This is a genomic window from Pseudomonas sp. BT76 TE3572 (assembly GCF_050435365.1).
GTDB lineage: Bacteria > Pseudomonadota > Gammaproteobacteria > Pseudomonadales > Pseudomonadaceae > Aquipseudomonas > Aquipseudomonas fluorescens_W.
Genome location: NZ_JBNDKE010000001.1, coordinates 2,780,687 through 2,896,029 on the forward strand (window position 1 = coordinate 2,780,687; position 115,343 = coordinate 2,896,029).

At 58.4% G+C, this 115,343-nt stretch carries 96 protein-coding genes, 4 tRNA genes, 3 rRNA genes, 1 pseudogene and 1 riboswitch (2 of these 105 running past the window's edge); of the genes and pseudogenes, 36 read left to right on the top strand and 68 right to left on the bottom strand.

Features of this window, described 5'->3' with window-relative positions; translation table 11 throughout:
- The 3 genes from ABH912_RS12775 to xopAW all read left to right on the top strand — a co-directional run.
- On the top strand, nucleotides 1–588 hold the 3' portion of the coding sequence (locus ABH912_RS12775) for a response regulator (RefSeq protein WP_033053235.1). It extends 171 nt beyond the left edge of the window; 588 of the gene's 759 nt are visible here — the last part of the coding sequence; its start codon lies beyond the left edge, outside the window; it ends in the stop codon at nucleotides 586–588.
- Nucleotides 588–1,637: a sensor histidine kinase gene (locus ABH912_RS12780; RefSeq protein WP_033056898.1), complete on the top strand. Its 1,050-nt coding sequence runs from the start codon at nucleotides 588–590 to the stop codon at nucleotides 1,635–1,637. The genes ABH912_RS12775 and ABH912_RS12780 overlap by 1 nt, the downstream gene beginning before the upstream one ends.
- A gap of 113 nt (nucleotides 1,638–1,750) precedes the next feature.
- A complete protein-coding gene (xopAW, locus tag ABH912_RS12785; protein ID WP_429510822.1) occupies nucleotides 1,751–2,407 on the top strand; it encodes a XopAW family type III secretion system calcium-binding effector in 657 nt (218 codons plus the stop codon).
- 40 nt (nucleotides 2,408–2,447) lie between these two features.
- Here xopAW and ABH912_RS12790 read toward each other — a convergent pair whose 3' ends face one another.
- The 10 genes from ABH912_RS12790 to ABH912_RS12835 form a co-directional block, all read right to left on the bottom strand.
- Nucleotides 2,448–3,503: an AI-2E family transporter gene (locus ABH912_RS12790; protein ID WP_033056895.1), complete on the bottom strand. Its 1,056-nt coding sequence runs from the start codon at nucleotides 3,501–3,503 to the stop codon at nucleotides 2,448–2,450.
- Nucleotides 3,504–3,572: 69 nt separating this feature from the next.
- Nucleotides 3,573–4,379 carry a DUF4892 domain-containing protein gene (locus ABH912_RS12795; RefSeq protein WP_429510823.1) on the bottom strand — a complete coding sequence of 269 codons (807 nt, stop codon included), beginning with the start codon at nucleotides 4,377–4,379 and terminating at the stop codon, nucleotides 3,573–3,575.
- Nucleotides 4,380–4,387: 8 nt separating this feature from the next.
- Nucleotides 4,388–5,047, bottom strand: a complete 660-nt coding sequence (locus ABH912_RS12800; protein WP_033056891.1) for a glutathione S-transferase family protein — start codon at nucleotides 5,045–5,047, stop codon at nucleotides 4,388–4,390.
- A gap of 50 nt (nucleotides 5,048–5,097) precedes the next feature.
- Complete coding sequence (locus ABH912_RS12805) at nucleotides 5,098–5,952, bottom strand: alpha/beta hydrolase (protein WP_033056889.1); 855 nt, start codon at nucleotides 5,950–5,952, stop codon at nucleotides 5,098–5,100.
- Entirely contained in the window at nucleotides 5,949–6,755 is an 807-nt protein-coding gene (locus ABH912_RS12810; protein ID WP_033056887.1) for an alpha/beta fold hydrolase, read from the bottom strand. Before ABH912_RS12810 ends, ABH912_RS12805 begins: the two co-directional genes overlap by 4 nt.
- Before the next feature lie 322 nt (nucleotides 6,756–7,077).
- Nucleotides 7,078–7,521 carry a hotdog fold thioesterase gene (locus tag ABH912_RS12815; protein ID WP_033056885.1) on the bottom strand — a complete coding sequence of 148 codons (444 nt, stop codon included), beginning with the start codon at nucleotides 7,519–7,521 and terminating at the stop codon, nucleotides 7,078–7,080.
- Between the two features lie 32 nt (nucleotides 7,522–7,553).
- Nucleotides 7,554–9,221, bottom strand: coding sequence for an AMP-binding protein (locus ABH912_RS12820; protein ID WP_429510824.1), 1,668 nt, complete (start codon nucleotides 9,219–9,221; stop codon nucleotides 7,554–7,556).
- Nucleotides 9,222–9,289: 68 nt separating this feature from the next.
- Nucleotides 9,290–9,742: a phosphohistidine phosphatase SixA gene (sixA, locus tag ABH912_RS12825; RefSeq protein WP_033056881.1), complete on the bottom strand. Its 453-nt coding sequence runs from the start codon at nucleotides 9,740–9,742 to the stop codon at nucleotides 9,290–9,292.
- Entirely contained in the window at nucleotides 9,739–10,086 is a 348-nt protein-coding gene (locus tag ABH912_RS12830) for a DUF4389 domain-containing protein (RefSeq protein WP_008087808.1), read from the bottom strand. The genes sixA and ABH912_RS12830 overlap by 4 nt, the downstream gene beginning before the upstream one ends.
- Before the next feature lie 31 nt (nucleotides 10,087–10,117).
- Nucleotides 10,118–11,143, bottom strand: a complete 1,026-nt coding sequence (locus ABH912_RS12835) for an NAD(P)H-dependent glycerol-3-phosphate dehydrogenase (RefSeq protein ID WP_033056878.1) — start codon at nucleotides 11,141–11,143, stop codon at nucleotides 10,118–10,120.
- Nucleotides 11,144–11,339: 196 nt separating this feature from the next.
- Between ABH912_RS12835 and ABH912_RS12840 the strand changes: the two genes are divergently transcribed.
- From ABH912_RS12840 to ABH912_RS12865, 6 genes are all read left to right on the top strand, one after another.
- The gene (locus ABH912_RS12840; RefSeq protein WP_429510825.1) at nucleotides 11,340–13,463 is read left to right on the top strand and encodes a TonB-dependent receptor plug domain-containing protein; all 2,124 of its coding nucleotides are present in this window, start codon (nucleotides 11,340–11,342) and stop codon (nucleotides 13,461–13,463) included.
- Between the two features lies 1 nt (nucleotide 13,464).
- Nucleotides 13,465–14,397: an ABC transporter substrate-binding protein gene (locus tag ABH912_RS12845; protein ID WP_429510826.1), complete on the top strand. Its 933-nt coding sequence runs from the start codon at nucleotides 13,465–13,467 to the stop codon at nucleotides 14,395–14,397.
- A complete protein-coding gene (locus tag ABH912_RS12850) occupies nucleotides 14,394–16,295 on the top strand; it encodes an ATP-binding protein (RefSeq protein WP_429510828.1) in 1,902 nt (633 codons plus the stop codon). The genes ABH912_RS12845 and ABH912_RS12850 overlap by 4 nt, the downstream gene beginning before the upstream one ends.
- 247 nt (nucleotides 16,296–16,542) lie before the next feature.
- Complete coding sequence (gene fabA, locus ABH912_RS12855; RefSeq protein WP_008148022.1) at nucleotides 16,543–17,058, top strand: 3-hydroxyacyl-[acyl-carrier-protein] dehydratase FabA; 516 nt, start codon at nucleotides 16,543–16,545, stop codon at nucleotides 17,056–17,058.
- Between the two features lie 11 nt (nucleotides 17,059–17,069).
- Nucleotides 17,070–18,290, top strand: a complete 1,221-nt coding sequence (fabB, locus tag ABH912_RS12860) for a beta-ketoacyl-ACP synthase I (RefSeq protein WP_429510829.1) — start codon at nucleotides 17,070–17,072, stop codon at nucleotides 18,288–18,290.
- Between the two features lie 401 nt (nucleotides 18,291–18,691).
- On the top strand, nucleotides 18,692–18,880 hold the full coding sequence (locus ABH912_RS12865; protein WP_008148017.1) for a hypothetical protein: 189 nt from the start codon (nucleotides 18,692–18,694) through the stop codon (nucleotides 18,878–18,880).
- A gap of 70 nt (nucleotides 18,881–18,950) precedes the next feature.
- Here the strand turns inward: ABH912_RS12865 and ABH912_RS12870 are convergent, their stop codons facing one another.
- The 7 genes from ABH912_RS12870 to ABH912_RS12900 all read right to left on the bottom strand — a co-directional run bounded on the left by ABH912_RS12870 (nucleotide 18,951) and on the right by ABH912_RS12900 (nucleotide 27,591).
- Entirely contained in the window at nucleotides 18,951–19,493 is a 543-nt protein-coding gene (locus ABH912_RS12870) for a DUF2058 domain-containing protein (protein WP_033056870.1), read from the bottom strand.
- A 28-nt stretch (nucleotides 19,494–19,521) separates the two neighbouring features.
- Complete coding sequence (gene mazG, locus ABH912_RS12875; RefSeq protein WP_429510830.1) at nucleotides 19,522–20,355, bottom strand: nucleoside triphosphate pyrophosphohydrolase; 834 nt, start codon at nucleotides 20,353–20,355, stop codon at nucleotides 19,522–19,524.
- A gap of 5 nt (nucleotides 20,356–20,360) precedes the next feature.
- Nucleotides 20,361–22,604, bottom strand: a complete 2,244-nt coding sequence (relA, locus tag ABH912_RS12880) for a GTP diphosphokinase (RefSeq protein ID WP_033056868.1) — start codon at nucleotides 22,602–22,604, stop codon at nucleotides 20,361–20,363.
- A 123-nt stretch (nucleotides 22,605–22,727) separates the two neighbouring features.
- Nucleotides 22,728–24,080 (bottom strand): 23S rRNA (uracil(1939)-C(5))-methyltransferase RlmD, encoded by a 1,353-nt coding sequence (gene rlmD / locus ABH912_RS12885; RefSeq protein WP_429510831.1) that lies wholly within the window; start codon nucleotides 24,078–24,080, stop codon nucleotides 22,728–22,730.
- Nucleotides 24,080–24,982, bottom strand: a complete 903-nt coding sequence (gene cysM, locus ABH912_RS12890; protein WP_415773899.1) for a cysteine synthase CysM — start codon at nucleotides 24,980–24,982, stop codon at nucleotides 24,080–24,082. Before cysM ends, rlmD begins: the two co-directional genes overlap by 1 nt.
- A 469-nt stretch (nucleotides 24,983–25,451) precedes the next feature.
- A complete protein-coding gene (locus ABH912_RS12895) occupies nucleotides 25,452–26,882 on the bottom strand; it encodes a histidine kinase sensor domain-containing protein (RefSeq protein WP_429510832.1) in 1,431 nt (476 codons plus the stop codon).
- Entirely contained in the window at nucleotides 26,869–27,591 is a 723-nt protein-coding gene (locus tag ABH912_RS12900; protein WP_033056859.1) for a response regulator transcription factor, read from the bottom strand. Before ABH912_RS12900 ends, ABH912_RS12895 begins: the two co-directional genes overlap by 14 nt.
- Nucleotides 27,592–27,805: 214 nt before the next feature.
- On the opposite strand from ABH912_RS12900, the gene ABH912_RS12905 reads away from it, so the two are divergent.
- The 4 genes from ABH912_RS12905 to ABH912_RS12920 all read left to right on the top strand — a co-directional run bounded on the left by ABH912_RS12905 (nucleotide 27,806) and on the right by ABH912_RS12920 (nucleotide 32,489).
- Nucleotides 27,806–30,559 (top strand): response regulator, encoded by a 2,754-nt coding sequence (locus ABH912_RS12905; protein ID WP_033056857.1) that lies wholly within the window; start codon nucleotides 27,806–27,808, stop codon nucleotides 30,557–30,559.
- Between the two features lie 21 nt (nucleotides 30,560–30,580).
- Nucleotides 30,581–31,573 (top strand): 2-hydroxyacid dehydrogenase, encoded by a 993-nt coding sequence (locus ABH912_RS12910; RefSeq protein ID WP_429510833.1) that lies wholly within the window; start codon nucleotides 30,581–30,583, stop codon nucleotides 31,571–31,573.
- Nucleotides 31,574–31,650: 77 nt separating this feature from the next.
- On the top strand, nucleotides 31,651–32,085 hold the full coding sequence (locus tag ABH912_RS12915) for a hypothetical protein (RefSeq protein ID WP_033056853.1): 435 nt from the start codon (nucleotides 31,651–31,653) through the stop codon (nucleotides 32,083–32,085).
- On the top strand, nucleotides 32,085–32,489 hold the full coding sequence (locus ABH912_RS12920; RefSeq protein ID WP_033056851.1) for an META domain-containing protein: 405 nt from the start codon (nucleotides 32,085–32,087) through the stop codon (nucleotides 32,487–32,489). Before ABH912_RS12915 ends, ABH912_RS12920 begins: the two co-directional genes overlap by 1 nt.
- A gap of 111 nt (nucleotides 32,490–32,600) precedes the next feature.
- Here the strand turns inward: ABH912_RS12920 and ABH912_RS12925 are convergent, their stop codons facing one another.
- Nucleotides 32,601–33,068 carry a TlpA disulfide reductase family protein gene (locus tag ABH912_RS12925; RefSeq protein ID WP_429510834.1) on the bottom strand — a complete coding sequence of 156 codons (468 nt, stop codon included), beginning with the start codon at nucleotides 33,066–33,068 and terminating at the stop codon, nucleotides 32,601–32,603.
- Nucleotides 33,069–33,182: 114 nt separating this feature from the next.
- Here ABH912_RS12925 and arsC point away from each other — a divergent pair, with 114 nt between their 5' ends.
- The 3 genes and pseudogenes from arsC (at nucleotide 33,183) to ABH912_RS12940 (ending at nucleotide 34,557) form a co-directional block, all read left to right on the top strand.
- Nucleotides 33,183–33,536, top strand: a complete 354-nt coding sequence (gene arsC, locus ABH912_RS12930) for an arsenate reductase (glutaredoxin) (RefSeq protein ID WP_033056849.1) — start codon at nucleotides 33,183–33,185, stop codon at nucleotides 33,534–33,536.
- Nucleotides 33,533–34,130, top strand: a pseudogene (wrbA, locus tag ABH912_RS12935) (NAD(P)H:quinone oxidoreductase). Before arsC ends, wrbA begins: the two are co-directional and overlap by 4 nt.
- Nucleotide 34,131: 1 nt before the next feature.
- Nucleotides 34,132–34,557, top strand: a complete 426-nt coding sequence (locus tag ABH912_RS12940) for a DUF2069 domain-containing protein (protein ID WP_429510835.1) — start codon at nucleotides 34,132–34,134, stop codon at nucleotides 34,555–34,557.
- Between the two features lie 90 nt (nucleotides 34,558–34,647).
- Here the strand turns inward: ABH912_RS12940 and ABH912_RS12945 are convergent, their stop codons facing one another.
- Nucleotides 34,648–35,322 (bottom strand): DNA-3-methyladenine glycosylase I, encoded by a 675-nt coding sequence (locus ABH912_RS12945; RefSeq protein WP_429510836.1) that lies wholly within the window; start codon nucleotides 35,320–35,322, stop codon nucleotides 34,648–34,650.
- A gap of 136 nt (nucleotides 35,323–35,458) precedes the next feature.
- Entirely contained in the window at nucleotides 35,459–36,283 is an 825-nt protein-coding gene (gene ttcA / locus ABH912_RS12950; RefSeq protein WP_429510837.1) for a tRNA 2-thiocytidine(32) synthetase TtcA, read from the bottom strand.
- Between the two features lie 371 nt (nucleotides 36,284–36,654).
- Here ttcA and ABH912_RS12955 point away from each other — a divergent pair, with 371 nt between their 5' ends.
- Together ABH912_RS12955 and ABH912_RS12960 are read left to right on the top strand one after the other, a co-directional pair.
- Nucleotides 36,655–37,257 (top strand): Yip1 family protein, encoded by a 603-nt coding sequence (locus ABH912_RS12955; RefSeq protein ID WP_008147981.1) that lies wholly within the window; start codon nucleotides 36,655–36,657, stop codon nucleotides 37,255–37,257.
- Between the two features lie 157 nt (nucleotides 37,258–37,414).
- Entirely contained in the window at nucleotides 37,415–37,909 is a 495-nt protein-coding gene (locus ABH912_RS12960) for a SprT family zinc-dependent metalloprotease (RefSeq protein ID WP_429510838.1), read from the top strand.
- Between the two features lie 44 nt (nucleotides 37,910–37,953).
- Here ABH912_RS12960 and ABH912_RS12965 read toward each other — a convergent pair whose 3' ends face one another.
- Nucleotides 37,954–39,135, bottom strand: a complete 1,182-nt coding sequence (locus ABH912_RS12965; RefSeq protein ID WP_429510839.1) for a CaiB/BaiF CoA transferase family protein — start codon at nucleotides 39,133–39,135, stop codon at nucleotides 37,954–37,956.
- 144 nt (nucleotides 39,136–39,279) lie between these two features.
- On the bottom strand, nucleotides 39,280–40,614 hold the full coding sequence (locus tag ABH912_RS12970; RefSeq protein ID WP_429510840.1) for a dicarboxylate/amino acid:cation symporter: 1,335 nt from the start codon (nucleotides 40,612–40,614) through the stop codon (nucleotides 39,280–39,282).
- 339 nt (nucleotides 40,615–40,953) lie between these two features.
- On the opposite strand from ABH912_RS12970, the gene ABH912_RS12975 reads away from it, so the two are divergent.
- Nucleotides 40,954–41,964 (top strand): AraC family transcriptional regulator, encoded by a 1,011-nt coding sequence (locus ABH912_RS12975; protein ID WP_429510841.1) that lies wholly within the window; start codon nucleotides 40,954–40,956, stop codon nucleotides 41,962–41,964.
- 171 nt (nucleotides 41,965–42,135) lie between these two features.
- On the opposite strand, the gene ABH912_RS12980 is transcribed toward ABH912_RS12975, so the two are convergent.
- From ABH912_RS12980 to ABH912_RS12995, 4 genes are all read right to left on the bottom strand, one after another.
- On the bottom strand, nucleotides 42,136–42,444 hold the full coding sequence (locus ABH912_RS12980) for a DUF6124 family protein (protein ID WP_429510842.1): 309 nt from the start codon (nucleotides 42,442–42,444) through the stop codon (nucleotides 42,136–42,138).
- Between the two features lie 524 nt (nucleotides 42,445–42,968).
- The gene (locus tag ABH912_RS12985) at nucleotides 42,969–44,315 is read right to left on the bottom strand and encodes an ATP-binding protein (RefSeq protein WP_033055249.1); all 1,347 of its coding nucleotides are present in this window, start codon (nucleotides 44,313–44,315) and stop codon (nucleotides 42,969–42,971) included.
- The gene (locus tag ABH912_RS12990; RefSeq protein ID WP_033055248.1) at nucleotides 44,312–44,989 is read right to left on the bottom strand and encodes a response regulator; all 678 of its coding nucleotides are present in this window, start codon (nucleotides 44,987–44,989) and stop codon (nucleotides 44,312–44,314) included. Before ABH912_RS12990 ends, ABH912_RS12985 begins: the two co-directional genes overlap by 4 nt.
- Before the next feature lie 168 nt (nucleotides 44,990–45,157).
- The gene (locus tag ABH912_RS12995; RefSeq protein ID WP_033055246.1) at nucleotides 45,158–45,760 is read right to left on the bottom strand and encodes a membrane protein; all 603 of its coding nucleotides are present in this window, start codon (nucleotides 45,758–45,760) and stop codon (nucleotides 45,158–45,160) included.
- A 145-nt stretch (nucleotides 45,761–45,905) separates the two neighbouring features.
- Between ABH912_RS12995 and ABH912_RS13000 the strand changes: the two genes are divergently transcribed.
- Nucleotides 45,906–46,697 carry a dienelactone hydrolase family protein gene (locus tag ABH912_RS13000; protein ID WP_429510843.1) on the top strand — a complete coding sequence of 264 codons (792 nt, stop codon included), beginning with the start codon at nucleotides 45,906–45,908 and terminating at the stop codon, nucleotides 46,695–46,697.
- A 216-nt stretch (nucleotides 46,698–46,913) separates the two neighbouring features.
- A complete protein-coding gene (locus ABH912_RS13005) occupies nucleotides 46,914–47,639 on the top strand; it encodes a 4'-phosphopantetheinyl transferase family protein (protein ID WP_197281716.1) in 726 nt (241 codons plus the stop codon).
- Nucleotides 47,640–47,766: 127 nt separating this feature from the next.
- On the opposite strand, the gene ABH912_RS13010 is transcribed toward ABH912_RS13005, so the two are convergent.
- Nucleotides 47,767–49,377 carry an ATP-binding protein gene (locus tag ABH912_RS13010; RefSeq protein WP_095132467.1) on the bottom strand — a complete coding sequence of 537 codons (1,611 nt, stop codon included), beginning with the start codon at nucleotides 49,375–49,377 and terminating at the stop codon, nucleotides 47,767–47,769.
- The gene (locus ABH912_RS13015; RefSeq protein ID WP_033055242.1) at nucleotides 49,374–50,087 is read right to left on the bottom strand and encodes a response regulator; all 714 of its coding nucleotides are present in this window, start codon (nucleotides 50,085–50,087) and stop codon (nucleotides 49,374–49,376) included. The genes ABH912_RS13010 and ABH912_RS13015 overlap by 4 nt, the downstream gene beginning before the upstream one ends.
- Before the next feature lie 739 nt (nucleotides 50,088–50,826).
- Here ABH912_RS13015 and ABH912_RS13020 point away from each other — a divergent pair.
- Entirely contained in the window at nucleotides 50,827–53,721 is a 2,895-nt protein-coding gene (locus ABH912_RS13020) for a ribonucleoside-diphosphate reductase subunit alpha (protein ID WP_008147967.1), read from the top strand.
- A gap of 237 nt (nucleotides 53,722–53,958) precedes the next feature.
- Here ABH912_RS13020 and flgE read toward each other — a convergent pair whose 3' ends face one another.
- From flgE to ABH912_RS13050, 6 genes are all read right to left on the bottom strand, one after another.
- Nucleotides 53,959–55,263, bottom strand: coding sequence for a flagellar hook protein FlgE (gene flgE / locus ABH912_RS13025; RefSeq protein ID WP_429510844.1), 1,305 nt, complete (start codon nucleotides 55,261–55,263; stop codon nucleotides 53,959–53,961).
- A 31-nt stretch (nucleotides 55,264–55,294) separates the two neighbouring features.
- Complete coding sequence (gene flgD, locus ABH912_RS13030; RefSeq protein ID WP_033055239.1) at nucleotides 55,295–56,017, bottom strand: flagellar hook assembly protein FlgD; 723 nt, start codon at nucleotides 56,015–56,017, stop codon at nucleotides 55,295–55,297.
- 15 nt (nucleotides 56,018–56,032) lie between these two features.
- Nucleotides 56,033–56,476, bottom strand: a complete 444-nt coding sequence (flgC, locus tag ABH912_RS13035; RefSeq protein WP_007937507.1) for a flagellar basal body rod protein FlgC — start codon at nucleotides 56,474–56,476, stop codon at nucleotides 56,033–56,035.
- Between the two features lie 3 nt (nucleotides 56,477–56,479).
- The gene (gene flgB, locus ABH912_RS13040) at nucleotides 56,480–56,887 is read right to left on the bottom strand and encodes a flagellar basal body rod protein FlgB (RefSeq protein WP_007980125.1); all 408 of its coding nucleotides are present in this window, start codon (nucleotides 56,885–56,887) and stop codon (nucleotides 56,480–56,482) included.
- Nucleotides 56,888–57,168: 281 nt separating this feature from the next.
- Nucleotides 57,169–57,996 (bottom strand): protein-glutamate O-methyltransferase CheR, encoded by an 828-nt coding sequence (gene cheR / locus ABH912_RS13045; RefSeq protein WP_008147958.1) that lies wholly within the window; start codon nucleotides 57,994–57,996, stop codon nucleotides 57,169–57,171.
- Between the two features lie 46 nt (nucleotides 57,997–58,042).
- Complete coding sequence (locus ABH912_RS13050) at nucleotides 58,043–58,975, bottom strand: chemotaxis protein CheV (protein WP_033055238.1); 933 nt, start codon at nucleotides 58,973–58,975, stop codon at nucleotides 58,043–58,045.
- Between the two features lie 82 nt (nucleotides 58,976–59,057).
- Here ABH912_RS13050 and flgA point away from each other — a divergent pair, with 82 nt between their 5' ends.
- The 4 genes from flgA to ABH912_RS13070 all read left to right on the top strand — a co-directional run bounded on the left by flgA (nucleotide 59,058) and on the right by ABH912_RS13070 (nucleotide 61,668).
- A complete protein-coding gene (gene flgA / locus ABH912_RS13055) occupies nucleotides 59,058–59,819 on the top strand; it encodes a flagellar basal body P-ring formation chaperone FlgA (protein WP_033055237.1) in 762 nt (253 codons plus the stop codon).
- Nucleotides 59,820–59,986: 167 nt separating this feature from the next.
- Nucleotides 59,987–60,313, top strand: coding sequence for a flagellar biosynthesis anti-sigma factor FlgM (gene flgM, locus ABH912_RS13060; RefSeq protein ID WP_033055236.1), 327 nt, complete (start codon nucleotides 59,987–59,989; stop codon nucleotides 60,311–60,313).
- 48 nt (nucleotides 60,314–60,361) lie between these two features.
- Complete coding sequence (locus tag ABH912_RS13065) at nucleotides 60,362–60,829, top strand: flagella synthesis protein FlgN (protein WP_033055235.1); 468 nt, start codon at nucleotides 60,362–60,364, stop codon at nucleotides 60,827–60,829.
- Between the two features lie 92 nt (nucleotides 60,830–60,921).
- Nucleotides 60,922–61,668, top strand: a complete 747-nt coding sequence (locus ABH912_RS13070) for a flagellar brake protein (RefSeq protein ID WP_033055234.1) — start codon at nucleotides 60,922–60,924, stop codon at nucleotides 61,666–61,668.
- A gap of 65 nt (nucleotides 61,669–61,733) precedes the next feature.
- On the opposite strand, the gene ABH912_RS13075 is transcribed toward ABH912_RS13070, so the two are convergent.
- From ABH912_RS13075 to ABH912_RS13090, 4 genes are all read right to left on the bottom strand, one after another.
- A complete protein-coding gene (locus ABH912_RS13075) occupies nucleotides 61,734–63,104 on the bottom strand; it encodes an MFS transporter (RefSeq protein WP_033055233.1) in 1,371 nt (456 codons plus the stop codon).
- A 71-nt stretch (nucleotides 63,105–63,175) separates the two neighbouring features.
- Complete coding sequence (locus ABH912_RS13080; protein ID WP_429513098.1) at nucleotides 63,176–64,417, bottom strand: glutamine synthetase family protein; 1,242 nt, start codon at nucleotides 64,415–64,417, stop codon at nucleotides 63,176–63,178.
- Between the two features lie 201 nt (nucleotides 64,418–64,618).
- A complete protein-coding gene (locus ABH912_RS13085; protein WP_223432461.1) occupies nucleotides 64,619–65,311 on the bottom strand; it encodes a sensor histidine kinase in 693 nt (230 codons plus the stop codon).
- Nucleotides 65,308–66,912 (bottom strand): response regulator, encoded by a 1,605-nt coding sequence (locus ABH912_RS13090; protein WP_429510845.1) that lies wholly within the window; start codon nucleotides 66,910–66,912, stop codon nucleotides 65,308–65,310. Before ABH912_RS13090 ends, ABH912_RS13085 begins: the two co-directional genes overlap by 4 nt.
- Before the next feature lie 205 nt (nucleotides 66,913–67,117).
- Here ABH912_RS13090 and ABH912_RS13095 point away from each other — a divergent pair, with 205 nt between their 5' ends.
- Nucleotides 67,118–71,254, top strand: coding sequence for a CheR family methyltransferase (locus ABH912_RS13095; protein WP_429510847.1), 4,137 nt, complete (start codon nucleotides 67,118–67,120; stop codon nucleotides 71,252–71,254).
- Nucleotides 71,255–71,261: 7 nt separating this feature from the next.
- On the opposite strand, the gene ABH912_RS13100 is transcribed toward ABH912_RS13095, so the two are convergent.
- The 5 genes from ABH912_RS13100 to ABH912_RS13120 all read right to left on the bottom strand — a co-directional run bounded on the left by ABH912_RS13100 (nucleotide 71,262) and on the right by ABH912_RS13120 (nucleotide 77,611).
- The gene (locus ABH912_RS13100) at nucleotides 71,262–71,801 is read right to left on the bottom strand and encodes a hypothetical protein (protein ID WP_429510848.1); all 540 of its coding nucleotides are present in this window, start codon (nucleotides 71,799–71,801) and stop codon (nucleotides 71,262–71,264) included.
- A gap of 197 nt (nucleotides 71,802–71,998) precedes the next feature.
- Nucleotides 71,999–72,114 (bottom strand): 5S ribosomal RNA (rrf, locus tag ABH912_RS13105).
- Between the two features lie 159 nt (nucleotides 72,115–72,273).
- Nucleotides 72,274–75,165: ribosomal RNA gene (locus tag ABH912_RS13110) — 23S ribosomal RNA — on the bottom strand.
- Between the two features lie 313 nt (nucleotides 75,166–75,478).
- Nucleotides 75,479–77,015: ribosomal RNA gene (locus ABH912_RS13115) — 16S ribosomal RNA — on the bottom strand.
- The 16S, 23S and 5S rRNA genes sit together here, the layout of an rRNA operon.
- Before the next feature lie 519 nt (nucleotides 77,016–77,534).
- Nucleotides 77,535–77,611, bottom strand: a tRNA-Arg gene (locus tag ABH912_RS13120).
- Nucleotides 77,612–77,903: 292 nt separating this feature from the next.
- Between ABH912_RS13120 and ABH912_RS13125 the strand changes: the two genes are divergently transcribed.
- Together ABH912_RS13125 and ABH912_RS13130 are read left to right on the top strand one after the other, a co-directional pair.
- On the top strand, nucleotides 77,904–78,137 hold the full coding sequence (locus ABH912_RS13125; protein WP_429510849.1) for a hypothetical protein: 234 nt from the start codon (nucleotides 77,904–77,906) through the stop codon (nucleotides 78,135–78,137).
- Between the two features lie 22 nt (nucleotides 78,138–78,159).
- Complete coding sequence (locus tag ABH912_RS13130) at nucleotides 78,160–78,339, top strand: PA3371 family protein (RefSeq protein WP_033056185.1); 180 nt, start codon at nucleotides 78,160–78,162, stop codon at nucleotides 78,337–78,339.
- Here ABH912_RS13130 and phnN read toward each other — a convergent pair.
- Nucleotides 78,314–78,886 carry a phosphonate metabolism protein/1,5-bisphosphokinase (PRPP-forming) PhnN gene (gene phnN, locus ABH912_RS13135; RefSeq protein WP_429513100.1) on the bottom strand — a complete coding sequence of 191 codons (573 nt, stop codon included), beginning with the start codon at nucleotides 78,884–78,886 and terminating at the stop codon, nucleotides 78,314–78,316. The genes ABH912_RS13130 and phnN overlap by 26 nt on opposite strands.
- A gap of 386 nt (nucleotides 78,887–79,272) precedes the next feature.
- On the opposite strand from phnN, the gene ABH912_RS13140 reads away from it, so the two are divergent.
- Nucleotides 79,273–79,599, top strand: a complete 327-nt coding sequence (locus ABH912_RS13140) for an Arc family DNA-binding protein (protein WP_003178899.1) — start codon at nucleotides 79,273–79,275, stop codon at nucleotides 79,597–79,599.
- A 100-nt stretch (nucleotides 79,600–79,699) separates the two neighbouring features.
- Here the strand turns inward: ABH912_RS13140 and mgtE are convergent, their stop codons facing one another.
- On the bottom strand, nucleotides 79,700–81,142 hold the full coding sequence (mgtE, locus tag ABH912_RS13145; RefSeq protein WP_033056182.1) for a magnesium transporter: 1,443 nt from the start codon (nucleotides 81,140–81,142) through the stop codon (nucleotides 79,700–79,702).
- 319 nt (nucleotides 81,143–81,461) lie between these two features.
- On the opposite strand from mgtE, the gene ABH912_RS13150 reads away from it, so the two are divergent.
- Complete coding sequence (locus tag ABH912_RS13150) at nucleotides 81,462–81,980, top strand: cell envelope protein SmpA (RefSeq protein ID WP_429510850.1); 519 nt, start codon at nucleotides 81,462–81,464, stop codon at nucleotides 81,978–81,980.
- A 19-nt stretch (nucleotides 81,981–81,999) separates the two neighbouring features.
- Here the strand turns inward: ABH912_RS13150 and ABH912_RS13155 are convergent.
- From ABH912_RS13155 to ltaE, 7 genes are all read right to left on the bottom strand, one after another.
- A tRNA-Arg gene (locus ABH912_RS13155) sits at nucleotides 82,000–82,076 on the bottom strand.
- 71 nt (nucleotides 82,077–82,147) lie between these two features.
- A tRNA-Arg gene (locus ABH912_RS13160) sits at nucleotides 82,148–82,224 on the bottom strand.
- A 107-nt stretch (nucleotides 82,225–82,331) separates the two neighbouring features.
- Nucleotides 82,332–82,422: transfer RNA gene (locus ABH912_RS13165), tRNA-Ser, on the bottom strand.
- Nucleotides 82,423–82,484: 62 nt separating this feature from the next.
- On the bottom strand, nucleotides 82,485–82,673 hold the full coding sequence (csrA, locus tag ABH912_RS13170) for a carbon storage regulator CsrA (protein ID WP_002554426.1): 189 nt from the start codon (nucleotides 82,671–82,673) through the stop codon (nucleotides 82,485–82,487).
- Between the two features lie 187 nt (nucleotides 82,674–82,860).
- Nucleotides 82,861–84,102 carry an aspartate kinase gene (locus ABH912_RS13175; protein ID WP_046045479.1) on the bottom strand — a complete coding sequence of 414 codons (1,242 nt, stop codon included), beginning with the start codon at nucleotides 84,100–84,102 and terminating at the stop codon, nucleotides 82,861–82,863.
- 91 nt (nucleotides 84,103–84,193) lie between these two features.
- Nucleotides 84,194–86,818, bottom strand: a complete 2,625-nt coding sequence (gene alaS, locus ABH912_RS13180) for an alanine--tRNA ligase (protein ID WP_429510851.1) — start codon at nucleotides 86,816–86,818, stop codon at nucleotides 84,194–84,196.
- A gap of 146 nt (nucleotides 86,819–86,964) precedes the next feature.
- Nucleotides 86,965–87,969, bottom strand: coding sequence for a low-specificity L-threonine aldolase (ltaE, locus tag ABH912_RS13185; RefSeq protein WP_429510852.1), 1,005 nt, complete (start codon nucleotides 87,967–87,969; stop codon nucleotides 86,965–86,967).
- Nucleotides 87,970–88,164: 195 nt separating this feature from the next.
- Nucleotides 88,165–88,335, top strand: a riboswitch (FMN riboswitch).
- Nucleotides 88,336–88,437: 102 nt separating this feature from the next.
- On the opposite strand from ltaE, the gene ABH912_RS13190 reads away from it, so the two are divergent.
- Nucleotides 88,438–88,947, top strand: coding sequence for a 6,7-dimethyl-8-ribityllumazine synthase (locus tag ABH912_RS13190; RefSeq protein WP_007943897.1), 510 nt, complete (start codon nucleotides 88,438–88,440; stop codon nucleotides 88,945–88,947).
- Between the two features lie 91 nt (nucleotides 88,948–89,038).
- Here the strand turns inward: ABH912_RS13190 and astE are convergent, their stop codons facing one another.
- From astE to ABH912_RS13225, 7 genes are all read right to left on the bottom strand, one after another.
- Nucleotides 89,039–90,049 (bottom strand): succinylglutamate desuccinylase, encoded by a 1,011-nt coding sequence (gene astE / locus ABH912_RS13195; protein ID WP_033056733.1) that lies wholly within the window; start codon nucleotides 90,047–90,049, stop codon nucleotides 89,039–89,041.
- A gap of 12 nt (nucleotides 90,050–90,061) precedes the next feature.
- Nucleotides 90,062–90,349: a hypothetical protein gene (locus ABH912_RS13200; RefSeq protein WP_033056735.1), complete on the bottom strand. Its 288-nt coding sequence runs from the start codon at nucleotides 90,347–90,349 to the stop codon at nucleotides 90,062–90,064.
- 20 nt (nucleotides 90,350–90,369) lie between these two features.
- Nucleotides 90,370–91,716 (bottom strand): N-succinylarginine dihydrolase, encoded by a 1,347-nt coding sequence (gene astB / locus ABH912_RS13205; RefSeq protein ID WP_033056736.1) that lies wholly within the window; start codon nucleotides 91,714–91,716, stop codon nucleotides 90,370–90,372.
- A gap of 166 nt (nucleotides 91,717–91,882) precedes the next feature.
- A complete protein-coding gene (gene astD, locus ABH912_RS13210; protein WP_429513102.1) occupies nucleotides 91,883–93,352 on the bottom strand; it encodes a succinylglutamate-semialdehyde dehydrogenase in 1,470 nt (489 codons plus the stop codon).
- Nucleotides 93,349–94,374 (bottom strand): arginine N-succinyltransferase, encoded by a 1,026-nt coding sequence (gene astA / locus ABH912_RS13215; RefSeq protein ID WP_008154313.1) that lies wholly within the window; start codon nucleotides 94,372–94,374, stop codon nucleotides 93,349–93,351. The genes astD and astA overlap by 4 nt, the downstream gene beginning before the upstream one ends.
- A gap of 95 nt (nucleotides 94,375–94,469) precedes the next feature.
- Nucleotides 94,470–95,489 carry an arginine/ornithine succinyltransferase subunit alpha gene (gene aruF, locus ABH912_RS13220; protein ID WP_008154316.1) on the bottom strand — a complete coding sequence of 340 codons (1,020 nt, stop codon included), beginning with the start codon at nucleotides 95,487–95,489 and terminating at the stop codon, nucleotides 94,470–94,472.
- A gap of 133 nt (nucleotides 95,490–95,622) precedes the next feature.
- Nucleotides 95,623–96,843: an aspartate aminotransferase family protein gene (locus ABH912_RS13225; protein ID WP_033056738.1), complete on the bottom strand. Its 1,221-nt coding sequence runs from the start codon at nucleotides 96,841–96,843 to the stop codon at nucleotides 95,623–95,625.
- 287 nt (nucleotides 96,844–97,130) lie between these two features.
- On the opposite strand from ABH912_RS13225, the gene ABH912_RS13230 reads away from it, so the two are divergent.
- Nucleotides 97,131–101,996, top strand: coding sequence for a dermonecrotic toxin domain-containing protein (locus ABH912_RS13230; protein ID WP_429510853.1), 4,866 nt, complete (start codon nucleotides 97,131–97,133; stop codon nucleotides 101,994–101,996).
- 32 nt (nucleotides 101,997–102,028) lie between these two features.
- On the opposite strand, the gene argR is transcribed toward ABH912_RS13230, so the two are convergent.
- The 7 genes from argR to acs all read right to left on the bottom strand — a co-directional run bounded on the left by argR (nucleotide 102,029) and on the right by acs (nucleotide 110,066).
- Nucleotides 102,029–103,009 carry a transcriptional regulator ArgR gene (gene argR, locus ABH912_RS13235; RefSeq protein ID WP_429510854.1) on the bottom strand — a complete coding sequence of 327 codons (981 nt, stop codon included), beginning with the start codon at nucleotides 103,007–103,009 and terminating at the stop codon, nucleotides 102,029–102,031.
- Between the two features lie 245 nt (nucleotides 103,010–103,254).
- Complete coding sequence (locus tag ABH912_RS13240; RefSeq protein ID WP_008154324.1) at nucleotides 103,255–104,019, bottom strand: ABC transporter ATP-binding protein; 765 nt, start codon at nucleotides 104,017–104,019, stop codon at nucleotides 103,255–103,257.
- A gap of 27 nt (nucleotides 104,020–104,046) precedes the next feature.
- Nucleotides 104,047–105,159: a M14 family metallopeptidase gene (locus ABH912_RS13245; protein WP_429510855.1), complete on the bottom strand. Its 1,113-nt coding sequence runs from the start codon at nucleotides 105,157–105,159 to the stop codon at nucleotides 104,047–104,049.
- 1 nt (nucleotide 105,160) lies between these two features.
- Nucleotides 105,161–105,859, bottom strand: a complete 699-nt coding sequence (locus ABH912_RS13250) for an ABC transporter permease (protein ID WP_008154328.1) — start codon at nucleotides 105,857–105,859, stop codon at nucleotides 105,161–105,163.
- Nucleotides 105,856–106,545, bottom strand: a complete 690-nt coding sequence (locus ABH912_RS13255; RefSeq protein WP_033056744.1) for an ABC transporter permease — start codon at nucleotides 106,543–106,545, stop codon at nucleotides 105,856–105,858. Before ABH912_RS13255 ends, ABH912_RS13250 begins: the two co-directional genes overlap by 4 nt.
- A gap of 91 nt (nucleotides 106,546–106,636) precedes the next feature.
- Nucleotides 106,637–107,410 carry an ABC transporter substrate-binding protein gene (locus tag ABH912_RS13260; protein ID WP_033056745.1) on the bottom strand — a complete coding sequence of 258 codons (774 nt, stop codon included), beginning with the start codon at nucleotides 107,408–107,410 and terminating at the stop codon, nucleotides 106,637–106,639.
- Between the two features lie 700 nt (nucleotides 107,411–108,110).
- A complete protein-coding gene (acs, locus tag ABH912_RS13265) occupies nucleotides 108,111–110,066 on the bottom strand; it encodes an acetate--CoA ligase (protein ID WP_429510856.1) in 1,956 nt (651 codons plus the stop codon).
- 413 nt (nucleotides 110,067–110,479) lie between these two features.
- On the opposite strand from acs, the gene ABH912_RS13270 reads away from it, so the two are divergent.
- The 3 genes from ABH912_RS13270 to ABH912_RS13280 all read left to right on the top strand — a co-directional run bounded on the left by ABH912_RS13270 (nucleotide 110,480) and on the right by ABH912_RS13280 (nucleotide 112,976).
- Nucleotides 110,480–110,743: a DUF2790 domain-containing protein gene (locus ABH912_RS13270; protein WP_008145979.1), complete on the top strand. Its 264-nt coding sequence runs from the start codon at nucleotides 110,480–110,482 to the stop codon at nucleotides 110,741–110,743.
- 188 nt (nucleotides 110,744–110,931) lie between these two features.
- Nucleotides 110,932–111,207 carry a hypothetical protein gene (locus ABH912_RS13275; protein WP_429510857.1) on the top strand — a complete coding sequence of 92 codons (276 nt, stop codon included), beginning with the start codon at nucleotides 110,932–110,934 and terminating at the stop codon, nucleotides 111,205–111,207.
- 518 nt (nucleotides 111,208–111,725) lie between these two features.
- On the top strand, nucleotides 111,726–112,976 hold the full coding sequence (locus tag ABH912_RS13280; RefSeq protein ID WP_008034875.1) for a ribonucleotide-diphosphate reductase subunit beta: 1,251 nt from the start codon (nucleotides 111,726–111,728) through the stop codon (nucleotides 112,974–112,976).
- Nucleotides 112,977–113,123: 147 nt separating this feature from the next.
- On the opposite strand, the gene ABH912_RS13285 is transcribed toward ABH912_RS13280, so the two are convergent.
- Entirely contained in the window at nucleotides 113,124–114,047 is a 924-nt protein-coding gene (locus ABH912_RS13285) for a hypothetical protein (protein ID WP_429510858.1), read from the bottom strand.
- Nucleotides 114,047–115,343, bottom strand: partial view of an ATP-binding protein gene (locus ABH912_RS13290; protein ID WP_429510859.1) — the 3' portion only. It continues 992 nt past the right edge of the window; the window shows 1,297 of its 2,289 coding nt (coding positions 993–2,289); the start codon falls outside the window, past its right edge — the gene reads right to left on this strand; it ends in the stop codon at nucleotides 114,047–114,049. The genes ABH912_RS13285 and ABH912_RS13290 overlap by 1 nt, the downstream gene beginning before the upstream one ends.

Sequence of the window (115,343 nt, forward strand, 5' to 3'; positions counted from 1 at the left end):
ATGCGCCTGGCGCTGCAAGCGGAGCATTTCGACGTGGTGGTGCTCGACCTGATGCTGCCCGGCGAAGACGGTTTGTCGCTGTGCCGCTGGCTACGCGCCGAATCGGACATCCCGATTCTGATGCTCACTGCCCGCTGCGAACCCACCGACCGGATCATCGGCCTGGAGCTGGGCGCCGACGACTACATGGCCAAGCCGTTCGAGCCGCGAGAATTGGTGGCGCGCATCCAGACGATCCTGCGCCGGGTACGCGACGATCGCACTGAACAACGGGCGAACATCCGTTTTGATAACTGGCGCCTGAACAGCGTGCTGCGCCAGTTGATCGCCGCTGATGGCCTGGTGGTGCCGCTGTCCAACGCCGAGTTCCGTTTACTCTGGGTGTTCATCGAACGTCCGCGCCGGGTACTCAGCCGCGAACAACTGCTGGACGCCGCTCGCGGTCGCTCGATCGAAGCCTTTGATCGCAGCATCGACTTGCTGGTCTCGCGTCTGCGCCAGAAACTCGGTGATGACCCGAAAGCGCCGCAGTTGATCAAAACCGTTCGCGGTGAGGGTTATCTGTTCGACGCCCGAGACATCGGCTGATGCGTGTGCGCTTCGATACGCTCTTCGGCCGCCTGTTTGGCATGTTGCTGGTGGCGATCATCCTGGCGCACGTGTTGGCATTTTTCTGGTTTCACTATTACGGCCCGCCACCGCCCCCTCCGCCGCCGGGGTTTTCCGAAAACTTCGACGGACAGCGCCCGCCGATGGACCCGCGCTTCGGAAATCGGCCACCGCGGCCGTGGTTCGGCGGCCCCTTGGTGCCACTGACCTTTCAACTGGTCTCGCTGATCATCGCCGCCTGGTACGGCGCCAAACTGCTGAGCCGGCCGATCCAGCGCCTGAGCGATGCGGCCGAACGACTGAGCGAAAACCTCGACAGCCCGCCTCTGGATGAGTCCGGCCCACGGGAAGCCAGGCAAGCGGCGCACACCTTCAACAAGATGCAGCAACGCATTCGTGAACAAGTGCAGCAACGTTCGCGGATGCTGGGCGCCGTCTCCCACGACCTGCGCACGCCGCTGTCGCGGCTCAAGCTGCGGCTGGAGCAGATCGACGACAACAAACTGCAAGGCCAGATGCGACAGGATCTGGACGACATGATCGGCATGCTCGACGCCACGCTCACTTACCTGCACGAGCAGCGCACCAGTGAGGTCCTGCAGTGGATGGACGTGCAGGCGCTGGTCGAATCCCTCAGTGAAAACGCCCAGGACCAGGGCGCCGATGTGCTCACCAGCGGCCACTGCGCGCCGCTGCAAGTGCAGCCGATGGCCTTGCGTTCGTGCATCAACAACCTGCTGGACAATGCCCTTCGCTATGCCGGGCAGGCCATGATTACGCTTGAAGACACCCGCGAAAACCTGGTGATCCGGGTTATCGATCATGGGCCGGGTATTGCGGCGGATAAACGTGAAGCCGTGTTCGAGCCGTTCTTTCGTCTGGAAGGATCGCGCAACCGCAACTCCGGTGGCGTCGGACTGGGCATGACCATCGCCCGCGAAGCCGCCGAACGCCTGGGTGGACAGTTGAGCCTTGAAGAAACGCCTGGTGGTGGCCTGACAGCAGTGATTCGCCTGCCCCGAGCCTGATTACCCGCACTGTGTACCGCTCGGTACAAACCTCACATACCCACGACAACTTGCCCCTTGAGGCTGCATAAGCCGGTACACCCACCGGCTATCCATTCCAAGGAGTGAGCGCAATGATTGGTAGCGTCAGCAGTTACACGAGCTATACCAGCACCAGCAGCACCACGACCAGCACCGCCCGCAGTCAGCAGTTTCAGAAAGAGCTGCTCGCCAAACTCGACGGCAACAGCGACGGCGCGGTGGATCAGGATGAACTCAAGAGCGCCCTGTCGCAGAAAACCGACGACGGTCTGCTGGTCAGCCTGAGCAAGAATTTCGCCGACCTGGACAGCGACGACAGCGGCAGCCTGAGCGGTGAAGAGATGGCCGCGATGGCCCCTCCGCCGCCACCACCACGGGACCAGGCACCGAACACCGAACTGGCTGACGCGCTGATCAGCGCCCTGGACGCCGACGGTGACGGCGCCATCAGCAGTGATGAACTGAGCAACGGCCTGGCCAGCGCCGGCAGCAGCGCCGGCAGCACCTCATCGACCAGCACCGATACCAGCGCCGCGTTGCTCAAAGTGCTGGATAGCGACAGCAGTGGCGGCGTCAGTAGCGACGAGTTGAACGTAGCGTTGCAAGCAGGCCGCGAGCGAAACACCGACAGCTCCACCGATCAGTCGAACGTGACCGAAGCCCTGAGCAAAATGATCGCCAACCTGAGCAAGCAGTACTCGCTCGACAACGTGGCGACTGTGGGCAAATACCTGAACGAGGCCACTTAAGTCAAAAGCCCACTGACCTTCACAGGTTCAGTGGGAACGATCAAGGCCGGCGATCCTCAACCCGAGCCTGACTCTTGCTCCAGTCATTCAGCAGGCTGTAGGCCACCGCCAGCAACGTCGGGCCGATGAACAAGCCAATAAACCCGAAGGCAATCAACCCGCCAAACACCCCGAGCAGAACAATCACCAACGGCAAATTCCCGCCCCGGCTGATCAGGTACGGTTTGAGCACGTTGTCGACGCCGCTGATGATGAACATCCCCCAAATTCCGAGAAACACCGCCATCCCGTACTCACCCTTCCAGGCCAGCCAGGCCGTGGCCGGAATCCACACCAGCGGCGGCCCCATCGGAATCAGGCTCAGCAAAAACGTGACGATCCCCAGCACCAGCGCCCCAGGCACCCCGGCAATCAAAAACCCGATCAACGCCAGAACCGCCTGGGCCGCCGCCGTCCCGATCACGCCGTTCACCACCCGCTGCACCGTGCCCGCCACCAATTCAATGTAATACCCGGCTCGGTCACCAATCAGACGTTCCAGCAACCCGTGAACAAACGCCGCCAGACGCGGCCCGTCACGGTAGAAAAAGAACACGAAGACGATACTCAACGTCAGCTCGAGTATCCCGCCGCCAATCTGCGCGCTACGCGCCAGCAGCCAATTGCCGACCTGGCCCAGATAAGGTTTGACCGCCAGCATCAGCGCCGCGCCCTGCTGATCGATGCTGTTCCAGACCCCGACCAACCGCTCGCCCACCAAGGGAATACTGCCCAGCCAGGTCGGCGCTTCCGGCAGCCCGTCGACCTGCACATCCTTGATGAACGCCGTGGCATCGCGCACATGGTCCGCGAGGTTGAACCCCAGCCAGACCAATGGCAACGCCACCAGCAACATCCAGCCCAGCGTCAGCACGGCGGCCGCCAGAGATTCGCGACCATTGAGCAAACGCGTCAGCAAACGCATCAGTGGCCAACTGGCAAACGCCAGCACCGCGCCCCAGAACAGCGCCGACCAGAACGGCGCCATCACCCAGAAGCTCGCGCCAAACAGCACCAGGAGCAGGATCTGCACCAACAGCCGATCGTTATTGATCATCTAAATCTCGAAAAAAGTCAGTCCGCAAAAAAGTAGGCGAACGCAGCGTGTACGTTCACCTGATAAAGCTTACCGCAACAGTTCGATGTGCAAGCCAGCGCCGTCGACGCTACCCGCTTCCATCCTGGCGGTACGCACACCCTGCCCGATCAGTGCCTGACGCCAGGCTTCGGCCTTCGGCCCGGAAACACTGACCCGCAACGTGGTGTCCAGATTCAGCCCACGGGAGATCAGGCGCAGCCAGGTATCGTCAGGATCGCCGGTCAATTTGGGAAAATCGAGCTCACCGGTGCTTTTGAGCTCTCGAAGCAAGGTTGCAGAAGTCGGCAGCAAATCACCCAGCGGCGCGGCGGCGTCAAACTGTTCGACGTGCAGATACGCTTTGCGATTGCCGCGCGTGATGCTGTAAAGCGCCACCAGCGTGTTGTCCTGTGGGGCCGCCAGGCGCAACAGCAAGAACGCTTGCTGATCATCAGCGCCATACAGCTTGGCATTGCCGAAGACATCATTGGCCCACAGGCTGCTTTCGCCGCAATCACGGGCCTGGCACCAGAACAGCAACTGGGCATCCTGCTTCTGCAAGGCTTCACGAGCGGCGGTGAAGGCCTCGGTGGAGGAATGCTCCGGTGGCAACTCGTAGGTCACCGACGTGGTTTTCCCCCGGGCACCGACCTGGCCGTCAAAGCGTAACTGGCCGCTGATTTTGCGGATCGAGCCCAGTGGATAGATCCGCTCAAGTTCGGCGACCGGACGATAGTCGACGATCTGCGCATCGGCCATACGCGGGACGATCGGCAAGTCCTGACTGCCCGGGATATCGGCGGCAAACAACAGGGGACTGAAACAACACAGCGCCAGCAGACTGAGTGAACGCATGGATAGACTCATCGGATCAGCATGGCCTGGGCACCCTTGATGATACTGGCGTCATCGATGCGCTCAGGCACCAGCAAACCACGCTGTACCGCCGGACGCGCCTCCATGGTTGCCATCCAGCGCTGCAAGGCCGACAAACCGTCGACCTCGACACCCGACCACTCATAGCCACGGACCCACGGATAAGTGGCGATGTCGGCAATGCTGTACTCACCGCCCAGAAACTCCACGGTTTGCAGGCGCGTGTCGAGCACTTCATAGAGGCGGCGGGTTTCATGTTGATAGCGGTCGATGGCGCCTTGGAGCTTCTCCGGGAAATAACGGAAAAACACGTTGGCCTGACCCTGCATCGGGCCGATTCCCCCCATCTGGAACATCAGCCATTGCAGGACCACTGAACGCCCCTTGGGGTCTTTTGGCAGCAGTTTGCCGCTCAGTTCAGCCAGGTAAATCAGGATCGCGCCGGATTCAAACACGGCGAAATCGCCGTTGGCGCGGTCGACAATCGCCGGAATCCGGCCATTGGGATTGATCTTGAGGAAGTCCTCGGACTTCTGTTCCTTTTTGTCGAAACTCAAGGCGTGCACCGTGTAGGGCAGGCCGAGTTCCTCGAGCACGATAGAGACCTTGTGGCCATTCGGGGTCGCAGCGGTGTAGAGATCTATCATGGTTGTCTCCCATTTCAACCCGCCCAGCCTCGACAGTTGCCCGGCGCAAGTCAAGGAACGGCGAAGAACCGATTGAAACAGTCTGCGACAAGGTCGGCGCCGGGTTCGTCATTCAGGTGTAAATGATGGCCGCCAGGCAGCTGTTCACGGCTAAAGGGTAGACGCTCCAGCAACTCGGGATGTTTGGCGAGCATGCCGTCGGCAGCCACCACCAGTTTTGCAGGACAACTGACTCGCAGGACGAAGGCCATCGCCTGTTCGGTGGTCAGACGTAGCGGCGACGGTAAGGTCAGGCGGTTATCGGTGCGCCAGGTATAACCGCCCGGCACCGGCATCAATCCACGTTGGGCCAGCAGTTCTGCGGCTTCGCGACTGACAGCGACCAAGCCTTTCATGCGCGCCTCGATGGCCCGGTCGAGGGTGTTGTAGACCGGTTTGCGCTTCTCCCGCAAATCCAGCTGCGCTTGCAGGGCCATGCCCATCCGTTCGGCAGCGTTTTCGCCTTTGTCTGTAGGAGGAATGACGCCGTCGATCAACGCCAGGTGGGTCACGCGTTCCGGCAACGAACCGGCCAGCACCAGCGAAACGATCGCCCCCATGGAATGCCCCAGCAGGCCAAAGCGCTTCCAGCCCAATTGCTCGGCCACTTGCAGCACGTCATGGGCGTAGTCCCACAGCGCGTAACCGGCACCGGTCGGCCGATGCCCGGAATGACCGTGACCGGCCATGTCCAGCGCGATGATGCGCAAGCCTTTGAGCTTCGGCGCCAGCCGGGCGAAGCTGTTGGCGTTGTCCAGCCAGCCATGCAAGGCGATCACCGGCATGCCGTCTTCGGGGCCGAACAAATGCGCTGCCAACTCGATATGCGGCAGGCTCAGGCGAACTTCTTCAACGAAGTTGCTCATGCGCAATCCTGTTGGCGGCGACCGTCCCAACGGCTGAGCAGGTTCTTCAGCAGCGTAGCCGTGTCCTGGGGACGTTCGAGGGGAAACATGTGGCCGCCAGGCATGGTCAGGGACTCGCCCAGCGGCAAGCGCCCCACAAGGCTTGCGTGATGACGCATCACCACCCGACTATTGTGCCCCCGAACCACCGCCAGCGGCACTTTCAATTGCCGTGTGCGACCGGGACTGGTGTGCGGCACGCCACGGTAGATACTGATTTCCGTGGCCGGGTCGAAGCGCAGGCGCAGCCTGTCGCCCACCTTGTGCAAGCCGTGTTGCAGGTAAGCGTCGAAGCATTCCGGGTCGAAACTGCGAAACAGGGTTTTGCCAGCGAAATAGAGTCGGGCCGCTTCCAGATCGGTGAACTCTTCCCGACGTCCCAACGTACGACCGGCCGGGGTCAGGCGATCGATGAAACCGAAACGTTTGGCGGCGCGGATCACCCATTGATCAGCGCGGGTCAGCACCGGCGAATCAAGCATCACCACGCCGCGATAGAGCTCGGGGCACCGCAACGCCGCGTGCAGATGCAGCACGCCACCGAAGGAATGGCCGACGCCCCATACCGGTTCCGGTTGCTGCTTGAGGTGATGAATCAGCTCGTCGACCAGGTTGTACCAGTTGTCGTCCGCCGGAAAACGCGGGTCGTGGGCGTGCTGCTGCAGATGCGTCACCTGATACTCGGGCGCCAGCGCCGCGAACAACTTGCCGTAGGTGCCCGAGGGAAAGCCGTTGGCGTGGGCGAAAAATATCTGTTGCGACATACCGGTGATCCATCAACGAGAACAAGGGTTGATTGTCCGTAAGACGACGTCCTACAGCAATGACCGTAAGTGCCAGGAATGATGACAGTCCGGTCAAGGGAATGGCGTGTAAGATGAATACACCCCTCATCGGAACGCCGCCCGCCCATCCCTCTCCCCACGGGGGAGAGGGGGAAAGGGAGCAAATCGGGGGCTTTTCCAGACCGGAGTTCGGCTCGGACTTTCAGGTCGATGTAGCTCGAAAGAACACCTCGTTCAGTCCCCTCGCCCCCTTGGGGAGAGGGTTAGGGTGAGGGGCAGATCTAATTGAAGAAACACACCCTCAGCGGGCAGGCGGATTCTCACCCAATGGCACTACCGCCATGGTCAACCGCGACACACAACTGGCCTTCCCCTCATCGCTGGTCAAACGGATATCCCAGACATGCGTCGTGCGGCCAATGTGAATGGGCTTGGCCACCGCCGTGACCCGCCCACTGCGCAAGCCGCGCAAATGGTTGGCGTTGATTTCCAGCCCCACGCAGTAAAACTTGCTGGCGTCGATGCACAGGTAACTGGCCATCGAGCCGACCGTTTCGGCCAGCACCACCGAGGCGCCGCCGTGCAGCAAGCCGTAAGGCTGGTGAGTGCGATGGTCGATGACCATGCTCGCAGTCAGGGACTCGTCGTCGAAGGCTTCGAAGCGAATATCCAGTATTTCGCCGATGGTGTTTTTCTGGATTGCGTTCAGCTGCTCAATGTTGGGATTGGTACGCCACAAGCTCATTGCAGACATCCTTTGTTGGTTTTATTCGTGACTCAATCCTGCCACAGCACCGCTTCGCTGCGCTCGCTCCATTCTTCGAAACGGGCACCGTAGGCGGCTTCGATCACGTTGCGCTTGATCTTCAGGGTCGGCGTCAGGAAGCCGTTTTCCACCGCCCAACTGTCCTTGACCACCACCAATCGACGCAAGCGTTCGTGCTTGTCGAGGACGCCGTTAACCTCCTCCAGAAGTTTTTCCAGGCTTGAATGCAGGCCCGCCCTCGCCGTTCCGCTGGCGTCCTGCTGACCGACCGCCGAGAGCACGCACAAACCCAGCGGCGCACTCAGGCCATCGCCCACCACGCACACCTGCTCGATGCGCGAATGCTCCGCCAGACGATTCTCGATCGGTGCCGGAGCGACGTATTTGCCTTTGCTGGTCTTGAATATTTCCTTCAATCGCCCGGTCAGGCGCAGGTTGCCTTCGGCGTCTTGCTCGCCCTTGTCGCCGGTGCGCAGGAAGCCGTCCTCGGTGATGGTTTCGGCGGTTTTCTCAGGCTCCTTGAAATACCCGAGCATGGTCGCACCGCTACGCACCATGACCTCGCCCGACTCAGCGATCCGCACCTCGACCTCCGGGCAGGGCTTGCCGATCCAGCCAGGTTTGTTCTGGCCCGGCAGGCCAACGTGCGAATAGCCGCAGCTTTCGGTCATGCCGTAGACCTCCAACACATCCAGGCCCAGTTTGCGGTACCACAGCAGCAAGGTCTGCGGCACTGGCGCGGCGCCGGACAAAGCAATGCGCAAGGCATCCAGCCCGAGCCCGACCAGGACTTTGTGGCCGACCCGCTTGCCGATGATCGGCAGACTGAGCAGGAAGTCGAGGCGCTTTGCCGGGATCTTGCTGTACACGCCCATCTGGAATTTGGTCCAGATCCGCGGCACGCCGAACAGCGCGGTCGGTCGTGCACGGCGCAAATCGGCCAGGAAGGTGTCGAGACTCTCGGCAAAAAACACCGTTTGCCCGGTGTAGATCGACGCCAGTTCAACGAACATCCGCTCGGCGACATGGCACAGTGGCAGGTAGGACAGCAGCCGATCCGACTCATTCAAGCCAAACAACTGCGTGCCGCGAGTGGTGGCAAAACCCAGATTGGCGAAACTGTGCATCACGCCTTTGGGCATGCCGGTGGTGCCGGAGGTGTAAATGATGGTCGCCAACTGGTCGGCGGATGGCTTGGGATCATCCTGGATCGGTGAGCTTTTTTGCAGGTCGGTCCAGCTGAAATCGAAAGTACCAGGTGGATGTAACGGCAGACTGATCGTTGGCAAATCAGGGCTGACCCCGCGAGACATTCCAGGCCAGTCATCGAGTTTGCCGATGAACACCAGCGCCGCTTCGGAATGTTCAAGTACCTGGGCCACGGTCTCGGCGGTGAGGTTCGGGTAGAGCGGCACCGACACATGGCCGGCCATCCAGATCGCCAGGTCGGCGATGATCCAGTGCGCGCAGTTTTTCGAGATCAGGGCGATGTGGCTGCCTTGGGGCAGTTCGCGTGCGCGCAGCCAATGCGCGGCGCAACGCGCCTGATGCCCGACGTCTTCCCAGGTCAGCGTTTCGACCTGGCCGCCGCCCACGGGCTGGACCAGAAAGCGTTGGCGGGGATGACGGGCCTCACGCTCGTAGAAGACGTCCAGCGGCAAACGAAAAGCAGCAGGCATGCGACTCGCTCCTTTATTTCTGGTCTGGAGCAAGCGTAGTCAACCAAGCAGTTGCTCGGTTGACTATTTTACGGGTGCTTGATGCTGACGAGCTTCATGGCTCCGGCCAGCGGTAAATCGCCTTCCAACTCCGCAAGACCCGCGGTTCCCACCTTTTCAGGGTCCTGCACATGGCCGTTCTGCAGGTAACCCAGCAGGTTGCCCACCAGCGGGTTATGGCTGACCAGCAATGCGTAATCCACCGACACCAATTGCTCCGCCACGACTTGCGGGCTGTAGCCAGGGGTCAACCATTCGACGGTGCGAATATCCGGTTGAAATCCCAGCGCTTCACGCACCAGCTGCGCAGTCTGCTGCGCGCGTTGGTAGGGGCTGGCATAGATGGCCGTAATCGGCTGACCGATCAGTTCCGCAGCGCTGCGCAGCACTTCTTCGCAACCGTGGGAAGTGAGTGCCCGCTCCGAGTCGGAACAGGAGCCGTAAGGCTCGGCTTCACCATGACGCAATACCCAGAGTTTCATAGTTTCGGTTCCTCATCTCGTACCGGATGCGGGGCCGGCGCCACAGCGTGCGGCGCTTCACCTTCCGGTGTACGCGGCGTCGGCCAGTCGGCGAATGGCCAGGGCTTCTGGTCACTGTGGAAACTGCCGAAACGACCGATCTGCGCCAGGAACTGGCTCAGGCTGTCGCCGAAGTTCATCAGGCTGGCGCTCGGGGCGCCATAGATCAAACGATAGATCAGTTGAACCAGCACCACGGCGCCAAGGATGAATTGCGCCACTTGCCAGACCAACACGTAGACGATCATCCACAACACGCGCAGCAGGATGGATTCGTACTTGGCTTCTGTTTTCGGATCGTTCATGTCTCGCTCCCTGCCCCTGTCAATTGAGTGCTCAGTTGAAACCGCTGGTGGAAATAAAGTCGACGTCGGTTTTTGGCTCGGCACGCATTAATAGACCGATCACCTGCTCCAGCGTGCGCCCTTCGAACAGGATGGCATGCAGTCCGGCGACCAGCGGCATGTACACGCCCACCTCCTGGGCCTTGGTCTTGAGCACCTTGAGGGTGTTCACGCCTTCAGCGACTTCGCCCAGGCGCGTCACGGCATCTTCCAGGCTCAAACCCTGGCCGAGGGCGAACCCGACCTGGTAGTTACGGCTTTTTGGCGACGAGCAGGTAACGATCAAATCGCCAACGCCGGCCAAGCCGAGAAAGGTCATCGGGTTGGCGCCCTGATTCACCGCAAAGCGGGTCATTTCCGCCAGCGCCCGGGTGATCAGCATGCTCTTGGTGTTTTCACCCATGCCCAGCGCCACCGCCATGCCGGCGATGATTGCGTAGACGTTTTTCAGCGCGCCGCCCAACTCCACGCCGAAGCGGTCGGCGCTGGCGTACACGCGAAAGGTCCGGCCATGCAGCGCTTCTTGAACTCGCTGGCAGAGTTCTTCGTCTTCGCTGGCGACCACCGTGGCGGTCAGCGCGTGTTCGGCGATTTCTCGGGCCAGGTTCGGCCCGGACAGCACGCCGATGCGCGCTTGCGGGGCGATCTCTTCGAGGATTTCGCTCATCAGTTTGAAGGTGTGGGCTTCGATGCCTTTGGTCAGGCTCACCAACAATTTGCCGGTCAAACGTTCGGCGTGCGGCATCAATACCGAGCGCAGCGCGCTGGACGGCAGTGCGACGAAGCACAGGTCGCAGGCTTGCAGAGTGGCCAGCAGGTCGGTGACCGCTTCCACGGCCGGCAGAATCTTGATGCCTTTGAGGTAACGCGGGTTCTCGCGATTGACCCGAATGGCCTCCGCCTGCTCGGGGTCACGCATCCACAGACGGACCTGATGCCCGTTCTCGGCCAGCAGGTTAGCCACGGCGGTACCAAAACTTCCGCCTCCCAGGACCGCAATTGGGCGCTGTTCAGTCATATGCAATCCGTTAATCCATACCAGTGGCGATGTCGGCATTATACGGAGCGGCCCAGTGGCGGCCAGCCCCCGCATCAATTACCGACACTTGTAGGAAGAAGACCAAGAAAACCGAGGAAAATGCCCACAACGTGACTGGAAAAGTCATTGCGCTCGGTTAACATGCGCGCCAATTGTTCGCTATCAAGGATGTGTTGTGTCGTTTGGCTCTCCATCACCTCGCTCGCCGCTGGTACTGGCGCTGATTTTCAGCTCGCCATTGCTTGCCGACGACTTGTTCCTCGACAGCGAGGCGCTGCCGCAAGTATTGACCGCGACGCGGCTCAAGCAGTCGCCGGCCGCGGTACCTGGGAGCATGACGGTGATCGACAGCGAACTGATCAACGCCAGTGGCGCCCGGGACATCAGTGAGTTGCTGCGACTGGTGCCAGGAATGATGGTCGGCAACATCAACGGCAACCAGGCAGCGGTGAACTATCACGGCACCAATGCCACCGAAGCGCGACGCCTGCAAGTGTTGATCGACGGCCGTTCGGTGTACCGCGCAGGCCTGGCCACGGTGGACTGGAGTGACATTCCCGTGGCCCTGGAAGACATCGAACGCATCGAAGTTTTCCGCGGCCCCAACACCGTCAGCTATGGCGCCAATGCGCTGATGGCGGTGGTCAACATCATCACGCGCAACCCGGCCGACAGCCACGGCACGCGAATGAAAGTCACCCGTGGGCAGCGCGGCATCGACGACTTTTACGCCAGCCAGGGCGTGGGCTGGGACGGCGGCGATCTGCGCCTGTCACTGTCCGGCCAGCAAGACGACGGCTTCGACTCGGACCGCAATGGCGCCGACTACCGCGACAGCCGCCGCTTGAACCGCTTCAACCTCGCCGTCAGCCAGACGCTCGCTGAAAACCAGAGTATCGACTGGCAATTGAATGCCAAGGAAGGGACCAATCAGCGTCCGTATACCTACCGCCCGGTCTTCTCGGGGATTACCGCTGCCGGGAACAATTCCGACGTCATCGCCAAGGACTACGCAGGCTCGTTGCGCTGGAACCTCGACATCAATCCCGATCACAGCCTGTACATCCAGGGCTCGGCGCAGCACTGGGATCGTCAGCAGACCTGGCGTGCCTGCGATGCCGAGGTTTCGTTCAGCCCGCAGTTGACCGAACTCTGGCAGCTCAACCCGAATTACACCGAACGCCTGGCGCGCAACATGGAGCGCTACACCGGCCCCGGCGCGCCCGCAGGTGACCCGGCCCAACGTGCACTGGCCAATCAAGTGCTCGACCAATGGCGAAACGGCGCCCGGCAAACCCTCTGTGGCGATATTGACCAGAGCACCCGGGAATCGCGCTACGACCTTGAATTGCAGGACACCCTCAGCCTGTCCGACAGTCTGCGGCTGGTCAGCGGTATGAACTATCGTTACGACCGGGCAGATTCCGAGACCTACTTCAATGGCACCCTCGACGACACCACCTGGCGGGCGTTCGGCCAACTCGAGTGGCGCGCCACCGAGCATTGGTTGCTGCAGGGCGGTGCGATGTTCGAAGACACGCAATTGATCGGCAGTTCGCTCACCCCGCGGGTGGCGGTCAACTACCTGATCAACCCGCGCCATGGCCTGCGGGCGGTGTACTCGGAAGCCACCCGCTCGCCGGACATGTTCGAGAACAACGTTAACTGGAGCTATCAGGTAAAGAACCTGCGGCCCAGCGCCTATGGCCAGTCCAGTGCCCGGTATTTCGTCAAGACCCGTGGCCCCGGCGACCTCGAACAGGAACACATGCGCTCCCGGGAGCTGGGCTACAACGGCTACTTTGCCGAAGTGGGACTGGCGGTCGATGTGAAACTGTTCTACGACGAAATCACCGGGATGATCAGCGAGCCGCTGCGCAACAATCAGTACATCGCCAGCAACTCAAACCGCGCGCGCTTTTCCGGGGCAGAAACCCAGCTCGACTGGCGAATCAGCAGCGCCGATCGCCTGCGCCTGACTTATGCCTATGTCGATGCCGAGGCGAGTAACCCGCAGGATGCACAACAGACGGCTCGAAACAGCGGTTCCGCCGGTTGGCTGCGCAACTGGGGCCACGGCTGGAACAGCGCGCTCTTCTACTATGGTGACGATGCCCTGAACGGCTACCGCTTCGAACGGGTCGACACGCGCATCGCCAAACGCATCGGCCTGGGCAAGGCCAGCCTGGAACTGGCCGGTGTGCTCCAGCAACGTCTCGACAGCCAGCCCACAACCTTCGTCGACAACAACTACGACGAGCGCCGGGTGCTTTACTTCAGCGCGGAGCTGGCGTTCTAAGATGCGGTATAGCCCGTCACGCAAGACGCCAATCCTTGGCCGCCTGCTGGTCGGGTTGTGCCTGGTGTTTGCCGGGCTGCTGAGCAGCCTGGACGCCAGTGCCGCGGACATTTTGCTGACCGGCGCCGAGGACGGCCCGGGCATGCAATCCTTCACTCAGGCCCTGAGCGCTTTGCGGCCTGCCGATAACGTGCACTTCCAGCCACTGGCCAGTCTGCCAGCGCCGGGCAAACTGCCTGCCGACACCCGTTTGATTCTGCTCGACCTGGCGAGCCTCGACTGGCGCCTGCAAGATAATCAGGGCCCGGCAACGCTGGTGCTGCGCATTAGCCGCCTGCAAGCCCGTCAGCATCTGGGGGCCACCCTGCCCCCGCGCCTCAGCCTGCTCTGGAGCGATCCGCCCCTGGACCGACAATTGCGCCTGACCCGACTGCTGCTGCCGCAGGCCAAACGGGTCGGCGTACTCTTCGACAGCCACAGCGAATTCCTCTTGAAAGAACTGCATCAGGCCGCCCACTCCCTGGGCCTTGAGGTGGTCACCGAGCGCTGGGATAACACGAACGACAGCCGGCCGCTGCAGACCTTGCTGAAGAACAGCGACGTGTTGCTGGGCCTCGACGACCCCGATCTGTACAACCCGAAAACCGCGAAAAACCTGTTGCTCAGCAGCTATGCACGGCAATTGGCGCTGATCGGCCCTAACGCCGGGTTCGTCAGGGCCGGGAGCCTGGCCAGCACCTACAGCGATCAAAGCGATTGGCTGGCGATACTCGACGAACTGCTCGACCGGTCACCAGCCACGTGGCCACGCACGCACTACCCGCAACGCTTCAAAATCTTAAGCAACCCGCAAGTGGCTCGTTCATTAGGTATTGAACAGATGAATGAAGCGTCTGTCGCAACACAGTTGGCCGAAGGAGAAAACCGCCCATGACCTTCCGTCGCCGTTGGGACATCAACACCCGCACACAGATCATCAGCCTCGGCCCAGCCCTGTTGCTGACGTTGCTGTTGATCAGCTTCTTCACCTTCGTGCGGATCCAGGACCTGCGTCAGGAGCTCAATCACACCGGGCAACTGATCGCCAACCAACTGGCACCGGCCACCGAATACGGGGTGATCTCCGGCAACAACGAGGTGCTCGACAGTTTGCTCAAGGCCACCCTGGCCACGCCCAATGTGCGCTTTCTGGAAGTCCAGGACAGCGCCAACCGGATTCTGGTGTACGTCGAGCAGCCGTCGGAAACCCACACCCGCTCGCACCAGGTCGAAGTGTTCCAGGCCCCGGTGCGGCTGCAACGAATCCAGCTGCACAATGATTTTCTTCAGGGTAGCCGCGTCGCCAACACGGCGCCCTCTGAGGATTATCTGGGTCGGGTGATCGTCGGCCTGTCCAATGACGCCTTCAGCCAGCGTCAACAGGAAATCCTGCTCAAGGCCGGGATCCTGGCGCTGTTCGCCCTACTGTTCACTTTTCTGGTCGCCCGGCGACTGGCCGGCAGCCTGTCGCAACCGATCCGCGACATCGGCAACGCGGTCAAGGCGATTCAGGACGGCGACTACAAAACACCGCTGCCGATCGTCGACGACACCGAACTGGGCGCGCTGTCGCAACACATCAACAACCTCGCCAATGGGCTCGAACAAGCCAGTCGCGAACAGCATCAAGCGATGGCGCAGTTGATTCAGACTCGCGAGGAGGCGGAAAAGGCCAACAACGCCAAATCCGATTTCCTTGCGATGATGAGCCACGAACTGCGCACGCCGATGAATGGCGTGCTGGGCATGCTGCAATTGCTGGAAACCACCGAGATGACCGAGGAGCAGGTCGAATACGCGGCGCTTGCCTCGGAGTCCACCGAACACCTGCTCAAAGTCATCAACGACATTCTCGATTTCTCGCGCATCGAGCGTTCGGAACTGGAGCTGGAGCACATTCCGTTCAACCTCGCGGACCTGATCGGCAGTTGTGCCCAGTCGTTCTCGCACGGCGCCGTGCAACGCGGGCTCGACCTGGCGCTGTCGATTCCGGACGATATGCGCGCGTTGCAGGTGCAGGGCGACCCGACGCGGATCCGGCAGATCCTGGTCAACCTGATCGGCAACGCGCTGAAATTCACCGAACGGGGCCGCGTCAGCATCGAACCGCAATGGCAGTCGCTGGATCACGAACTGCTGTGGTTCACCTGCACCGTGCGCGACAGCGGGATTGGTATCTCGGCTGAAAGCCTGGAATTGATGTTCAACGCCTTCCAGCAGGCCGACAGTTCTATTTCGAGGCGATACGGTGGCACCGGGCTGGGCCTTCCGATTGCTCGCACGCTGGCTGAACGCATGGGCGGCACGTTGCGCGCCCAGAGCGAGGAAGGTCGCGGCTCGGTGTTCACCCTGGAAATTCCGCTGGCGCTCTATAAACAGACGCTGCCCGTGCTGGCGCCGCGCTCACCGACCGGCAGCGGTGATGGCGAGGGGCGCAACGTGTTGCTGGTGGAAGACAATCCGGTCAATCAGACGGTCATCGAAGCAATGTTGCGCAGTCTGGGCTTTACTGTCAGCGTCGTCACCGATGGCGCGCAGGCAGTGCGCAGTGCCGAGAGTCTGATTTTCGAAGCGATTCTGATGGACTGCCGGCTACCGATCATCGACGGCTACGAGGCTACCCGACAGATTCGCCAGTTACCCGGCTGCACAGACTTGCCGATCATCGCGCTGACCGCCAACGCCTTGCAGGGTGACCGCGAAGCCTGTTTATCGGCGGGAATGAACGATTACCTGGCCAAGCCCTTCAAACGCACAGATTTGCAGCAAATTCTGCAACGCTGGGTGCAGTAGTGCAGGCCTTTCGGCTATCTGCGACTGGCGTGAAAGGCGAAAGTGCGGCAGTCTTAGGCACCCGAACAGGCCCGAAAAGGGGCTTGAATAATAATTTCAGTGCACAAGTGTACATTCATGTCCTTGGTGCTGTGACTTTCACCACAACGCAATAGTCTATGAGTAGGCTGCTGACTCGAGGCATGAACGCTTCGATCGGCCGGGAAGATTTGCCCCACCTGCCGCATGGGACTATTGAGGAGCTCGCATGACCCAACAAAACGCCTTTACTCGGGAAGACCTGCTGCGCTGCAGTCGCGGTGAGCTGTTCGGCCCAGGTAACGCACAACTGCCCGCCCCGAACATGTTGATGGTGGATCGCATCACCCATATCAGCGCCGAGGGTGGCAAGTACGGCAAGGGTGAATTGGTCGCCGAGCTGGATATCACTCCGGACCTGTGGTTTTTCGCCTGCCACTTCGAAGGTGATCCCGTGATGCCAGGCTGCCTGGGCCTCGACGCCATGTGGCAACTGGTCGGCTTCTTCCTCGGCTGGCAAGGTCTGCCGGGCCGCGGTCGCGCCCTGGGTTCGGGCGAAGTGAAATTCTTCGGTCAGGTCCTGCCGACCGCCAAGAAAGTAACCTATAACATTCAGATCAAGCGCGTACTGAAAGGCAAGCTGAACCTGGCCATCGCCGATGGTTCGGTCAGCGTCGACGGTCGCGAGATCTACACCGCCGAAGGCCTTCGGGTCGGCGTTTTCACCTCCACTGACAACTTCTAAGGGTTATCCGCATGCGCCGCGTCGTTATCACTGGTCTGGGCATCGTTTCGTGCCTGGGCAATGACAAAGAGACCGTCTCCGCTAACCTGCGTGCAAGCCGCCCTGGCATCCGGTTCAACCCGGAATATGCCGAAATGGGTCTGCGTAGCCAGGTTTCCGGCTCCATTGACCTTCCCCTCGAAGAGATGATCGATCGCAAGATCTTTCGCTTCGTCGGCCACGCGGCGGCTTACGCCTACCTGGCCATGAAAGACGCCATCGCCGACTCAGGTCTGACCGATGAGCAAGTCTCCAACCCGCGTACCGGCCTGATCGCCGGTTCCGGTGGCGCCTCCACGCTGAACCAGATGGAAGCGCTGGACATCCTGCGCGAGAAAGGCGTCAAGCGCGTCGGCCCATACCGCGTCACGCGGACCATGAGCAGCACCGTTTCCGCTTGCCTGGCCACACCGTTCAAGATCAAGGGCCTGAACTACTCCATCGCTTCTGCCTGCGCCACCAGTGCTCACTGCATCGGTACCGCCATGGAACAGATCCAGATGGGCAAGCAGGACATCGTGTTCGCCGGCGGCGGTGAAGAAGAGCATTGGAGCCAATCGTTCCTGTTCGACGCCATGGGCGCACTGTCCAGCCAGTACAACGAAACCCCGGAAAAAGCTTCCCGTGCCTACGACGCCAAGCGTGACGGTTTCGTCATCGCCGGCGGTGGCGGCATGGTCGTGGTCGAAGAGCTGGAACACGCTCTGGCCCGCGGCGCGAAGATCTACGCGGAAATCGTTGGCTACGGCGCGACCTCCGACGGCTACGACATGGTCGCCCCAAGCGGCGAAGGCGCCATCCGCTGCATGCAGATGGCCATGTCCACCGTTGACGCTCCAATCGACTACCTGAACACCCACGGCACCTCGACTCCGGTCGGCGACGTCATGGAAATGAAAGGTGTGCGTGAAGTGTTCGGCGACAAGGCTCCGGCCATCAGCTCCACCAAGAGCCTGTCGGGTCACTCCCTGGGCGCCGCCGGCGTTCACGAAGCGATCTACTGCATGCTGATGATGGAAGGCAACTTCATGGCGGGTTCCGCCAACATCGACGAACTGGATCCGGAAGTGGCTGACATGCCGATCCTGACCAAGACTCGTGAAGACGCCACCATCAACACCGTGATGAGCAACAGCTTCGGCTTCGGTGGCACCAACGCTACGCTGGTACTGAAGCGCTGGGCAGGTAAGTAATACCTCGCCGTTTCGCTGCACACAAAAACGCCCCGACTGGTTCGGGGCGTTTTTGTGTGTCCGAAAAATGTGGAACACCGCAATCCCTGTAGGAGTGAGCCTGCTCGCGATTGCGGACTTCCAGACAACACATGTGTCGACTGAAACACCGCAATCGCGAGCAGGCTCACTCCTACAGGGTCGGTGCTGAACTCGCAGTTTTCGACGTCGTGAACATGAAGCTTTTGTCATGAAACTCAACGCCCTGCGACCGAATGTCGCGTGTTTGGCGGGCTGCAGGACTTTTACCAAACTCGCAAAAAACCGTTACCAAACTCAGTCATTTACTTAGCAGGCTAACCAAACATATAACGGAGTCCTGCACACGCCTTGCTGCAGATAACAGAGATTGGAGCTAGCAGATGACTGTAAAAGTAACTGAACGCGACGATTCACATAAGTCCCACGAAGGCGTAGCCGCCGGTATCCGGATCTGGGACGTGCACCAACAAGACATGCTGGTGGGGATGTTCCACTCCGAAACCGATGCCCACAGCTACAAGGCCGAACTGGAAAAACTGGAGCAGCAACGAGCGCTCCAATCCGCATAAGCAATGACAGCATTGAAAACGACAAACCCCGCCATGAGCGGGGTTTGTCGTTGTTGCAGCCTTTAACGGCTTACCACATCAGATCGTCCGGGATCTGATAGGCCGCGTACGGATCGTCTTCGACAGCGACCTCTTCGGTCTTCACGTTCAGCTGCACGATACGCTGTGGATCGCGCTCCTGGATCTTCAGGGCCGCCTCACGCGGGATTACTTCATAACCGCCGGCGTGGTGCACGATGGCCAGCGAACCGCTGCTGAGCTTGTTGCGCATCAGCGTGTTGACGGAGATGCGCTTGACCTTCTTGTCGTCAACGAAGTTGTAGTAGTCCTCGGTCGTCAGCTTCGGCAGACGCGAGACTTCGATCAACTGTTTGACCTGAGCAGCGCGAGCCTTGGCCTCGGCCTTCTCCTGTTGCTGACGGTTCAGCTCCTGATCGCGCTTGACCTTCTCGGCCATGGCTTCCTGGGCGGCACGCTGCTGCGAGTCATCCAGTTCGATCTGACCTTTGTGGGCCAGACGCTGCTGTTTCTGCTTCTCTTTGCCGACCTGTTTGGCCTGCTTCTGGTTGACCAGCCCTGCTTTGAGCAACTGGTCGCGAAGGGAAATGCTCATGGTGCTTATTACTCACTTAGGCAACTGCTCAACCGCAGCTGGGCAAATTCTTTTCCTGACGTTTGGCTTCGCCCCACAAGGCGTCCAACTCTTCGAGGGTGCAATCTTCTATGGGACGGTGGGTGTCGCGCAATGCCTGTTCGATAAAACGGAAGCGTCTTTCGAACTTGCTGTTGGCGCCACGCAGTGCAGTTTCGGGATCGACCTTGAGATGACGCGCCAGATTGACCACCGAAAACAACAGATCACCGACTTCATCGGCAATCGCTGCCGAGTCATTGTCGGCCATGGCTTCGAGCACTTCATCGAGCTCTTCGCGCACTTTGTCGAGCACCGGCAAGGCGTCAGGCCAGTCGAACCCGACCTGCCCCGCGCGCTTCTGCAACTTCGCCGAACGAGACAATGCCGGCAGTGCTGCGGGCACGTCGTCGAGCAAGGACAGTTGCATTGGCGTGGATGATTTCTCGGCACGTTCTTCAGCCTTGATCTCTTCCCAGCGCTGCTTGACCTGCTCTTCACTCAAGCGCGGAACATCCATCGGTGCATACAGATCACCGGTAGGAAACACGTGCGGATGACGGCGAATCAGCTTGCGAGTGATGCTGTCGATGACACCGGCGAATTCGAAGCGCCCCTCTTCCCGGGCCAGCTGGCTGTAATAAACCACCTGGAACAGCAAATCCCCCAACTCACCCTGCAAGTGATCGAAGTCACCGCGCTCGATGGCGTCGGCGACTTCGTAGGCTTCCTCAAGGGTGTGCGGGACGATGGTTGCGTAGGTTTGCTTGATGTCCCAGGGGCAGCCGAACTGCGGGTCGCGCAGACGGCTCATCAGGTGCAGCAAGTCTTCAAGGCTGTACATCGGTTTCATGGAGTCCGGTTACGACGGGTTTCGATGATGTTCGGCAACTGGGAAATCCGCCCCAGCAACCGCCCCAGTGCATCCAGCCCCGGAATCTCGATGGTCAGGGACATCAACGCGGTGTTGTCCTCTTTGTTCGAGCGGGTGTTCACCGCCAGCACGTTGATCCGCTCGTTGAGCAGCACTTGCGAGACGTCACGCAGCAGGCCGGAGCGGTCGTAGGCGCGGATGATGATGTCCACCGGATAGGTGAGCACCGGCACCGGGCCCCAGCTGACCTGGATGATCCGCTCGGGCTCGCGGCTGCCCAGTTGCAGCACCGAGGCGCAGTCCTGACGGTGAATGCTCACGCCGCGGCCCACGGTGATGTAGCCGACGATCGCATCCCCCGGCAGCGGCTGGCAGCAGCCGGCCATTTGGGTCATCAGGTTGCCGACGCCCTGAATCTGGATATCACCGCGCTTGCCCGGTTTGTAACCGGTGGCCTTGCGTGGAATCAGCTCAAGCTGTTCGTTGCCGCGCTCCGGCTCGACCAGTTGCTGCGCCAGGTTCACCAGTTGTGCCAGGCGCAAATCGCCTGCGCCCAACGCGGCGAACATGTCTTCGGCCGTTTTCATGTTGGCCTTTTCGGCCAGCTTGTCGAAATCCACCGCTGGCAGACCGAGGCGGTTGAGTTCGCGCTCGAGCAAGGTTTTACCGGCAGCGACGTTCTGATCGCGCGCCTGCAATTTGAACCAGTGAACGATCTTCGCCCGCGCCCGCGAGGTGGTGATGTAACCCAGGTTCGGGTTCAGCCAGTCGCGGCTCGGGGTGCCGTGCTTGCTGGTGATGATCTCGACCTGTTCACCGGTTTGCAGGCTGTAGTTGAGCGGCACGATGCGCCCGTTGATCTTCGCTCCACGGCAGTTGTGACCGATTTCGGTGTGCACGCGGTAGGCGAAGTCCAGCGGCGTCGCGCCTTTCGGCAAGTCGATGGCGTGACCGTCCGGGGTGAAGATGTACACCCGGTCCGGTTCGATATCGACCCGCAGCTGTTCAGCCAGGCCGCCGATGTCACCCAGCTCTTCATGCCACTCGAGGACCTGACGCAGCCAGGAAATTTTCTCTTCATAGTGGTTGGAGCCGGATTTGACGTCGGTGCCCTTGTACTTCCAGTGCGCGCAAACGCCCAGCTCGGCTTCTTCGTGCATGGCGTGGGTGCGGATCTGCACTTCCAGCACCTTGCCCTCGGGGCCGATCACCGCGGTGTGCAGCGAGCGGTAGCCGTTCTCTTTCGGGTTGGCGATGTAGTCGTCGAATTCTTTCGGGATGTGCCGCCACAGGGTGTGGACGATACCGAGCGCGGTGTAGCAGTCGCGCATTTCCGGCACCAGCACGCGAACGGCACGCACGTCGTAGATCTGGCTGAATTCCAGACCCTTGCGCTGCATTTTGCGCCAGATCGAATAGATGTGTTTGGCCCGGCCGCTGATGTCGGCATCGACGCCGGTAGCCTGCAATTCATTTTTCAGCTGAGTCATCACGTCGCTGATGAAGCGCTCGCGATCCAGACGCCGCTCATGAAGCAATTTGGCGATCTGCTTGTACTGATCGGGCTCAAGGTAACGGAAGGACAAGTCCTCCAGTTCCCATTTGATGTGACCGATACCAAGACGGTGAGCCAAAGGCGCGTAGATGTCGAAGACTTCACGGGCGACGCGGTTGCGTTTCTCGTCATCGGCGGTTTTCACCGCACGGATCGCGCAGGTGCGTTCGGCCAGTTTGATCAGTGCAACGCGAACGTCGTCGACCATGGCGACCAGCATCTTGCGCAGGTTTTCGACCTGGCCCTGAGTGCCCAGCACCAGGGATTGACGAGGGCTGAGGCTGGCGCTGATCGCCGCCATGCGCAACACGCCGTCGATGAGTTTGGCGACCACCGGACCGAAACGCTGGCTGACCGCCGGCAACTCAATCTGGCCTTCGCGCACGCCGCGATACAGGATCGCGGCAACCAACGAATCCTGATCGAGTTTGAGGTCGGCGAGAATCTCGGCGATCTCAAGGCCCGTGCGGAAACTCGAGGTCCCTTCGGACCACAGGTTTTTCGCCGCATTGGCTTGTTGTTCAGACGCACGAGCAAACTCGCACGCTTCCTTCAAGGCTTCGCGATCCAGTGCCGGATCGACACTGACCGCGTGATCGAGCCAAGCCTCGAGATTGATACTGCCGTCGGTGTTGATCGGCTGGTGTGCTCTCACCTGTACCATCTTGCTTACCTTCCCTACGACGCAGATTCAATGCGTCAAATCGCTGACCTTCGTTGCCCGTGTGCCCACATCAGGGCCGGTACGCGGCTGCACGGGCGGGCCAGTCGGACCAGACGAGCCGTCCTAGCTCGCTTCAAATAACGCCATGGCCTCGACATGTGCCGTCTGAGGAAACATATCGAGAATCCCGGCACGTTTTAACCGGTAGCCCTGCTTGATCAATTCGACCGTGTCGCGCGCCAGCGTTGCCGGATTACACGACACATACACCAACCGTTTGGCGCCCAGGGACGCAAGCTTGCGCACTGCCTCGAAAGCACCGTCACGCGGTGGGTCCAAGAGTACCGCACAAAAGCCTTCGCGCGCCCATTCGGCATCGGCCAAAGGCTGGGATAAATCGGCCTGAAAAAACTTCGCATTATGAAGATTGTTGCTAGCAGCGTTCGCGGCTGCTCGCTCGACCATCGCCTGCACACCTTCCACCGCCACCACTTCACGAACGACCTTGGCCAGCGGCAAGGCAAAGTTACCCAAACCACAGAATAGATCGAGAACTCGTTCCTCCGCCGCCGGCTTCAGCCAGTCCAGCGCCTGGGCGATCATCGCTTCGTTGACCCCGGCGTTGACCTGGATGAAATCTCCCGGTCGGTACGCCAGGTTCAAGTCCCACTGCTCAAGCCGATAACCCAACGACTGGTCAGCCTCGACCGGTTGCGGTTCACCGTCGCCGTGCAGCCACAGTTGGGCTTCATGGAAGGCGCAGAAATCCTTGAGGATCGTCATGTCCGCGTCGGACAGCGGCGCCATGTGCCGCAGCAACACCGCCAACGACGAACCGCTGAACAACTCCACATGCCCCAGCGCCTGAGGTTTGCTCAAGCGCCGCAACATCTCCGGCAAGCGGGTCATGATCGGTTGCAAGGGCTGTACCAGCACCGTGCATTCGTTGATTGCAACGATGTCCTGACTGCCAGCGGCGCGGAATCCGACTTCGAGCTTTTTCGCCTTCATGTCCCAGCGCACCGCCACTCGGGCGCGACGCCGGTAACCGAATTCCGGACCGCTCAACGGCGCGGCCCATTCTTCGGGTTCGACACCGGCGACCTTCGCCAATTGCTCGGCGAGCATGCGCTGTTTCAGGGCGAGTTGTTCGTTGTGCGGCAGATGTTGCACGCTGCAACCGCCACAGCGACCGGCATGCGGACACGGTGCCGGGCGGCGCAGTTCGCTGGCCTTGAACACCCGTTCGGTGCGCGCCTCGACCACTTTGCCGTGGGCGCCCAACACGCGTGCTTCGACTTCTTCACCGGCCAATGCGCCGATGACGAACCAGGTGCGACCTTCAAAAAACGCGATACCGCGACCGTCATTAGCCAGGCGCTCAATACTCAAGCGCTGCTTTTTGCCGGTCGGAATTTGCGGGGCCTTGCTGCCGCCGGTGGGCTGGAAGCGCAGGCCTCTTTCTTGCTTGGCCATCAGTTAGGCGCGTCGAAAATGCCGGTCGACAAGTAACGGTCGCCACGGTCGCAGATGATCGCGACGATCACCGCGTTTTCAACTTCTTTGGACAGACGCAGCATGGCTGCCACGGCACCGCCCGAGGACACGCCGCAGAAGATGCCTTCTTCGCGGGCCAGACGACGGGTCACGTCTTCGGCTTCGCTTTGCGCCATGTCGACGATCCGGTCCACGCGCTCGGCCTGGTAGATCTTCGGCAGGTATTCCTGCGGCCAGCGACGGATGCCCGGAATCGCCGAGCCTTCCATCGGTTGCAGACCGATGATCTGCACGTTCTCGTTCTGCTCTTTCAAGTAGCGCGAGACGCCCATGATGGTACCGGTGGTGCCCATGGAGCTGACGAAATGGGTGATGGTGCCTTCGGTCTGACGCCAGATTTCCGGGCCGGTGGTGGTGTAGTGCGCTTGCGGGTTGTCCCCGTTGGCGAACTGATCCAGCACCTTCCCGCGGCCTTCGGCTTCCATTCGCTGCGCGAGGTCACGGGCGCCTTCCATGCCCTCTTCCTGAGTGACCAGAATCAGCTCGGCGCCGTAAGCCGTCATGGCGGCTTTACGTTCGGCGCTGGAGTTGTCCGGCATTATCAGGATCATCTTGTAACCCTTGATCGCGGCGGCCATCGCCAAGGCGATCCCGGTGTTACCCGAGGTCGCTTCGATCAGCGTATCGCCGACGTGGATCTGCCCGCGCAATTCAGCGCGGGTAATCATCGACAGCGCCGGACGGTCCTTGACCGAACCCGCCGGGTTATTCCCTTCGAGCTTGAGCAAAAGGGTATTGCTGGTGGCGCCAGGCAGGCGCTGCAAACGGACCAGCGGAGTGTTGCCGACGCAATCGGCGATGGTTGGGTACTGCAAGGTCATGGCGTATTCGCAATCCAGACTGCGGGGGCGCCTATCATACCGGCAAACGTTCGCAGGCCATATCACGCAAAGTACGGTGCTTATGGTTTATGGGAATAAGGGGCTGTTTCAACGTTAAGCTGTCTGCGCGAAATGCGTCTGGGCAGCCGCTCAAAAACTCTGTATTAACAATGCCCGCGCCGAGGGACGGGTTTGTGTCAGCAGCGCTGACACTTTTGCCCGCTGGACGTCGCTGCGTCCGAAGAGTGCAGCGTTAAACAAGGTTTTTGCACTGAGGGGAAATGATCAGGTTGTTCGACAAGGAATTGTCGCACCGGTGGTGCGACTTTCACTTCAACGTGACAGATCTTATTAATCCGATGGTTTTTGGGTCCCGGAAGATTGTCTCACCAGCGATGAGACTTTTTCTTGATGGTGACTCGACAGGCCTCATCGCGAGCAAGCTCGCTCCCACAGGGTGCGGGGTTGATCACACCATTTGTGGCCGACACACCTCCACTGTGGGAGCGAGCTTGCTCGCGATAGCGTCATCACTCACACCATCAATATCAGCCACCAACCGCATATTCAGCCGCAACCCTACCTCAGTGTTCTCTGCACAAAGACTCCCGCCCTGCCGCTGCACCGCATTCCTGGCAATGCTCAACCCCAACCCGAACCCGCCATCCCCCGGCCGTGAACCGTCGAGTCGAATGAACGGACAGAAGATCCGCTCAAGATCCGCCTCAGCCACCCCGCCGCCCTCATCCTCCAGCCACACATGCCAGAAATCGCCATCGCGCTGCCCACCAAGGCGCACAACGCCGCCCTGCGGTGAATGACGAATGGCATTGCGCAGGATGTTTTCCAGCGCTTGAGCCAACGTATTGAGATGGCCGCGCACCCAGCAGGACGAATCCACCGCACACTGCAACTGGCTCGCCGGCCAGCCGCTTTCATAGCAGGCGTTTTCCGTGAGCATTTCCCACAACGCCTGAACCTGGATTGATTCGTCGGGCAGCGGCGCGCGCTCGGTGTCGAGCCAGGCCAGTTGCAGGGTGTCTTCCACCAGACGTTGCATGCCATCGACCTCCCTGCCGATGCGCTCGCGCAATTGCGTCAACCCCTGCTCGCTTTCGCTGGCCACGCGCAGGCGACTCAGTGGCGTGCGCAATTCGTGGGACAGGTCGCGCAGCAGTTGTTGTTGCAGGGCCACCGTGCTTTGCAGGCGCTCGGACATGTGATCGAAGGCCCGGCCCAGTTCACCCAGCTCATCCGGGCGATTGGTGATGCGGTTCGACAACCGCACGTTCAACGGGTCGGCGCGCCAGGCATTGGCCTGTTCGCGCAGACTGTTCAAAGGCACGACCAGCAACCGATACAGGCCGACGCACAACAGCAAGGTGAACAGCCCGGGAATCACCCCGTTGGTGATCACCCGCCAGAACACCCGGTATTGCCCGGGCACGAAACGCCGGGGCAGTTCGATCACCAGGCTGCCAGCGGACGGATCGTTGGGAAAAGGCACTCTCAACCACGGCAGGCCTTTGGTATGGCGACTCGTCGGCCAATCCAGACCGCGTAGAAAGGTCAGGCGCTGGCTTTCTTTTTCCGTCAGCGGGTAACTGCTCAATGACTGCAAATCACCGCCAATCACACCGACCCATGTCGACTCGCGATGGCCGACGCTTTGCAACCAGGCATCGACGCCTGCATTCTGGCGCTCACTCCACACCTGCTCGGCCTCGGCGGCATAGCGCGTCAGCGTGCCCCGAGCCTCATCGGACAGGAACAGGTTTTTCTGTTCCATGTAGCGCCCCCAGGACCAACTGAGCCAGATCATCAGCAGACAGAACGCCACCAACAAACACGCCAGTTTCCAGAACAGCGAATGCCTGCCCGGCAGGTCAGTCCACTTCATCGACAGCACTCAATACGTAACCCTTGCCCCACACCGTGCGCACTTCGCGCTCGAGGTAGCCGACAGCCTTGAGCTTGCGACGGATCTGGCTGATGTGCATGTCGAGGCTGCGGTCATGGGGTGCATAACCGCGCTGCAATACATGCTGATAAAGGAAGGCTTTGCTCAAGACTTCATCGCCATTGCGGTTCAGCGTCTCCAGCAACCGATACTCGCTGCGGGTCAGGCCGGCAGCGTGTTCGCCATAAAAGACATCACAGCATTCATCGTCGAAACGCAGGCTGTCCGCCGAAGGGGCAATCGGTGCCGGCGCTGGCCGGCGGTCGAGCGCGACCCGTCGCAGGATGGCTTCGATGCGCACCCGCAACTCGACCATGCTGAAGGGTTTGGGCAGGTAATCATCGGCGCCCAACCGAAAACCACTGATGCGATCCGCCTCGGCACCGAGCGCCGACATCAGCACCACCGGAGTGGAATGGCTCTGGCGCAACTGCGTCAGTACATTCAGCCCGTCCAGGCCCGGTAGCAGAATATCCATCAGCACCACATCGAAGGCTTGCTGGCGGGCAATGGTCAAGCCTTCCAGACCGTTCTGGCACCACGTCACCTGAAAACCGCAACGTCCCAAGTGCTCATGAACATAAGCACCGAGTATGAGGTCGTCTTCTATAGACAGGATACGAGGATGGCCAGCGGTGATGGGAGTCATGACTATCTGCAAATAATTCTCAGTTGTCGATTATTCAAGATTGCCTCTCTGCGGGCAACACAAGGTTTGCCCATGAGGTAAAAGTGGCGATCCGGCCGACGAATGACGACATCAATTTTACGAAGATTGCCCGCCTGCAAATCGCTACACTGCGCAGGTGGTGCGTGCTGGACGTACGTGCAGGTCATTAAATCGCTGGATGCAGGAGAGATGCGTGCTCAAGAAACTGGGAATTAAAGGCCGCGTGCTATTGCTGACCCTGTTGCCGACCAGCCTGATGGCCTTGGTTCTGGGCGGCTATTTCACCTGGATGCAGCAATCCGACCTGCAAACCCAGCTCATGCAGCGTGGCGAGATGATCGCCGAACAACTGGCGCCCCTGGTGGCCCCGGCCATGGGCCACAAAAACACCGAGCTTTTGGAACGCATTGCCACCCAATCGCTGGAACAAGCGGACGTGCGCGCCGTTTCGTTTCTCGCGCCCGACCGCACCCTGCTGGCCCATGCCGGCCCGACCATGCTCAATCAGGCGCCGATCGGCAACAGTTCGCAGATGCTGCGCCGCAGCGGCAATGACGCGACGCGTTACTTGCTGCCGGTGTTCGGCAAGCACCGCAATCTGGCCGGTGACTTGATTCCCGAGGAAACCGACCGCCTGTTGGGCTGGGTCGAACTCGAACTGTCCCACAACGGCATGCTGCTGCGCGGTTACCGCAGCCTGTTTGCCAGCCTGTTGCTGATTGGCGCAGGCCTGGCCGGCGCGGCGCTGCTGGCGTTGCGCATGGGCCGGAGCATCAATCGGCCGCTGAGTCAGATCAAGCAAGCGGTGGCCCAACTCAAGGACGGTCATCTGGAAACCCGTCTGCCACCCCTCGGCAGCCAGGAGCTGGACACACTGGCGTCCGGCATCAACCGTATGGCGGGCACCCTGCAGAACGCGCAGGAAGAATTGCAGCACAGCATCGACCAGGCCACCGAGGACGTGCGCCAGAACCTGGAAACCATCGAGATCCAGAACATCGAACTGGACCTGGCACGCAAGGAAGCCCTTGAAGCCAGCCGGATCAAATCCGAGTTTCTGGCCAACATGAGCCATGAAATCCGCACGCCGCTCAACGGCATTCTCGGCTTTACCCACCTGCTGCAAAAAAGCGAGCTGACCCCGCGCCAGCTCGACTATCTGGGCACCATCGAAAAGTCCGCCGACAGCCTGCTGGGGATCATCAACGAGATTCTCGACTTCTCGAAAATCGAGGCCGGCAAACTGGTGCTCGACCATATTCCGTTCAACTTGCGCGACCTGCTCCAGGACACGCTGACCATCCTCGCCCCGGCTGCCCACGCCAAGCAACTGGAGCTGGTGAGCCTGGTTTACCGTGATACGCCGCTGTCGCTGGTGGGTGACCCGCTGCGGCTCAAGCAGATTCTCACCAACCTGGTCAGCAATGCGATCAAGTTCACCCGCGAAGGCACCATCGTCGCCCGGGCCATGCTCGAGGAAGAGCACGAAGACAGCGTGCAACTGCGCATCAGCATTCAGGACACCGGCATCGGGCTGTCGAACCAGGATGTGCGCGCCTTGTTCCAGGCCTTCAGCCAGGCCGACAATTCGCTGTCCAGGCAACCGGGCGGCACCGGTCTGGGGCTGGTGATTTCCAAACGTCTGATCGAACAGATGGGTGGCGAGATTGGCGTCGACAGCACCCCCGGTGAAGGCTCGGAATTCTGGATCAGCCTGAGCCTGCCCAAAACCCGCGACGATGCCGAAGACCTGCCCGGTCCGCCGTTGCTCGGGCGTCGGGTGGCAGTGCTGGAAAACCACGAACTGGCCCGTCAGGCGTTGCAGCATCAACTGGAAGACTGCGGCCTGGAAGTCACCCCGTTCAATACGTTGGAAAGCCTGACTAATGGTGTGACCGGCGCGCACCAGACCGATCAGGCGATCGACCTGGCGGTGCTCGGCATCACCAGCAACGACATGCCGCCAGAGCGCCTCAATCAGCACATCTGGGACCTCGAACACCTGGGCTGCAAGGTGCTGGTGCTGTGCCCGACCACCGAACAGACGCTGTTCCATCTCTCGGTGCCCAACCCGCACAGCCAGCTCCAGGCCAAACCGGCCTGCACCCGTAAGTTGCGGCGGGCCTTGTCTGACCTGGTCAACCCGCGTCAGCACCGCAGCGAACCCGGCGAACCGGTGTCCAGCCGTGCGCCAAAAGTGCTTTGTGTCGACGACAACCCGGCCAACCTGCTGCTGGTGCAAACCCTGCTCGAAGACATGGGCGCCAAAGTCCTCGCGGTGGAAAGCGGCTACGCGGCGGTCAAGGCCGTGCAGACCGAAACCTTCGACCTGGTGCTGATGGATGTTCAAATGCCCGGCATGGACGGGCGGCAAAGCACCGAAGCGATTCGCCAGTGGGAAAGTGAACGGCATTGCACGCCGCTGCCGATCGTTGCCCTCACCGCCCACGCCATGGCCAACGAAAAGCGTGCGCTGCTGCAAAGCGGTATGGACGATTACCTGACCAAACCGATCAGCGAACGGCAACTGGCCCAAGTGGTGCTGAAGTGGACCGGCCTGGCGCTGCGAAATCATGGGCCGGAGCGCTCCAGCGACAGCCACGGTGGTGGTCATGAGTTGCAGGTGCTCGATCACGAAGAAGGTTTGCGCCTGGCCGCCGGCAAGGCTGACCTGGCAGCAGACATGCTGGCAATGCTGCTGGCGTCGCTGGAAGCCGACCGCGAGGCGATTCGCTTCGCCCGGGAAAACAACGACCAGAACGCCCTGATCGAGCGCGTCCATCGCCTGCACGGCGCGACCCGTTATTGCGGCGTCCCGCAACTGCGCGCCGCCTGCCAGCGCAGCGAAACCCTGCTCAAGCAACAGGACCCCAAAGCCCCCAGCGCACTGGAAGACCTCGACCGGGCCATCAATCGCCTGGCCGCCCATGCCCGTATAAATGCCTGATGTACATTCCAGGAGGACCGCATGCGCACGATTCTTTTCAGCAGCCAGACCTACGACCGCGACAGCTTCCTCAGTGCCGAGCTTCCGGTCGGCATTGAACTGCACTTTCAATCGGCGCGACTGAGCCTTGATACGGTGGCGCTGGCCGAGCATCACGAAGTGGTCTGTGCCTTCATTAATGATGACCTCAGCGCGCCGGTGCTCGAACGCCTGGCCGCGGGCGGCACACGCCTGATCGCCCTGCGCTCGGCCGGTTACAACCATGTCGATCTGGCTGTGGCGAAGCGTCTGGGACTGGCGATTGTGCGCGTCCCGGCCTACTCGCCCCATGCGGTGGCGGAACATGCGGTGGCGCTGATCCTGGCGCTCAACCGACGCCTGCACCGCGCCTACAACCGCACGCGCGAAGGGGATTTCAGCCTGCACGGGCTGACCGGCTTCGACCTGGTGGGCAAGACCGTCGGCGTGGTCGGCACCGGGCAGATCGGCGCGACCTTCGCGAAAATCATGAACGGCTTTGGCTGCCAATTGCTGGCGTACGACCCCTTCCCCAACCCGCAAGTCAAAGCCCTCGGTGCCCGTTACCTGAGCCTGCCGGAACTGCTGGCCGAGTCGCAGATCATCAGCCTGCACTGCCCGCTCAACGAACAAAGCAAACACTTGATCAATCGCGAATCACTGGCGCACATGCAAGCCGGTGCGATGCTGATCAACACCGGCCGCGGTGGCCTGGTGGACACACCGGCGCTGATAGACGCGCTGAAGGACGGTCAACTGGGTTATCTGGGGCTGGATGTATATGAAGAGGAGGCGCAGCTGTTCTTCGAGGACCGTTCCGACCTGCCGCTGCAGGACGATGTGCTGGCGCGGCTGCTGACCTTCCCGAACGTGATCGTCACCGCTCACCAGGCCTTCCTGACCCGCGAGGCCCTGGGCGCGATTGCCGCAACCACCCTGCAAAACATCGCCGCCTGGGCGGCCGGCGCGCCTGCGAATCTGGTAAAGGGCGACTGAACCAGATCGAAGGTCATATGCCCGCGCCATGCTGCGCTGATGTCCGTGCTAGCATGCCGCGCATATTTGGAGGACCCATGGTCGAACACGATTTCCGCTATAGCCTGATGAACCCGCAACACACCCTCACCGAATGCCGCGCCCTTGTGCCGGGGCGTTATCAAGTCACCGGCAACGGCGGCTCGATTCGTAACAACGACGTGCTGGTCGTGACCCTCAAAGGCGCCAAGGACTTGTCCATGCGCCTGACCGTCGAAACGGTTCGCCACTTGATCAATCCGCCAGGCCAATGGGTCGCGGTGGCCAGTGGTCCGGTGTTCGGCGAACTGGCGATCCACACCTGGAAAGTCAACTGCGACAGCTGCGCCAAAGAGCTGAGCTTCGAGTTCGCGGTCGACGCCAAGCTGGGCAACAAGGCTGAAAAGCCTGCTGCCACCGCACGGATCGCCGAACTGGGCTGGACCACGGTTGGCGAGAAGCACCTGTGCCCGAAATGCCAGGAGCCCGCGTGATGAAACACCTCGCTCTGACCGCTATGGTTGGTGCCAGCCTGCTGGGCTGCGCCGCCGAGCCGGTGCAATTGCAACAGAACCGCAGCTACATTCTGGAATGGATCGGCGAACGTCCGTTGATGGATTACAGCCACCTGACCATCACCCTCGGTGAAGACGGTCGGGCCTACGGCAACGGCGGCTGCAACCACTGGTTCGCACCGTACACCCTGGAAGGCGACAAGCTGAGCTTCGGCAAGGTCGGCAGCACGCGCAAACTGTGCGCGCCGGCGGTCATGGAGCAGGAAAAGCGCTTCATGCAGGCGCTGGAAGGCGTACAGCGTTGGGATGTTTCACCGATGGAGCAGATGCGCTTCTGGCCGGCCGAAGGCAAGCCGCTGCGTTGGTGGCTTGAAGAGGGTTGATCATTCAGCCCTGAAAAGATCGCAGCCTCGTTTCACTCGACAGCTCCTACAGGTGGAATTCGAAACCCTTGTAGGAGCTGTCGAGTGAAACGAGGCTGCGATCTTTTGCTTTCAGTTCTTAGCCTGCAACGCCTCAAGCTTCGCCATCACCCCCGCCGCCGTCTGCTCGCCCATCAACTGTTCCCGTACCTTGCCCTTGTTATCGATGATGTAAGTCACCGGCAACGCCTCGCTGCGCGGCAACTCGAAAAGATCGGCCGGATCAGAAGCCAGCACGGTGAACTTGATGCCCAGCTTCTCGCTGGCGCTTTTCAGCTCTTCACCCTGCACATTGTCGAAGTTGACCCCGAACACACCAATCTTCTTGTTCTTGAGCTGATCGGCCAGTGTGTTCAATTCCGGGATCTCGGTCCGGCACGGCCCGCACCATTCCGCCCAGTAATTGAGCACCAGCCATTTTTTGTCCAGACGTTCGGCGGCGACTTTCTGGCCGCTCTGGTCGCTGCCATAGTCGTTGCCACAGCCTCCCAGCAATAACGTACCGATGATCGCCAATGCCGCTGCCAGTCGCCTAGTCATGTCGTATTCCTTGTTCAAAATTGAATGCGCCTGCGACCCATCGCCTCCCAAGGTTCTGGATTACGCGCTGCACAGTTAGAATAGCCGTCACCTTACGCAAGATGCGAACCGCACATGACCGATCTGACGCTTTATCACAACCCGCGCTGCTCGAAATCCCGCGGTGCGCTCGAACTGCTCGAAGCCCGTGGTCTGACCCCGACGGTGGTCCGCTACCTGGAAACCCCGCTGGACGCCGCGCAAATCCAGAGCCTGTTGACCAAGCTCGGCATCAGCGCCCGGCAACTGCTGCGCACCGGTGAGGACGAGTACAAAACCCTCAACCTGGCCGACAGCAGCCTCAGCGAAGCGCAATTGATCGCCGCCATCGCCGCCAACCCGAAACTCATGGAGCGACCGATTCTGGAAGTTGGCGACAAAGCCGTCATTGGCCGGCCGCCGGAGAATGTGCTGGAGTTGCTGCCGTGAGTGCACCGTACATTCTGGTTCTGTATTACAGCCGCAGCGGCTCGACCAATGAAATGGCCCGGCAGATCGCCCGGGGTGTCGAGCAGGCCGGGATGGAAGCGCGGTTGCGCACCGTGCCGGCGATCTCCAGCGAATGCGAAGCCGTGTCGCCGGACATCCCCGACGAAGGCGCGCTGTACGCCAGCCTCGACGATTTGAAAAACTGCGCGGGCCTGGCCATGGGCAGCCCGACCCGGTTCGGCAACATGGCGGCGCCGCTCAAGTACTTCCTCGACGGCACCCAGCAACCTGTGGCTGACCGGCGCGCTGGTGGGCAAGCCGGCTGGCGTTTTCACCTCCACCGCGAGCCTGCACGGCGGCCAGGAAACCACGCTGCTGTCGATGATGTTGCCGTTGCTGCACCACGGCATGCTGATCACCGGCCTGCCTTACAGCGAATCGGCCCTGCTGGAAACCCGCGGCGGCGGCACGCCTTACGGCGCCAGCCATCATGCCGGGGCCGACGGCAAAAGCGGCTTGAATGAACATGAAGTCGCGCTGTGTCGGGCCTTGGGCCTGCGCTTGGCGAAGACTGCACAGAAACTGGGGAACTGACGTGGCCAAAAAGCCGAAGATTTTGCCCTCCATCGAATGGCTCGAACCCCGGGTCCGAGCGATGCGTGTCGTCAGCCTGCTGTGCTACTTCGGTTTGGTGGGTTTGCTGTGCGCCTACTACCTGGTGGTCGCCGACCTGCACGGCGCCCGGCCGTGGGTGATTCTGCTGATCGAACTGGTGCCGCTGCTGTTGCTGGCGCCGGGGATGATTATCGGCAGCGCGCGCGGGCATTCATGGATGTGTTTTGTGGTGAACCTGTATTTCATCAAGGGCGCATTGGCGGCGTATGACCCGAACCGGCAGCTGTTTGGTTTGCTGGAAATGGGCGCGAGCCTGGCGGTGTTCTGCTCGGCGCTGCTGTATGTGCGGTGGCGGTTTCAGTTGAATCGCAAGCTTGCTGGCGAAGGCGAGATCTCCGCCGCCTGACCGGACGCCTTCGCGGGCAAGCCTCGCTCCTACAGGGATGGTGGTGCTCTTGTAGGAGCGAGGCTTGCCCGCGAAGGGCGCGACTCGGTTTTAATGATTCACTGTGTAGGCGAGCATCATCGAAATCTGGCTCATCGCCCGCCCGCCACTCTGTTCATGCCACTGGTTAAACACATCCTGTACCAACGCCAGATCCCGCAGACTGGTCGGCACCTTGTCGACGATCTTCTGCGCATTCAACGCCGCGACCACGTCGTAGCTCGGCACAAACGTATCCTTGCCCACCATCCGCAAGAACCGCGGTGCCGACAACCCGCCCAATTGATGACCGCGCTTTTTCAGGAAGGTCCACAACCCAACGATATCCGTGACCGGCCAATCGGCGATCAACGCACCGAAGCTGCCCTTCTCATGCGCCACATCCAGAATGAACTGCGCATTGCGCGGCACGCTCTTGAGTTTGCCCAGGTGACGAATAATCCGCGCGTCCTGCATCAACCGCTCGAGGTGTTCGGCACTCATCAGCACGACTTTCTCAGGGTCGAACTTGAAGAACACTTCTTCGAACGCCGGCCATTTGGCGTCCACCAGGCTGTGCTTGAGCCCGGCGCGGAAGACGCGCAGCGCCATGGTCGAGAGGTAGCGGTCGTCGCTGATCTTGCGCAATTGCGCCGGGGTTTTCGGAACGGGCAGATGGGCTTCCAGTTCAGCTGCTGAACCGAAGCGGTTCAGACAGTATTCGTGCAGCCACTTGTAATCGCGCATGCCCTCTCCTAAGGATTGAAACGAGAAACTGAATGTAGGAGTGAGCCTGCTCGCGATAGCGGTGTGTCATTCAACGTTGATGTCGACTGACACGACGCAATCGCCGGCAAGCCGGTCTCACTCCTACAGTTTCTGATTAGAGGTTGACGACGTTGACGAACCGCGAAGCGGCGGTTTCATCGATACGCAGGTTGGTGAAGTCGAACAGATTACGATCCGCCAGTTGCGACGGGATCACGTTCTGCAGGCTGCGGAAAATGCTTTCGGTGCGGCCTGGCGTCTTGCGTTCCCACTCCTGAAGCATGTCCTTGACCACCTGGCGTTGCAGGTTTTCCTGGGAACCACAGAGGTTGCACGGGATGATCGGAAACTGCTTGAAGTCCGAGTAGGCCTGGATGTCTTTTTCGTTGCAGTAGGCCAACGGGCGGATCACCACGTTGCGGCCATCGTCGGCGCGCAGCTTCGGCGGCATGGCTTTGAGCGAACCGTTGAAGAACATGTTCAGGAAAAAGGTCTCGACGATGTCGTCGCGGTGATGACCGAGGGCCATCTTGGTCGCGCCGATTTCGTCGGCGAAGGTGTAGAGCGTGCCGCGACGCAGGCGCGAGCACAGCGAACAGGTGGTCTTGCCCTCCGGGATCAGCTCCTTGACCACCGAATAGGTGTCTTTCTCGACGATGTGGTACTCGACGCCCAGCTCTTTGAGGTAGGCCGGCAGCACATGCTCAGGAAAACCTGGCTGCTTCTGGTCCATGTTCACGGCCACGATCTCGAACTTGATCGGGGCGACCTTCTGAAAGTGCATCAGCACATCGAGCATGGTGTAGCTGTCCTTGCCACCGGACAGGCAGACCATGACCTTGTCGCCGTCTTCAATCATGTTGAAATCGGCAACAGCCTCACCGGCCTGGCGGCGAAGGCGCTTTTGCAGTTTGTTCTGGTTGACCGTAAGAGTGCCCATGACGCGAAATCCGTGAGGTGTGACGAAAGGCCGGCATTTTACGCAAAAACGCGTCGTCGGCGAAGAGCCCACCGTCCCCTGTAGGAGTGAGCCTGCTCGCGATGGCGGTGTGCAGTCATCATCCATGCAAGCTGACCCACCGCTATCGCGAACAGGCTCACTCCTACAAGGTAGGTGTGCACAGACCCGACGGCGATTAACAGGAGGGTTTACAGCGCAATTTGCTCTAAAGCCCTGCAACCTGCGCCGTTAAGACCTTTCTATACTGCGACATAAGGTCGCACACATATCCAGACCTTTCCTTACTAGGCCACTTTGGCCCGTAGGCGCTCCACTGGGGGGCGACGGTAAAAACAAGAGGAGTGACTGGCATGATCCATCACGTAGTGGGGCTCTTCACCCACCCTGACCAAGAATGGAAAGAGATTCGTGGCGACCAGGAGGAAAGCATCAGCCACATGTATCTCACTCATACCCTGATTCTGGCGGCGATTCCCGCGGTATCCGCGTTTATCGGCACCACTCAGGTCGGCTGGGTCATTGGCAGTCGCGCACCGGTGATGCTGACGGTGGAAAGCGCGATATGGATGACGGTCATGTCATACCTGGCGATGCTCGGCGGTGTGGCGGTAATGGGCGCGTTCATCCACTGGATGGCTCGCACCTATGATGCCAACCCGAGTCTGGCACGCTGCGTTGCATTTGCGACCTACACCGCGACACCGCTCTTTATCGGCGGTCTGGCGGCGCTGTACCCACACATGTGGCTTGGGATGATCGTCGGCACCGCGGCCATCTGCTACACGGTGTACCTGCTGTATGTGGGGCTCCCCACTTTCATGAACATTCCATCAGACGAGGGATTTCTTTTTTCAAGTTCGGTGCTTGCTGTAGGCCTGGTGGTGTTGGTGGCCATCATGGCGTTCACTGTAATTGTCTGGGGACTCGGCGTGGGGCCGGTCTACACCAATTAGCAACACATCACCCAAAACAAGATCTGCCAACACAGGCCGCCGCAAGGCGGCCTTCTAATGCCCAAGGATAGAAAACGGTGACGACCATTCGGCGCCTCGGCGATTCGCAACGCTCGAGGGTTGCGGCATACTCGACGTCTCTGGAGATCCATCAAGCATGCCCGAGCAACTCAATACCCGCGTCGAAGACTGTTACCAACTAGCCGAATCCTTTTTCAAACGACCTTTCAAACGCCCCGTGGTGAGTCTCAAGCTGCGCGGGCAAAAAGCCGGTGTCGCGCATTTGCACGAGAACCTGCTGCGCTTCAATCCGCAGCTGTACCGGGAAAACACCGAAGACTTCCTCAAGCAGACCGTGGCCCACGAGGTTGCGCACCTGATCGCCCATCAACTGTTCGGCGACAGCATCCAGCCGCATGGTGAAGAGTGGCAATTGATCATGCGCGGCGTGTACGAACTGCCGCCCAATCGCTGCCATACCTATGACGTCAAACGCCGCAGCGTGACCCGCTACATCTACAAATGCCCGTGTGCGGACAGCGATTTCCCGTTTTCGGCCCAGCGTCATGGTTTGGTGCGGCAAGGGCGGCGGTATTTGTGTCGGCGATGCCGGAGTACGTTGGTGTTCAGCGGGGAAATGCGGGTTGAGTAGTTAGATTTTTGGTGCCTGTGCTCGCGAAGGCGTCCTGGCAGGCGCTACACAACCACCTTGGCACGCCGCAACGCTTCGATACGCTCTGCACTAAACCCCAATTCCCCCAACACCTGATCCGTGTGCTGCCCCAGTCGAGCACCAATATGCCGTGGCTGCGGCAACCCTTGCGAAAACTTCAACGGACAGGCCATCTGCGCCTGAGTCGTCCCGTCACCACGCGGCACTTCGGTCACCAGCGCCCGAGCCTTCAACTGCGGATGACGAACCGCTTCGCCCACACTCAACACCGGCTCGACACACGCATCCAACGTGGCGAACAGCGCGCATAACTCGGCAAAATCGTGGGTCTCGAATTCAATCCTCAGCGCGTTCTTCAGCGCCTTTTGCAAGGCCGGTTCAGGCGATAAGCCCAAGGTTTCCAGCTCTTCCAGCCCCAACGCTGCACACAGTTGCTTCATGAACGCTGGCTCAAGACTGCCCACCGAGAACCAGCGCCCATCGCGGGAACGGTAATAGTCATAGAAACTGCCGCCATTGAGCATCTGCTCCTCCCTTCCCGGCTCCACGCCACAGGCCAGATACCCGGCGCCAGCCATGGCGTTCAGGCTGAACGCGCAGTCGGTCATGCTCACATCCAGGTGCTGCCCCTGCCCGGTTTGCTGTCGGGCGATGACCGCCGCCAGCAGCCCGATCACCCCGTGCAACGAGCCACCGGCGATATCCGCCACTTGCATGCCCAACGGCAGCGGTCCGCTGTCGGCCCGGCCGGTGTGGCTCGCCAGCCCCGCCAGCGCCAGGTAGTTGATGTCGTGGCCGGCGCGGTCCTTGTAGGGGCCGGTCTGGCCGTAACCGGTGATCGACACGTAGATCAGTTTCGGATTGATCGCCTTCAAGGCTTCATAACCCAGGCCCAATCGTTCCATCACGCCGGGGCGGAACTGCTCCAGCACGATGTCGTAGTCCGCAAGCAACTGCTTGATCACCTCCAGCGCCTCAGGCTGCTTGAGATCCAGCGCCAGGCTGCGCTTGTTGCGATTGAGGTAGGCATGACTGGCGGAGACGCCCTGATCGTGAGGTGGCAATACCCGCAGCAGGTCCATGCGCGTTGGCGATTCGATGCGCAGCACTTCGGCGCCCATGTCAGCCAGCAACAACGAGGCAAACGGCCCCGGCAGCAGTGTCGAGAAATCCAGAACCTTGAGTGATGCCAGTGGACCGAGCATGGGCGTTCTCCGTAAACGATGTTCCCAGACTAGGCAGCCGATGGCATTGCAGCAATCACCTTATGCGTCAGATGCGCTGACCGTTGCGCTCAAATCGCAGGCATGAAAAAACCCGCCGAAGCGGGTTTTTTCAGTGCAGCCGTCTTACTTGACGTTGCTTGGGGTTGCCCCTTCGGCGTGGCCCAGAACATCGTCTTTAGGCTCGTCGGAAATACCGCGACCGCCAGAAGCCAGTTCAGCGTGCATCACGTCAACGTCCAGCTCCTTGACCCACTTGGCCACAACCAGGGTGGCGACAGCGTTACCGACCAGGTTGGTCAGGGCACGGGCTTCGGACATGAAGCGGTCGATACCGAGGATCAGCGCCAGGCCGGCAACCGGCAGGTGGCCAACAGCGGACAGGGTGGCCGCCAACACGATGAAGCCACTACCGGTCACGCCCGCAGCGCCTTTGGAGGACAGCAGCAACACCACCAGCAGGGTGATCTGGTGAGTGATGTCCATGTGGGTGTCGGTTGCCTGAGCAATGAACACCGCCGCCATGGTCAGGTAGATCGCAGTACCGTCGAGGTTGAACGAGTAACCGGTCGGGATCACCAGACCCACAACGGATTTCTGCGCGCCCAGGCGCTCCATCTTGATCAGCATGCGTGGCAGCACCGATTCCGAAGAAGAAGTACCCAGCACGATCAGCAGCTCTTCACGGATGTAGCGGATCACTTTCAGCACGCTGAAGCCGTGAGCGCGAGCGATAGCGCCCAGCACCACCAGAACGAACAGCAGACAGGTGATGTAGAAACACGCCATCAACTGACCCAGTTGCACCAGCGAACCCACACCGTAGGCACCGATGGTGAACGCCATGGCACCGAAGGCACCCAGTGGCGCGAGCTTCATGATCATGTTGATGATGTTGAACATCACGTGGGCGAAGCGATCGATGAAGTCCAGGATCGGCTTGCCGTAGGCACCCAGGCGATGCAGGGCGAAACCGAAGATCACCGAGAACATCAGCACTTGCAGGATATCGCCTGTGGCGAACGCGCCGACGATGGTGGACGGGATCACGTTCAACAGGAAGCCAACAACGCTTTGATCAGCACCGGCCGCTACATAAGCAGCGACTTTGGAGGCATCCAGCGTCGTGACGTCGATGTGCATGCCGGCACCCGGCTGCACGATGTTGACTACCACCAGACCCACCAGCAAGGCGATGGTCGAAACGATTTCGAAGTAGAGCAGCGCGTAACCGCCGGTCTTGCCGACCGACTTCATGTCCTGCATGCCCGCGATACCACTGACGACGGTGCAGAAGATGATGGGGGCGATGATCATTTTGATCAGTTTGATGAACCCGTCACCCAGCGGCTTGAGGGCAACACCGGTCTGCGGGTAGAAGTGACCAAGCAGGATGCCGATGGCAATAGCAACGATCACCTGGAAATACAGGGATTTGTACAGTGGCTGACGAGTCGTCATTGCAAAGTTCCTCAAGAGTGCCCGGTGACAACATCCACCTGTTGCCAAAGACACTTCAATTGCGAACCCTCCTGCACTGGAGGGATTTGTTTTGTCGAGCTGCGCAACGGCAGGCATCTGCGAGTTGTATCGCAAGGCCCGTGCCACCTTCGTCAAATCGCCAGCAAGCCTTTTGACATCAAGGGTTGCAGGTTTTTCTTTGTCACCAAACGGTTACCGCAAAGTGGCGGATTTCCGCCCATCGACCTGACCTCGTCCTGCAATTTGGCGGATATCCGCCTTGTTCATCTTCAGGCACCACGGCTACCATCCGTCGTTCAATGGACGGACTTGCCTTCTATGCGCGAACGCACCATCGCCAGTCATTTCGCCCGTGCCGCCCTCGGTGGCGCACGCCGGCTGGGTTATGACTATTCAAATTTGCTGCAACAACTCGGCATCAGCCCCGAGTTGCTTGAAGAGCCGCGAGCGAGAATCGCGCCTGAACAGTTCACCCGATTGATCCAGGGACTGTGGCTGGCACTGGACGACGAATACCTGGGCTTCGGGCCGGTTCCGAGCAAAACCGGCAGCTTCGCGATGATGTGCCATGCGGTGATCCACTGCCGCAATCTGGAGAAAGCACTCCACCGCGGCTTATTGTTTTATAGCTTATTCCCCGACAGCCCGCGTCTGACCCTGACCCGCGAAGACGACATGATTCGCCTCAGCCTCGACGACTCGCAGTTCCGCGACCCGGACCACTTTCTCACCGAGAGCCAGTTGATGGTGTGGCATCGACTCGGCAGCTGGCTGATCGGCCAGCGCATTCGGCTGGAACAGGCGACGTTCAGCTACCCGAAACCCGAGCACGGCGCCGAATACGATTTGCTGTTCCCCTGCCCGATGGAGTTTTCCACGGCTCAGAGCAGCCTGTTGTTTCACAGTCGCTACCTGAACATGCCGCTGTTGCAGGACGAACGGACACTCAAACATTTCCTCGAACACTCCCCCGCCGACCTATTGTCGCGCCCGGATGACGGCGACAGTTTGAGCAGCCAGTTGCGAAGGTTGCTCAGCCGCGACAGTTCACACTGGCCGGACCTGGAAGCGGTGGCCGCACACTTGCACATCAGCCCGCAGACATTGCGTCGGCATTTACGGGAGGAAGGGTCGAGTTTTCAGGAATTGAAGGATCAGTTGCGAAGGGACATCGCGATTTATCACCTGGGGCGGGCGGATTTGTCGTTGCAGCAGATTGCCGAGCAGCTGGGGTTTTCAGAGCCTTCGGCGTTTCATCGGGCGTTCAAGAAATGGACGGGGCTGACGCCTGGGGCTTATCGGGCGCAGGAGATCCAGCCCTCACCCTAACCCTCTCCCAGGGGTAGAGGGGACTGACCGAGTTGTTTTAAGAAATTCTGCGACCTGAAAGACCCCGTCGATTATGGATTCGATGCAGGACTTTCAGGTCGCAGGATAGGCCGAACATCCCCCGATCAGTCCCCTCTCCCCCTGGGAGAGGGTTAGGGTGAGGGCTGGATCTCAAGCCAGGCGAGTGTTATCCAGTGCCCGATTCACCGCCAGTTCGCCCAGCATGATGATCTGCGCAATCCCCAACAGCGAATTGCGACTCGGCCCCTCCATATGATCCGCCAGGTCCATGGTCATGACATTGGCCGAGGCCAGCGACTCGCACGCGTGGGCCAGCAGGGTTTCGGTATCGAGTTCCGGGTTGACGATGAACATGGTGCTGGGTGTGCGCGGGGTGGCTTTGATATGGGACGCCGGGTTGAGGCAATCATCGAGGACGCGGTCGTCGGTTTCTGGTGGGTTGGGCGTAATTTTGAACATGTGAAGCTCCGTGATTGGTTGAGCCACCACGACCTATCGCTAAACAAGTAAAGGTGGCGGCTGTACGCAGGTTAGCGATCCGGGTCACAGAAACCCCGGGTAGACCTCGAAGGTCTCCCACGCACAGCCACCATTACGCGAATTGCAGGCACTAAAAACTGCAATCAAACTTGGGCGCTTTTGCGTCTGTGCAAGGGATCGGATCGCTAAACCCGATCGCTGATTCGTCAGCGACCCGGAAACGATAGAACCCACGCCCCAGGCGCACAAGCCGGCGGATTCTGGCGTAGTCGTAGGCAGCGGCGCAAGGATGTGTAGCCTGCGTGAGTGTCTGGAAGTGTCGTTTAAACAGTGCTTGTTTAGCGGTCTGACACCGGGCCTTGTGGTGGCTGTACCGGCCTCATCGCGGGCAAGCCCGCTCCCACAGTGATCGGTATCGTTCACAAATCCTTCGGTCAAAGCAGATACCTGTGGGAGTGGGCTTGCCCGCGATGAGGCCCAAAAGAACACCCTCACCCCCAGGATCAACCCACCGGAAAATGAATCCGAAACGCCGCCCCACCCATGGGCGAATCCCCCAGCGTCAGCTTCGCGCTGTAGCTCTCGATAATGTCCTTGACCACCGCGAGACCAATCCCCTGCCCCGGATGCTGGCGATCCAGCCGCTCTCCCCTTTGCAGAATCCGCGCTCGCTGATCCGGTGGCACGCCCGGCCCGTCATCCTCAACGCACAACTCAACCCCGCCGAGGCTTTCACGCACGCTGATGCGTACTTCGCCGAGGCACAGGCGATAGGCGTTTTCCAGCAGGTTGCCCATCATTTCCAGCAACGCCCCCTGCTCGATCGGCACGTAACACTGTTCCGGCAGATCGAAGGCCACCCGCACGCGTTTGTCGCGGTAGACCTTGTCCAGGGTGTCGCACAGGCTTTGCAGCACCGGGCGCAGGCGTACCTGATGGCGCACCAGGCCGCTTTTGCGCAGGCTGGCGCGTTGCAGTTGATAGCTGATCTGCTGGCTCATGCGTTCGATCTGGGTTTGCAGCACCCAGGCCTGATCACGATCGGCCGGGCGCTGGGCCATGTCTTCGCTGACACCTTGCAATACGGTCAGCGGGGTTTTCAGGCTGTGGGCCAGGTCGTCGAGGGAATCGCGATAGCGGCTGCGTTGTTCGCGCTCGCTGTACAGCAAGCGGTTGAGGGAGCCGGTCAGGCGCAGGAGTTCGCGCGGGTGTTGTTCGCTGAGGCTTTCGCGGGTGCCGCTTTCGATCTCATCCAGCTCCTGACTGAGCCGGCGCAACGCCTGCAAGCCCCAGGTCAGACCGATCCACAGCAGCGCGAGCAACACCAGCAAGGCCGCACCGAAACCGAGGTAGAGATTTTCCCGCAGACCTTCGAGGGTGGCTTCGTACTCACGCACCGGTTGCAGCGCGACGATGCTGAACGCCGCGCTCTTGCCGCCGAGCAGTTTGACTTCGACGTCGTAGACGAAGAATTCCTGACCGTCGGCCTCGCGAATTCGGGCGAACTCGTTGCCGCGTCCGTCGTAACGCGGTTTGTAGTTGATCTTCTCTTCGCGGGTGGCTTTCGAGCGCCACACCAAGTGAGCTTCGCGGTCGTAGATGTAGCCGAGCAAACGGCTGTCGGTCAGGTTGAAGCGCTCGTCGGGCAACTGCGCCGGCATTTGCAGGGTGTTATTTTCCACCCGGGCGGCGGAGATCAGCGTGGTGACGTCCGACGCCAGGCGCTGCTCAATCGAATCCTGCAACGCCAGGCTGAACGCGCCCTGCATCGCCGGCAGCAACGCCAGCATGAACAACACCGCCAGGATCGTGGCGGCGAGCATCAAACGGACACGAAGGGAACGAATCAAGTGCAGCGCTCATTGAACAGGTAGCCGAGGCCACGCACCGTATCGATCGGCTTGAAGCCGGACGGGCCTTCAAGTTTGCGCCGCAGACGGCCGACCAGCACTTCGATCACGTTCGGATCGCGCTCGTCGTCGTCCGGGTAGAGCTGTTCCATCAAGCGGTCCTTGGCCACCACTTGCTGGTGATGCCGCATCAGGTACTCGAGGATCCGATACTCGTAAGCGGTCAGCGCCAGCGGTTGTTCATCGAGGGACGCCTGTTTGCGATTCAGATCCAGCAGCAACGGCCCGGCGACAATGGTCGATTGGGTGAAACCGCTGGAGCGGCGCAGTAACGCGTTCAGCCGGGCATCGAGTTCTTCGAACTGGAACGGCTTGACCACGTAATCGTCGGCACCAGCGGCGAGGCCTTCGACCTTATCCTGCCAGTTGCCACGCGCGGTGAGGATCAGGATCGGGAAGGTCTTGCCGCGCGAGCGCAGTTGGCGGATCAGGTCGAGCCCGCCCATGCCCGGCAGGCCGAGGTCGATCACCGCCAGGTCATGGTTGAACTGCTCGGTCTGGTACAGCGCCTCTTCGGCATTGGCCACGGACTCGACCACATGGCCGCTGTCCGTCAGGCGGGTTTGCAGGTGATGGCGCAACAGCGCTTCATCTTCGACGACCAGCAGTTTCATAACGCTCTCCTACGCAAATCGATATCTCCAGCAGCACGGCTTTCAGTCAGGTCGAGGAACCTGTAGGAGTGAGCCTGCTCGCGATAGGGCCAGCACATTTGACATTGTCGTCGGCTGACACACCGCTATCGCGAGCAGGCTCACTCCTACGAGGATTGTGCTTACCTGTTAGAAAGCGTAGTTCGCCGACAGGTAGGTCTGGGCGCTGCTGGTCAGGTCCAGCGAACCCTGTTTGCTGCCACCGCGCTCGCTCATCTCGGTGCTGGCGTTGCTGCGCAGGTAACGGTAACCCAGTTCCACCGAGGTGTTTTGCGAAACCTGTTGCAGGACTCCCAATTGGCCGCCGAGGGCGTAACCGATGTCGCTGTCGCGGCTGAAGCCTGGTGAATCCTGAGTCATTTTGGTCAAACCCGCCGTGGCGCCGCCGAACAACTTGGTGCTGCCGCCCACCGGGTAGAACAGATCGTAGCTGCCCAGGAGGTTTTCCTGACGCAGTTTAATGCCATTGTGTGAGCCCGACACGTTGTCGTAAGTGGCGTAGTAACGGCCCTGGCTGTTTTGCTGGCCCAGACGCACACCCCAGGTGTTGTCCTTGCCGATCACGCCGTCGGCGTTCGGGCTGTTGAGGTTGTCGTTCAGGGCGTGGGACTTTTTGACTTTGTCGCTGGTCTGTCCAAAAGTAAGGCTGGCGAAATTGTCGTCGGAAGCGAAAGCCGCGGTACTCGCGCTCAGGACAGTGAAAGCCAGAAGCAGTTTTTTGAAGCCAGTCATAGGGGAGTTCCTTATGCGCTATGTGCTATTTGGGTACGGGGCAAGGTTACTCACCCCGCCCTGAACTCCCCCTGAACGCACTCTGAACCTGAGCTGAATCAAATCGACTCGGCTGTTTTAATGACCTTTTGCAGGAGATCCGACGATGCGTATTTTCCTCGCCCTCGTATTGCTGGCCTTGAGCGGGCTCAGCCAAGCCGCGATCAAGACTCAGGAAATCCCCTATCAAAGTGCTGACGGCACCAAGATGATCGGCTACTTCGCCTATGACGACGCCATCAAAGGCGCACGCCCTGGCGTTGTGGTGGTGCACGAATGGTGGGGGCTCAACGAGTACACCAAGCGTCGCGCCCGTGATCTCGCCGGTCTCGGCTACAGCGCGCTGGCCATCGACATGTATGGCGATGGCAAAAACACTGAGCATCCCAAGGACGCCATGGCGTTTATGCAAGCCGCGTTGAAAGACAGTGGCGCGGCGAGCGCGCGTTTTCAGGCCGGGCTTGATCTATTGAAGAAACAGCTGCAAACCGATCCGGACAAAATCGCCGCTATCGGTTATTGCTTCGGCGGCGGCGTGGTGCTGAATGCGGCGCGTCAGGGTTTACCGCTGGCAGGCGTGGTGAGTTTTCACGGTGCGTTGGCGACCAAGACGCCTGCGACGCCGGGTAGTGTGAAAGCGAAAATCCTTGTTGAACATGGCGCGATGGACAGCATGATCACGCCGGATAACGTGGCAGCGTTCAAGGCTGAAATGGACAAGGCCGGGGCCGACTATAAGTTCGTCAGCCTGGAGGGCGCCAAGCACGGGTTCAGCAACCCTGATGCGGATCGGTTGAGCCATGGCGATCATGGCGGGCCGGATATTGGCTACAACAAGGCGGCGGATGAGAAATCCTGGGCGGACATGCAGGCGTTCTTCAAAAAAATCTTTGGCTGAGACGGCGCCAGCAGTGAATCGAGCATCGCTCCCTGTGGCGAGGGAGCTTGCTCCCGCTGGGTGGCGAAGCCGCCCCAAAACCTGTAGACGCATGACGTCAGACATACCGCGTTCGCCGGTTTACGACTGCTTCGCAGCCGAGCGGGAGCAAGCTCCCTCGCCACAAAAGCCCACTGCCACTACCCAGCAACAAGGCAACCCGGCAAAATGCCCGACATGAATCGCGCCCCCGCCCTACCCGTCTGCTGCACTCCACTCGATGCCCATTGGCCGCTGCCGTTTGCGCTGCCCGATACGGTGCTGTTGAGCACTCACTTCGATACTTCGCAACTGGCCAGCGATGATTTCCAGCGCAGCGCCATCGAGCCGCCGCCCAGCATCCAGCGTTCGGTCGCCAAGCGTCAGGCGGAGTTCCTCGCCGGGCGGGTTTGCGCTCGGGCTGCGTTGCAACAGTTGGAAGGGCTGAGCTTTATCCCGGCCATCGGCGAGGACCGGGCACCGGTGTGGCCCACGCACATCACGGGCTCGATCACCCACAGCACCGGCCGGGCCTCGGCGATTGTCGCGAAGAAAACCCACTGGCGCGGTCTGGGGATGGACCTGGAAAACCTGCTCAACCCCGAGCGGGCTGAACGACTGGCCGGGGAAATCCTCACCGCGCCCGAGTTGCAACGCATGACCGCCGGCCGCCGCGATCAACTGGCGATGTTGGTGACCCTGACGTTTTCAGTGAAGGAAAGCCTGTTCAAGGCGCTGTATCCGATCGTTCAGCAGCGCTTTTATTTTGAACATGCCGAAGTGCTGGAGTGGGCCGAAAGCGGTGAAGTGCGGCTGCGGTTGCTGACAGATCTGTCCAGTGAATGGCGCAATGGCACTGAGCTGGATGCGCAATTCGGGGTGGTGGATGGGCAGTTGTTGAGTCTGGTCAGCATCAAGGCCTGAAGATTTGTAGCGCCTGTACTGGCCTCATCGCGAGCAGGCTCGCTCCTACAGGGGATCTTCGGTGTCGCACAGATCCATTGTAGGAGTGAGCCTGCTCGCGATGAGGCCAGTACAGGCGCCGCCAATCTCAACGCTTCTCCTGATTCCTCGGCCAGCTCAGGCTGAAACACGCCCCACCCAGGCTTTTGCTCTTGCTGATCAACGCCCGGCCATCATGCCAATGGATGATTCGCCGCACGATGGACAACCCCAATCCGTGCCCACCCGAAGCGCGGGTGCGGCTGTCGTCGAGGCGCAGGAAAGGTGTGAAAATCTTCTCCCAGGCCGTTTCCGGTACGCCCGGCCCGTCATCCTCGACATCCACTCGACAGCGCTGCTGCCCGACCTGATAGCTGACGGTCACCCGTGATTGAGCGTGGCGCATGGCGTTGCTCACCAGGTTCTGCAACGCCCGGTGCAGGTATCGCGGCTCGGCCTCGACCCAAGCGTCGTCGTTGTCAGCGGCGGACAAACACAAACCGCGCTGCACCGTGACCTCGGCGCGTAACGGCGCCAGTTCTTCGATCACCTGATTGACCAACGCATCCAGATCGATCCGCTGAAAATTCAGCGCCGGTGAACCCTGTTCCAGACGCGCGTAGGTGAGCATCTCGTCCACCAGCCGATCGAGATCCTCGATGTCGTGGTCCATGCCTTCACAGTATTTTTCCAGCGCCTGCGGCGTGGTGGCCGAGCCGATCATTTCCAGACCAAAACGCAACCGCGCAACTGGCGTGCGCAGTTCGTGAGACACGGCGCGCACCAGCTCACGCTGAATCGCCAACAGTTGCTGCAAGTGCTCGGCCATGCCGTTGAACGCCGAGGCCAGCCGTCCCACCGAGTCCGCGCCGCGTGCCGGCACGCGGGTTTCCAGGCTGCCTTTGGCGATGCGCGTGGCGGCCGCTTCCAGGCCACGCAAGCGGCGCTCAAGTTGGCGCACCAACAAGTAGACGATCAATCCGATCAAGCTCAAACCCAGGGCGGCGATCAGCACCAGCCACTCCGGCGGATAAGGATTCATCTGATATAACGGGCCGATTTCCAGCACCCACGGCGTACCGACCATGCCGGCAAACACCCGGATCGAATCGCCGCCCTTGCCCAGCGCCATCACCGTGTCGCCCTCGGACACCCGGCGACTTTGGTCCTCGTCCATGTCCGCCTGCTCGATCGTCACCAGCCGCAAGTCGAAACCAAACCCTTTATCGCGTTTCAACTGCGCCAGGCGCTCGGGTTGCTCGGCCACCGGGTAGCGCACCAGTTCATCGGCCAGCAGGTAAATCGTCGCCCGGGCCAGTTGTTCACTGATCTGCTGGACTTCGCCGGTCAGCACCAGCTGTTCCTTGTCGCTGACCAGTCGATACACCTTCGCCGCATGCGGACCGGTCTGTTCCACCAGCGCCTGACCGCGCAGCACGCGGGTGCGCTGGGTGAGGTCGAGGTCGGTCTGGGCGAAAGTCTTCAGCGCCAACGGAATGCCCAGCAAACGCTCCCACACCAGCAAGGCACGGTGACGCTCGGTTTCATTCATCGGGTTCAGGTTGTCGGCCATCAGCGAGAACGTGCCGTGGGCCAGGCGTTCGCGGTATTGCTCGCCGCGCACCTGGTTCAGCAGGTGCAAGGCCAGCACGCCGAGTACCGCCACCAGAATCAGCGCCGCGCACATGCCTCCATAGATGCGCAGGAAGATAGAGTTCACAGCGTGCAGGCTTCCGGAACGAACAGATAACCCTTGCTGCGGATGGTCTTGATCAGCCGTGGATGCTCCGGGTCATCGCCGATTTTCGGGCGAATGCGCGAGATGCGCACGTCGATGGAACGGTCCTGGCCGTCATAACCAATACCGCGCAATGCCGTGAAAATCTCTTCCCGGGACAGGATGCGCCCGGCGTTAGCGACCAGCAGCCAGAGCAGGTCGAACTCCGCACTGGTCAGTTCGATACCGTTGTCGTTCAGCCAGGCTTCGCGCAATGCGTTGTCGACCACCAAGGGACCGAACTGCAAGCGCCGTTGTTTTTCCGGCGTCACTTCAGGCGTTTCACTGCGTCGCAACAGGGCCTGGATGCGCGCCAGCAGCAGGCGTGGGCGAACCGGTTTGCACACGTAGTCGTCGGCACCCAGGTCCAGGCCAAGAATCTGATCGGTGTCGTCGGTGCGGGCGGTAAGCATCAGGATCGGGCCGTCATACTTGTCGCGAACCTTGCGGCAGATGCTCAGGCCATCTTCACCCGGCAACATCAGGTCGAGGATCACCAGGTCCGGTTTCTCCTTGATGATCCGTGCCGCGGCCAAGGCACCATTGCCCTCGATCGATACGCGCAGGCCATTGGCTTCCAGGTAGTCGCGGGTCAGTTCGGCCAGACGCTGGTCGTCCTCCACAATCAATACCTGCCAGGCTTCTTGCTCCACGGTGACCTCTGCTTGCCAACAACACTTAATAAGGAAGGATCCCCCCGTCTTTTTGTAATGATTGGGGGGGATAAGAATGCGTACGCGCTGGCCGATTGTATAAACGCCGCCCGCCGAGAACACAAGCCGGTAAATGCGTTCGGACAACCCGGATTTTTGTGATAGGGTTCGCGCCCTTAAAAATCCGAATGACTGTTTTCAATCGCTGAAAATCAGTGAAAAACGGTCCGCTCCAGCTAGGTCGCGGCCTACACGCTCGTTCCACGTTTCACACACAATTTACGCACAGGTTTATCCACAGGTAGTACGTTGCAACACCCTCCAAAACGCATTATCTTGTACCTCGGCGCGAAAAAAACCCTACATGTAGGGTTTTACGCCAAAAACCAAACACAAACCGGACACTGATTTCAAGCGCTTTTATTGCCTCTTTCCGGTTGAACCAAACGTATTTTCGAAAGACCAAACCGCGCGTGCGGATGGCTACTGTTTTTGAGCCGAAAACGGCGTTAACGGTACGGGTGTTGCAGTCAGTTACTGTCACCCAAAAGGATCCCGGTTTCAGGTTCAAGGCCTGGGATCAAAGACTTCGGCATGGAAGCGGCGCCCCAATTGCCCCTTCCTGATCTGTCCCGAAGTTGGTATGCCCGGCCCCTCGCCGGTTGTAGTGCTTCAGGACGGAACGGTGGGCACCGTGATGGTGCCCAAACAAACATAGAGAATGTGGAGACAACCCCCCATGCAAACCGACACAACTCGCGAGAACCCGCAGGGCACCTTGCCGCAGGCCGCTGATTCGACTTCGGATCTGTCCGCCACCGCGCCTGGCCAACTGCGCGTGATCAAGCGTAACGGCACTGTCGTTCCTTACACCGATGACAAGATTACCGTCGCTATCACCAAAGCGTTTCTCGCAGTTGAGGGCGGCACCGCTGCCGCTTCGTCGCGAATCCACGACACCGTTGCCCGTCTGACCGAACAAGTCACCGCAACCTTCAAGCGTCGCATGCCATCGGGCGGCACGATCCACATCGAAGAAATCCAGGACCAGGTCGAACTGGCCCTGATGCGTGCCGGCGAGCAGAAAGTAGCGCGCGACTACGTGATCTACCGTGACGGTCGTTCGAAAGAACGCGCCGCCCACGCACCGGCCGAAGAAGCCGTCAACGCTCACCCGTCGATCCGCATCACCCGCGCCGATGGCACCTTTGCTCCTCTGGACATGGGCCGCCTGAACACCATCGTTACCGAAGCGTGCGAAGGCCTTGCAGAAGTCGACGGCGACCTGATTCAGCGCGAAACCCTGAAAAACCTGTACGACGGTGTGGCCCTGACCGACGTCAACACCGCGTTGGTGATGACCGCCCGTACGCTGGTCGAGCGTGAACCGAACTACTCGTTCGTCACCGCCCGCCTGCTGATGGACACCCTGCGTGCCGAAGGCCTGAGCTTCCTGGAAGTCGCCGAAAGCGCGACCCACCACGAAATGGTCGACCTGTACGCCAAGGCCTTGCCTGCGTACATCGCCAAAGGCATCGAATTCGAATTGCTGAACCCGGTCCTGGCCACCTTCGACCTGGAAAAGCTCGGCAAGGCGATCAACCACGAGCGCGATCAGCAGTTCACGTACCTGGGCCTGCAAACCCTGTACGACCGTTACTTCATCCACAAGGACGGTATCCGCTTCGAACTGCCGCAAATCTTCTTCATGCGCGTGGCCATGGGCCTGGCGATCGAAGAGAAGAACAAAGAAGACCGTGCGATCGAGTTCTACAACCTGCTGTCGTCCTTCGACTACATGTCGTCGACCCCGACCCTGTTCAACGCCGGTACTCTGCGTCCACAGCTGTCGAGCTGCTACCTGACCACCGTGCCGGATGACCTGTCGGGCATCTATCACGCGATCCACGACAACGCCATGTTGTCGAAATTCGCGGGCGGCCTGGGCAACGACTGGACCCCGGTTCGTGCACTCGGTTCGTACATCAAGGGCACCAACGGCAAATCCCAGGGCGTTGTTCCGTTCCTGAAAGTCGTGAACGACACCGCCGTCGCCGTTAACCAGGGTGGCAAGCGCAAAGGCGCTGTCTGTGCCTACCTGGAAACCTGGCACATGGACATCGAAGAGTTCATCGAACTCCGTAAGAACACCGGTGATGATCGTCGTCGTACCCACGACATGAACACCGCCAACTGGATCCCTGACCTGTTCATGAAGCGTGTCTTCGATGACGGCAAGTGGACCCTGTTCTCGCCGTCCGAAGTACCGGACCTGCACGACCTGACCGGCAAGGCCTTCGAAGAGCGTTACGAGTACTACGAAGCCCTGTCCGAGTACCCGGGCAAGATCAAGCTGTTCAAGACCATCCAGGCCAAAGACCTGTGGCGCAAAATGCTGTCCATGCTGTTTGAAACCGGCCACCCATGGCTGACCTTCAAAGACCCGTGCAACCTGCGCAGCCCGCAGCAGCACGTTGGCGTGGTTCACAGCTCGAACCTGTGCACCGAGATCACCTTGAACACCAACAAGGACGAGATCGCCGTTTGCAACCTGGGCTCGATCAACCTGCCGAACCACATCACCAACGGCAAGCTCGACACCGCCAAGCTGGAACGCACCGTGAACACCGCCGTTCGCATGCTCGATAACGTTATCGACATCAACTACTACTCGGTGCCACAAGCGAAGAACTCCAACTTCAAGCACCGTCCGGTCGGTCTGGGCATCATGGGCTTCCAGGACGCTTTGTACCTGCAGCACATTCCTTACGGTTCCGACGCTGCCGTCGAGTTCGCCGACAAGTCGATGGAAGCGGTCAGCTACTACGCGATCCAGGCTTCCTGCGACCTGGCCGACGAGCGCGGCGCCTACGAGACGTTCCAGGGTTCGCTGTGGTCCAAAGGCATCCTGCCGCTGGATTCGCAACAGATCCTGATCGAGCAACGTGGCCAGAAGTACATCGACGTTGACCTGAACGAATCCCTGGACTGGGCACCGGTTCGTGCCCGCGTTCAGAAAGGCATTCGTAACTCCAACATCATGGCCATCGCACCGACCGCGACCATCGCCAACATCACTGGCGTATCGCAGTCGATCGAACCGACCTACCAGAACCTCTACGTGAAATCGAACCTGTCGGGCGAATTCACCGTGATCAACCCGTACCTGGTTCGCGACCTGAAGGCTCGCGGTCTGTGGGACTCGGTCATGATCAACGACCTGAAGTACTACGACGGTTCGGTGCAACAGATCGAGCGCATCCCGCAAGAACTCAAAGAGCTCTACGCGACTGCCTTCGAAGTGGACACCAAGTGGATCGTTGACGCGGCAAGCCGTCGTCAGAAGTGGATCGACCAGGCTCAATCGCTGAACCTGTACATCGCTGGCGCATCGGGCAAGAAGCTGGACGTGACCTACCGCATGGCCTGGTACCGTGGTCTGAAAACCACTTACTACCTCCGTGCCCTGGCCGCGACCAGCACCGAGAAGTCGACCATCAACACCGGCAAGCTGAACGCTGTTTCCAGCGGCGGCAACCACGGTGAAGATTCGGTCCTGGCAGCACCTGCCGGCCCTGCTCCAGTGCCGAAGGCTTGCGCCATCGACGAGCCGGATTGCGAAGCTTGCCAATAAGCTGAGCCGGTAGGCGCCGCAAGGCGCTTACCTGGATAACCCCCGATCGGTCCTCTGGATTGTCGGGGGTTTTCTTTTGCCTGCAAGATCGCAGCCTCGTTTCACTCGACAGCTGCTACGGGGAACGCTATTTCCTGTAGCAGCTGTCGAGTGAAACGAGGCTGCGGTCTTATTGTCGGCCATAAAAAAGCCCCTCTTGCGAGGGGCTCTTTTTGCAGCGCTATCCGCCAACCCGCATCAGGTCATCTGAATGATGGTCTGCATGATGGTGCTCTGGGTCGAGATGGTCTTGGCGTTCGCCTGGTAGTTGCTCTGCGCCTTGATCAGGTCGACCAGTTCATTGGTCAGGTTGACGTTGGACTCTTCCAGGGAGTTGGAGTTGATCTCGCCCAAAGTACCGGTGTTCGCCGCATCGTAGCCCGGGATACCCGACGCGTAGGTTTCTTTCCAACTGGTGCCGCCTATCGCTTGCAAACCTTGTTCGTTGGTGAAGCTGGCGAGCGAGATCTGGCCGATGGGCTTGGTCTGGCTGTTGCTGAAGTTGGCCAGCATGACACCACTGGTGTCGATAGTCAGGTTGGTGATCTGGCCGGTGGCGTAGCCGTTCTGCGTAGGAATCGAACGCGCGGTGTCAGCGTTGTACTGCGTGGTCTTGTCCATGGAGACCGTAACGACACCGGAGGCAGCGCCGTTGGCTGTCCACACGCCATTGGTCACGGTACCCGGAACCCAGCCCGTGACTTTCAGGTCAGGGCTGACAATCGGCAAAGGGACGGCTGGAGTGGTGACGGAAACCAGATTGCCTGACGAATCGAACGCCATGGTCGAAGCGACAGGAGGCGTAAGCGTCGGGTCGCTGCCATCCGGGTTGCGCCCCTCGATCAGGGTGTAGGTCTTCCAGGTGTTGTCAGCAGTCTTGACCATGTATTGATCCATGATGTGCTGGTTACCCTGGGTATCGTAAATCGGGGTACTGAACTGCTTGGTGAAGGACGCTTCCTTGGACGGGTCAAACGGATTGATAGTCTGGTCGATGATGGTCGCTGTGGAGTTCAGGTTGATCGTCGACGACACCGTGGAGGTGTTTTTTGGCGCCAGGTTCGACGTATCGATGCGCAGGTCAGTCAATACACCATTGAGGATCTTGCCATTGGCGTCCACGCCATAACCCTGCAGACGCGCAGAGCCATCGCTATTGGTGACGTAACCGTCCTTGTCGACCTTGAACGTACCGGCACGGGTGTAGGACATCGAACCGTTCTCGCTCAACACGAAGAAGCCGGAACCGTTGATCCCCATGTCCAGCACGTTGCCGGTGTTGTTGACGTCGCCCTGGGTGAACTGCTGGGAAACGTTGGCCAGGCGCACGCCGTTACCGATGGTTTTGCTGCCGGAACCCAGCTTGGTGGCCGAGTAAACGTCTTCGAATTCCGCACGGGACGATTTGAAACCGGTGGTCGCGACGTTGGCGATGTTGTTACCGGTCACGTCCAGTTGTTTGTTGGCTGCATAGAGACCGCTAAGGCCGATATTGAAAGACATATTCCACTCCTTTGTGCCGTGTTAGTCGGCTCTACATACCAATAGTTTGTACTTTGGACAGGGCGATGCTGCCCGCCCCGGCCAGGTTGAGCATCAACTCACCGCCGGTCTGGCTGATGGTCACGCTGTTGACGGTGGCCGGCAGGTACGTCACCAGCGAGGTCGCCTTGCCGTCGTAGGTCGCCGTAGCGCCAAAGGTATAGGTACCCGCCGTGGCCACTTCGCCTGCATCGTTTTTGCCGTCCCAGATGAAAGTCGAAGTACCGGCGACCTCGCTGCCCAGGTCGATGGTGCGGACGACCTTGCCATCGGCATTGGTGATATTGACCTTGACCGGGTCCACCGACGCCGGTACGGCAATGGTGCCGCTGAAACTCTTGGAGGTATCGACCACAGCCTTGCTGCCCGGTGCAATAACCGAACGCCCGACCAGCGACGACGCCTGCAACGCCTGGGACGAGTTGTAGTTGCTGGCCAGGCCACTCACGGTGGTGTTGAGCGAGGTGATGCCTTCCAGGCTACTGAACTGGGCCAACTGGGCGACGAACGCGCCGTTGTCCTGCGGTTCCAGCGGGTTCTGGTTTTTCAGTTGCGTGACCAGCAACTGCAGGAACGCATCCTTGCCCAGGGCCTTGCTGCCGGTGGCGCTGTTCGTTGCCGCCGCCAGGCCATCGGCACTGGTGTTGGTCTTGATCGAGGAGTTGGCCAGGATGTCCTTGAGGCTAATGCCACTCGTGGTATCGGTAACACTCATCTGAGTCGCCCCTTATCACTGACCCAGGGTCAGGACCTTTTGCATCATGGTTTTGGCGGTGTTCATCATTTCGGCGTTGGTCTGGAACGAACGGCTCGCGGAAATCATGTCAGCCATTTCTTCCACCACGTTGACGTTCGGGTAGTAGACGTAGCCTTTGGCGTCGGCCGCCGGATGGTTCGGCTCATAGCGCGCTTCAAGGTTGCTCTGGTCTTCGACCACGCCCAGCACTTGCACGCCTTGACCGGCCGCATCCTGGTTCTGGAACAGCGAATCGCTGCCGCCGCTCTGGCCGCCCTGGAACATGGTGGCGAAAACCGGGTGCCGTGCACGGTAGGTCTGGTCGATGCTCGACGAGACGGTCTCGGCGTTGGCGATGTTACTGGCGACGGTGTTCAAGCGAGTGGTCTGGGCACTCATGCCGCTACCGGCAATGTTGAAAACACTGGATAGAGACATGGCTTACTCTCCGCGCAGGGCTGACACCAGCCCTTTGAATTTGCTGTTGAGCAGGGTGAAGCTGGCCTGGAAGTTGACCGCGTTTTCCGCGTAGTTCGACTGTTCAAGCTGGGCGTCCACGGTGTTCTGGTCGATCGACGGTTGCATCGGCGTGCGATACAGCAGCGATTCGTCGCCATTGCCCAGGCCTTCGGCTTCGATATGACGGCTGTTGGTCATGTTCAAGGCGAAAGTGCCGCTCTTGGTCTTTTCGTTCTGCTCGGCAAGCACTTTCGAGAAGTCCAGATCCCGAGCCTTGTAGTTCGGGGTGTCGGCGTTGGCGATGTTGTTGGCCAGGACTTCGGCGCGCTGAGCGCGGAAGCCCAGGGCTTGTTCGTGGATACCGAGCGCTTTATCGAAACTGATGCTCATGTCGGAAACCTTCGGCTGACCTGATTTTTCGTAACATGGACACAGCAAGCGTCGTGCCAATTCAAAAAAAGCCCGTAAACCGGGGCTTTGCGGGCAGTGGCAATGTGGCAATGCCAGAAAAGCGGCAACAGATTTCCGCCGCCTGCCGCTTTTCTGCCGCTATCACCCCTGCAAGAACACCACCACTCCTACAAGGGTTTTGTTAGTGGGGCTGGGAAATCATCAGGCATAAAAAAACGGGAGCCCCTGAGGACTCCCGTTTTTTGTGTGCCGCTAACCAATCACTTCGCCTGGTAAATGATCCCCGGGCTGCACTGGACCATCTGGTAATGATCCGGCAAACCGTTCAGCGCCTCGGAAGCACCGAGGAACAGATAACCGCCTGGTTTCAACGTGCTGTGAATGCGCAACAGGATGTCCTTCTTCACCTCGGCAGAGAAGTAGATCAGCACGTTGCGGCAGAACACGATGTCGAACTTGCCGAGGCTCGCGTAGCTGTCCAGCAGGTTGAACGAGCGAAACTCCACCCGGCTCTTGATCGGTGCCTTGATAGCCCAACGCCCCGGCCCTTTCGGGTCGAAGTAACGTTGAAGGCGCTCGGGCGACAGGCCACGGCCGATGGCCAGGCTGTCGTACTCGCCGGTCTTGCAGTTGGTCAGCATGGTGCCGGACAGGTCGGTGGCAACGATCTGCACCCCCATCTTCAACTGGCCCATGTTCACGCGCTCGAACTCATCGATCGACATCGAAAGCGAATACGGTTCCTGCCCCGATGAACAGGCCGCCGACCAGATCCGCAGACGCTGGCCAGGGGCGGCCTTGATCGCTGCCGGCAGCACCTTGTTCTTCAAGACTTCAAACGGATAGGTGTCACGAAACCACAGGGTTTCGTTGGTGGTCATGGCATCCACCACCATCTCGCGCAAACCGCTGCGAGGCTGGGTCTGGATGCGCTGGACCAGCTCACCCAGGGACTTGATGCCTTGCTGTTCCATCAGTTTGTTGAGACGGCTCGAGACCAGGTACTGCTTGTTTTCACCGAGCAAAATGCCACAGGCTTTTTCCAGGAAGACCCGGAACTGTTCGAAATCCAAATTACCCGTAGACAAAGATGCCGCCTCTTAAATCGTATAAACCGCCAGGGGCAAAAGGCCCCTAGCTGATGTCTGCTGCTTTGATCCGGTTGACTACCCGGGATGCCAGGTCATCAGGACGGAATTTGGCAAGGAAGTCATCGGCACCGACTTTCTTGACCATCGCCTGATTGAATACACCCGATAACGAAGTATGCAGGATGATGTGAAGCTTTTGCATGCGAGGGTCGTTGCGGATCTCGGCCGTGAGGGTGTACCCGTCCATCTCCGGCATCTCGATGTCGGAAATCATCATCAGGAACTCTTCTTCCGGCTTCTTGCCCTCGTCGACCAGCTTGCGCAGGTAATCCAGCGCTTGCCGACCGTCGTTCAACGCCACCACTTCGACACCGACCGTCTGCAGGCAACGGGTCACCTGCTTGCGCGCCACCGACGAGTCATCGACCGTCAGTACTCGCAAAGAGAGCGCCTTGTGCTGGGTGTCGACATCCACCACGCCAACGGAAATCGCTTCCGGTGTCGGCGCCACTTCTGCCAGCACCTTCTCGACGTCGATGATTTCGACTAACTGATTGTCGACCCGAGTCACAGCCGTCAGGTAATGATCGCGTCCCGTGCCCTTGGGTGGTGGATGAATCTCCTCCCAATTCATGTTGACGATGCGTTCCACCGACCGCACCAGGAAACCCTGGGTCTTGGTGTTGTACTCCGTAATGATCACGAAGGGATTGCTTTGATCTTTCAGCGCACCGGAACCGGTCGCCATGGCCAGATCAAGAATCGGAATGGTCGCCCCCCGAATATTTGCCACACCGCACACGACAGGACTGGATTTTGGCATCAGCGTCAGTTTGGGGCATTGCAGCACCTCCCGAACCTTGAACACGTTGATCCCATACAGCTGTTGGCCGTCGAGACGGAACAACAACAGTTCAAGGCGATTTTGCCCTACCAGTTGCGTGCGCTGGTTTACCGAATCCATTACCCCAGCCATGCACAGACTCCTACACCAACGCTTAAGTGTGTTGCGACGCGCATTCATCACTAAACGGCACGGCGCTTGCTTTTTAACTCTTATGAACACAGAACCGACATTTTTCCGACGCCTGACATCAATCGCCCGCAAATTGCTTTGCGCGGTGTCGGCCGTCTGCCTGTTCAACGCTGGCTGCCCTGCCCTTGCTGACGCGGTTACCTTGCCTGACATGCTTATCGGCGTCACTCAGGGCTTTCTTGAATTCACCGTAGAGGACTATCTGGCAACCAGTCAAACGGAAGGCCGTTACGAGATCGAGGTCAAGCAGCTCGATCCGCGGCTGCGCATGCCCATGTGCGACAAGGAATTGACAGCGTCCCTGGAGAGCCCGGCCACGCCGCTGGGGCGCGTTACAGTCAAGGTGCGCTGCGAGGGCGCGTCACCCTGGACAGTCTTCGTACCCGCGCAAGTGCGCCTGTTTCGCGACATTGTGACCACCACCCGCCCGCTGCGACGCGCCGGTATCGTCGAACCTCAGGATGTGACCCTGCGCGAGCGTGACATCAGCCTGATCAGCCAGGGTTACCTGACTTCCGTCGATCAGGCGATCGGGCAAAAACTTACCCGACCAATGGTCGCCGATCAGGTCATGACCCTGGTGCACATGGAACAGGCAGAAGTCATCAGCAAGGGCGACCAGGTGGTGATTACCGCCCGCAGTGGAACGCTCAGCGTGCGCATGCCGGGTGAAGCGCTGTCCAACGGCGGTATGCGCGAACAGATTCGGGTGAAAAACCTCAATTCCCAACGGGTCATCAAGGCGCAAGTCATCGCGCCCGGCCAGGTGGAAGTGGCCATGTAGAACTCTCTGCTTGTGAAGAAGTGGCGCGCCACTCGACTGTTCCCTAGACTGTGCCCTATGCAGGGCAAGCGCTGACGCGCGCAAGCTCATTGATAATTGGGCCTAAAGTTTTCCCGGGTATGGCCGAAAACATGGCAAGCGTCCAAATACCCAGAGGTTTTTTTGTCATGGTCATCGATTTCAGCCGTTTAAACAGTTCCTCGTCACTTACCGGTAGTACACGTACCAGCACCGCGAAGGAAACCGTCGAAGCCGGTAAACCCGCACCGCTGAATACCCCGGCCGAACAGGCCAGTACCGTCAAAAGCGGGGAATCAGTACATCTCAGCAATGAGGCTCAACAGTTGCAGAAGGTCACTGACAAGCTGCGTGATCAGCCTGCCGTCGACAACGCCCGCGTGGCCGAGTTGAAAGCAGCGATTGCCGATGGCAGCTATAAAGTCGACAGCAACCGTGTAGCCAGCAAACTGCTCAACTTCGAAGCCCAGCGCTAGGCCAAGGCCTGCGCCAGGCTTTTGGACGCTTAAAACCCAAGGCCAGCCATGCACGACACTAATTTACTGCAACTGATCACCGACGATTTCGCTCCAGCACAGCACTTGCTGGAGTTACTGCAGACCGAGTCCCTCGCCTTGCACGGTCGCGACATGCCACTGCTCGAAGAAATTCTGGCGCAGAAACAGGCATTGATCATTTTGCTCGATCAGCATGGCCGCAAGCGCAGTGAAATCCTCGCCAGCCTCAACCTGCCGACCAATCGCAACGGCCTGGAGCAACTTGCCAGCCATTCGAGCATTGGCAATCAGCTGTTGGAGCAGAGCGATGTATTGACCGATCTTCTGGCTCAGTGCCAGGCGGCCAACGTCAAGAATGGCCAGTCAATCCTGGTGCAACAGGCCGCGACGGCCAATCAGCTGAAAATCCTCAACGGCGGCGAGCCACCAGCGCTCTACGATGCACGCGGATCAACCTCCATGCTTGCGAAGCCACGCCCGCTCAGTCAGGCTTGAGCCTGCTGCAAAGCGCGCACTATCAAGACGCGTAACATACTGGCAATATGCTGGCCAGCCGTAGTCATATTTTGTCTGGAGATTGATGAACCGTGTTCAATGCCTTAAGCGCGGATGATGCTCCGCAGCCACCCAAGGTGCTCACCACGCCGTTGGAGATCTCCGGCAACCTGCGCCAGCTGCAAGACAGCCATGATCCGCTGATCATCACGTTCCATGAGCGCAGCCAGCGCTTCCAGAGTTATCTGGTGGACCTTGACCGTGACAGCAACATGATTGCCCTGGACGAAATGATTCCCCGCGATGGTGAACGCTTCCTGCTCGCCGGCGAACCGTTCAAGGTCGAAGGCTTTCATGACGGCGTGCGCATTGCCTGGGAAAGCAACGGCCCGCTGACCATCGACGAATCCGGTGGCGGTCGCTGCTACCGTGGCGCCCTGCCCTCCGAGGTGGTTTACCACCAGCGTCGTAATGCATTCCGCGCAGCATTGAAGCTGGCACAACTGGTCAACGTCGATCTGGGTGGTGAAAAGCTCAAGTCGCCGATCAGCGGCAAGCTATTGGACATCTCCGCCACCGGTTGCAAATTACGCTTCGAAGGCGACATCACGGGCAGCCTGCAACTGGGCCAGGTTTATGACCGCTTCATCGCCGCCCTGCCCTTTGGCAACATGACGGCCCCCGTCGAGCTGCGTTACCTGCACTTCGAAGAAAGAATCTCCACCACCTTCGCCGGCGTACGCTTTCACAACATGAGCGGGCTGGTGCAGCGGCAGGTCGAGCGGTTCGTCTATCAGCTTCAGCGCGAAGCGCGGCGCTTCGACAAAGACGACATGTAATAAGACGCTTCAATAGAAAACGGGCAGTCCCTTGCGGTGACTGCCCGTTTTTTTATGCGTTGGATTTAAGGCCTGGCCTCGGTAAAACTTGGTTCGCGAGGTGCATCAGGATCTTCGGGCGGCGGATCGGTTTCGGGCTCCGATTCAGGTTCCGGGTCCGGCTCAGGGTTGATCGGGTTCTGCATCTGGTCTTGCACCACCTGCTCATCGACCCGCGGGTCAAGGCAAGCCACCAACGGCGAACTCGACATACTGTCCGGCATGGCGACGTGATGCAGCGGTGCATCGTCGACCTGATGCAGGTTGGTCACCGCTTTCGGGCGAATTCGCCACACCAGCACCAACGCGAAGAAACTGAAGAAGGCATAGAGCATGTGGCTGCCGAACAGTTTCATCAGCACCCCGGCCACCAGCGGCCCGATACTGGCGCCGACACCGTAGGTCACCAACAGCATCGCTGTCAGGGACACCCGACGATCACCCTCGACGTGGTCGTTGGAGAACGCCACCGCCAGCGGATACAGACAGAACATCACCAGCGAACAGCAGAACCCGGTGATAAACAAAATCTCCAGCGGTACCTGTTGCATGATTGCCAGCGGCAACGCGGTAAGCGCCAGGACCAGCGCAAAACAGCGGATCAACAGCGCCCGGTCATAACGGTCGGACAGCCAGCCCAGCGGCCACTGCACCAGCAAGCCGGCAAAAATGCAGCTACCCATGAACAGACCGACCTGCTCCGTGGACAACCCCTGCTGTGAGGCATACAGCGGTGCCAGACCATAGAACGAACCAATGATCAGTCCCGCCCCCAGCACCGTGCTCAACGACTGCGGCACGCGCTTGATGAAGAAGCGCGGCTCCATCGGGGCCGGGTGCAACGGTGCCGGGTGAATCCGGCGAGTCAGGGCCACCGGCACCAGGCACAGCGCGAAGCACAAGGCGACCAGCATCAGCAGCTCAAGGCCCAGGCCCGGGTGCATGACCAGAATCAACTGACCCAGCACCAGCCCCAGGTACGAGGCGATCATGTAGCCACTGAACACCGTCCCGCGCTGCGAGGCTTCGGCCTGCTCATTGAGCCAGCTTTCGATGACCATGTATTGGCACATCATGCCGAGGCCGACGATGACCCGCAGGAAGATCCAGGCAGGCAACCAGTCCACCAGGCCATGGCCCAGCACCGCCGCACCGACAATCCCGGCGCAGGCCGAATAGGCGCGAATGTGCCCGACCCGGGCTATCAGCCGGTGGCCGATCTTGCCACCCAGCACCAGGCCGCAATAGTTGGCTGCCATCAACGCACCGACCCACAGGCTGTCGACGTGGTCGGCGGCCAGGCGCAAGGCCAGGTAAGTACTCAACAGGCCAGAGCCGATCAACATCATCAGCGAGGCAAAATATAGCGCTCGAAAGGGTTTCCAGATTTGGCGCATCGGCGTTCCGAGCGGCTCCTTGCAGTGAGTTTCAGGCTACCGACAAACGATAGCCTGATGTCGACGGATCGTCAGGCCTGGGCCGCTAAAACACGCCGTTCCCAGGGAGTAATTTCATCAAAGAAGCTGGTCAACTCCATGGTCTTCGAGGCGACGTAGCCTTCGATGAATTCCTTGCCAAACAGTTCCTTCGCCAATTGACTACGTTTCAGACGCTCAAGAGCCGCATGCAAGGTACACGGCAACGAAAGATTGTCCGGCACTTCAAATTCGCCCTGGATCGGCTCGCTCGGCTCCAGTTTGTGTTCAATGCCATACAACCCTGAGGCAAGGCTGGCGGCGATCGCCAGGTAAGGATTTGCATCAGCCCCCGGCAAGCGGTTTTCGACCCGACGAGCGGCGGGCGAACTGGCTGGAATACGCAATCCGGCTGCACGGTTGTCGTAGGACCAGCAGGCATTATTCGGTGATGCATACGGATGGCACAAGCGCTGATACGAGTTCACGTTCGGTGCGAATAACGCCGTGAAATCCGCCATGCCGGCCTGCTGACCCGCGATGAAATGACGGAAGGTCGCGGTCGGCTCACCCGCCTTGTCGCTGAACACGTTACGCCCGCTGCCGATCTCGATGATGCTCTGGTGAATATGCATCGAACTGCCCGGCGTGTGCGCCAGCGGCTTGGCCATGCAAACCACGGTCAGGCCATGCTTGAGCGCGACTTCTTTAAGCAGATGTTTGAACAGGAGTGTCTGGTCGGCCAGCAGAAGCGGGTCGCCGTGCAGCAGGTTGATCTCGAACTGGCTGACGCCCATCTCGTGCATGAAGGTATCGCGCGGCAAGCCCAGGGCCGCCATGCAGGCGTAGACCTCACTGAAGAACGGCCGCAAACCATTATTGGAACTGATACTGAAGGCCGATTGACCGTCCTCGCGACGACCGTCCAGGCCCAGCGGCGGCTGGAACGGTTGAGTCGGGTCGGTGTTGGGCGCAAACACAAAAAACTCCAGCTCGGTCGCCACCACCGGCGCCAGGCCGAGCGCCGCGTAACGCGCGATCACGGCTTTGAGCTGGCCGCGGGTCGACAGCGGCGAGCTTCCACCGGTCAGCTCGTCCGCATCGCAAATGGCCAAGGCTCGCGGCTGCTTGCTCCACGGCAAGCGATGGATCTGTGCAGGGTCGGGCACCAGCGCCAGGTCGCCATCATCGCTGCCGTAAAAGCGCGCTGGCGGATATCCGCCCATGATGCATTGCAGCAGCACTCCCCGCGCCATCTGCAAACGCCGCCCCTCGAGAAAGCCTTCGGCGGTCATTACCTTGCCACGGGGCACGCCATTCAAATCCGGCGTGACACATTCAATCTCATCAATGCCCGTCAATCGCTGTGCGAGTGAGCGATGGCCATCGGTTGTCATGACGCAATCCTTTGTTGTTGTGCGAGCCGCGAACGGCGACCGTACAAAATAGGCTCCGCCTGTTCGGAATATCAAGCAGCGGCCAACAAAAAGAACCGGTCAGGGCAGATAGAGGCTGAACACCCCGCCGCCCAGCGGGCCGCCATTGCTGATTTCGGTGCGTCCGCCCACGCCATTGCGTTGATGGAGTGCGGCAATCCGCCCGGCAAAGTACAGGCCCAGGCCTGTGCTTCCGCTGCTGTGGTTGATGCCCTGCACGTAATCGGCCTGACGCTCGATCATCTCGGGTGGATAACCCTCGCCATCGTCGTTGACGGTCAGCACCAGTTGCCCGGCTTCATCGCTGACGCTGATCAACACCGCGTGGCGGGCGTAACGAATGGCGTTGTTGATGCTGTTGCCCAGGACCGACGCAATCAGTTCCCGGTCGAAGAAACCCAGAGGGCTCAACGGGTCCACTTCATAGGTCGCCATGATGCCGCGACTGGCAAACACGTCCTGGTGACAGGCCAATTGCGCTTCGATGAAGTCATCCAGCTCATGGTAGGCCGGCTGCAACGGCATCTGGTTGACGCCGAGTTTGTACAGCCCCAGCAATTGCACCAGCATGCCATTGAGATGCGCGAACTCGAATTCGATCACACCCTGCTCCGGGGTATGCTGCTGCGGATCCGGCAAGCGCGCCAACCATTGGCTGTGGGCCTGCATCAGCATCGCCAGGGAGTTCTTCATGTCGTGCACGGTGGAGGCAATCACCGTGGAAAAATCGAGTGCCTGTTCGCTGTCGTTCATTTGCCAAACGCCTTGCTTCGCAACTTCTGATAACGGGGAAAACGTGCATCGGTGTCGGGCATCAGGCCGACCATCTTCAGGCACGTCCGACATTCCTCCAGCTCCGCCGAAGGGACACTGGTGTCGGTGCCATGCAGCAGCGACTGCGCCATGTTCAGCGCGATACTGATGTTCTTGGGTTGCAGCGCCAGGGCTTTGCGGAACACCTGCCGCGCCTCCACCAGGTCACCGGTCTTGTACACCCGCACGCCCTGACGGTTGAGGTCCGCAGCGGCGTTGCCGGAGTTGAGAATGGTCGGATCGTCGGTCAACTTGGCGATGCCCTTCATCACCGTCGGGTCGTCGCCGTAGATTTCCGCGCAGTTTTTCAACATCGAGGCACCGGCGCTGGCCTGCCCGAGCATCTGCAGTTGCTTGGCCACCAGCAGCGCTGCTTCGGCGCTCATGAACTGTTCCATGCCATCGAGGCGCATCATCGCCTGCTCGGTGAGCTTCTCGGCGGTTTCGGCATCGTTGAGCAACAGGCTGGTGGCTTTCATCAATCGCGCACGAATCTGCAAACCCGGGTCGGCAGGGTTTTCCTTGGCCACCGCACTCAGCGTCGTATTGATTTCCAGGCGAGTCCGGGTATCCAGGCCTTTTTCACTGCCTTTACTGATCAAGGCATGGGCCAGGCCAAGATTGCTCTCCGCATCCTTGAAACGTGACTGCGCGCCCTGCGCCACCGCCTGACGATAGGCTTTGGAAGCGGTCTCGAAATCTTCGTTGGCCATTGCCAACTTGCCCAACTGCGCTTGCCGGCGCACCGCCAGCGGCGACAAACGGATCGCCTCTTCCAGTACATTCTGGGCCGCCTTGGTGTCGCCTTCGGCGACCAGCACATCGGCCATGCCGTCGTAGAGCGCCGGCATCATCGGGAACACTTTCAGGGCTTTTTCATACACGCCTTTGGCCTGACCGACCTGGCCACGCTTGAACAGCAATTTGCCCAGGCCGGAAAACGCCCACGGCAAAGGCCGATCAGCAATGATGCTGTCGTAGAGACGCTCCAGCGCCTCGTTCTGATTCAGGTCGCGCAAGGCATCGGCGCGGTAGCGCAGGCACAACGGCGAGTAGCGGATGTCTTGCTTGCACAGGGCGATGCAGGCATTGAGCACTTCAACCGGTTTGCCCCGGTCAAGGGCCTGCAGAATCGGCTTGAGCAAGGTCTTGCGTTGCTCCAGCCGCTCCAGCCGTTGAGCCAGGCCGGAACGGTTGAACGGTTTGGTCAGGTACGCATCGGGTTCGTGTTCCAACGCACTGAGCACCATCGCCTGACTGGTCTCGGCGGTGACCATGACGAACACGGCCTCATGGCTGATCAGCTTCTCGATCATCAGATCTTCAAGCACCTGCTGGCCATTCTTCTTGCCGTCACCCAGGTGAAAGTCCTGCAGGATGAAATCGTAGGCCTTCTGCGAACACATACGCAGCGCCTGTTCACCGGAGTCGGCGGTGTCGACATCCTTGACGCCCAGTTCGCGCAGCATGGACCTGACGGAACTGCGGAAATCCGAGAAATCATCGACGATCAAAAAACGCTTTTGGTGATACGACAGCATCGAAGATTTCCAGGCAGTTTAAGAAGAAGACCATGACTGTTCGGGTTATCGGCCAGTAGTGCCGTTCCCTTGAGAAGTCATGCCGTTTAGTACGCGCTAAATATTTGAAGGTGTTATCAAAAAACAGGATTATTCTGATCTATTGAAGTGCGCTTTCTGTCGCTTGAAACCAAGACGCTCTACGTCGCTGCTAAAGGCCGAAGTCATGACCACCACACCCAAGCGCTCGGATACGGATTCTGAGCGAAAGACCCTGAGCCCCAGCACCCTGGACTTTCCGGTGGTGGGCATCGGTGCGTCGGCGGGCGGGCTGCAAGCGATCAAACTGTTCTTTGAAAACATGCCCCAGGACAATGGCATGGCGTTCGTGATCATTCTCCATCTGTCCCCCGATCACCAAAGCATCGCTGACAAGATCATCCAGGAATCGACCAAGATGCCGGTTCTGCAGGTGACCGAAACGGTGGCCATCCAGAAAAACCGGGTGTACGTCATTTCACCGGCGCAACGGCTGACAATGAACGATGGCTTTCTGGAGGTCAGCGCCACAGACCCGAGCGAAGGTCGCCACGCGTCCATTGATCTGTTCTTCCGCGACCTGGCCGATGTGCACCGCGAGCGCGCCTTCTGTCTGGTGTTGTCAGGCACCGGCTCGGATGGCGCGGTTGGCTTGTCACGGATCAAGGAACAAGGTGGCATCACCCTGGCCCAGGCACCGGAAGATGCCGAATTCGATGGCATGCCTTGCGCCGCCATCGAAACCCGCATGGTTGACCTGGTGCTGCCCGTGGTGGAAATGCCGCAAAAGCTAATGGAGCTATGGCGCAACTCCAGGGAAATCAGTTTGCCCACCGCCAACGATCCGGAACTGCAAACCATTGCAGCGGTGTCCGAGCGTGACGCGGCACTTGCCGAACAAGTGCTGCGCGACATCCTGATTCAGTTGCGCACCGGTACCGGCCATGACTTCAAACACTATAAACGCGCCACCGTATTGCGCCGGATCGAACGCCGGATGCAGGTGACCGGCCAGTCGGACCTGAGTGCCTATTACCAGTATCTGCAGAACAATCCCGAAGAAACCAAGGCACTGCTGGGCGACATGCTGATCGGCGTGACCAACTTCTTCCGTGACAGAGAGGCTTTCGAAGCCCTGGAGCGGGATGTCGTACCGCAACTGGTCAGCGCTGTCGTGTCCGCGCAACCTGAAAAAGAAGAAATCAGGGTCTGGTCCGCGGGCTGCTCCACGGGTGAAGAAGCCTACAGTCTGGCGATGCTGCTCAACGATCAACTGCAACTGGACGCCAGCGTGGCGTCGATGCAGCTGTTCGCCACCGACATCGACGAACGCGCCATCAGCGTCGGCCGGGCCGGCCTGTATCCACAAGCGATCATCACCGATGTGCCACCCTCGCGGCTGCGCCACTATTTCATCAAGGAAGACGATCACTATCGAATCCGCAAGGAAATCCGCGAAAAGGTCTTGTTCGCCAAACACAGCCTGTTGTCCGACCCGCCCTTCTCGCAGATCGATCTGATTGTTTGCCGCAACCTGCTGATCTATCTGGATCGCGAGGTGCAACGCGAAATCCTCCAGATGTTCCACTTTGCCCTGCGCCCCGGCGGCTTCCTGTTCCTCGGATCTTCCGAGAGCGCGGACGCGTGCCACGAATTGTTCGCCCCGGTGGATAAACGCAACCGGATCTTCCGCGCCAAGACCGGCACGGCCAACAGTCGGCGCACACCGACCATGCCGCGTGGGGGTTATGTGCGGACCAACACGTCCCAACAGGTCCCGCAAAGCAGCGCGCCGCGCAAATTGTCATTTGGCGATATCCATCAACGCGCCCTCGAACAGTCCGCACCACCGAGCGTGATCGTCGATGCCAACGCCGACATCCTGCACATGAGCGAGAGTGCAGGGCGTTTCCTGCGTCATGTCGGCGGTGAATTGTCGCGCAACTTGCTGACGCTGATTCTTCCGGAACTGCGCCTGGAAATCCGCACCACGCTGTTCCAGGTCCAGCAGAGCGGCCTGCCGGTCAAGTCCCGCGAAGTCCCGATCAAGCGTGATAAACGCAGTTACCTGATTGATCTGGTCGCGCATCCCTACAAGGATGAAGAATCGGACGGCGAATACGTCCTGGTGATTTTCGAGGAAGTCGAGGTCGACCCTGCCGAACGAGCGGCCACCACCGTGCTACAGACTGAAAGCCAGGTGCTGTCCAACCTTGAGCGCGAACTGCAACGCACCAAGCTGCACTTGCAGGACACCATCGAACAATCGGAAGTCTCCAGCGAAGAGCTCAAGGCTTCCAACGAAGAAATGCAGGCCATCAACGAAGAACTGCGCTCGGCCACCGAAGAACTGGAGACCAGCAAGGAAGAGCTGCAGTCGATCAACGAAGAGCTGCTGACGGTCAACTACGAGCTGAAAACCAAAGTCGAAGAAACCGACAAGATCAACGACTACCTGACCAACCTGATCGCTTCCACCGACATCGCCACGGTGTTTGTCGATCGTGGCATGCGCATCAAGTGGTTCACTCCGCGCGCTACTGACATCTTCAGCATGTTGCCGGTGGATACCGGGCGCTCCTTGCTCGACATTACCCATCGCCTGCATTACGAGGACCTGGTCGCAGACGCGGCGCAGGTGTTCGAATCGCTGAACATGATCGAGCGCGAAGTCAGCAGCACCGACAACCGCTGGTACATCGCCCGCCTGCTGCCCTATCGCTCCAGCGAAGACCACATCGACGGCACCGTGCTGACGTTCATCGACATCACCAAACGTCGAGCGGCTGAAGAAGAGCTGCGACTGGGCGAAGAACGCATGCGCCTCGTCGCCGAAAGCACTCGCGACTACGCCATCATCACCCTCGATGAGCAGGGCGTGATCACTACCTGGAACAAAGGCGCCGAATTGATTTTCGGTTACAGCAAGGCTGAGGCCGAGGGCGCCTATTACGACTTCATTTTCTCGCCTGAAGATCGTGCGTCCGGGGTGCCTGAAAACGAACTGTTGTCAGTGCGCACCCATGGCCGCAGCGAAGATGAGCGCTGGCACGTGCGCAAAGACGGCAACCGCTTCTTTTGCAGCGGCGAGGTGACCTTGCTTAGCGGCGACAATCTCAAAGGCTACGTCAAAATCGCCCGCGACCTGACCGGTCATAAGCGACAGCATGAAGAACAGAGCCAACAACTGGCCGAAACGCGCAACACCAACTATCTCAAGGATGAATTCTTCGCGGTCATGTCCCACGAACTCAAGCATCCTTTGAACCTGATTCAGCTCAATGCAGAACTGCTGCGTCGCTTGCCGGTGACCAAGTCGGTGGCGCCGGCCGCCAAGGCCGTCAACACCATCTGCGACGCCGTCAACAGCCAGGCACGGATCATCGATGATCTGCTGGATGTGGCGCGGGTGCGCACCGGCAAACTCAAACTGAAACCCATTGCTGTCGATCTGGCCGGTGTGTTGCGCGATATTCACGCCGTCGTGCTCAACGACCGACACGATGCCACCGTCGAGCTACACGTGCCTTCAGACGCCTTGATGGTCCATGCCGACCCGACGCGCCTGGAGCAGATCATCTGGAACCTGGTGAATAACGCGCTGAAATTCACGCCCTCCAACGGCCGCGTGCAATTGATCGCCTGCCAGGTTGGAAACATGGCGCGACTGGATGTCAAAGACAACGGTACAGGCATCGCACCCGAGAACCTCGATCACGTGTTCGACCTGTTCGGCCAGGCTGAAAAGCAGCACGTCAGCCACAACCGTGAGGGTCTGGGGATCGGTTTGTCCTTGGTCCGTCAGTTGACCGAGGCCCAACGGGGAACGGTTGAGGTGAACTCTGCCGGGGTGGGAACGGGTTGTACCTTCACGGTTTATCTGCCCTTGGCCCACACCAAAGATGAGCCGCAATCCCCGACTCAGGTCGAAGAATCCTCTGGCAGGCTGAGCGGTTTGACGATCCTTCTGGTCGACGATTCCGCCGATGTGCTGGAAACCTTGAAAATGCTGCTGGAAATGGAAGACGCGCAAGTGATTGCCTTCGACCGTCCGGTGGCGGCTTTGGACGCGGCAAAAAGCACCCGTTTCGACCTGATCATCGCTGACTTGGGCATGCCGGTCATGAACGGCCACGAGCTGATGAGCGCATTGCGTCAGTTGCCGCTGGCCAAAGATGTGCCGGCCATTGCACTGACCGGCTATGGCGCCCACAGCGACATTCAAAAATCACGGCAATCGGGCTTTAACCAGCACATTGGAAAACCGGTGTCCTACGATGAGCTGATCGAAACGATTGAAACTCTGCGGCGCTCCCAGATCTGAGACAGGGTCAGCACAGATAGGCGCGCTGTACGCAGGCTCGTCGATCGATGGCCTGCCTGAGCCGATCCTTGTGATCGGCCCAGTCCTTGGGGTCGACTTTGGTTGAGCGCATCAGCATCAACATGGCCGACTTGGCGGCGAGGTACTCCATCCAGGCATCGTCAGACCTGAGCTTCAACGACTCGCGCTCGGTCATTTCCATCTGCCGCAGCGCCAGTACCGACTCATCGGTGATCACCGGACTCAAGGTCAGTTGCACCCGGTGCGGCGCGACGAATTCCTGCGTGTCCGCCACAACTTCCCTCGCCCGCTGCGCCCCCCACTTCAACGCCACACAGTAATGCTCACCTGCGTAGCGGTCATGAAACTCCTCGCAAATCGCCCAGCCGTCAGTGTCGTAGACGCCTATAAATACCTGTGTAACCCCCTCATGACTGACCCGTGCTTGCACCTCGATGTGCAGGCCATTGCTGAGCACCTCTTCATGCGTATGGAGGGGCAACCGCGTGTTGGTCCATAACCAGAATTTTGTGCCTCTACGCCGCATCGACGTCGCTCCATGAGTTGTGTCTGGAGTAAGGCACAGCAATGACGGACTTTCCATGTAGATCGTCGGGTGGTTCCATTGACGATGCTACTGGAACCTGGGACAGCGGATGGACTGTCCCTTGTTTGCCACGCCACTTTCCTGCGGGCAAAACAAAACCCCTACCTGCATACGCAGATAGGGGTTTCGGAATTTAATCTTGACGATGACCTACTCTCACATGGGGAAACCCCACACTACCATCGGCGATGCATCGTTTCACTGCTGAGTTCGGGATGGGATCAGGTGGTTCCAATGCTCTATGGTCGTCAAGAAATTCGGTAGCCAGATCGTTTGCCTTACGGCTCACGCTCCAGCGAATGGGTAAGTGATAGATTTGGTGTTTTGTGAGTATCTCGAACTTTCGGTTCGTTTCGTCTTCACACACCGCAATCTGGTGCCTTTTCAGGTCAGCAAATTGCTTGGGTGTTATATGGTCAAGCCTCACGGGCAATTAGTATTGGTTAGCTCAACGCCTCACAGCGCTTACACACCCAACCTATCAACGTCGTAGTCTTCGACGGCCCTTCAGGGGACTCAAGGTCCCAGTGAGATCTCATCTTGAGGCTAGTTTCCCGCTTAGATGCTTTCAGCGGTTATCTATTCCGAACATAGCTACCCGGCAATGCCACTGGCGTGACAACCGGAACACCAGAGGTTCGTCCACTCCGGTCCTCTCGTACTAGGAGCAGCCCCTCTCAAATCTCAAACGTCCACGGCAGATAGGGACCGAACTGTCTCACGACGTTCTAAACCCAGCTCGCGTACCACTTTAAATGGCGAACAGCCATACCCTTGGGACCGGCTTCAGCCCCAGGATGTGATGAGCCGACATCGAGGTGCCAAACACCGCCGTCGATATGAACTCTTGGGCGGTATCAGCCTGTTATCCCCGGAGTACCTTTTATCCGTTGAGCGATGGCCCTTCCATACAGAACCACCGGATCACTAAGACCTACTTTCGTACCTGCTCGACGTGTCTGTCTCGCAGTCAAGCGCGCTTTTGCCTTTATACTCTACGACCGATTTCCGACCGGTCTGAGCGCACCTTCGTACTCCTCCGTTACTCTTTAGGAGGAGACCGCCCCAGTCAAACTACCCACCATACACTGTCCTCGATCCGGATAACGGACCTGAGTTAGAACCTCAAAGTTGCCAGGGTGGTATTTCAAGGTTGGCTCCACGCGAACTGGCGTCCACGCTTCAAAGCCTCCCACCTATCCTACACAAGCAAATTCAAAGTCCAGTGCAAAGCTATAGTAAAGGTTCACGGGGTCTTTCCGTCTAGCCGCGGATACACTGCATCTTCACAGCGATTTCAATTTCACTGAGTCTCGGGTGGAGACAGCGCCGCCATCGTTACGCCATTCGTGCAGGTCGGAACTTACCCGACAAGGAATTTCGCTACCTTAGGACCGTTATAGTTACGGCCGCCGTTTACCGGGGCTTCGATCAAGAGCTTCGCGTTAGCTAACCCCATCAATTAACCTTCCGGCACCGGGCAGGCGTCACACCCTATACGTCCACTTTCGTGTTTGCAGAGTGCTGTGTTTTTAATAAACAGTCGCAGCGGCCTGGTATCTTCGACCGGCATGGGCTTACGCAGTAAATGCTTCACCCTCACCGGCGCACCTTCTCCCGAAGTTACGGTGCCATTTTGCCTAGTTCCTTCACCCGAGTTCTCTCAAGCGCCTTGGTATTCTCTACCCAACCACCTGTGTCGGTTTGGGGTACGGTTCCTGGTTACCTGAAGCTTAGAAGCTTTTCTTGGAAGCATGGCATCAACCACTTCGTCACCCAGAGGGTAACTCGTCATCAGCTCTCGGCCTTAGAATCCCGGATTTACCTAAGATTCCAGCCTACCACCTTAAACTTGGACAACCAACGCCAAGCTGGCCTAGCCTTCTCCGTCCCTCCATCGCAATAACCAGAAGTACAGGAATATTAACCTGTTTTCCATCGACTACGCTTTTCAGCCTCGCCTTAGGGACCGACTAACCCTGCGTCGATTAACGTTGCGCAGGAAACCTTGGTCTTTCGGCGTGGGTGTTTTTCACACCCATTGTCGTTACTCATGTCAGCATTCGCACTTCTGATACCTCCAGCGAGCTTCTCAACTCACCTTCACAGGCTTACAGAACGCTCCTCTACCGCATCACCTAAGTGATACCCGTAGCTTCGGTGTATGGTTTGAGCCCCGTTACATCTTCCGCGCAGGCCGACTCGACTAGTGAGCTATTACGCTTTCTTTAAAGGGTGGCTGCTTCTAAGCCAACCTCCTAGCTGTCTAAGCCTTCCCACATCGTTTCCCACTTAACCATAACTTTGGGACCTTAGCTGACGGTCTGGGTTGTTTCCCTTTTCACGACGGACGTTAGCACCCGCCGTGTGTCTCCCATGCTCGGCACTTGTAGGTATTCGGAGTTTGCATCGGTTTGGTAAGTCGGGATGACCCCCTAGCCGAAACAGTGCTCTACCCCCTACAGTGATACATGAGGCGCTACCTAAATAGCTTTCGAGGAGAACCAGCTATCTCCGAGCTTGATTAGCCTTTCACTCCGATCCACAGGTCATCCGCTAACTTTTCAACGGTAGTCGGTTCGGTCCTCCAGTTAGTGTTACCCAACCTTCAACCTGCCCATGGATAGATCGCCCGGTTTCGGGTCTATTCCCAGCGACTAGACGCCCTATTAAGACTCGCTTTCGCTACGCCTCCCCTATTCGGTTAAGCTCGCCACTGAAAATAAGTCGCTGACCCATTATACAAAAGGTACGCAGTCACCCAACAAAGTGGGCTCCCACTGCTTGTACGCATACGGTTTCAGGATCTATTTCACTCCCCTCTCCGGGGTTCTTTTCGCCTTTCCCTCACGGTACTAGTTCACTATCGGTCAGTCAGTAGTATTTAGCCTTGGAGGATGGTCCCCCCATATTCAGACAAAGTTTCTCGTGCTCCGTCCTACTCGATTTCATGACTAAGAGATTTTCGCGTACAGGGCTATCACCCACTATGGCCGTACTTTCCAGAACGTTCCGCTAATCTCAAAGCCACTTAAGGGCTAGTCCCCGTTCGCTCGCCACTACTAAGGGAATCTCGGTTGATTTCTTTTCCTCAGGGTACTTAGATGTTTCAGTTCCCCTGGTTCGCCTCTTAAGCCTATGTATTCAGCTTAAGATAACCATCTTATGATGGCTGGGTTCCCCCATTCAGACATCTCCGGATCAAAGTCTGTTTGCCGACTCCCCGAAGCTTTTCGCAGGCTACCACGTCTTTCATCGCCTCTGACTGCCAAGGCATCCACCGTATGCGCTTCTTCACTTGACCATATAACCCCAAGCAATCTGGTTATACTGTGAAGACGACATTCGCCGAAAATTCGATAATACTCAATTAAGAGCAACTCACAAATTTTACCTTAGCCTGAGCCGTTACCAGTGAAAGTAACGTTCAGTCTATCTTTCTATCACATACCCAAATTTTTAAAGAACGATCTAATCAAAGACTAGAAATCAATATTCATAGTGGAATACTCATTTCTAAACTCTAACGAAACAGACAATCTAATATATTGTCCATCGCCTCTACAGTGAATCAAGCAATTCGTGTGGGAACTTATGGAGCAGCTGATGTCGTCGATTAAGGAGGTGATCCAGCCGCAGGTTCCCCTACGGCTACCTTGTTACGACTTCACCCCAGTCATGAATCACACCGTGGTAACCGTCCTCCCGAAGGTTAGACTAGCTACTTCTGGTGCAACCCACTCCCATGGTGTGACGGGCGGTGTGTACAAGGCCCGGGAACGTATTCACCGCGACATTCTGATTCGCGATTACTAGCGATTCCGACTTCACGCAGTCGAGTTGCAGACTGCGATCCGGACTACGATCGGTTTTCTGGGATTAGCTCCACCTCGCGGCTTGGCAACCCTCTGTACCGACCATTGTAGCACGTGTGTAGCCCAGGCCGTAAGGGCCATGATGACTTGACGTCATCCCCACCTTCCTCCGGTTTGTCACCGGCAGTCTCCTTAGAGTGCCCACCTTAACGTGCTGGTAACTAAGGACAAGGGTTGCGCTCGTTACGGGACTTAACCCAACATCTCACGACACGAGCTGACGACAGCCATGCAGCACCTGTCTCAATGTTCCCGAAGGCACCAATCCATCTCTGGAAAGTTCATTGGATGTCAAGGCCTGGTAAGGTTCTTCGCGTTGCTTCGAATTAAACCACATGCTCCACCGCTTGTGCGGGCCCCCGTCAATTCATTTGAGTTTTAACCTTGCGGCCGTACTCCCCAGGCGGTCAACTTAATGCGTTAGCTGCGCCACTAAGAGCTCAAGGCTCCCAACGGCTAGTTGACATCGTTTACGGCGTGGACTACCAGGGTATCTAATCCTGTTTGCTCCCCACGCTTTCGCACCTCAGTGTCAGTATCAGTCCAGGTGGTCGCCTTCGCCACTGGTGTTCCTTCCTATATCTACGCATTTCACCGCTACACAGGAAATTCCACCACCCTCTACCATACTCTAGCTTGTCAGTTTTGAATGCAGTTCCCAGGTTGAGCCCGGGGATTTCACATCCAACTTAACAAACCACCTACGCGCGCTTTACGCCCAGTAATTCCGATTAACGCTTGCACCCTCTGTATTACCGCGGCTGCTGGCACAGAGTTAGCCGGTGCTTATTCTGTCGGTAACGTCAAAACACTAACGTATTAGGTTAATGCCCTTCCTCCCAACTTAAAGTGCTTTACAATCCGAAGACCTTCTTCACACACGCGGCATGGCTGGATCAGGCTTTCGCCCATTGTCCAATATTCCCCACTGCTGCCTCCCGTAGGAGTCTGGACCGTGTCTCAGTTCCAGTGTGACTGATCATCCTCTCAGACCAGTTACGGATCGTCGCCTTGGTGAGCCATTACCTCACCAACTAGCTAATCCGACCTAGGCTCATCTGATAGCGCAAGGCCCGAAGGTCCCCTGCTTTCTCCCGTAGGACGTATGCGGTATTAGCGCCCGTTTCCGAGCGTTATCCCCCACTACCAGGCAGATTCCTAGGCATTACTCACCCGTCCGCCGCTCTCAAGAGAAGCAAGCTTCTCTCTACCGCTCGACTTGCATGTGTTAGGCCTGCCGCCAGCGTTCAATCTGAGCCATGATCAAACTCTTCAGTTCAAACATCTTTGGGTTTTTAAGAAACCCTAAACTTGGCTCAGCAATCGTTGGTTACATCTTTGATTTCTCGCGGAGTAACTTGTGATGCTGATAATCTTGTTGACTATCAGTCTGACTCCACAAGCACCCACACGAATTGCTTGATTCAGTTGTTAAAGAGCGGTTGGTTAAGAACTTTCGTCTCAACCGAGGGGCGCATTCTACAGCACACATCCTCAAGTAGCAACCTTAAAAGCTTCTGATTTTATCAACAAAATCAATTACTTAAACTAGGCAAGCATCAATATGCTTGTTAGCGGGAGGCGAATAATACAGGATTAAAATACGCGGTCAACCCCCGCCTAAAAATTCTTTTCCTTACCATTCCCCTCCTTTATATAGAAGGAACAGTTATGAAAAAGCCCCGCCAGATTTATCTGAGCGGGGCTTTTTTATGCCTGAAGGAATCGCTTGCACCCACCCTACACCCATGAGGGTTTGTCGGAGGGGTCATGAATTTCTAGAGGCCCTTTAGTTATGTGGTGTCCCAGGGCAGGTTCGAACTGCCAACCTTCCCCTTAGGAGGGGGATGCTCTATCCAATTGAGCTACTGAGACACAGATCGACCACAAAGAAACGCGGTGCGATGGACGGCGTGCATGTTAACGGGCAGGCCTGCTTTTGTCATGTCGTCCGTTGGGCTTTTTAAGTGTAGGCAGATGCCTCGCAGGAGCGTGGCTTTGTTTACCGTGCAAATTGCATCACCGCAAAAGGCCATCATTGCAAAATGCAATGCAGACACTTCGGCAAAATATCTTAATCCGTTGTTTTTAAAGGATTTAACTACCGTTAGACTCTTGGCATGCGAGCTGCTTCAGCTGTTCTCGAAGAACAACGGAGGCAAGCCTCATGAACAGCGCCCTTTTACTCTCGATCGCGATCGCTCTGGCGATTCTGTTGGGCTTTCATTTTTCCCCCGCGAGCGGTGTTGAGCCGGTTGCTCAACGCATGCCTCATTACCTTCAGGTGCAACGGGCCCCTCAACTGGCGGCAATGAGCGATCAACGCAGCTCTGTCAGCCAAGAAGTGAGCCAGGAAGGCATTCTGGTGCCGGCTCAGTCTTCAGAACGTTTGGTATTTTGAATCCCCCCATCAGGAACACCGCATGTCCAAATCAGCCGCAGGGTTTTTCATCCTCGCCTTACTGAGCGGCATTCTTCATCTGTCAGTGGCCCAGGATAGGATCCTAACCCTGCCCTCGATCGCCAGCGGCGTGTTCGGTGCGTTGTTTGTGCTGGCGCTGATTGCCGGGCGCAAGATCAAGTTCGATCCGGTACTGCGTTAACCCTCAGCAAGTCCAGCAAATTGGCAACTGTGGTGGACAGCTCACCTGAATTGTCGAGCCGATAAATCTGCGTGTCACCGTTTGAACCCTCTGCCGCGAATAACCCATTGCGATGCAGCCTTGCTTCAATCTCCGTAATACTCTCGCGACCACGACGCAGCAGGCGCTCTCGCAGGACTTCATCGTTGACCGTCAACAGAACCGGCAACAGCGTTGGATACCGGAGCAGCGCTTCAGCCAGATGGCCACGAGAGCCGTTGACCAAGACATGCCGACCTTCATTGAGCCATTGATCAATTTCGATCGGAATACCGTAATCCAGGCCATTGGCGTTCCAGCACAGCGCGAAATCGCCCTCGACTCTGCGCTGCTCGAACTCATCCCTGGAAACGCCAATCGCATCCTCACCCACTGATTCGGCCGACCGCGTGATAACCCGACGCACCACTTCACAATTGAGCGTCTGCAACGCCTCTCGGGCGGCTTCGATGAGGCTGTCTTTGCCGGACCCAGATGGCCCCATCAAGTAAATCAGCCTGCCATCCATCCTGAAATCACCTCCCACTGAACGTCTTCCCCTAGTAAATCGGCCAATTGCCACTATCCTGTACCAGTAAGGAACACTGATCGAATCTACACAGCATGCGCCTTCAGCCGCCCCAGGACATCACCTGTCGGGCAAGAGGAGGCCGTCAGTGATACGGACCAGCGCAAACTTTTCAAACCAGTCCGCATTTCTGATAATTGGTGCTGGCATAACGCCTTTATCCAGTTCAATATTTGTCACAGAATTGACGCCAACGAACTGGCTACTTTGAGGCATGATGCGAGCCTTTATCAATTCAGGTTGAACATTTGGCCAGACCGCTTGTCCTATCAGACATCCTGCGGCCAATCCCGAGAACCGCTCCCCTGAACTAACCGGTTAAATATATGCGCCCATTGAAACAGGCAATTTATTCCAGCCGTACGGCTGACAAGTTCGTCGTACGTCTGCCAGACGGAATGCGTGAACGCATTGCCGAGGTGGCTCGCAATCATCATCGCAGCATGAACTCCGAAATCATCGCGCGCCTTGAGCAGAGCCTTATTCAAGAAGGCGCGCTGGGCGAAGAATTGAGCATGCGCCTGGACAGCCCGGAGCTGTCATTACACGAACGTGAACTGCTGCAACGTTTCCGCCAACTCTCCCACCGCCAGCAGAACGCACTTGTTTCGCTGATTGCGCATGATGCCGAAATGGCCGCAGACGCTTCCTGATCTCATCCGAAAGTTCAAGCCAGCTTAATCGCTGGCTTTTTTTTGCCTGAAATTCGGGCAAAAAAAACCCGCCGATTGGCGGGTTTCTAATGTCGATAAGTCAGAGCAGGAAGATCGTCGCCAACCCGAGAAAGATGAAGAACCCGCCGCTGTCCGTCATGGCGGTGATCATCACGCTGGCGCCCATCGCAGGATCGCGGCCAAGCCGCGCCAGAGTCATGGGAATCAAAACCCCCGCCAATGCCGCCAGCAACAGGTTGAGCGTCATGGCAGCGGTCATCACCACCCCCAGAGACCAACTGCCATAGAGCAGATAGGCGACGACGCCGATCACACCACCCCACACCAGGCCATTGATCAGACCTACCGCGATTTCCTTGCGCATCAGACGCGAAGTATTGCCGGTACTGACCTGATCCAGCGCCATGGCCCGAACGATCATGGTGATCGTCTGGTTACCTGAGTTACCACCGATACCTGCCACAATCGGCATCAGTGCCGCCAACGCCACCAATTTCTCGATGGAGCCTTCGAAAAGACCGATCACCCGGGATGCAATGAACGCGGTAATCAGGTTCACCGCTAGCCAGGCCCAACGGTTACGCAGGGATTTCCAGACTGACGCAAAAATATCTTCCTCTTCACGCAGACCCGCCATGTTGAGAACTTCGTTTTCGCTCTCCTCACGAATCAGGTCGACCATTTCGTCGATGGTCAGACGGCCGATCAACTTGCCGTTTTTGTCGACTACAGGCGCCGAGATCAAGTCGTAACGCTCAAACGCCTGAGCAGCGTCATAGGCGTCCTCGTCCGGGTGAAAACTCACCGGGTCGCTGGCCATGACGTCCGAAACCTGTTTTTCCGGATCGTTGACCAGCAAACGCTTGATCGGCAAAACCCCCTTGAGCACGCCGTCGTAATCGACCACGAACAGTTTGTCCGTGTGGCTGGGCAACTCCTTGAGCCGGCGCAGGTAACGCAAAACTACTTCAAGACTGACATCCTCACGGATCGTCACCATCTCGAAGTCCATCAGCGCACCGACCTGCTCCTCGTCGTAGGACAACGCAGAGCGGACGCGCTCACGCTGTTGACCGTCGAGGGTTTCCATCAGCTCGTGGACGACGTCTCGCGGCAGCTCGGAGGCCAGGTCAGCAAGTTCGTCGGCGTCCATGTCCTTGGCCGCAGCCAGGAGCTCGTGATCGTCCATGTCGGCGATCAGCGTTTCACGAACGGAATCGGATACTTCGAGCAGAATGTCGCCGTCGCGATCGGCCTTGACCAATTGCCAGAGCGTCAGACGATCGTCCAGCGGCAAGGCTTCAAGGATATAGGCGACGTCGGCGGAGTGCAGATCATCGAGCTTACGTTGCAACTCGACGAGGTTTTGCCGGTGAACCAGGTTCTCGACCCGGTCGTGATGCGGACCTTCCTGGCGGTGAGTCAGGTCTTCGACCACCCGCTGACGCTGCAGCAGCTCAACAACTTGAGCGAGGCGGTCCTGCAAGCTTTCCTGCGTTTTCTTTACTTCAACTTCAGACATAGGCGAACTCCACTCCCAGCAGCGGGGCACGCCGGAAGGATCAATCAGTCAATTCATGATTGGAAAAACGGGGTACTGAGTAACTACTGGGTAAGTCCATGGAGGTATTCCACAAGCCCCGGCGGGGCTGACGGGCGCAATGATACACCGCCCGACGGTTTAAAACGTTAAAAAATCGTGGCTGAAACAAGCGCTTGCAAGACAAACCTGAGCGCTGCCTGATCCATCAAACTGCGACGACTCATCCTGAAAAGAAAACACACCACGACTGAAAAATGTAACGACTACTCTTTAGATGGACCGTCATGGAGGACGTTTAATGCCATCGAATGCCTATTATTTTTTATTGATTACCCTGCTCTGCCCGTCGCCCTGGGCGCTTGCCACGACCGTTCACCGCTGCGAGGCGGCCGACGGGCGCATTACCTTCACTACGTTGAGCTGTACGGCCGGAGACAGCCTTTCGCTGCAGGATGCCCGCACCTTCACACCGGGCAGCGTGATCGCTCTCATGCCGGAGGCCGAGAATCGCGAAACATCAGGTATGAAAATCAAAAGGAGGGATCCGACTGTCGTCGGCAAGACCGAGGACAAATGTGGAGACCTGATCAGCGCCAAAGAACGCCGCGAAGCCATCATCAATCAGCGGGTTGTTGCCGGGATGAGTCAGCAGGATGTCGAGAGCGCCCTCGGCAAGCCAGACAAGATCAATATTCGCAATTCGGCCATGAGCTACCGCTACGACAACAAGCGAGGTCGTAGCGCGAACATCGAGTTCGATGAGAGAGGATGCACCAAAGGAAAAGCCAAATCCCAGACGGCAAAAAGCCCGCGTTAAACGCGGGCTTTTTGTTGTTTGGTGCACTCGACAGGATTCGAACCTGTGACCGCTCGGTTCGTAGCCGAGTACTCTATCCAGCTGAGCTACGAGTGCATTTGTGTTTTTATACCAGATCACAACTGGTTGAAGCCAAGTCATTCACATTACTGCAGATGACTCTTAAATGGTGCACTCGACAGGATTCGAACCTGTGACCGCTCGGTTCGTAGCCGAGTACTCTATCCAGCTGAGCTACGAGTGCATTTGTTGCCGCGCATTATAGGCCGTCTAATCTCTATGTCAAACACTTTTTCTAGTAATTTCAACAACTTACCGAAGAAGCCAGATTACAACGTACTACGCAAATAATGGCGGAGAACGGGGGATTCGAACCCCCGACACCCTTTTGAGGTGTACTCCCTTAGCAGGGGAGCGCCTTCGGCCACTCGGCCAGCTCTCCGCAACACGGGGCGTATATTAACCAGCTTCTTCCCCGTTTGCAAACATAAAAAACGATAAAAATTAATGGCTTGGTTCTTCGTCCTTCTCTTTCTTTATACGCAGGTAAATTTCCTCACGGTGGACCGCAACCTCTTTCGGGGCGTTGACACCGATACGCACTTGATTTCCTTTGACGCCGAGCACGGTCACGGTGATTTCGCCATCACCAATAATCAGGCTTTCTGCGCACCGACGAGTCAGAATCAGCATACCTTTCTCCTCACGCATTTCATTTCAGGGACAACAGTCTGCAAAAAAAAGGCACTCGACCTACAACCGGAACGATCGCAGCCCTACATGCCTGAGTATTGACTAGCGCGAGCAAAAGAACAGCCTCGGGTCGCACCATTCAAAAAAACAAAAGGGCGCGGTCAGACCGCGCCCTTCGGTTAACGCATCACTCGCCCTGTCGGACCGGTGCGTCCAGTTCGAAAGCCGTGTGCAGAGCGCGCACAGCCAGTTCCAGGTACTTCTCTTCGATCACTACGGAGACTTTGATTTCCGAGGTCGAGATCATCTGGATGTTGATGCTTTCCTTCGCCAACGATTCGAACATGCGGCTGGCCACACCTGCGTGGGAGCGCATGCCGACACCGACGATCGACACCTTGGCAATCTTGATGTCGCCAACGACTTCACGGGCACCGATCTCGCGAGCGGTGTTTTCCAGCACGGTTTGCGCGGCCTGGAAGTCATTGCGGTGCACGGTGAAGGTGAAGTCGGTGGTGTTATCGTGCGCAACGTTCTGCACGATCATGTCGACTTCGATGTTCGCGGCACTGATCGGGCCGAGAATCTTGAATGCAACGCCCGGGGTGTCTGGCACGCCACGGATGGTCAGCTTGGCTTCATCGCGGTTGAAAGCGATGCCGGAAATGATCGGCTGTTCCATGGTTTCCTCTTCATCAATAGTAATGAGGGTGCCCGGACCCTCCTTGAAGCTGTGCAGTACGCGCAGCGGAACGTTGTACTTGCCGGCGAATTCCACCGCACGGATCTGCAACACCTTGGAACCGAGGCTGGCCATTTCCAGCATCTCTTCGAAGGTAATCTTGTCCAGGCGCTGAGCCACGGACACCACACGCGGGTCGGTGGTGTAGACGCCGTCGACATCGGTGTAGATCTGGCATTCGTCAGCCTTCAAGGCTGCCGCCAGCGCCACGCCGGTGGTGTCGGAACCGCCACGACCAAGGGTGGTGATGTTGCCGTGCTCGTCGACGCCCTGGAACCCGGCGACAACAACCACACGACCGGCCTTCAGGTCGCCACGAATCTTCTGGTCATCAATCTGCAAGATACGCGCTTTATTGTGCGCACTGTCCGTCAGAATCCGCACCTGGTTGCCGGTGTAGGACACCGCTGGCACGCCGCGCTTGATCAGCGCCATGGCCAACAGTGCAATCGTCACCTGCTCACCGGTGGAGACGATCACGTCCAGTTCACGAGGAACTGGCTGGCCGTCGCCACTGATTTTCTTGGCCAGATCGATCAGACGGTTGGTTTCGCCGCTCATTGCAGACAGCACAACCACCAGGTCATCGCCGGCTTCGCGGAACTTCTTAACCTTGTCGGCGACCTGTTCGATTCTCTCGACAGTGCCGACCGAGGTGCCTCCAAATTTCTGTACGATCAAAGCCATTTCAAAGCCGCCTCTGCCCATGAAGGGCGCCCAAATAATCACTCAAACAGCGTTGCGGCCCGCCACTAGACTGCGGGCCGGACACACTGCCTTATAAACCCTGCTCTACAAATGGAACAGTCAGGGCCAATGCCGCATCCAGTGCGCCAGCGTCAGTACCACCGCCTTGCGCCATGTCTGGACGACCACCGCCCTTCCCGCCCACTGCAGCAGCGGCTTGCTTCATCAAATCACCGGCTTTGAGTTGGCCAGTCAGGTCTTTGGTTACGCCTGCAACCAGAACGACCTTTTCCTCATGGACACTGCCGAGCAGGATCACTGCGCGGCCGAGTTTGTTTTTCAGTTGATCGACCAGCGCCAGCAGCGCCTTGCCGTCCTGACCGTCCAAGCGCACGGCCAACACTTTCACGCCTTTGACATCCAGGGCAGAAGCCGACAGATCGTCGCCCGCTGCGCTGGCAGCCTTGGCCTGCAACTGCTCGAGCTGCTTCTCCAGCAGACGGTTGCGCTCCAGCACAGCCGACAGCTTGTCGATCAGGTTGTCGCGGCTACCCTTGACCAGGTTGGCCGCTTCCTTGAGTTGTTCTTCAGCAGCGTTCAAGTATGCCAGCGCCGCAGCGCCAGTGACCGCTTCGATACGACGCACGCCGGAAGCCACACCGCCTTCGCTGATAATCTTCAGCAGGCCGATGTCGCCGGTACGGTTGGCGTGGATACCACCGCACAGCTCGACGGAGAAATCACCGCCCATGCTCAGTACGCGCACATTGTCGCCGTACTTCTCGCCGAACAGCGCCATGGCGCCCTTCTGCTTGGCGGTTTCGATATCGGTTTCTTCGGTTTCAACTTCGGAGTTCTTGCGAATCTCGGCGTTGACGATGTCTTCCAGCGCCTTCAACTGCTCAGGTTTGATGGCTTCGAAATGGCTGAAGTCGAAGCGCAGGCGCTGACTGTCGACCAACGAACCTTTCTGCTGAACGTGATCGCCCAGCACCTGACGCAGTGCCGCGTGCAGCAAGTGAGTCGCCGAGTGGTTCAGCGAAGTCGCGTGACGCACTTCGGCATCAACGTGAGTCTCTACCGGCGCGCCGATGGTCAGGCTTCCCGAGTCCAGCACGCCGTGATGCAAGAAGGCACCACCGGTTTTGGTGGTGTCGCGTACGTCAAAGCGCGTGTTGCCTACCTGAAGGAAACCGCAGTCGCCAATCTGACCGCCGGATTCAGCGTAGAACGGCGTCTGGTTCAGTACGACCACACCCTCGTCGCCTTCACTTAATACGTCGACCGCCTGGCCATCTTTATAGAGGCCAACGATTTTCGCCGAACCGCAGGTGGCGTTGTAACCGGTGAACTCGGTGGCCACATCAACCTTGACCAGGCTGTTGTAGTCCATGCCGAAGGAGCTGGCGGAACGGGCACGGACGCGCTGGGCTTCCATTTCGCGCTCGAAGCCTTCTTCGTCGATGGTCAGGCTGCGTTCGCGAGCGATGTCGCCGGTCAGGTCCATCGGGAAACCGTAGGTGTCGTAGAGTTTGAACACTACGTCGCCCGGCACCACATCGCCTTTGAGCTCGGCCAGATCCTGCTCGAGGATTTTCAGGCCCTGCTCCAGGGTCTTGGCGAACTGCTCTTCTTCAGCTTTCAGTACGCGTTCGATGTGCGCTTGCTGGGATTTCAGCTCAGGGAAGGCTTCGCCCATCTCGGCAGTCAGTGCCGCAACGATCTGGTAGAAGAAGCTGCCCTTGGCGCCCAGCTTGTTGCCGTGACGGCAGGCGCGACGAATGATCCGGCGCAGCACGTAGCCGCGACCTTCGTTGGACGGCAGCACGCCGTCGGCAATCAGGAAACCGCACGAGCGAATGTGGTCGGCGACAACTTTCAGGGACGCCTGATTGTCGTTGGTGCAGCCGATGGCTTTGGCCGATGCGCTCAGCAGGCTCTGGAACAGGTCGATTTCATAGTTCGAGTGAACGTGCTGCAGCACGGCACTGATCCGCTCCAGGCCCATACCGGTATCGACCGACGGCGCTGGCAACGGGTGCAACACGCCATCGGCGGTGCGATTGAACTGCATGAACACGTTGTTCCAGATTTCAATGTAACGGTCGCCGTCTTCTTCCGGCGAGCCCGGTGGGCCGCCCCAGATGTCGGCGCCGTGATCGTAGAAAATCTCGGTGCAAGGACCGCACGGGCCGGTATCGCCCATGGTCCAGAAGTTGTCGGAAGCATACGGCGCGCCCTTGTTGTCGCCGATTCGAACCATGCGCTCGGCCGGAACGCCGATTTCCTTGGTCCAGATGTCGTAGGCCTCGTCATCGCTGGCGTAGACGGTGACCCAGAGCTTTTCTTTCGGCAGGTTCAGCCACTTGTCGGACGTCAGGAAGTTCCAGGCGTAGGTGATCGCGTCGCGCTTGAAGTAATCACCGAAGCTGAAGTTACCCAGCATTTCGAAGAATGTGTGGTGACGGGCGGTATAACCGACGTTTTCCAGGTCGTTGTGCTTGCCACCGGCGCGCACGCATTTCTGGCTGCTGACTGCGCGGGTGTACGCGCGCTTTTCCTGGCCCAGGAAACAGTCCTTGAACTGGTTCATCCCCGCGTTAGTGAACAGCAGGGTTGGGTCGTTGCCCGGAATCAAAGAGCTGGAGGCTACACGGGTGTGGCCTTGCTCTTCGAAGAAGCGAAGGAAGGCTTCACGGATTTCTGCGCTTTTCATTAGGTTCTTCCACGGAGGCTGCGGCCAAAGGCCTGTGCGAAACGTCAACAGACGAAGCGACGGCAAAGGGCCGCATTATATCGGCCCTGCGCGCGGGGTACAGCGTGTTTATACGATAGAAACGGTCAATTGGACCGCTAACGCTATCAGTTGCGCGAAAACTCGACGAATGTCGCGACGACCTGCTCGATTTGAGCGCGGCTGACGTCCATGTGCGTGACCATACGCAGACGTCCGGCAGCGCTCAGCTTGATCCCACGTTCGGCGGCAAACGCCTTGATGGCCTCGGCCTTGTCGCCCATCTGCACATAAACCATATTGGTTTGCACCGGCTCGACCTCGTAACCCGCCGCTCGCAAGCCTTCGGCCAGCAACTGCGCATTGGCGTGGTCATCCGCCAGACGCTGAACATGGTTATCCAGCGCGTACAAACCGGCTGCTGCCAGAATCCCGGCCTGGCGCATGCCGCCGCCGACCATCTTGCGTAGGCGTCGCGCCTTAGTGATCAACTCGACCGAACCGCACAACACCGAACCGATCGGTGCGCCCAGGCCTTTGGACAGGCAGACCGATACGGAATCAAAGTGCTGAGTAATTTCCCGGGCATCGACACCCAATTTGACCGCCGCGTTGTACAGGCGCGCGCCGTCCAGGTGCAGTTGCAACCCATGTTCACGGGTAAAGCTTCGAGCCCGCGCCAGATACTCCAGCGGCAAAACCTTGCCTTGCATGGTGTTTTCCAGCGCCAACAAACGGGTACGGGCGAAGTGGAAGTCATCCGGCTTGATCGCCGCCGCGACGTGCGCCAGGTCCAGCGAGCCGTCGGCCTGCACCTCCAGCGGTTGAGGCTGGATCGAACCCAGCACGGCCGCGCCGCCACCTTCGTACTTATAGGTGTGAGCCTGCTGGCCGACGATGTATTCGTCACCGCGTTCGCAGTGGGCCATCAAGCCCAGCAGATTGCTCATGGTGCCCGTCGGAACAAACAGCGCTGCAGCAAAACCCAGCCGCTTTGCAAGCTCGGCTTCCAGTCGATTGACCGTCGGATCTTCGCCGTAAACGTCGTCACCGGTGGCCGCTGTGGCCATCGCGTCGAGCATCCCTGCGGTCGGTTGGGTGACGGTGTCGCTGCGAAGATCGATAACACTCATGAATCTGGCCTCGGTAAGCAGGGAAAATCCCTTTCAATCAGGAATTACTGCGGTCATGCAGACCAATAATCAACCCTCGAGCAGGAAAAGGCTTCCTGAACCGACGAAAAAGTTGATAGCAATCATCAGATAGCAGCAATGCACAGGTGAGAAATATGTGTTAAAAACGCTTCGCCGCCAAACATTCTGGCGGCAAAACGTTCTCAGGGCGGGGTGCAACTCCCCACCGGCGGTAATTGCGCGCAATGCGCATAGCCCGCGAGCGCTTGGCGACAGGCACGGCAATGGCTGTGATGGCGGCAAGGTCAGCAGACCCGGTGTGATCCCGGGGCCGACGGTCATAGTCCGGATGAAGAGAGAACGGGATTGGCGCCAAAGGGCCGTCCGCAGGCATTCGTGCGAGCGTGCGTACCCTTAAATCCCATTCGATTCATATGCCCTGTTTTTTACATAAACAGGAGTCAGAACATGCAACCCACCGCAATCGATAGCAAAAGCAAAAACCATCAGGGCGAGCGCGTTGCGTTCATCCAGGCCTGCTGGCACAAGGAAATCGTCGATCAGAGCCGTAAGGGCTTTGTGGCCGAAATGATTGCTCAGGGTTATCAGGAATCGGAGATCGATTTCTTCGAAGTCGGCGGCGCCTTTGAAATTCCGCTGCACGCCAAGCTGCTGGCCAAGTCCGGTCGTTATGCCGGCATCGTCGCGGCGGGCCTGGTGGTTGACGGCGGGATCTACCGCCACGAATTCGTCGCCCAATCGGTGATCAGCGGGCTGATGCAGGTTCAGCTGGAAACCGAAGTGCCGGTGTTCTCGGTAGTCCTGACCCCGCACCACTTCCATGCCGGCGAAGAACATCAGAAATTCTTCTTCGAGCACTTTGTGCATAAAGGCCAGGAAGCGGCGAAGACGTGCGCGGATACGCTGCACAAGATGCGTGCGTTGCGTCGTAGCGAGCCACGTGCGGTAGCCGTGTAAGCACAAAACCTGTGGTTTGGAGTGAAGCCTTTGGCTTCACTCAAATCAAATGTGGGAGCAGGCTCACTCCCACATTTGTAATGTGTTGAATTCAGGCGAGGTTTTCGTCGGTAGTCGGCACAATCAGGATGCCGGCGCGCAGGCCGTTCTTGACCTTGGGGTTCGGGAAGATGATCCGCGCACCCTCCTCCTCAATGATCCACCGGGTCTGGGCGATGTCTTCGGCCAGCAGGTAACCCACTTCCAATTCCGAAAAGTTCTCAATGTCCGCTGGCAGGTTCAAGCGGAAGCTATCGCTGTGCTTGATGATTTCTCGCGCCACGCTAAACAGCTGCAAACCGTCCAGCGCCTCTTCGGTCTGGGCTGGCTCGTTGCCTTCGATAATCTGTTTGAGGCGAGTTTCCAGCAGATCGACGTTAACCCCATCGTTCTGCCCGAATGGCCGCGCCTTGCCCAACTCGAGGGTAAAGGACTCGGCACCGAGCTTGTCGTAGGTATAGGAACTGAAAACGATGGACGGCTTGTTTTGCAGCAGCACCGCTTCCATGCCAGCGGCACGCAGACGCGCCAGTTCCTGGCGTGAATGCTGACGGCCTTCTTTCCAGGGATACAGAGCGAACTGCTCGATCTTCGAACCGCGAATCGCGGTGTGCAGGTCGTAGTGCAGGCGGTTGCGATCCGGCAGGCTGAAGAAACTCGCCGCCAGCCGCTCCAGTTCACACGCGCGCAGGGCTTCGGAGCCGCTGCTTTGTTCGTGACGGCCGTTGAACAGCCGATTGACGTCCTGCTCGATGAAACGCTCGCCTTTGCGAATCGCTTCCGGGTTACCGAACAGAAACAGAATACGTGTACGCGGCTTCAAGTCGCCGCGGGCGATGTCATGCAACAGACGATCAAGCAACTCGATCGGGGCTGTTTCGTTGCCATGGATGCCGGCCGATAGCAGCAGGTCCAGGCCGTTGTCGCGAGCTTCAGGTGGCCGGACTTCCAGCGCACCTTCGCTCAACCAGCGCATGCGCACGCCTTCGACAGTCAGTTGAGTCTTCTCCGCCGGTTCGCGGCCGGCGAGGGTCAGTTCAAGCAGTTTGCCGAGGGCGAGCATAGAGCGGTTTCCTTAGTGGTCGTGTGCGCAATCCGGGCCGTGCACGTGGTCTTCGTCACCGACTTCAGCCGGTTCCATTTCCAGTTGCAGACTTACCAGATTAGTCGCCAATGGGCGCAAAAGCAGGTTTGCGTACTCAGCGTCACCTTCTTCGACGTCCACGCCGATCAGCAATTGGCCGCGGCCGTCCTGCTGAATCCACAGCTCTTTGCCTTGCCACATGACCGCGACGCGGGTGCAGGAAGTTTCCAGTTGCGTGCCGTCGGTGTCTTCAAGGATCAGCTGCAGGGTATCGCTCATGTTTTTTACGCTCTCGACGTTCAATTGATCTGGAATGGATAAACCGCGCCCAGTTTAAGGATTTGTGTCAGTTCATCCAGTGCCGTCCGGCACTCAAGCAGCAATTGCGGGTCCGCGAGATCGTTTTCGGTCATGCGGTCGCGGTAGTGCTTGTCGACCCATTCGGTCAGCGTGCCGTACAACGGTGCCGTCATGATAACCCCTGGGTTGACGGCCGCCAGTTCGGTTTCGTTGAGCGCGACGCGCAGTCGCAGGCAAGCCGGGCCGCCGCCGTTCTGCATGCTCTGCTTCAAATCGAACACTTTCACTTCGCGGATCAGGCCGCCGGAGCTGGTCAAACCTTGCAGGTACTGCCAGACACGTTCGTTGCCACGGCATTCTTCCGGCACGATCAACAGCATCGAGCCGTCAGGACGCGACAGCAGTTGGCTATTGAACAGGTAGGAACGAACGGCGTCTTCCACGGTGACCGCGGAACGCGGTACGCAGATCGACTGAAATTTCCCACCGACTTTGGCGAGTTTGCTCTGCAATTCGGCCAGCATCTGCTCGGTGTCGAGGAACGCGTCCTCGTGATAGAACAGCACCTCGCCATTACCCACCGCGATCACATCGTTGTGGAACACGCCCTGATCGATCACCGAAGGATTCTGCTGAGCGTAAACCACCCCGTCATCGCTCAAGCCGTGCAGGCGGGCGACCGCCTGGGAGGCTTCGAGGGTCTGGCGGGCCGGGTACTTCTGCGGTGCCGGGTAACGGGTGTCGAATGCGCTGCGACCGAACACGAAGAACTCGACGCCGGCTTCGCCGTATTCACGGCAGAAACGGGTGTGGTTGGCGGCGCCTTCATCACCGAACTGCGCCACGGCCGGCAAGGCGGCGTGGTGAGCGAAGTGTTTCTGGTCAGCGAACATCGCCCCCAGCACGCGACTGGTAGTCGGGTGTTCGATGCTGCGGTGATATTTGCAGTTCAGGTTGGCCGCGGTGAAATGCACACGGCCATCCGCGGTGTCGGCACTCGGACTGACAGTGGCGGCGTTGGCCACCCACATGCTCGACGCCGAGCAACTGGCCACCAGCAACGGCATCGCATCTTTAGCCGCCTGCTCGATCACCTGAGCGTCGGTGCCGCTGAAACCCAAACGACGCAGGGCTGCCACGTCCGGGCGCTCCTGAGGTGCCAGCACGCCCTGTTGAAAGCCCATTTCCATCAGCGATTTCATTTTCGCCAGGCCTTGCAGCGCGGCTTCCTTCGGGTTCGAAGACTGCTGGCTATTGCTCTGGGACGCGACGTTGCCGTAGGACAAACCGCCGTAGTTATGGGTCGGCCCCACTAGACCGTCAAAATTGACTTCATAGGATTTCATCAGCGAGGCTCCACGAGAATCTGTTGTTATAGGCATCAGTAACTAACTGTTCAGTGCGACCGAGTCGCGGCCATCGCGAGCAGGCTCGCTCCTACAGGTTCGGTGGTGTCACACATTTTATGTAAGACACAAATCATGTAGGAGTGAGCCTGCTCGCGATTGGGCGTTACGTCATCTTCACGCCAGGCGTCAAAGCGGTCGGCAAAGTCAGGCTCGGCGTTTCCAGCGAAGCAACCGGGTACGCGCAGTAATCTGCCGCGTAGTAGGCGCTGGCGCGGTGATTGCCCGAGGCGCCGACACCGCCGAATGGCGCGCTGCTCGCAGCACCGGTCAGCTGCTTGTTCCAGTTGACGATACCTGCACGGCTTTCCAGCCAGAACTGCTGATAACGCGCTTCGGAATCCGACAGCAGACCGGCCGCCAGGCCATAGTCGGTGTCGTTGGCTTCAGCGATCGCCGCCTCAAAATCAGCGTAGCGGATCACTTGCAGCAGCGGGCCGAACAGCTCTTCGTCAGGGCGATCAACCACTGCCGTTACGTCCAGAATGCCAGGGGTCAGCAAGGCGGCTTGAGCTTGCGGTTGAGTCATTTCCAGCAATGCTACTGCGCCGTTACCCAGCAGATGTTCCTGCGCATCCATCAGTGCTTTCGCAGCGCCGAGAGAAATCACCGAGCCCATGAACGGTGCTGGTTGCTGATCAAACGCGCCAACTTCAATCGTACGGCTGACCGCCACCAGACGCGTCAGCAGTGTGTCGCCCCAGGCGCCCTGCGGCACCAGCAAGCGGCGCGCACAGGTGCAACGCTGACCGGCGGAAATGAACGCAGACTGGATGATGGTGTAAACGGCAGCATCGAGGTCTGCGACCTGATCAACGACCAGCGGGTTGTTACCGCCCATTTCCAGCGCGAGGATCTTGTCCGGACGACCGGCAAACTGTTGATGCAGGTGATTGCCGGTGCGGCTGGAGCCGGTGAAGAACAAGCCATCGATGCCAGGGTTCGCCGCCAGGGCGATACCGGTTTCGCGGGCGCCTTGCAGCAGGTTCAGCACGCCTGCTGGCAGGCCGGCTTCAATCCAGCATTTAACCGTCAGCTCGGCGACTTTCGGCGTCAGCTCGCTTGGTTTGAACAGCACACTGTTACCGGCCAGCAGCGCCGGCACGATGTGACCGTTCGGCAAGTGACCAGGGAAGTTGTAAGGCCCGAACACCGCGACCACACCGTGTGGCTTGTGGCGCAACACGGCGGTGGCGTCGCCCAGCGGGCCGCTCTTCTCGCCAGTACGTTCGCGGTAGCTCTGCACCGAAATCGCAATCTTGTTGACCATGCTGGTGACTTCGGTCGCCGCTTCCCACAAAGGTTTGCCGGTTTCCTCACCGATGGTTCGAGCCAGTTCGTCAGCGTTGTTCTTCAGCGCGGCGGCAAAGGCCTCCAGCACGGTGATGCGCTCTTCCAGGGTACGTCGGGCCCAGCTCGGGAATGCCTGGCGTGCGGCTTGCACGGCCGATTCAACCTGAGCAGTGGTAGCGCCTTCGCCGGCCCACAGCACCTGTTGGGTGACCGGGTTCAGCGACTGAAAGGCTTCACCTTGGCCGGCCAGCCATTCACCTGCGATGTATAGCGAATTCATTATTTCGACTCCCTGGCAGCGGACAACGGAACGGCGCGCACTTGATCGCCGGCGTTGAGTTGAAGACGTTTGGCAGTCAGTGGGTCGACCACCAGCGTACCGGCGGCGAAACGTGCAGGAGCAGCAGTGATCCGGCAGTCTTCGCGCTTACGGTTATGAATCAGGAACGGAGTGGCGTCGTCACCCGGCGTGCCGATGGCCAGCACCAGTGCCTGGCTGTCGCGCACTGCGCGGATCTTGCCGGTTTCACACTCAACAGCAGGACCGGCGTCGAAGATGTCGACGTAGCCTTGATAGCTGAAGCCTTCGCTTTTGAGCATGGCCAGCGCCGGCTCGGTGTCTGGATGAACCTGACCGATCACGTTGCGTGCATCTTCCGACAGGAAGCAGGTGTACAACGGGAATTTCGGCATCAGTTCGGCGATGAACGCCTTGTTGCCCACGCCGGTCAGGTAGTCAGCCTGGCTGAATTCCATCTTGAAGAAGTGACGGCCCAGGCTTTCCCAGAACGGCGAACGCCCTGCTTCATCGGACATACCGCGCATCTCGGCGATGATCTTGTTGCCAAACAGCTGCGGGAACTCGGCGATGAACAGCATCCGCGCCTTGGCCAGCATGCGGCCGTTGAGGCCGGTGCGGTAGTCGGCGTGCAGGAACAGCGAGCACAGCTCGGAATTGCCGGTCAGGTCGTTGGCCAGGAACAGCGTCGGGATTTCGCGGTAGATGTTCAACTCTTGCGAAGCGCTGACGGTCAGGCCAACCCGGAAGTTGTACCAAGGCTCACGCAGACCAACGGCACCGGCAATAGCGGAGATACCCACCACGCGGCCGTCATCGTCTTCGAGCACGAACAGGTAGTCCGCATCGCCCCGCCCGGCTTCGCCGCGGAAGGTCTTCTCGGCCCAGCCGACCCGATGGGCCAGACGCTCTTCGTTGGCCGGCAAGGTGGTCAGGCCAGTGCCGGTGCTGCGGGCCAGGTCGATCAGAGCGGGTAAATCGCTGCTGCGTACGGGACGAACGATCATGCTATCTCCTCAAACGGGCCGCTTGCGCCACCCGTGAAACTCGCTGCTTTTTAGGCATTCTTTCCAAGCATTTTTGCCAGGCGTAGCAGCGGGTGTTAAACCGCTACCAGGCGCACGCTGGCACCTTCACCGACGCCCAGGGCTTCGGCCGCTTCAAGATCCAGGGTCACGGGTTTGCCCGGCGCGTAATCGAGCTCAAGCAAAACGGCGCGGTAATCCTGCAACTGGGCGTTGGCCACCAGGTACTGACGACCGGCGCCTTTGACCGGCTCGCCGATTTTCACCGGGACTACACGGCTCTGGGCGATCGAACGGATCCCCGAGACACGGGCGTGCAGGGTCGGCCCACCGTCGAAAATGTCGATGTAGTGATCGGTCTCGAAGCCTTCGCGCATCAGGATGTCGAAGGTGATCTGCGCCCGTGGGTGCACCTGGCCCATCGCCTCTTGAGCGGAGTCCGGCAGCAGCGGCACATAGATCGGGTAATGCGGCATCAACTCGGCCAGGAACGTCCGGCTCTTCAGACCGCACAGACGCTCGGCAGCGGCGTAGTTGAGGTCGAAGAAATTACGACCGATGGCATCCCAGAACGGCGAATCACCGTTTTCATCGCTGTAACCGACGATCTCGGTCACCACCGAATCGGCAAAACGCTCCGGATGGCTAGCGACGAACAGCAAGCGACCACGGGAGTTGAGCTCCGACCAGGCCGATCCCACCAGCTCCGGCAGCACGTAGAAACTGGTCAGCAAACTATTGCCAGTCAGGTCGTGGCACTGGGAGAGCACGTGGATCTTGTTGTGAATCTTCAGCTCGCGAGAGGCGTGCACAAAGGTTTCATTTCGGAAGCTGTAGAACGGCTCGGAATAACCGGCCGACGCAACGATGGCCGAGCAGCCCACCAGTTTGCCGGTGGCGGTGTCTTCGAGGACGAAGAAATAGCTCTCTTCACCGTTGAAGCTGACTTCGGCGGCGAACGAGGCTTCGCTTGCTGCGATCTTGTCGCTCAGGCGTTCAACGTCATCCGGCAAGGAAGTGACACCAATCGGGCTGTCCGCAGCCAGACGCTGTACCTCGCCCAGATCAGCCATTTGCGCGGGGCGCATCACCAGCATGGTGTCACTCCTTACTTAACTTCAGGTTGGCGATTTGCGCCAACTCGGGGAAAAAAATGCCGGGCAGGCCCGGCACAGGAAAATTGTCTCAGCGCCTATCTATAACGATAGGCGCTGAGGAGCACTGCATGAATCAGGCTTGAGTCAGTTTCGCCGCCGCGCGCTCGAAACGATCCAGACCGGCATCGATATCGGCGTCTTCAACCACCAGGCTTGGCGCAAAACGAACCACGTCCGGACCGGCTTGCAGAATCATCAGGCCTTCTTTTTCAGCGGCGTTGAAGATGTCCTTGGCCTTGCCTTTCCAGGCATCGTTCAGCACGCAACCGATCAACAGGCCCATACCACGGACCTGGGTGAACAAGCCGTACTTCTTACCGATCTGTTCCAGACGGGCCTTGAACTTGTCGTGCTTGGCGTTGACGCCGGCCAGCACTTCAGGGGTATTAACCACGTCGATCACAGCTTCAGCGACAGCGCACGCCAGCGGGTTGCCGCCATACGTGGTGCCGTGAGTGCCGACGACCAGGTGTTTGGCCAGGTCTTCGGTGGTCAGCATCGCGGCGATCGGGAAACCACCGCCCAGGCTCTTGGCGCTGGTCAGGATGTCCGGGGTCACGCCGTAATGCTGGTAGGCGAACAGCTTGCCGCTGCGGCCCATACCGGTTTGCACTTCGTCGAAAATCAGCAGCGCGTTGTGCGCGGTGCACAGTTCACGGGCGCCTTGCAGGTATTCGAGTTCGGCCGGGATGACGCCGCTCTCGCCCTGGATCGGCTCCAGAACCACAGCGCAAGTCTTGTCGGAAATGGCGGCTTTCAGCGCGGCCAGATCGTTGTACGGCACGTGGGTGATACCGGTGATCTTCGGACCGAAACCGTCGGAATACTTCGACTGGCCACCGACGTTCACGGTGAACAGGGTACGGCCGTGGAAGCTGTTGAGCGCGGCGATGATTTCGTACTTCTCGCTGCCAAAACGATCGAAACCGACGCGACGGGCCAGCTTGAAGGCGGCCTCGTTGGCTTCGGCCCCGGAGTTGCAGAAGAACGCGCGATCAGCAAACGTAGCGTCGATCAGCTTATGCGCCAGGCGCAAGGCCGGCTCATTGGTGAAGACGTTGGACACATGCCACAGCTTGTTCGCCTGCTCGGTCAAGGCAGCGACCAGCGCCGGGTGCGCATGGCCCAATACGTTAACGGCAATCCCGCCGGCGAAGTCGATCAGCTCGCGGCCAGACTGGTCCCAGACGCGGGAACCGGCGCCACGAACAGGAATGAAAGCGGCAGGCGCGTAGTTGGGAACCATTACCTGGTCGAAATCGGCGCGTTGTACCGCAGCGTGCTCAACGGACATCGGAGTCTCCTGATGAGGAACACTCGCCTGAAACTGGCGAGCGATGGGGGGATTGTAAGGACAGTTTTCAGCCCGGCCTTGCCGCCAAGCGACAACTTCTTATAGCGCAAACCCCGGTTTCAGCCGGGTTTACGGCAATGCGACATATAGCGTCGCAAAGGCGCAGTTTAAACTGCCGGCACAGGTTATAGGCAGGGTTGTCGAGCGGTGCGGTAAATATGTACCGCACGGAACCGATCATCGTCTGTTTTGCTGGCGGCTCATCCAAAACGCTAAGGGAATAGCGCATGAGCCGATACGAGAACGATCGCCTTTCCACTACTGGGGACAGTGAATCCGCTACGCAGCCGGACGATCACTACCATCACCTGTTCAACAATCTGCCAGCCTGGGTATTAGAAGCATCGTCCAGCACACACCGCGCCCTTAAGACCGCTACGCTGATGACGCCGGACTGGCATGCCACCGCAACACCCCAGCAGCACCAGTCGCTGAAAAAGATCACTCAGGAACACTGGACCCATCGAAATCGTCTGGACTCAATGCTGTCGAAGCTGCAAAGCGCGCAAGCCTTTGCCGAACCGCTGCTGAGCGACGCCCTGAAAGCCCGGTTTGACCTGAATCTGGACGTCAAAACCACCTTTCTGCGCCTGTACATCCCTCAGACCGTGGCGCTTTTCGGAATCAAGTCTGGCGCCGCGCGCACCTGGACCGTGTCGATGCTCGACGCCGCCCTGCATAACTTTCAGGAATCGGAAACAGCGGCAGGGGCTTACGAGTCAGCCTCGACGTTCATCACCCAACCTTCACCCACAGGGCAGTTCGATACGCTGCCGGCGGTCAAGCAAAAGCTCACTATCCCGGCCTTTGTCCGGTTATGCCGGGAACTGGATATCGGCGCCCGGTACAACGCTTACCTCAAAGACAATCTGGGGCTCTCCAACCCGGTGGCCGGTGCGGTGTTGAAAACGAAGGTGATCGGCTCACACAAAACAGCACTCCAATCTGCGCTGCAGATGGCGCAAGTCCGAAAGGATATTCCAGCGGATGCCCATCTCTCGATCCTGCGCATTCTGCAAGGGCGTTCGGGTGCTCGACTGGATGGGCAGCCGCTATATGGCCACGACCTGACAATGATGTCCTCCTCGCTGACCGGCATTGTCGTTTTCGCGGCGAGCCTGGAGCGCGCACGCACGGCAAAACGGATCATTGCCTACATTCCCGATGATCCAGAGCATCCTCTCAAGGAATACCCGAATACGTTGGCGTTCATGGCCGAGCTGACCCGAAAACTGCGCTCGCCCGCTTATCAAACGTTCTTCAGTCGTTTCGTCGACCACAAGGAAAGAGGGCATTTTTTCGCGGACCTCAACCGTCGCCTCCAGAGCGTGACCTGGCATCAACACCGACAGGGCGACCCACTGCCGAGCTGGCGCGAAACGCCCATCGACAAGCCTGATTTGCGGTTTTCGGCGATCCCGTTCAGAGCAGACCTGTGGAACCATCTCTATCAACGACAGCTGAACAAGATCCTCAACGATGCAAGCACGCTTGCCGTCTCCACCGCCACCGCCGACAGCAACGCGCGATGGGCATTGTGGAATGCCTTCAGCAAAGTGGCCTCAACGCTCCTTGAAATCGCGACATTCGTTGCGTTGCCTTTCGTCCCGTTTCTCGGCGAATTGATGCTGGGCTACATGGCCTACCAGTTACTCGACGAAACCTTCGAAGGCATAGTGGACCTGGCTGAAGGGCTTAAAACAGAAGCGTTCGGGCATCTGATGACGTTCGTCGAAACAGTAGTTCAGGTGGGGACATTTGCGGTGGGCGGCGCCATCGCTGCCCGCACCCTTAACCATCTGCTCTCTCGTGAAGTTATTGCGCTTGTCGACCCACTCAAACCCGTCACAACGCCCGAAGGAAAAACCCGCTACTGGAAGCCGGATCTCAAGCCTTACGAACGAGCACTCATTTTGCCGGAAGGAGCAATACCCGATCATCTCGGCCTCTATCAAAACAAGGGCAAGATGCTGCTGCCACTGGAGGAAAAACTGTTTGCCGTGAAGCCCGACCGCGTGTCAGGCACATTTCAGATTGAGCATCCGAACCGAACTGATGCCTATCAGCCGCCTCTGCTGCATAACAACCACGGTGCCTGGCACACAGAACTGGAGCAACCGCTGAACTGGGACCGGGAAAAGGTCATGCGCCGCCTCGGCCATAGCGTCGAGTCGTTCACCAACGCCGAGCGCGAACAGATCCTGCGGGTCAGCGGTTACCACGACAACGCAGTGCGCGAAATGCATGTCGAACATTATCGCCCGCCTTCGCTGCTGACAGACACGATCAAGCGCTTCAGGATCAACCGGGACATCGAAACCTTTATCGAACAGATCGGCAGCAACCAACCCGAGCGCTATCGCAAGGCCGATCTGATCCTGCAACACCAATTGCTGACCACCTACGACGACTGGCCTGCCAACACGCCAATGCCGGCACCGGAAACCCAAACACAAGCCTTCAGAAAACAAACGGCCGAACTTGCCCTGAAGCATCACAAATCGCTGTTCGATACACGCTATCGCGCGCAGGAGAAAGCCGGCAACGCGCAGGTCCAGCGACTGCTCGACGACGTGCATGGATTGCCGGCCGATGTCGCGCAAGAGCTAGTGAGCAATGCAACCGGGACCGAGTTACGCCAGTTGCACAACGGTCGCTCGCCCCAGCGGCTCAAGGAAGCAGCACTCAAAGCCATGGAGGCCGTACGCGCAACCAGAGCCTGTGAAGGCCTTTACTCCGACGCTCTGGACAACACCGACACCCACCGACTGGCCTTGCAAAGCCTGAATTCGCTGCCCGGTTTTCCCGCCGAGCTGCGTATTGAAGTGAGGGATTATGCCCATGACGGATTTGTGCGCGACAGCATTGGCCAGTCCGATGCCCCGATCGTGAAAACACTGGTGCGCGCGGAAGACGGCACTTATCAGGTTTATCAAGACAGAGAGTCAGTGCCCGGTGATTTTTATCAGGGACTTTTTAAGGTGCTGCCGCCAGCACAGCGCAATGCGCTGAACCCATCTATCGCAAATGCTCAGTCGCTCAAAGTACGCATCGCCGAACATGCATTGAACCAACCGGCACTGCGCAAGTTGTTCGCAAAAAATCCCCATCGAAAACCGTTCTACGACCCGACGACCATGCGCTTGCCCGGCGGCACAGAGGGTTACAGGCGCAGTTACGCCCCGACGCCATCCCTCAACGACCGTGTTCGCGAGGTTTATCCCAGTCTTTCCGAGGAGGAACTCCAGTCTGTTGTTCTCCAGTTACAAACGCATCCCGATGGCGCGCACATGGAGCTCTCACGCCTGTCCAGCGAGCTCTCGCGACTGCATCAGGACCTGAACAACTGGATAGATGACTCGCCCACTGTTCACCCGCAAACCCGGGCCCCTCTGAGCGATTTGGAACAACAGGCCGCTCGACACAACCGTAGGCTGCTGGCCCAGGAAATCCAGCGCAGCTGGCGTCGACAATCAGAGCGGGACTTCGATGGCCCGATTGACACGCCGCGCTACACACTCAGATTTGCCGAGCCGATTCTTGGCGATCTACCGACGCTGACGGCCGACTTCCCCCATGTGTCATTGCTGTCCCTTGAAGGCAGTCATGCTGTGCAGGGCGTTCCCGAGTTTCTTCAGCGCTTCAACAGTTTGCGTCGCCTCGATTTAAAACGCTTTTCCCTGACCACCCTCCCCGAGGCCATTCCTCAAATGACGGACCTTGATGCGCTGGTGTTAAGCGATTGCGCAATCAGGTTCGATGCAGCCAGCTGGTCGAAGCTGTCTTCATTGAACAAACTGGTCATGCTGGATCTGTACCAGAACCTGTTCACTATGGTGCCCAGTGTCGAATCCATGCCTGAGCTTGTTCACCTGGACTTGAGCCGTACCGGTCTGACCGATATTCCCGACAGCGTAGTTCGCCACCCTAAACTTGATACTGCCAAGCTGCTGCACAACAGGATCAGTGAGCTGCCTTCGCAATTATTCGAAAGCCCCGTGTACACCAAACACGCACTGCACCTGACGCACAATCCGCTTTCGGATAACGCCCGACAACTGATCAAGCATCACTACTTCGACAGCTCATACGATTTGGGTATCTACGCCCCAGAGGCGGACATCAACCGAGTCAGGGCGCTGTACCCGAACCTGGAGGTCGAACAGGCGAGCGAGTTTGTCTATGAATTGCCAGGCACCCTGGCAGACGGCCGGGTCGAGCTGACAAACCTTGAAGCGGAGTTGGCACAACTGAGCAACGACTTGGCGGCATGGACCGCCAACCTTCCGGCCCAACACCCGTTGACGGGTGAACCATTCACCGCCCAACAACAATTTGTCGAGCACATGAACCGCGACCAGTTCAAACAGACACTGGAGCAGTGCTGGCGGCATGAAAGCGAACTGGATGATTTCAATGAGGCGCTGGAGCCCACCTATGACCTCGTTTTCGAGTCCTACATCAACGGCGACCTGCCTACCCTGAACGCCGACTTCAGTCATGTGACATCGCTGCAGTTACTCAGCGTGAACGGAGTGACCCGCGCCGGGCATTTTCTGGAGTCTTTCCCCAAACTCAAAAGCCTCAGGCTTCGCGCCTGCAATCTGGGCAATATTCCTGAAGCGGTGTTCAAGATGGGGCAACTGCGGACGCTGTCGATCCCTGAATGCCGGGTCAGACTGTCAGCGGAATCGGCAAGTGCGCTGGCGGGAATGGAACAGCTCGATTATCTCGATCTGGCTCACAACCCCTTGGGACAAACGCCTGACCTGAGTCAGATGACGGAGCTCGCGACCGTACGGCTGAATGACACCGGTATCAGCGAAATACCGCACGGCCTGCTGCAAATGACAGAGCTGGACTGGGCCGACCTCAGTGACAACGCCATCACCGAAGTCCCCGGCGACGTGCTGGAACTGCCGGTGGAAATCGCTGAGAACATCAGTTTTCGAGGTAATCGGTTTTCCGAAGAGAGCCTGCTACGACTGATCAGCTACTTCGAACAGACGGGCATGGACTTTGGCGTGGAAGAGGTAATCAATCGAGGAGAGATGGGCATCTCGACTTCCGAAGGCTCCGACATGGAGGAATAGATCAGCCTTCAGCAGGTGGCGTGGTTGCTCAGTCACCCACGCTCCGACGGCACCGACGACAATTCGAACGGGCTGCTGCTGCGCCGCTGGTTGCGATCTTCCCGCGGCGTGGCACCGAAGAAGTTGCGGTAGGCGCTGGAGAAATGCGGCCCTGAAGAGAAGCCACACGACAGGCCAATCTGGATGATCGACTTGCTGGTTTGCATCAGCATCTGCCGGGCCTTGTTCAGGCGCAGTTCCAGGTAGTACTGGCTCGGCACACGGTTGAGGTATTGCTTGAAGATCCGCTCTAACTGCCGACGGGACACGCACACATGCTGGGCGATTTCGTCGGTGGTCAGTGGCTCTTCGATGTTGGCTTCCATCAGCAACACGGCTTGCGTGAGCTTCGGATGGCTGGAACCGAGACGGTTCTGCAGCGGAATTCGTTGGCGTTCGCCGCCCTCACGGATGCGCTCGACCACCAGTTCTTCCGACACCGCGCCGGCCAGTTCTGCGCCGTGATCACGGGCCAGCACGGCGAGCAGCAAGTCGAGTACCGACAAGCCGCCGCACGCGGTCAGGCGATCGCGATCCCAGTCGAACAGGTGACTGGTGGCGATGACTTTCGGGAAGCGTTCGGTGAAATCGTCCTGCCAGCGCCAATGCACGGCAGCACGATAACCGTCGAGCAAACCCAGTTGGGCCAACGGGTAAACACCGGCAGACAAACCACCGATCACGCAGCCAGCACGCACCAATTGTTTCAGCGAACTGCTGAGCGCCGGCGCAAGTGCGGTCGGCGGCTCATCGGCGAGCAGGAACAGTTTCTGGAAGTTTTCGAGCTTGCCGGCCCACGGTTCACCCGGTAATTGCCAGGCGCCTTCGGTCGGCGGTTCGGCCTGCAAAAACGACAGTTCGTAGACAACGTCCGGATGCACACGCTGGGCAACACGCAAGGCCTCCTCAGCCAGCGCAAGCGTCAGTGCTTTAGTGCTGGGCCAAATCAGGAAACCAATTCGATGGGCAGTCATGGGTGAGCGATCCGAAGCGAAGAACAGTGATGAAGGCATGGGCCAATGCTAGCCCGGAAACGAACACAAATCTCAAAACCGGCACAGATCAACTGTAGGAGCTGTCGAGTGAAACGAGGCTGCGATCTTTTGATCTTGAAAATCAAAGTCAAAAGATCGCAGCCTTCGGCAGCTCCTACAAAGGGTTGGGGCCGGCCTCTAGGTTGCGAAGCATGCACTATCCCGGTGCACAACGGCAGTCTTGATTACTTCAGGCTGCCCGAGAGGAATTGTTGCAAACGTTCGGACTGTGGATTGACCAGTACCTCACGCGGGTTGCCGCTTTCTTCGACGACACCTTTGTGCAGGAACACCAGCTGGTTCGACACTTCACGGGCGAAGCCCATTTCGTGCGTCACCACCACCATGGTCCGGCCTTCCAGCGCCAGGGCCTGCATGACTTTCAGCACGTCGCCAACCAGTTCCGGGTCGAGCGCCGACGTCGGTTCGTCGAACAGCATCACCTCAGGTTCCATCGCCAGCGCACGGGCAATCGCCACACGCTGCTGCTCGCCGCCGGACATATGGCCCGGGTAAGCATCTTTACGATGAGCCACACCGACCTTGTTCAGGTAGTGCTCGGCCTTCTCGCGGGCTTCGGCCTTGGACATGCCTAGCACGTGGACCGGCGCTTCCATGATGTTTTCCAGCGCGGTCATGTGCGACCACAGGTTGAAATGCTGGAACACCATCGACAGGCGCGAACGCATGCGTTGCAGCTGTTTCGGGTCGGCCGCCTTCAGCGCGCCGTCCTTGTTGGCGACCAGTTTCAGCTCTTCGTTGTTGAGCAGAATCTTGCCCGCGTGCGGCTGCTCCAGCAGGTTGATGCAACGCAGGAAGGTACTTTTGCCGGAGCCACTGGAGCCGATGATGCTGATCACATCGCCAGCCGCCGCTTTCAGGGACACGCCCTTGAGCACTTCGTGACTGCCATAGCGTTTATGCAGGTCTTGGACTTCAAGTTTGTACATGCGGTCGGTTCTCACAAAAACAGTCAGTCAGTCGTTGAGCAAGCGCCCGTGACGCAGCGCTTCGCGCCCCGCCACCTTGGCCAGCCAGAAACCGGGTTGGGCATAACGCAGCCGTTCAATGGCAAACAGCACCCCGGACGTACCAGCACACACCGTGCTGACCCGATCCGATAACGGATCGATCACTTCGAAAATCTCATCGCCGGCTTCAATCCATTCACCGGGTTTACGCAAGAAACTGATCACGCCAGGGTGTGGCGCAAACAGCAATTCGGTGCCTTCGAACGGCATGCCTTCGCAAGCGTCTTGCGCCGGTTTTGGCCATTCACCGCTGATCAAGCCTTGCTCGGCGAGGAACGCCAGAATGCCTTCGGCGTAAGCGCAGGCTTCAGCGCGACCGGTATCGGCTTGACCACCTAATTCAATGGTAGTCGCCAGGCAGGCCAAGGGAATCTGCGCATCAGGAAACAGACGCGACAGACGCAACCACGGCAGCGAACAGGCTTCGTCGAAGGAACTGCCGCCGGAATCTTCCGCCAACAACCCCACCTTCACATCCAGGTGCGCGGCCAACGAACGCCATTGCGGCCAGTGTTGCGGCAAGGCGTACATGTGCAGCGCCGCTTCGGCATCGCAATGCAGATCCAGCACCACATCAGCGGTGCAGGCATGGCTGAGCAAAATGCGCTGCATGCCTTGCAACTGACTGGCGGCTGGCGGCAATGCAGCCAACGCATCGCTCATGGCCTGACGGATCAGCTGAATATTGGCGTGCGGATCATCACCCAGGTGCCCTTCCAGCTCGGCGGCCACTGGCGCGCTCAGCTCGACGAAATCCCGGTTGAAGTTCTTGCCGCTGCCCGCCTCAAAACGCCCTTGATGATTGCCTTGCAGCAGTTGACTGAGGCCCAGTGGATTGGCCACAGGCACCAGTTCGATCACACCGTTGAGCAAGCCTTGGGCTTCGAGTTCGGTCAGGCGCTTCTTCAGCTCCCAGGCCACGCGCATCCCCGGCAATTCATCGGCGTGCAGGCTGGCCTGAATGTAGGCCTTACGCTCGCCACTGCCGAAGCGGAACACCGAAATCTGGCGTTCGCTGCCCAAGTGGTTCCACGGCAATGAATGATCGATGCGTTCCATATCAGTGCTTCCGCGGGGCCAGATAGCCCAGCCAGCGGCGCTCGGCCAGTTTGAACATCCGCACCAGAATGAACGTCAGGCACAGGTAGAACACGCCTGCGGTGATGTAGGCTTCGAACGGCAGGTAGAACTGCGCGTTGACCGTGCGTGCGGCACCGGTGATGTCGATCAGGGTCACGATGGACGCCAGACTGGTGGTCTGCAGCATCATGATCACTTCGTTGCTGTACTGCGGCAACGCCCGGCGCAGGGCCGACGGCAGCAGGATGCGCTTGTACATTTTGTAGCGCGACATCCCCATTGCCTTGGCCGCTTCGATCTCACCGTTCGGTGTGGCGCGCAGGCTGCCGGCGATGATTTCAGCGGTGTAGGCACTGGTGTTGATCGCGAAGGCCAGGCACGCACAGAACGTCGCGCTGGACAGCCACGGCCAGAGGAAGCTTTCACGTACCGCTTCGAACTGCGCCAGACCGTAGTAGATCAAGAACAGCTGCACCAGCATCGGTGTGCCGCGGATCACGTAGGTGTAGAGCCAGGCGCTCATGTTGACGGCCGCGTTTTTCGAGACGCGCATCAAGCCCAGCGGCAAGGCGCACAGCAGGCCGAAAAACAGCGACAGCGCGAGCAATTTGAGGGTGGTCACCAGGCCGCCGAAGTACAGCGGCAGGGCCTCCCAAATGACGTTGTAGTCGAAGATCATAGATCAGCCGCCCTTACGCCTACCGAGTAGCGCTTCTCAAGGTGACGCAATGCCAACAACGAGACGCTGGTAATCACCAGGTACATTGCCGCCACTGCGAGGAAGAAGGTGAAAGGCTCGCGGGTGGCATCTGCCGCCTGCTTGGCCTTGAACATCATGTCTTGCAGACCCACCACCGAAATCAGCGCGGTGGCCTTGGTCAGGACCAGCCAGTTGTTGGTGAAGCCCGGAATCGCCAGGCGAATCATCTGCGGCACCAACACCCGGAAGAACACCTGAAAACTGCTCATGCCGTACGCCATGCCGGCTTCTGCCTGACCTTTCGGGATCGCCATGAAGGCACCACGGAAGGTTTCCGACAGGTACGCACCGAAGATGAAGCCCAAGGTGCCGATACCGGCGGCCAACGGGTTGAGATCGATGTACTCGTCAAAACCGAGCAGCGGCGCGACGCGGTTGAGCAGGTCCTGACCACCGTAGAAAATCAGCAGGATCAGCACCAGGTCGGGAATCCCGCGGATCACCGTGGAATACAGGTCGCCCAGCCAGGCCAGCCAGCGAATCGGGGACAGACGCAGCGCAACGCCGATCAGACCCAGAACAATGGCCAAGACCATGGACGACAAGGCGAGCTGAAGCGTCAGCCATGCGCCATCGAGGATGACAGCCCCGTAGCCTTTCAACATGATTCAGGTCCTCGAAAAGGGGGATGAAAAAATGGCGCAAACCTCAGAGATCCTGTTGCTTGCGCCATTTCGGACTTGTCGCCGGGACGTGTTACTTGCCGTAGATATCGAAGGCGAAGTATTTGTCCTGGATTTGCTTGTACTTGCCGTTCTCGCGAATGGCGGTGATCGCGGTGTTGACCTTGTCTTTCAGCGCGTCACCCTTGCGAACTGCGATACCCACGCCGTCGCCGAAGTATTTGACGTCGGTGAAGGCCGGGCCAACGAAGGCGAAGCCTTTGCCAGCGTCGGTTTTCAGGAAACCGTCATCCAGCAGCGTAGCGTCTGCCACGGTGCCGTCGAGGCGGCCAGCAGCCACGTCGAGGTAAATTTCGTTCTGCGAACCGTAAGGCTTGATCTCGGCACCCAGCGGGGCCAGGACTTCACGGGCGAAACGCTCGTGGATCGAACCACGTTGCACGCCGATGTTCTTGCCCTTGAGCTCAGCCAGGCTGTCGCTGACTGGAGTGCCGGCCTTCATGACCAGGCGAGCCGGGGTGTTGTAGTACTTGTTGGTGAAGTCCACGGACTTCTTGCGGTCTTCAGTGATCGACATGGACGACAGGATCGCGTCGATCTTGCGCACTTTGAGTGCCGGGATCAGACCGTCGAACTCTTGCTCGACCCAGACGCACTTGACCTTCATCTCTTCGCACAGAGCGTTGCCGATGTCGTAGTCGAAACCAACGATGCTGCCGTCCGGCGCTTTGGAAGCGAACGGAGGGTAAGCCGCTTCGATACCAATTTTCAGAGGCTTTTCATCGGCGAATGTCGGCAGGGACAGCACGGACAGTGCCAGGGCGCCAAGCAGCACGAGTTTCTTCATCTTGGGACTCCATCGGTAAAGGGCTAAAACGGCAGAGTGAGCGACAGCCCAATATGCGAATGAGTGGAACCGCAAAGCGGTGCTGCGTTGTAGGAATCGCGCGCTTTTTTCAACGCGAGCAACAACGAGCGAGTGATCGGCATTCTAACGACAGGCCCGAAGCCGATATTTCTTCAATGCGACAACTAATTACAGAAGCACCGAGAAAGCCACTTGGGCGCGTTGACAGCCTTGCAAATTCATGCAAGAGCAAAAGACAGTGAACCGATCTATGCTGCAAATTGCGGGCCTATTATTGGCAAACCCTTCTAATCCGGCAAGCGCAGCGTTGTGTCTTATTTTTAAAGCGGGCTATAGAGGCCGAATGACGGGGCTTTGCGTTTCCCAATGCCCCGTATCGGAACGAGCGGTTACACATTCAGTTACTTGAAGGGTGATGGGTAACAGTGGGAAATCACCTACAGGTGAAGCCGATAATTATTGGAAGTTGTTTATTTGGTGTCAGATAGATCGCCATCGCGAGCAGGCTCACTCCTACAGGGTTTTCGGGGGTGGCTCAGATTGCAGGCACACCTCAATTCCCTGTAGGAGTGAGCCTGCTCGCGATGAGGCCAGAACTGCCCACACAAAAACAACAGGCAATAAAAAGCCCCACCAGACTCATCACCTGGCGGGGCTTTGGCAACTCAAGAGCCGCTACTTACGCAACGTTCATGGTCTTGTGCGTATCAATCAAATGCTGCACCACACCCGGATCCGCCAAGGTGGAGATATCCCCCAACCCATCGTATTCGGCCGTAGCAATCTTGCGCAGAATCCGGCGCATGATTTTGCCCGAACGGGTTTTCGGCAAGCCCGGCGCCCATTGGATGACATCCGGCGAAGCAATCGGACCAATCTCTTTACGGACCCAGTTTTTCAGTTCCAGACGCAGTTGCTCGCTCGGCTCTTCGCCACCGATCAACGTGACATAGACATAAATGCCCTGCCCTTTGATGTCGTGCGGCACACCGACCACCGCCGCTTCGGCGACTTTCGGGTGGGCGACCATCGCGCTTTCAATCTCGGCGGTCCCCATGCGGTGGCCGGACACGTTGAGCACGTCATCCACGCGACCGGTAATCCAGTAGTAACCGTCTTCATCGCGACGCGCGCCGTCACCGGTGAAGTACATGCCACGGAAGGTCTTGAAGTAAGTATCGACGAAGCGGTCATGGTCGCCATACAGCGTGCGCGCCTGGCCTGGCCACGAATCGAGAATCACCAGGTTGCCCTCGGCAACGCCTTCGAGGATGTTGCCCAGGTTGTCCACCAGTGCCGGCACCACGCCGAAGAACGGACGTGCCGCCGAACCCGGCTTGAGGCCATGAGCGCCCGGCAGCGGGCTCATCATGTTGCCGCCGGTTTCGGTCTGCCACCAGGTGTCGACGATCGGGCAACGGGATTGGCCGACGTTCTTGTAGTACCAGTCCCACGCTTCCGGGTTGATCGGCTCACCGACCGAACCCAACAGACGCAAGCTGCTGCCATCAGCGCCTTCAACGGCGGCTTTGCCCGACGCCATCATCGCGCGGATCGCGGTTGGCGCGGTGTAGAGGATGTTGACCTTGTGCTTGTCGACGATCTTCGCCACCCGGGTGATGTCCGGATAGTTCGGCACGCCTTCGAACAGCACGGTGGTCGCGCCGTTGGCCAATGGGCCGTAGACGATATAAGTGTGGCCGGTGACCCAACCGACGTCGGCGGTGCACCAGTAGACTTCGCCTGGGCGGTAGTCGAACACGCGCTCATGGGTCATGGCGGCGTAAAGCAGGTAACCGCCAGTGGTGTGCTGTACACCCTTCGGCTTGCCGGTCGAACCGGAGGTATAAAGAATGAACAGCGCTTCTTCAGCGCCCATTTCTTTCGGCGCGCACACAGTGCCCGCTACTTTCATCAGGTCTTCGAACCAGATATCGCGATGCTGGTTCCACTTGATGTCGCCGCCGGTGCGCTTGCACACGATGACTTTCTGAATGCTGCTGGTTTCCGGATTGGTCAGCGCGTCGTCGACGTTGGACTTGAGCGGGACCTTCTTGCCGGCACGAACACCTTCATCAGCAGTGATCACCACTTTGGATTTGCAGTCGATGATCCGACCGGCCAGGGCTTCCGGGGAGAAACCACCGAACACCACCGAGTGAATCGCGCCGATCCGGGTACAGGCCAGCATGGCGACCACGGCTTCGGGAATCATCGGCATATAGATAGTCACCACGTCGCCGCGGTGCACATCCTGGCCACGCAGGGCGTTGGCGAACTTGCAGACTTGTTCGTGCAGCTCGCGATAGGTGATGTTGCGGCTTTCGGCTGGGTCATCCCCTTCCCAAATAATCGCGACTTGATCGCCGCGCTCGGCCAGATGACGGTCGAGGCAGTTGTAGGAAACGTTCAGGGTGCCGTCGGCGAACCATTTGATGTCGACGTGGTGATCGTCGAAGGAAGTCTGTTTCACCGTGGTGAAAGGCTTGATCCAGTCGAGGCGCTTGGCTTGCTCGCGCCAGAAGCCGTCCGGATTAACGACGGACTGCTGGTACATGGCCTTGTAGGTCGCCTCATCAGTCAGCGTGTTGGCCGCAACCTCGGGACGAACGGGATACAGAGAAGCCGCACTCATCTTTGTTACCTCGGTGGAATAGTTGTTTTTGTATGACCCAGTTGTAGCCGGGCCGGGCCTATAGAACCATTCGACGATGGTAGTAACAAGCCCCTACAAAATGTGGCTATACCTCGTCGAGATGCTCAAGAGCGGTGATTTCAGGGGCTTTGGGCATTTATGACATTGGCTTCATCAGCAAGCCAAAGGTCGCTTTTCGAGGATTGTTACAGGATCTGCCAATAGTGTTTATCAAAAGCACGCCTATATGAATGTAAACCCCACGCCTAAAATCAGCCTCGCCAACAAGGCAACGTGATTAACCAAGTTGCAGCCCCCACGAAGGCAGTTAATCCAAAACCAGTACTTAAGTTCTACACGCAACCCCAAAAAGGTTGCGTGACCCCATTCGACCTCTAAAAGGTAAATCTGAAATGAAAGCTTTATTAGTTCTGGCCCTCAGCAGCCTGTGCGCAACAGCCATGGCAGACGAGGTCCCGACTGATGTCGCGCAGCAGCAACCCGCCGTCGAGGAATACACTTACTCCACTCATCTGGACATCGCCAAAGTTATCTCCATGAGCGAAATCCCGAATGTGTGCGAAGTTGTTCCGGCGAAAATGGAATACGACGACTCCAAAGGCCAACGCCACATTCTGCGCTACAGCGTCATGGGTAACGGCTGCTCTAACGGCTAATCACCCGCTCTCACTCTCCCAAGGTTCGACCCACCCGCCCGCTATTAAGGCAGATGAAGCGCCGAACCTTATATATCGATAAAAACGATTGAATTAAGCGTTTATTTGCGCTTTTTAATCAAATTTACTGGCGTAGTATCAATTCCACACCCAAGGCACAAAACGCCAACGAACCTGGAGCCACTACCATGAAAACCAAACTGATCCTCGCCCTGACCCTCTCCGTCCTGGCCGCTAACACCTTCTCCGCTGATGGCTACGACCGCACTGGGTCGGCTGCTTACACCACGCAAGCGGCTGTCGCTTCTGACGGTTACGACCACACCGGTTCGGCGTCTTTTGCCTCCGATGGCTCCGACCACACAGGCGCTGCCAAGCTCGCTTCTGACGGTTTTGATCACACCGGCGCTGCCAAAGTCGCTGCCGATGGTGCGGACCACGTCGGTGCAGCGCGCCTCAGCTGATCATCGAGCGTGACTTTACAGCCCGACCTCGGTCGGGCTTAGTTGTGTCTGGAGCCATCGAAAACCGACTCAAAACACAACATGTAGTGAAAAAGGCGATTTTCTGGCTGTTTTTTGAACAAAAAAATTGCCCGCCAAAATTTATGAAAAAAAATCTGCACCCGTGACATCCAGCCAAAGCCCTGTAAACCCTCGCTCCGACCGAAAAACCCGCCTTCTCGTCCGCTCCATGCGCGGATTCGCCCCACCACGAGCGCAAAAATTTCCCTATAATGCCGCCTTAAACGGGCCTGCAATATTCCCTTACAGGGATAACAGCCAGTCTGAAGCCCACGCCGAAGTCTTCACCGATTTCTGCGCCCCTCAGAGGCTCTCGGAACCCCGTACAAAATTATGTTTATTTGCCTGCGTGTACCGCTGCAAAAAACGCTATCCAACGCGGCCAGTAAGGTCGTGTGAAAAACCAACCTATCAGTTTTCACACGGGCATCTGGCCCTCACGCAGGAGACGACACGTCATGCTGAGCTGGGACGAATTCGACAAAGAAGACAGCGGCGAAACCGTTGTAAAAGGCGCCAACGCTGGGCACGCAACTGAAGCCAACATGGACCGCCTCGACACCGCTGGCGGCGTCGCGGCTCAAGAAGCCCGCGCTGTAACCGCGTCCGACTCCGCCGCAATCGCCCGTGCAAAAGCTGCCCTGGACAACCTCGACATCGCCGAAGGCCTCGCCGAACTCGAAGGCGCCTCCGCCCGTGTGGCTGTCGACGAAAAGCGCATGATCAACTGCCGCGCCGACCTCAACCAACTCGTGCCATTCAAGTACGACTGGGCCTGGCAGAAGTACCTGGACGGTTGCGCAAACCACTGGATGCCGCAAGAAGTCAACATGACCGCCGACATCGCCCTCTGGAAAGACCCGGAAGGCCTGACCGACGACGAGCGCCGCATCGTCATGCGCAACCTCGGCTTCTTCTCCACCGCCGACTCCCTGGTTGCCAACAACCTGGTCCTGGCCGTGTACCGCCTGATCACCAACCCGGAATGCCGCCAGTACATCCTGCGCCAGGCGTTCGAAGAGGCGATCCACACTCACGCCTACCAGTACTGCATCGAATCGTTGGCCATGGATGAAGGCGAGATCTTCAACATGTACCACGAGATCCCATCGGTCGCGAAGAAAGCCACCTGGGGCCTGAAATACACCCGTTCGATCTCCGATCCGAAGTTCGAAACCGGCACCGTCGAAACCGACAAAGAGCTGCTGCGCAACCTGATCGCCTACTACTGCGTTCTGGAAGGCATCTTCTTCTACTGCGGCTTCACCCAGATCCTCTCCATGGGCCGCCGCAACAAAATGACCGGCGTCGCCGAGCAGTTCCAATACATCCTGCGCGACGAATCCATGCACCTGAACTTCGGCATCGACGTGATCAACCAGATCAAAATCGAAAACCCGCACTTGTGGGATGCTGAGATGAAGGAAGAAGCTTCGCAGATGATTCTGCAGGGCACTCAGCTGGAGATCGAATACGCGCGTGACACCATGCCTCGCGGCGTGTTGGGCATGAACGCGGCGATGATGGAGGACTACCTGAAGTTCATCGCTAACCGTCGTTTGAGCCAGATCGGTTTGAAGGAAGAGTATCCAGGGACGACTAACCCGTTCCCTTGGATGAGCGAGATTATGGACTTGAAGAAAGAGAAGAATTTCTTTGAGACTCGGGTTATTGAGTATCAGACTGGTGGGGCGCTTAGCTGGGATTGATCTTAAGCAACCCTAGCGATCTCCAATCTGATCGTGCAGTTGTAAAAAAGCCCTGACCATCCAGGGCTTTTTTATAAATCTTCGAAATTCAAATTATCTATCCACACTTAGATATTCTGAAGTCCAGGCCACTCAAAAATAGAAGAACTAGTCCTTATCAACCAAGGTCAAGATAGAATTTAGATTATCTTTGTGACTGCGTATTGCGATGAGAATCTCCTTAAGTTTTTGCACGTCCCAAGGCTTCTCGTTTCTACCAGTGAACACCAGAGCACCATTTACTTCCCTGTTCGCAACATGAGCCGCCTGAATTCTATATTGATTAATCTCATCGTTAAATCGCTTCAAAACCTCAGAACAATCCTCAGACAACCGATCTCCGATTCTATCTAAAACCTGAAGTATCAAATTCACTTTAATGTATAGATTCAAATCTTTAGAAACGAACCGATCTATTGGTCTGCTCGCCTGTTTGGCCAATGCATCAACGCCCATCTCAATGCTATCTTTGAGTCCTTCTACTGCAAGTCCTCTCAGCTCTTCCTCCGTCATGTAACGAGATTTTTTTACTATACGCAACAATATATCCGAGAGCAGTTCATCCATTTCACTTACGGACCCAACCACTATCCCCCGAAAATAGTTGGGATGGGCAAGCCGGTGAAAAGTAGGTTTTATGATGGAAAAAATATCATCTGCCAATGATACGCCCCTACTCACACAGAATACCCCATCGATATCTAACTCAAGCAATATTTCTCTAAGCTCACGAGGTTTCTTCGCGCTATAGAAAATGACTTCACCTTGAGAATATCTTCGCAACTTTGTGAGCAATGTTGCACCAGTTTCGTGCTGCTGACCTAAATCAAAATCAACCAAAATAATATCGTAATTACTATTTTTTCTTAACTCATCCAAAATAGGATTGATAGTCTCATTATCAAAAGATGATATTTTATTAGCGTGCAACTCCAAGCCATAAGGAGAGACTTTTCGATTAAGTTTGTGCTCAACAGCCTCTATATACTCGAGCTGATCATCAAACCAGAGCACTCTGTATTGGTTTTCCATTATTTATTAACCTTAATCAAAAACGCCGCCCCGGAAAGCTTTCCGCTAGCTACCGATATTGCACCCTTCAATGCTTGTAGAACTTCTGTAACGTGATACAAACCTAAGCCAGATCCGTCAGTGGTAGTAATGCCTTTCTCAAAAATTCGAGATACATCTTCGATATCTTGTGATATTCCATCACCATCATCTTCCACATGGATTTCCAATGTATTAGAAGACATCTGCCTTATATCAAACCGAATAATAGATGCATTAGCTTTCTTTGCATTCTCAATTAAATTATCAATCATAATTGATACTTCAATTGGAAAAAACTCCAACTCAAACAACTTTCCATCCGAGGAAACTTCAGCTTTTATACGCTGAATATAGATAGGACATATCTTCTCAATATATTCCACCAAGTACTTCGTAAAATCCTCGGTAATCTTACTTGAGTTCAACTTAAAGTTCGCAGATGTTGCAAATCTTGAAGCCGCGATAATTTTTTTGTTTAGAAGCAGTAGATTGCCAAGAGATTTTTCCAGCTCAACTCTATCAATTACATGACCGTCTCTAACGTCTGCAATACTTCCTTCGAGCCTATGATGAGCACTAATAGCGTAGATAATCACTTGATGATGCAAATTCTCAAGAGTCTCTTTATCACGGCTTTTCAGAGATGTAAGAAAAAGGTTTTTTGAACGCTCAGTTTCTAGCGCCTTTTTTGTCTTCGCTGCTAGCTTTTCAGCGACATGACGTGCCTCTCTCTCTCTTTCGGCGAAACGGATAGCTTCAGCCTCAGACTCTTGAAGCGCCTGAAACTTGTTAAAAGCCTCAAGCGCCCTAACTCGAAGAGAATCGTCTCCGGCTTTCATAGCTAATGCTGCCAGATCGTTCATGGCTCTAGGAAAGTCGGAAATGCTATCGCTTAAGATTCCGAAAAGGTCTTTATTAAAATACTCAACTTTAATATCGGGCACGCTGGTTAGTTTCGACAACACCTGCAAAGCTTTGGCTCTAGCTTCATGCCCCTCAAGAAATGAAGCGTCCTCTAGATCATGATCAAACTTAAACTTCCAGGTAACACCTACAACGTAATTTTCCAGTCGTAACAGGCACTTCCTTTTGAAGCACTCGAGTAATTCCTCATACGCACTTGTTTCAATCAAACCCTTATCACGGCTAGAGGACTCTTTAAACTTAGAGTCATCACCGTGAACATCTATCCGACCGAGCAAATCACGCGACCCTAGATACCGCGACGTACCTTGCTGCTTCCGTCTATCGATACCAAAAGTATCATCAGAATCA

What these genes read in the sequence shown, in the direction of transcription:
- ABH912_RS12870 (WP_033056870.1), bottom strand. Translation starts at nt 19,493, where the DNA reads ATGAGCATTTCCCTTCGCGACCAGTTGCTCAAAGCAGGGCTGGTCAAC.
- ABH912_RS13190 (WP_007943897.1), top strand. Translation starts at nt 88,438, where the DNA reads ATGCAACCCACCGCAATCGATAGCAAAAGCAAAAACCATCAGGGCGAG.
- ABH912_RS13175 (WP_046045479.1), bottom strand. Translation starts at nt 84,102, where the DNA reads ATGGCTTTGATCGTACAGAAATTTGGAGGCACCTCGGTCGGCACTGTC.
- ABH912_RS13140 (WP_003178899.1), top strand. Translation starts at nt 79,273, where the DNA reads ATGCGCCCATTGAAACAGGCAATTTATTCCAGCCGTACGGCTGACAAG.
- ABH912_RS13250 (WP_008154328.1), bottom strand. Translation starts at nt 105,859, where the DNA reads ATGATCTTCGACTACAACGTCATTTGGGAGGCCCTGCCGCTGTACTTC.
- ABH912_RS12820 (WP_429510824.1), bottom strand. Translation starts at nt 9,221, where the DNA reads ATGCCTGCTGCTTTTCGTTTGCCGCTGGACGTCTTCTACGAGCGTGAG.
- ABH912_RS13285 (WP_429510858.1), bottom strand. Translation starts at nt 114,047, where the DNA reads ATGGAAAACCAATACAGAGTGCTCTGGTTTGATGATCAGCTCGAGTAT.
- cysM (WP_415773899.1), bottom strand. Translation starts at nt 24,982, where the DNA reads ATGACCTTGCAGTACCCAACCATCGCCGATTGCGTCGGCAACACTCCG.
- aruF (WP_008154316.1), bottom strand. Translation starts at nt 95,489, where the DNA reads ATGCTGGTGATGCGCCCCGCGCAAATGGCTGATCTGGGCGAGGTACAG.
- ABH912_RS13065 (WP_033055235.1), top strand. Translation starts at nt 60,362, where the DNA reads ATGCACGACACTAATTTACTGCAACTGATCACCGACGATTTCGCTCCA.
- ABH912_RS13240 (WP_008154324.1), bottom strand. Translation starts at nt 104,019, where the DNA reads ATGTACAAACTTGAAGTCCAAGACCTGCATAAACGCTATGGCAGTCAC.
- ABH912_RS12975 (WP_429510841.1), top strand. Translation starts at nt 40,954, where the DNA reads ATGCGCGAACGCACCATCGCCAGTCATTTCGCCCGTGCCGCCCTCGGT.
- ABH912_RS13280 (WP_008034875.1), top strand. Translation starts at nt 111,726, where the DNA reads ATGCTGAGCTGGGACGAATTCGACAAAGAAGACAGCGGCGAAACCGTT.
- ABH912_RS12790 (WP_033056895.1), bottom strand. Translation starts at nt 3,503, where the DNA reads ATGATCAATAACGATCGGCTGTTGGTGCAGATCCTGCTCCTGGTGCTG.
- ABH912_RS13230 (WP_429510853.1), top strand. Translation starts at nt 97,131, where the DNA reads ATGAGCCGATACGAGAACGATCGCCTTTCCACTACTGGGGACAGTGAA.
- flgA (WP_033055237.1), top strand. Translation starts at nt 59,058, where the DNA reads ATGAACACAGAACCGACATTTTTCCGACGCCTGACATCAATCGCCCGC.
- ABH912_RS13275 (WP_429510857.1), top strand. Translation starts at nt 110,932, where the DNA reads ATGAAAACCAAACTGATCCTCGCCCTGACCCTCTCCGTCCTGGCCGCT.
- astB (WP_033056736.1), bottom strand. Translation starts at nt 91,716, where the DNA reads ATGAAATCCTATGAAGTCAATTTTGACGGTCTAGTGGGGCCGACCCAT.
- ABH912_RS12945 (WP_429510836.1), bottom strand. Translation starts at nt 35,322, where the DNA reads ATGCGCGATTACAAGTGGCTGCACGAATACTGTCTGAACCGCTTCGGT.
- ABH912_RS13270 (WP_008145979.1), top strand. Translation starts at nt 110,480, where the DNA reads ATGAAAGCTTTATTAGTTCTGGCCCTCAGCAGCCTGTGCGCAACAGCC.
- flgD (WP_033055239.1), bottom strand. Translation starts at nt 56,017, where the DNA reads ATGAGTGTTACCGATACCACGAGTGGCATTAGCCTCAAGGACATCCTG.
- ABH912_RS12895 (WP_429510832.1), bottom strand. Translation starts at nt 26,882, where the DNA reads ATGAAGTGGACTGACCTGCCGGGCAGGCATTCGCTGTTCTGGAAACTG.
- phnN (WP_429513100.1), bottom strand. Translation starts at nt 78,886, where the DNA reads ATGGATGGCAGGCTGATTTACTTGATGGGGCCATCTGGGTCCGGCAAA.
- fabB (WP_429510829.1), top strand. Translation starts at nt 17,070, where the DNA reads ATGCGCCGCGTCGTTATCACTGGTCTGGGCATCGTTTCGTGCCTGGGC.
- mgtE (WP_033056182.1), bottom strand. Translation starts at nt 81,142, where the DNA reads ATGTCTGAAGTTGAAGTAAAGAAAACGCAGGAAAGCTTGCAGGACCGC.
- ABH912_RS13075 (WP_033055233.1), bottom strand. Translation starts at nt 63,104, where the DNA reads ATGCGCCAAATCTGGAAACCCTTTCGAGCGCTATATTTTGCCTCGCTG.
- ABH912_RS12815 (WP_033056885.1), bottom strand. Translation starts at nt 7,521, where the DNA reads ATGAGCTTGTGGCGTACCAATCCCAACATTGAGCAGCTGAACGCAATC.
- ABH912_RS13080 (WP_429513098.1), bottom strand. Translation starts at nt 64,417, where the DNA reads ATGACCGCCGAAGGCTTTCTCGAGGGGCGGCGTTTGCAGATGGCGCGG.
- csrA (WP_002554426.1), bottom strand. Translation starts at nt 82,673, where the DNA reads ATGCTGATTCTGACTCGTCGGTGCGCAGAAAGCCTGATTATTGGTGAT.
- ABH912_RS12830 (WP_008087808.1), bottom strand. Translation starts at nt 10,086, where the DNA reads ATGAACGATCCGAAAACAGAAGCCAAGTACGAATCCATCCTGCTGCGC.
- ABH912_RS12955 (WP_008147981.1), top strand. Translation starts at nt 36,655, where the DNA reads ATGATCCATCACGTAGTGGGGCTCTTCACCCACCCTGACCAAGAATGG.
- ABH912_RS13125 (WP_429510849.1), top strand. Translation starts at nt 77,904, where the DNA reads ATGAACAGCGCCCTTTTACTCTCGATCGCGATCGCTCTGGCGATTCTG.
- ABH912_RS12850 (WP_429510828.1), top strand. Translation starts at nt 14,394, where the DNA reads ATGACCTTCCGTCGCCGTTGGGACATCAACACCCGCACACAGATCATC.
- relA (WP_033056868.1), bottom strand. Translation starts at nt 22,604, where the DNA reads ATGGTACAGGTGAGAGCACACCAGCCGATCAACACCGACGGCAGTATC.
- ABH912_RS13050 (WP_033055238.1), bottom strand. Translation starts at nt 58,975, where the DNA reads ATGGCTGGGGTAATGGATTCGGTAAACCAGCGCACGCAACTGGTAGGG.
- ABH912_RS12910 (WP_429510833.1), top strand. Translation starts at nt 30,581, where the DNA reads ATGCGCACGATTCTTTTCAGCAGCCAGACCTACGACCGCGACAGCTTC.
- ABH912_RS12810 (WP_033056887.1), bottom strand. Translation starts at nt 6,755, where the DNA reads ATGTCGCAACAGATATTTTTCGCCCACGCCAACGGCTTTCCCTCGGGC.
- argR (WP_429510854.1), bottom strand. Translation starts at nt 103,009, where the DNA reads ATGACTGCCCATCGAATTGGTTTCCTGATTTGGCCCAGCACTAAAGCA.
- sixA (WP_033056881.1), bottom strand. Translation starts at nt 9,742, where the DNA reads ATGAAACTCTGGGTATTGCGTCATGGTGAAGCCGAGCCTTACGGCTCC.
- ABH912_RS12865 (WP_008148017.1), top strand. Translation starts at nt 18,692, where the DNA reads ATGACTGTAAAAGTAACTGAACGCGACGATTCACATAAGTCCCACGAA.
- ABH912_RS13005 (WP_197281716.1), top strand. Translation starts at nt 46,914, where the DNA reads ATGAATCGCGCCCCCGCCCTACCCGTCTGCTGCACTCCACTCGATGCC.
- ABH912_RS13085 (WP_223432461.1), bottom strand. Translation starts at nt 65,311, where the DNA reads ATGAACGACAGCGAACAGGCACTCGATTTTTCCACGGTGATTGCCTCC.
- ABH912_RS12990 (WP_033055248.1), bottom strand. Translation starts at nt 44,989, where the DNA reads ATGAAACTGCTGGTCGTCGAAGATGAAGCGCTGTTGCGCCATCACCTG.
- ABH912_RS12920 (WP_033056851.1), top strand. Translation starts at nt 32,085, where the DNA reads ATGAAACACCTCGCTCTGACCGCTATGGTTGGTGCCAGCCTGCTGGGC.
- ABH912_RS12845 (WP_429510826.1), top strand. Translation starts at nt 13,465, where the DNA reads ATGCGGTATAGCCCGTCACGCAAGACGCCAATCCTTGGCCGCCTGCTG.
- ABH912_RS12800 (WP_033056891.1), bottom strand. Translation starts at nt 5,047, where the DNA reads ATGATAGATCTCTACACCGCTGCGACCCCGAATGGCCACAAGGTCTCT.
- ABH912_RS12995 (WP_033055246.1), bottom strand. Translation starts at nt 45,760, where the DNA reads ATGACTGGCTTCAAAAAACTGCTTCTGGCTTTCACTGTCCTGAGCGCG.
- ABH912_RS12960 (WP_429510838.1), top strand. Translation starts at nt 37,415, where the DNA reads ATGCCCGAGCAACTCAATACCCGCGTCGAAGACTGTTACCAACTAGCC.
- ABH912_RS13245 (WP_429510855.1), bottom strand. Translation starts at nt 105,159, where the DNA reads ATGGAACGCATCGATCATTCATTGCCGTGGAACCACTTGGGCAGCGAA.
- ABH912_RS12795 (WP_429510823.1), bottom strand. Translation starts at nt 4,379, where the DNA reads ATGCGTTCACTCAGTCTGCTGGCGCTGTGTTGTTTCAGTCCCCTGTTG.
- ABH912_RS13255 (WP_033056744.1), bottom strand. Translation starts at nt 106,545, where the DNA reads ATGTTGAAAGGCTACGGGGCTGTCATCCTCGATGGCGCATGGCTGACG.
- ABH912_RS12805 (WP_033056889.1), bottom strand. Translation starts at nt 5,952, where the DNA reads ATGAGCAACTTCGTTGAAGAAGTTCGCCTGAGCCTGCCGCATATCGAG.
- ABH912_RS13200 (WP_033056735.1), bottom strand. Translation starts at nt 90,349, where the DNA reads ATGAGCGATACCCTGCAGCTGATCCTTGAAGACACCGACGGCACGCAA.
- ABH912_RS13150 (WP_429510850.1), top strand. Translation starts at nt 81,462, where the DNA reads ATGCCATCGAATGCCTATTATTTTTTATTGATTACCCTGCTCTGCCCG.
- flgB (WP_007980125.1), bottom strand. Translation starts at nt 56,887, where the DNA reads ATGAGCATCAGTTTCGATAAAGCGCTCGGTATCCACGAACAAGCCCTG.
- astA (WP_008154313.1), bottom strand. Translation starts at nt 94,374, where the DNA reads ATGATCGTTCGTCCCGTACGCAGCAGCGATTTACCCGCTCTGATCGAC.
- acs (WP_429510856.1), bottom strand. Translation starts at nt 110,066, where the DNA reads ATGAGTGCGGCTTCTCTGTATCCCGTTCGTCCCGAGGTTGCGGCCAAC.
- ABH912_RS13095 (WP_429510847.1), top strand. Translation starts at nt 67,118, where the DNA reads ATGACCACCACACCCAAGCGCTCGGATACGGATTCTGAGCGAAAGACC.
- flgE (WP_429510844.1), bottom strand. Translation starts at nt 55,263, where the DNA reads ATGTCTTTCAATATCGGCCTTAGCGGTCTCTATGCAGCCAACAAACAA.
- ABH912_RS13130 (WP_033056185.1), top strand. Translation starts at nt 78,160, where the DNA reads ATGTCCAAATCAGCCGCAGGGTTTTTCATCCTCGCCTTACTGAGCGGC.
- flgM (WP_033055236.1), top strand. Translation starts at nt 59,987, where the DNA reads ATGGTCATCGATTTCAGCCGTTTAAACAGTTCCTCGTCACTTACCGGT.
- flgC (WP_007937507.1), bottom strand. Translation starts at nt 56,476, where the DNA reads ATGTCTCTATCCAGTGTTTTCAACATTGCCGGTAGCGGCATGAGTGCC.
- ABH912_RS12900 (WP_033056859.1), bottom strand. Translation starts at nt 27,591, where the DNA reads ATGACTCCCATCACCGCTGGCCATCCTCGTATCCTGTCTATAGAAGAC.
- ABH912_RS13000 (WP_429510843.1), top strand. Translation starts at nt 45,906, where the DNA reads ATGCGTATTTTCCTCGCCCTCGTATTGCTGGCCTTGAGCGGGCTCAGC.
- ttcA (WP_429510837.1), bottom strand. Translation starts at nt 36,283, where the DNA reads ATGGGCACTCTTACGGTCAACCAGAACAAACTGCAAAAGCGCCTTCGC.
- ABH912_RS12965 (WP_429510839.1), bottom strand. Translation starts at nt 39,135, where the DNA reads ATGCTCGGTCCACTGGCATCACTCAAGGTTCTGGATTTCTCGACACTG.
- mazG (WP_429510830.1), bottom strand. Translation starts at nt 20,355, where the DNA reads ATGTACAGCCTTGAAGACTTGCTGCACCTGATGAGCCGTCTGCGCGAC.
- ABH912_RS13225 (WP_033056738.1), bottom strand. Translation starts at nt 96,843, where the DNA reads ATGTCCGTTGAGCACGCTGCGGTACAACGCGCCGATTTCGACCAGGTA.
- ABH912_RS12970 (WP_429510840.1), bottom strand. Translation starts at nt 40,614, where the DNA reads ATGACGACTCGTCAGCCACTGTACAAATCCCTGTATTTCCAGGTGATC.
- ABH912_RS12780 (WP_033056898.1), top strand. Translation starts at nt 588, where the DNA reads ATGCGTGTGCGCTTCGATACGCTCTTCGGCCGCCTGTTTGGCATGTTG.
- ABH912_RS12915 (WP_033056853.1), top strand. Translation starts at nt 31,651, where the DNA reads ATGGTCGAACACGATTTCCGCTATAGCCTGATGAACCCGCAACACACC.
- ABH912_RS13100 (WP_429510848.1), bottom strand. Translation starts at nt 71,801, where the DNA reads ATGCGGCGTAGAGGCACAAAATTCTGGTTATGGACCAACACGCGGTTG.
- xopAW (WP_429510822.1), top strand. Translation starts at nt 1,751, where the DNA reads ATGATTGGTAGCGTCAGCAGTTACACGAGCTATACCAGCACCAGCAGC.
- arsC (WP_033056849.1), top strand. Translation starts at nt 33,183, where the DNA reads ATGACCGATCTGACGCTTTATCACAACCCGCGCTGCTCGAAATCCCGC.
- ltaE (WP_429510852.1), bottom strand. Translation starts at nt 87,969, where the DNA reads ATGAGTGTTATCGATCTTCGCAGCGACACCGTCACCCAACCGACCGCA.
- ABH912_RS12980 (WP_429510842.1), bottom strand. Translation starts at nt 42,444, where the DNA reads ATGTTCAAAATTACGCCCAACCCACCAGAAACCGACGACCGCGTCCTC.
- ABH912_RS13020 (WP_008147967.1), top strand. Translation starts at nt 50,827, where the DNA reads ATGCAAACCGACACAACTCGCGAGAACCCGCAGGGCACCTTGCCGCAG.
- ABH912_RS13260 (WP_033056745.1), bottom strand. Translation starts at nt 107,410, where the DNA reads ATGAAGAAACTCGTGCTGCTTGGCGCCCTGGCACTGTCCGTGCTGTCC.
- ABH912_RS13090 (WP_429510845.1), bottom strand. Translation starts at nt 66,912, where the DNA reads ATGCTGTCGTATCACCAAAAGCGTTTTTTGATCGTCGATGATTTCTCG.
- astE (WP_033056733.1), bottom strand. Translation starts at nt 90,049, where the DNA reads ATGCTCGCCCTCGGCAAACTGCTTGAACTGACCCTCGCCGGCCGCGAA.
- rlmD (WP_429510831.1), bottom strand. Translation starts at nt 24,080, where the DNA reads ATGGCCAAGCAAGAAAGAGGCCTGCGCTTCCAGCCCACCGGCGGCAGC.
- fabA (WP_008148022.1), top strand. Translation starts at nt 16,543, where the DNA reads ATGACCCAACAAAACGCCTTTACTCGGGAAGACCTGCTGCGCTGCAGT.
- alaS (WP_429510851.1), bottom strand. Translation starts at nt 86,818, where the DNA reads ATGAAAAGCGCAGAAATCCGTGAAGCCTTCCTTCGCTTCTTCGAAGAG.
- ABH912_RS12925 (WP_429510834.1), bottom strand. Translation starts at nt 33,068, where the DNA reads ATGACTAGGCGACTGGCAGCGGCATTGGCGATCATCGGTACGTTATTG.
- ABH912_RS12835 (WP_033056878.1), bottom strand. Translation starts at nt 11,143, where the DNA reads ATGACTGAACAGCGCCCAATTGCGGTCCTGGGAGGCGGAAGTTTTGGT.